This is a genomic window from Aeromicrobium sp. SP1 (genome assembly GCF_055663785.1).
Map to the genome: position 1 here is coordinate 224,571 of NZ_JBQVVK010000001.1, position 112,513 is coordinate 337,083.

The 112,513-nt window shown below is 70.5% G+C and carries 112 protein-coding genes and 1 other RNA gene (2 of these 113 only partly in view); 80 read left to right on the plus strand and 33 right to left on the minus strand.

Annotated features, from left to right (window positions below; genetic code table 11):
- Positions 1 to 77, minus strand: the beginning of a protein-coding gene (locus ACT26F_RS01070) for an aminotransferase-like domain-containing protein (RefSeq protein ID WP_471668621.1). Its footprint begins 1,288 nt before the window's first position; the window shows 77 of its 1,365 coding nt (coding positions 1-77); it begins with the start codon at positions 75 to 77; its stop codon lies off the left edge, out of view.
- A gap of 122 nt (positions 78 to 199) precedes the next feature.
- On the opposite strand from ACT26F_RS01070, the gene ACT26F_RS01075 reads away from it, so the two are divergent.
- The 15 genes from ACT26F_RS01075 to ACT26F_RS01145 all read left to right on the plus strand — a co-directional run bounded on the left by ACT26F_RS01075 (position 200) and on the right by ACT26F_RS01145 (position 16,125).
- Positions 200 to 1,048 (plus strand): nitrilase-related carbon-nitrogen hydrolase, encoded by an 849-nt coding sequence (locus ACT26F_RS01075; RefSeq protein ID WP_471668622.1) that lies wholly within the window; start codon positions 200 to 202, stop codon positions 1,046 to 1,048.
- 13 nt (positions 1,049 to 1,061) lie between these two features.
- On the plus strand, positions 1,062 to 2,501 hold the full coding sequence (gene hydA / locus ACT26F_RS01080; RefSeq protein ID WP_471668623.1) for a dihydropyrimidinase: 1,440 nt from the start codon (positions 1,062 to 1,064) through the stop codon (positions 2,499 to 2,501).
- A 13-nt stretch (positions 2,502 to 2,514) separates the two neighbouring features.
- Positions 2,515 to 3,546, plus strand: a complete 1,032-nt coding sequence (locus ACT26F_RS01085; protein ID WP_471668624.1) for a TIGR03842 family LLM class F420-dependent oxidoreductase — start codon at positions 2,515 to 2,517, stop codon at positions 3,544 to 3,546.
- 118 nt (positions 3,547 to 3,664) lie between these two features.
- Complete coding sequence (locus ACT26F_RS01090; RefSeq protein ID WP_471668625.1) at positions 3,665 to 4,534, plus strand: ABC transporter permease; 870 nt, start codon at positions 3,665 to 3,667, stop codon at positions 4,532 to 4,534.
- Positions 4,531 to 5,361: an ABC transporter ATP-binding protein gene (locus ACT26F_RS01095; RefSeq protein ID WP_471668626.1), complete on the plus strand. Its 831-nt coding sequence runs from the start codon at positions 4,531 to 4,533 to the stop codon at positions 5,359 to 5,361. The genes ACT26F_RS01090 and ACT26F_RS01095 overlap by 4 nt, the downstream gene beginning before the upstream one ends.
- Complete coding sequence (locus tag ACT26F_RS01100; protein ID WP_471668627.1) at positions 5,358 to 6,173, plus strand: ABC transporter permease; 816 nt, start codon at positions 5,358 to 5,360, stop codon at positions 6,171 to 6,173. Before ACT26F_RS01095 ends, ACT26F_RS01100 begins: the two co-directional genes overlap by 4 nt.
- Positions 6,174 to 6,224: 51 nt before the next feature.
- Entirely contained in the window at positions 6,225 to 7,358 is a 1,134-nt protein-coding gene (locus tag ACT26F_RS01105) for an ABC transporter substrate-binding protein (RefSeq protein ID WP_471668628.1), read from the plus strand.
- Positions 7,359 to 7,438: 80 nt separating this feature from the next.
- Complete coding sequence (locus tag ACT26F_RS01110) at positions 7,439 to 8,767, plus strand: aminotransferase class III-fold pyridoxal phosphate-dependent enzyme (RefSeq protein ID WP_471668629.1); 1,329 nt, start codon at positions 7,439 to 7,441, stop codon at positions 8,765 to 8,767.
- 125 nt (positions 8,768 to 8,892) lie between these two features.
- Entirely contained in the window at positions 8,893 to 10,392 is a 1,500-nt protein-coding gene (locus ACT26F_RS01115) for a CoA-acylating methylmalonate-semialdehyde dehydrogenase (protein ID WP_471668630.1), read from the plus strand.
- Positions 10,393 to 10,440: 48 nt separating this feature from the next.
- Positions 10,441 to 11,130 carry a cell division ATP-binding protein FtsE gene (gene ftsE, locus ACT26F_RS01120; protein ID WP_471668631.1) on the plus strand — a complete coding sequence of 230 codons (690 nt, stop codon included), beginning with the start codon at positions 10,441 to 10,443 and terminating at the stop codon, positions 11,128 to 11,130.
- A 4-nt stretch (positions 11,131 to 11,134) separates the two neighbouring features.
- Positions 11,135 to 12,049: a permease-like cell division protein FtsX gene (gene ftsX, locus ACT26F_RS01125; protein ID WP_471668632.1), complete on the plus strand. Its 915-nt coding sequence runs from the start codon at positions 11,135 to 11,137 to the stop codon at positions 12,047 to 12,049.
- Positions 12,050 to 12,179: 130 nt separating this feature from the next.
- On the plus strand, positions 12,180 to 13,466 hold the full coding sequence (locus ACT26F_RS01130) for a peptidoglycan DD-metalloendopeptidase family protein (RefSeq protein WP_471668633.1): 1,287 nt from the start codon (positions 12,180 to 12,182) through the stop codon (positions 13,464 to 13,466).
- A gap of 9 nt (positions 13,467 to 13,475) precedes the next feature.
- A complete protein-coding gene (gene smpB, locus ACT26F_RS01135; RefSeq protein ID WP_471668634.1) occupies positions 13,476 to 13,949 on the plus strand; it encodes an SsrA-binding protein SmpB in 474 nt (157 codons plus the stop codon).
- A gap of 9 nt (positions 13,950 to 13,958) precedes the next feature.
- Positions 13,959 to 14,819: an amidohydrolase family protein gene (locus ACT26F_RS01140; RefSeq protein ID WP_471668635.1), complete on the plus strand. Its 861-nt coding sequence runs from the start codon at positions 13,959 to 13,961 to the stop codon at positions 14,817 to 14,819.
- A gap of 58 nt (positions 14,820 to 14,877) precedes the next feature.
- Positions 14,878 to 16,125, plus strand: coding sequence for a hypothetical protein (locus ACT26F_RS01145; RefSeq protein WP_471668636.1), 1,248 nt, complete (start codon positions 14,878 to 14,880; stop codon positions 16,123 to 16,125).
- A gap of 6 nt (positions 16,126 to 16,131) precedes the next feature.
- Here the strand turns inward: ACT26F_RS01145 and ACT26F_RS01150 are convergent, their stop codons facing one another.
- Positions 16,132 to 17,397 carry an MFS transporter gene (locus ACT26F_RS01150; protein WP_471668637.1) on the minus strand — a complete coding sequence of 422 codons (1,266 nt, stop codon included), beginning with the start codon at positions 17,395 to 17,397 and terminating at the stop codon, positions 16,132 to 16,134.
- Positions 17,398 to 17,475: 78 nt separating this feature from the next.
- Between ACT26F_RS01150 and ssrA the strand changes: the two genes are divergently transcribed.
- Positions 17,476 to 17,846, plus strand: a transfer-messenger RNA (tmRNA) gene (ssrA, locus tag ACT26F_RS01155).
- A gap of 65 nt (positions 17,847 to 17,911) precedes the next feature.
- On the opposite strand, the gene ACT26F_RS01160 is transcribed toward ssrA, so the two are convergent.
- Positions 17,912 to 18,619, minus strand: a complete 708-nt coding sequence (locus ACT26F_RS01160) for a Clp protease N-terminal domain-containing protein (RefSeq protein WP_471668638.1) — start codon at positions 18,617 to 18,619, stop codon at positions 17,912 to 17,914.
- A gap of 75 nt (positions 18,620 to 18,694) precedes the next feature.
- Between ACT26F_RS01160 and ACT26F_RS01165 the strand changes: the two genes are divergently transcribed.
- The gene (locus tag ACT26F_RS01165; protein WP_471668639.1) at positions 18,695 to 19,114 is read left to right on the plus strand and encodes a pyridoxamine 5'-phosphate oxidase family protein; all 420 of its coding nucleotides are present in this window, start codon (positions 18,695 to 18,697) and stop codon (positions 19,112 to 19,114) included.
- 14 nt (positions 19,115 to 19,128) lie between these two features.
- Here the strand turns inward: ACT26F_RS01165 and ACT26F_RS01170 are convergent, their stop codons facing one another.
- Complete coding sequence (locus ACT26F_RS01170; RefSeq protein WP_471668640.1) at positions 19,129 to 19,911, minus strand: alpha/beta fold hydrolase; 783 nt, start codon at positions 19,909 to 19,911, stop codon at positions 19,129 to 19,131.
- A gap of 68 nt (positions 19,912 to 19,979) precedes the next feature.
- Here ACT26F_RS01170 and ACT26F_RS01175 point away from each other — a divergent pair, with 68 nt between their 5' ends.
- Positions 19,980 to 20,780: an MBL fold metallo-hydrolase gene (locus ACT26F_RS01175; RefSeq protein ID WP_471668641.1), complete on the plus strand. Its 801-nt coding sequence runs from the start codon at positions 19,980 to 19,982 to the stop codon at positions 20,778 to 20,780.
- Positions 20,781 to 20,845: 65 nt separating this feature from the next.
- On the opposite strand, the gene ACT26F_RS01180 is transcribed toward ACT26F_RS01175, so the two are convergent.
- The 3 genes from ACT26F_RS01180 to ACT26F_RS01190 all read right to left on the minus strand — a co-directional run bounded on the left by ACT26F_RS01180 (position 20,846) and on the right by ACT26F_RS01190 (position 23,470).
- Positions 20,846 to 21,049, minus strand: coding sequence for a cold-shock protein (locus ACT26F_RS01180; protein ID WP_471668642.1), 204 nt, complete (start codon positions 21,047 to 21,049; stop codon positions 20,846 to 20,848).
- A 171-nt stretch (positions 21,050 to 21,220) separates the two neighbouring features.
- Positions 21,221 to 22,180 carry an NYN domain-containing protein gene (locus tag ACT26F_RS01185; RefSeq protein WP_471668643.1) on the minus strand — a complete coding sequence of 320 codons (960 nt, stop codon included), beginning with the start codon at positions 22,178 to 22,180 and terminating at the stop codon, positions 21,221 to 21,223.
- Positions 22,181 to 22,198: 18 nt separating this feature from the next.
- Positions 22,199 to 23,470 (minus strand): glycosyltransferase family 87 protein, encoded by a 1,272-nt coding sequence (locus tag ACT26F_RS01190; protein ID WP_471668644.1) that lies wholly within the window; start codon positions 23,468 to 23,470, stop codon positions 22,199 to 22,201.
- 232 nt (positions 23,471 to 23,702) lie between these two features.
- Here ACT26F_RS01190 and ACT26F_RS01195 point away from each other — a divergent pair, with 232 nt between their 5' ends.
- The 10 genes from ACT26F_RS01195 to ACT26F_RS01240 all read left to right on the plus strand — a co-directional run bounded on the left by ACT26F_RS01195 (position 23,703) and on the right by ACT26F_RS01240 (position 34,014).
- Positions 23,703 to 23,894 carry a Flp family type IVb pilin gene (locus tag ACT26F_RS01195; protein ID WP_471668645.1) on the plus strand — a complete coding sequence of 64 codons (192 nt, stop codon included), beginning with the start codon at positions 23,703 to 23,705 and terminating at the stop codon, positions 23,892 to 23,894.
- Positions 23,895 to 24,227: 333 nt separating this feature from the next.
- Positions 24,228 to 24,410 carry a Flp family type IVb pilin gene (locus tag ACT26F_RS01200; protein WP_471668646.1) on the plus strand — a complete coding sequence of 61 codons (183 nt, stop codon included), beginning with the start codon at positions 24,228 to 24,230 and terminating at the stop codon, positions 24,408 to 24,410.
- Between the two features lie 111 nt (positions 24,411 to 24,521).
- On the plus strand, positions 24,522 to 24,911 hold the full coding sequence (locus ACT26F_RS01205; RefSeq protein ID WP_471668647.1) for a TadE/TadG family type IV pilus assembly protein: 390 nt from the start codon (positions 24,522 to 24,524) through the stop codon (positions 24,909 to 24,911).
- Positions 24,902 to 26,074, plus strand: coding sequence for a pilus assembly protein TadG-related protein (locus ACT26F_RS01210; protein ID WP_471668648.1), 1,173 nt, complete (start codon positions 24,902 to 24,904; stop codon positions 26,072 to 26,074). Before ACT26F_RS01205 ends, ACT26F_RS01210 begins: the two co-directional genes overlap by 10 nt.
- A gap of 34 nt (positions 26,075 to 26,108) precedes the next feature.
- Entirely contained in the window at positions 26,109 to 26,783 is a 675-nt protein-coding gene (gene cpaB / locus ACT26F_RS01215) for a Flp pilus assembly protein CpaB (RefSeq protein ID WP_471668649.1), read from the plus strand.
- The gene (locus ACT26F_RS01220) at positions 26,780 to 27,967 is read left to right on the plus strand and encodes an AAA family ATPase (protein WP_471668650.1); all 1,188 of its coding nucleotides are present in this window, start codon (positions 26,780 to 26,782) and stop codon (positions 27,965 to 27,967) included. Before cpaB ends, ACT26F_RS01220 begins: the two co-directional genes overlap by 4 nt.
- Positions 27,964 to 29,325 carry a CpaF family protein gene (locus tag ACT26F_RS01225; RefSeq protein WP_471668651.1) on the plus strand — a complete coding sequence of 454 codons (1,362 nt, stop codon included), beginning with the start codon at positions 27,964 to 27,966 and terminating at the stop codon, positions 29,323 to 29,325. The genes ACT26F_RS01220 and ACT26F_RS01225 overlap by 4 nt, the downstream gene beginning before the upstream one ends.
- Positions 29,322 to 30,260 carry a type II secretion system F family protein gene (locus tag ACT26F_RS01230; protein WP_471668652.1) on the plus strand — a complete coding sequence of 313 codons (939 nt, stop codon included), beginning with the start codon at positions 29,322 to 29,324 and terminating at the stop codon, positions 30,258 to 30,260. Before ACT26F_RS01225 ends, ACT26F_RS01230 begins: the two co-directional genes overlap by 4 nt.
- A complete protein-coding gene (locus tag ACT26F_RS01235; RefSeq protein ID WP_471668653.1) occupies positions 30,260 to 31,147 on the plus strand; it encodes a type II secretion system F family protein in 888 nt (295 codons plus the stop codon). The genes ACT26F_RS01230 and ACT26F_RS01235 overlap by 1 nt, the downstream gene beginning before the upstream one ends.
- 62 nt (positions 31,148 to 31,209) lie before the next feature.
- The gene (locus ACT26F_RS01240; RefSeq protein WP_471668654.1) at positions 31,210 to 34,014 is read left to right on the plus strand and encodes a hypothetical protein; all 2,805 of its coding nucleotides are present in this window, start codon (positions 31,210 to 31,212) and stop codon (positions 34,012 to 34,014) included.
- 61 nt (positions 34,015 to 34,075) lie between these two features.
- Here the strand turns inward: ACT26F_RS01240 and ACT26F_RS01245 are convergent, their stop codons facing one another.
- Positions 34,076 to 34,678, minus strand: coding sequence for a vitamin K epoxide reductase family protein (locus ACT26F_RS01245; RefSeq protein WP_471668655.1), 603 nt, complete (start codon positions 34,676 to 34,678; stop codon positions 34,076 to 34,078).
- A 132-nt stretch (positions 34,679 to 34,810) separates the two neighbouring features.
- On the opposite strand from ACT26F_RS01245, the gene ACT26F_RS01250 reads away from it, so the two are divergent.
- Both ACT26F_RS01250 and ACT26F_RS01255 read left to right on the plus strand, forming a co-directional pair.
- Positions 34,811 to 36,289 carry a flavin-containing monooxygenase gene (locus ACT26F_RS01250; protein WP_471668656.1) on the plus strand — a complete coding sequence of 493 codons (1,479 nt, stop codon included), beginning with the start codon at positions 34,811 to 34,813 and terminating at the stop codon, positions 36,287 to 36,289.
- A 129-nt stretch (positions 36,290 to 36,418) separates the two neighbouring features.
- Positions 36,419 to 37,444, plus strand: coding sequence for an NAD(P)/FAD-dependent oxidoreductase (locus ACT26F_RS01255; RefSeq protein WP_471668657.1), 1,026 nt, complete (start codon positions 36,419 to 36,421; stop codon positions 37,442 to 37,444).
- A gap of 1 nt (position 37,445) precedes the next feature.
- On the opposite strand, the gene ACT26F_RS01260 is transcribed toward ACT26F_RS01255, so the two are convergent.
- A complete protein-coding gene (locus ACT26F_RS01260) occupies positions 37,446 to 38,693 on the minus strand; it encodes a hypothetical protein (RefSeq protein ID WP_471668658.1) in 1,248 nt (415 codons plus the stop codon).
- Positions 38,694 to 38,754: 61 nt separating this feature from the next.
- On the opposite strand from ACT26F_RS01260, the gene ACT26F_RS01265 reads away from it, so the two are divergent.
- Positions 38,755 to 39,387, plus strand: a complete 633-nt coding sequence (locus ACT26F_RS01265; protein WP_471668659.1) for a pyridoxamine 5'-phosphate oxidase family protein — start codon at positions 38,755 to 38,757, stop codon at positions 39,385 to 39,387.
- Between the two features lie 187 nt (positions 39,388 to 39,574).
- Entirely contained in the window at positions 39,575 to 40,504 is a 930-nt protein-coding gene (locus ACT26F_RS01270) for a hypothetical protein (protein ID WP_471668660.1), read from the plus strand.
- A 75-nt stretch (positions 40,505 to 40,579) separates the two neighbouring features.
- Here the strand turns inward: ACT26F_RS01270 and ACT26F_RS01275 are convergent, their stop codons facing one another.
- Entirely contained in the window at positions 40,580 to 41,386 is an 807-nt protein-coding gene (locus ACT26F_RS01275; protein WP_471668661.1) for a DNA-formamidopyrimidine glycosylase family protein, read from the minus strand.
- Positions 41,379 to 45,905 (minus strand): ATP-dependent helicase, encoded by a 4,527-nt coding sequence (locus tag ACT26F_RS01280; protein WP_471668662.1) that lies wholly within the window; start codon positions 45,903 to 45,905, stop codon positions 41,379 to 41,381. The genes ACT26F_RS01275 and ACT26F_RS01280 overlap by 8 nt, the downstream gene beginning before the upstream one ends.
- 129 nt (positions 45,906 to 46,034) lie before the next feature.
- Between ACT26F_RS01280 and ACT26F_RS01285 the strand changes: the two genes are divergently transcribed.
- Positions 46,035 to 47,027, plus strand: a complete 993-nt coding sequence (locus ACT26F_RS01285; protein WP_471668663.1) for a DUF3048 domain-containing protein — start codon at positions 46,035 to 46,037, stop codon at positions 47,025 to 47,027.
- A gap of 3 nt (positions 47,028 to 47,030) precedes the next feature.
- On the opposite strand, the gene ACT26F_RS01290 is transcribed toward ACT26F_RS01285, so the two are convergent.
- Positions 47,031 to 47,789, minus strand: coding sequence for a MerR family transcriptional regulator (locus ACT26F_RS01290; RefSeq protein WP_471668664.1), 759 nt, complete (start codon positions 47,787 to 47,789; stop codon positions 47,031 to 47,033).
- A gap of 48 nt (positions 47,790 to 47,837) precedes the next feature.
- Here ACT26F_RS01290 and ACT26F_RS01295 point away from each other — a divergent pair, with 48 nt between their 5' ends.
- The 6 genes from ACT26F_RS01295 to ACT26F_RS01320 all read left to right on the plus strand — a co-directional run bounded on the left by ACT26F_RS01295 (position 47,838) and on the right by ACT26F_RS01320 (position 53,595).
- Positions 47,838 to 48,389 (plus strand): YqgE/AlgH family protein, encoded by a 552-nt coding sequence (locus ACT26F_RS01295; protein ID WP_471668665.1) that lies wholly within the window; start codon positions 47,838 to 47,840, stop codon positions 48,387 to 48,389.
- A gap of 44 nt (positions 48,390 to 48,433) precedes the next feature.
- On the plus strand, positions 48,434 to 48,727 hold the full coding sequence (locus ACT26F_RS01300) for a DUF3039 domain-containing protein (protein WP_471668666.1): 294 nt from the start codon (positions 48,434 to 48,436) through the stop codon (positions 48,725 to 48,727).
- Entirely contained in the window at positions 48,724 to 50,403 is a 1,680-nt protein-coding gene (locus tag ACT26F_RS01305) for a DEAD/DEAH box helicase (protein ID WP_471668667.1), read from the plus strand. The genes ACT26F_RS01300 and ACT26F_RS01305 overlap by 4 nt, the downstream gene beginning before the upstream one ends.
- Positions 50,404 to 50,573: 170 nt before the next feature.
- Entirely contained in the window at positions 50,574 to 51,536 is a 963-nt protein-coding gene (locus ACT26F_RS01310) for an alpha/beta hydrolase (RefSeq protein WP_471668668.1), read from the plus strand.
- Complete coding sequence (locus ACT26F_RS01315) at positions 51,536 to 52,363, plus strand: oxygenase MpaB family protein (protein WP_471668669.1); 828 nt, start codon at positions 51,536 to 51,538, stop codon at positions 52,361 to 52,363. Before ACT26F_RS01310 ends, ACT26F_RS01315 begins: the two co-directional genes overlap by 1 nt.
- Before the next feature lie 200 nt (positions 52,364 to 52,563).
- Positions 52,564 to 53,595 (plus strand): LLM class flavin-dependent oxidoreductase, encoded by a 1,032-nt coding sequence (locus ACT26F_RS01320; protein ID WP_471668670.1) that lies wholly within the window; start codon positions 52,564 to 52,566, stop codon positions 53,593 to 53,595.
- A gap of 46 nt (positions 53,596 to 53,641) precedes the next feature.
- Here the strand turns inward: ACT26F_RS01320 and ACT26F_RS01325 are convergent, their stop codons facing one another.
- Genes ACT26F_RS01325 through ACT26F_RS01335 form a run of 3 tightly spaced genes read right to left on the minus strand, consistent with a single transcriptional unit; the run spans position 53,642 to position 57,081 of the window.
- A complete protein-coding gene (locus ACT26F_RS01325) occupies positions 53,642 to 54,196 on the minus strand; it encodes an isochorismatase family protein (RefSeq protein WP_471668671.1) in 555 nt (184 codons plus the stop codon).
- Positions 54,196 to 55,500 carry a nicotinate phosphoribosyltransferase gene (locus ACT26F_RS01330; RefSeq protein WP_471668672.1) on the minus strand — a complete coding sequence of 435 codons (1,305 nt, stop codon included), beginning with the start codon at positions 55,498 to 55,500 and terminating at the stop codon, positions 54,196 to 54,198. Before ACT26F_RS01330 ends, ACT26F_RS01325 begins: the two co-directional genes overlap by 1 nt.
- Positions 55,501 to 55,533: 33 nt before the next feature.
- The gene (locus tag ACT26F_RS01335; RefSeq protein ID WP_471668673.1) at positions 55,534 to 57,081 is read right to left on the minus strand and encodes an Ig-like domain repeat protein; all 1,548 of its coding nucleotides are present in this window, start codon (positions 57,079 to 57,081) and stop codon (positions 55,534 to 55,536) included.
- Positions 57,082 to 57,215: 134 nt separating this feature from the next.
- Here ACT26F_RS01335 and clpS point away from each other — a divergent pair, with 134 nt between their 5' ends.
- The 6 genes from clpS (at position 57,216) to ACT26F_RS01365 (ending at position 60,897) form a co-directional block, all read left to right on the plus strand.
- On the plus strand, positions 57,216 to 57,512 hold the full coding sequence (gene clpS / locus ACT26F_RS01340) for an ATP-dependent Clp protease adapter ClpS (RefSeq protein ID WP_471668674.1): 297 nt from the start codon (positions 57,216 to 57,218) through the stop codon (positions 57,510 to 57,512).
- Positions 57,509 to 58,072, plus strand: a complete 564-nt coding sequence (locus ACT26F_RS01345; protein WP_471668675.1) for a DUF2017 domain-containing protein — start codon at positions 57,509 to 57,511, stop codon at positions 58,070 to 58,072. Before clpS ends, ACT26F_RS01345 begins: the two co-directional genes overlap by 4 nt.
- Before the next feature lie 61 nt (positions 58,073 to 58,133).
- The gene (locus ACT26F_RS01350) at positions 58,134 to 58,601 is read left to right on the plus strand and encodes a M67 family metallopeptidase (RefSeq protein WP_471668676.1); all 468 of its coding nucleotides are present in this window, start codon (positions 58,134 to 58,136) and stop codon (positions 58,599 to 58,601) included.
- The gene (locus ACT26F_RS01355; RefSeq protein WP_471668677.1) at positions 58,601 to 58,879 is read left to right on the plus strand and encodes a MoaD family protein; all 279 of its coding nucleotides are present in this window, start codon (positions 58,601 to 58,603) and stop codon (positions 58,877 to 58,879) included. Before ACT26F_RS01350 ends, ACT26F_RS01355 begins: the two co-directional genes overlap by 1 nt.
- A 4-nt stretch (positions 58,880 to 58,883) precedes the next feature.
- Entirely contained in the window at positions 58,884 to 59,834 is a 951-nt protein-coding gene (locus tag ACT26F_RS01360) for a PLP-dependent cysteine synthase family protein (RefSeq protein WP_471668678.1), read from the plus strand.
- Between the two features lie 85 nt (positions 59,835 to 59,919).
- Complete coding sequence (locus ACT26F_RS01365) at positions 59,920 to 60,897, plus strand: ribose-phosphate diphosphokinase (RefSeq protein ID WP_471668679.1); 978 nt, start codon at positions 59,920 to 59,922, stop codon at positions 60,895 to 60,897.
- Here ACT26F_RS01365 and ACT26F_RS01370 read toward each other — a convergent pair whose 3' ends face one another.
- Complete coding sequence (locus tag ACT26F_RS01370; protein WP_471668680.1) at positions 60,898 to 62,130, minus strand: MFS transporter; 1,233 nt, start codon at positions 62,128 to 62,130, stop codon at positions 60,898 to 60,900. It lies immediately after the preceding gene.
- Positions 62,127 to 63,470: a GH1 family beta-glucosidase gene (locus ACT26F_RS01375; protein WP_471668681.1), complete on the minus strand. Its 1,344-nt coding sequence runs from the start codon at positions 63,468 to 63,470 to the stop codon at positions 62,127 to 62,129. The genes ACT26F_RS01370 and ACT26F_RS01375 overlap by 4 nt, the downstream gene beginning before the upstream one ends.
- Before the next feature lie 87 nt (positions 63,471 to 63,557).
- Between ACT26F_RS01375 and murI the strand changes: the two genes are divergently transcribed.
- From murI to ACT26F_RS01405, 6 genes are all read left to right on the plus strand, one after another.
- Positions 63,558 to 64,364, plus strand: coding sequence for a glutamate racemase (gene murI, locus ACT26F_RS01380; protein ID WP_471668682.1), 807 nt, complete (start codon positions 63,558 to 63,560; stop codon positions 64,362 to 64,364).
- Positions 64,361 to 65,122: an MBL fold metallo-hydrolase gene (locus ACT26F_RS01385; RefSeq protein WP_471668683.1), complete on the plus strand. Its 762-nt coding sequence runs from the start codon at positions 64,361 to 64,363 to the stop codon at positions 65,120 to 65,122. The genes murI and ACT26F_RS01385 overlap by 4 nt, the downstream gene beginning before the upstream one ends.
- Before the next feature lie 119 nt (positions 65,123 to 65,241).
- On the plus strand, positions 65,242 to 67,446 hold the full coding sequence (locus tag ACT26F_RS01390) for a choice-of-anchor J domain-containing protein (RefSeq protein ID WP_471668684.1): 2,205 nt from the start codon (positions 65,242 to 65,244) through the stop codon (positions 67,444 to 67,446).
- A 119-nt stretch (positions 67,447 to 67,565) separates the two neighbouring features.
- On the plus strand, positions 67,566 to 68,285 hold the full coding sequence (rph, locus tag ACT26F_RS01395) for a ribonuclease PH (RefSeq protein WP_471668685.1): 720 nt from the start codon (positions 67,566 to 67,568) through the stop codon (positions 68,283 to 68,285).
- Positions 68,282 to 68,899, plus strand: coding sequence for an RdgB/HAM1 family non-canonical purine NTP pyrophosphatase (gene rdgB / locus ACT26F_RS01400; protein ID WP_471668686.1), 618 nt, complete (start codon positions 68,282 to 68,284; stop codon positions 68,897 to 68,899). The genes rph and rdgB overlap by 4 nt, the downstream gene beginning before the upstream one ends.
- 9 nt (positions 68,900 to 68,908) lie before the next feature.
- Positions 68,909 to 69,580 carry a VOC family protein gene (locus tag ACT26F_RS01405; RefSeq protein WP_471668687.1) on the plus strand — a complete coding sequence of 224 codons (672 nt, stop codon included), beginning with the start codon at positions 68,909 to 68,911 and terminating at the stop codon, positions 69,578 to 69,580.
- Positions 69,581 to 69,598: 18 nt separating this feature from the next.
- Here ACT26F_RS01405 and ACT26F_RS01410 read toward each other — a convergent pair whose 3' ends face one another.
- Genes ACT26F_RS01410 through ACT26F_RS01420 form a run of 3 tightly spaced genes read right to left on the minus strand, consistent with a single transcriptional unit; the run spans position 69,599 to position 72,524 of the window.
- Entirely contained in the window at positions 69,599 to 70,807 is a 1,209-nt protein-coding gene (locus ACT26F_RS01410) for an ABC transporter permease (RefSeq protein ID WP_471668688.1), read from the minus strand.
- Complete coding sequence (locus ACT26F_RS01415) at positions 70,807 to 71,511, minus strand: ABC transporter ATP-binding protein (RefSeq protein WP_471668689.1); 705 nt, start codon at positions 71,509 to 71,511, stop codon at positions 70,807 to 70,809. Before ACT26F_RS01415 ends, ACT26F_RS01410 begins: the two co-directional genes overlap by 1 nt.
- Positions 71,508 to 72,524: a permuted SH3 domain-containing protein gene (locus ACT26F_RS01420; RefSeq protein WP_471668690.1), complete on the minus strand. Its 1,017-nt coding sequence runs from the start codon at positions 72,522 to 72,524 to the stop codon at positions 71,508 to 71,510. Before ACT26F_RS01420 ends, ACT26F_RS01415 begins: the two co-directional genes overlap by 4 nt.
- A gap of 85 nt (positions 72,525 to 72,609) precedes the next feature.
- Between ACT26F_RS01420 and dapE the strand changes: the two genes are divergently transcribed.
- From dapE to ACT26F_RS01445, 5 genes are all read left to right on the plus strand, one after another.
- On the plus strand, positions 72,610 to 73,683 hold the full coding sequence (dapE, locus tag ACT26F_RS01425; RefSeq protein WP_471668691.1) for a succinyl-diaminopimelate desuccinylase: 1,074 nt from the start codon (positions 72,610 to 72,612) through the stop codon (positions 73,681 to 73,683).
- Positions 73,676 to 74,455, plus strand: coding sequence for an LOG family protein (locus ACT26F_RS01430; RefSeq protein ID WP_471668692.1), 780 nt, complete (start codon positions 73,676 to 73,678; stop codon positions 74,453 to 74,455). The genes dapE and ACT26F_RS01430 overlap by 8 nt, the downstream gene beginning before the upstream one ends.
- Positions 74,456 to 74,542: 87 nt before the next feature.
- Positions 74,543 to 75,046 (plus strand): hypothetical protein, encoded by a 504-nt coding sequence (locus ACT26F_RS01435; RefSeq protein ID WP_471668693.1) that lies wholly within the window; start codon positions 74,543 to 74,545, stop codon positions 75,044 to 75,046.
- 91 nt (positions 75,047 to 75,137) lie between these two features.
- Positions 75,138 to 75,299, plus strand: a complete 162-nt coding sequence (locus ACT26F_RS01440) for a DUF3117 domain-containing protein (protein ID WP_019145023.1) — start codon at positions 75,138 to 75,140, stop codon at positions 75,297 to 75,299.
- Between the two features lie 26 nt (positions 75,300 to 75,325).
- The gene (locus tag ACT26F_RS01445) at positions 75,326 to 75,655 is read left to right on the plus strand and encodes a hypothetical protein (protein ID WP_471668694.1); all 330 of its coding nucleotides are present in this window, start codon (positions 75,326 to 75,328) and stop codon (positions 75,653 to 75,655) included.
- 4 nt (positions 75,656 to 75,659) lie between these two features.
- On the opposite strand, the gene ACT26F_RS01450 is transcribed toward ACT26F_RS01445, so the two are convergent.
- Positions 75,660 to 76,289 (minus strand): O-methyltransferase, encoded by a 630-nt coding sequence (locus ACT26F_RS01450; protein WP_471668695.1) that lies wholly within the window; start codon positions 76,287 to 76,289, stop codon positions 75,660 to 75,662.
- A gap of 155 nt (positions 76,290 to 76,444) precedes the next feature.
- Here ACT26F_RS01450 and ACT26F_RS01455 point away from each other — a divergent pair, with 155 nt between their 5' ends.
- Positions 76,445 to 77,005 carry a sigma-70 family RNA polymerase sigma factor gene (locus ACT26F_RS01455; protein ID WP_471668696.1) on the plus strand — a complete coding sequence of 187 codons (561 nt, stop codon included), beginning with the start codon at positions 76,445 to 76,447 and terminating at the stop codon, positions 77,003 to 77,005.
- Positions 77,006 to 77,022: 17 nt separating this feature from the next.
- Here ACT26F_RS01455 and ACT26F_RS01460 read toward each other — a convergent pair whose 3' ends face one another.
- Genes ACT26F_RS01460 through ACT26F_RS01475 form a run of 4 tightly spaced genes read right to left on the minus strand, consistent with a single transcriptional unit; the run spans position 77,023 to position 80,297 of the window.
- Positions 77,023 to 77,337, minus strand: a complete 315-nt coding sequence (locus ACT26F_RS01460) for a sec-independent translocase (protein WP_471668697.1) — start codon at positions 77,335 to 77,337, stop codon at positions 77,023 to 77,025.
- Positions 77,338 to 77,346: 9 nt separating this feature from the next.
- Positions 77,347 to 78,495: an Mrp/NBP35 family ATP-binding protein gene (locus tag ACT26F_RS01465; RefSeq protein ID WP_471668698.1), complete on the minus strand. Its 1,149-nt coding sequence runs from the start codon at positions 78,493 to 78,495 to the stop codon at positions 77,347 to 77,349.
- Positions 78,496 to 78,538: 43 nt separating this feature from the next.
- Positions 78,539 to 79,072, minus strand: a complete 534-nt coding sequence (locus tag ACT26F_RS01470; protein WP_471668699.1) for a DUF1003 domain-containing protein — start codon at positions 79,070 to 79,072, stop codon at positions 78,539 to 78,541.
- Positions 79,065 to 80,297, minus strand: a complete 1,233-nt coding sequence (locus ACT26F_RS01475; protein ID WP_471668700.1) for a magnesium transporter MgtE N-terminal domain-containing protein — start codon at positions 80,295 to 80,297, stop codon at positions 79,065 to 79,067. The genes ACT26F_RS01470 and ACT26F_RS01475 overlap by 8 nt, the downstream gene beginning before the upstream one ends.
- A gap of 101 nt (positions 80,298 to 80,398) precedes the next feature.
- On the opposite strand from ACT26F_RS01475, the gene ACT26F_RS01480 reads away from it, so the two are divergent.
- Complete coding sequence (locus tag ACT26F_RS01480; RefSeq protein WP_471668701.1) at positions 80,399 to 81,277, plus strand: DMT family transporter; 879 nt, start codon at positions 80,399 to 80,401, stop codon at positions 81,275 to 81,277.
- A gap of 19 nt (positions 81,278 to 81,296) precedes the next feature.
- Here the strand turns inward: ACT26F_RS01480 and ACT26F_RS01485 are convergent, their stop codons facing one another.
- On the minus strand, positions 81,297 to 82,313 hold the full coding sequence (locus ACT26F_RS01485; protein WP_471668702.1) for an alpha/beta hydrolase: 1,017 nt from the start codon (positions 82,311 to 82,313) through the stop codon (positions 81,297 to 81,299).
- Positions 82,314 to 82,412: 99 nt separating this feature from the next.
- On the opposite strand from ACT26F_RS01485, the gene ACT26F_RS01490 reads away from it, so the two are divergent.
- From ACT26F_RS01490 to ACT26F_RS01550, 13 genes are all read left to right on the plus strand, one after another.
- Positions 82,413 to 83,792, plus strand: a complete 1,380-nt coding sequence (locus ACT26F_RS01490; RefSeq protein ID WP_471668703.1) for a WS/DGAT/MGAT family O-acyltransferase — start codon at positions 82,413 to 82,415, stop codon at positions 83,790 to 83,792.
- A gap of 40 nt (positions 83,793 to 83,832) precedes the next feature.
- Positions 83,833 to 85,026 carry an acyl-CoA dehydrogenase family protein gene (locus ACT26F_RS01495; RefSeq protein ID WP_471668704.1) on the plus strand — a complete coding sequence of 398 codons (1,194 nt, stop codon included), beginning with the start codon at positions 83,833 to 83,835 and terminating at the stop codon, positions 85,024 to 85,026.
- 31 nt (positions 85,027 to 85,057) lie between these two features.
- Positions 85,058 to 85,534: a YflT domain-containing protein gene (locus ACT26F_RS01500; protein ID WP_471668705.1), complete on the plus strand. Its 477-nt coding sequence runs from the start codon at positions 85,058 to 85,060 to the stop codon at positions 85,532 to 85,534.
- A 30-nt stretch (positions 85,535 to 85,564) separates the two neighbouring features.
- Entirely contained in the window at positions 85,565 to 86,350 is a 786-nt protein-coding gene (locus tag ACT26F_RS01505) for a sulfotransferase (protein WP_471668706.1), read from the plus strand.
- A gap of 90 nt (positions 86,351 to 86,440) precedes the next feature.
- Positions 86,441 to 87,736, plus strand: coding sequence for an endonuclease/exonuclease/phosphatase family protein (locus ACT26F_RS01510; protein WP_471668707.1), 1,296 nt, complete (start codon positions 86,441 to 86,443; stop codon positions 87,734 to 87,736).
- Positions 87,737 to 87,745: 9 nt separating this feature from the next.
- On the plus strand, positions 87,746 to 88,834 hold the full coding sequence (locus ACT26F_RS01515; protein ID WP_471668708.1) for a MaoC family dehydratase: 1,089 nt from the start codon (positions 87,746 to 87,748) through the stop codon (positions 88,832 to 88,834).
- A gap of 16 nt (positions 88,835 to 88,850) precedes the next feature.
- Positions 88,851 to 89,450, plus strand: coding sequence for a histidine phosphatase family protein (locus ACT26F_RS01520; protein WP_471668709.1), 600 nt, complete (start codon positions 88,851 to 88,853; stop codon positions 89,448 to 89,450).
- A 26-nt stretch (positions 89,451 to 89,476) separates the two neighbouring features.
- Positions 89,477 to 90,301 carry a PHP domain-containing protein gene (locus ACT26F_RS01525; protein WP_471668710.1) on the plus strand — a complete coding sequence of 275 codons (825 nt, stop codon included), beginning with the start codon at positions 89,477 to 89,479 and terminating at the stop codon, positions 90,299 to 90,301.
- A 75-nt stretch (positions 90,302 to 90,376) separates the two neighbouring features.
- Entirely contained in the window at positions 90,377 to 90,808 is a 432-nt protein-coding gene (locus ACT26F_RS01530; protein WP_471668711.1) for a hypothetical protein, read from the plus strand.
- Complete coding sequence (locus tag ACT26F_RS01535) at positions 90,805 to 91,095, plus strand: transcriptional regulator (RefSeq protein WP_471668712.1); 291 nt, start codon at positions 90,805 to 90,807, stop codon at positions 91,093 to 91,095. Before ACT26F_RS01530 ends, ACT26F_RS01535 begins: the two co-directional genes overlap by 4 nt.
- A gap of 71 nt (positions 91,096 to 91,166) precedes the next feature.
- Positions 91,167 to 91,613: a hypothetical protein gene (locus ACT26F_RS01540; RefSeq protein WP_471668713.1), complete on the plus strand. Its 447-nt coding sequence runs from the start codon at positions 91,167 to 91,169 to the stop codon at positions 91,611 to 91,613.
- Positions 91,610 to 92,146, plus strand: coding sequence for a hypothetical protein (locus tag ACT26F_RS01545; protein WP_471668714.1), 537 nt, complete (start codon positions 91,610 to 91,612; stop codon positions 92,144 to 92,146). Before ACT26F_RS01540 ends, ACT26F_RS01545 begins: the two co-directional genes overlap by 4 nt.
- Positions 92,147 to 92,150: 4 nt before the next feature.
- On the plus strand, positions 92,151 to 92,792 hold the full coding sequence (locus ACT26F_RS01550; protein ID WP_471668715.1) for a TetR/AcrR family transcriptional regulator: 642 nt from the start codon (positions 92,151 to 92,153) through the stop codon (positions 92,790 to 92,792).
- A gap of 5 nt (positions 92,793 to 92,797) precedes the next feature.
- Here ACT26F_RS01550 and ACT26F_RS01555 read toward each other — a convergent pair whose 3' ends face one another.
- Positions 92,798 to 93,631, minus strand: coding sequence for an alpha/beta fold hydrolase (locus ACT26F_RS01555; protein WP_471668716.1), 834 nt, complete (start codon positions 93,629 to 93,631; stop codon positions 92,798 to 92,800).
- A gap of 4 nt (positions 93,632 to 93,635) precedes the next feature.
- Positions 93,636 to 94,394, minus strand: a complete 759-nt coding sequence (locus tag ACT26F_RS01560) for an SDR family NAD(P)-dependent oxidoreductase (RefSeq protein WP_471668717.1) — start codon at positions 94,392 to 94,394, stop codon at positions 93,636 to 93,638.
- Positions 94,395 to 94,473: 79 nt separating this feature from the next.
- On the opposite strand from ACT26F_RS01560, the gene ACT26F_RS01565 reads away from it, so the two are divergent.
- Positions 94,474 to 95,232 carry a ParA family protein gene (locus ACT26F_RS01565; protein ID WP_471668718.1) on the plus strand — a complete coding sequence of 253 codons (759 nt, stop codon included), beginning with the start codon at positions 94,474 to 94,476 and terminating at the stop codon, positions 95,230 to 95,232.
- A gap of 95 nt (positions 95,233 to 95,327) precedes the next feature.
- Entirely contained in the window at positions 95,328 to 95,969 is a 642-nt protein-coding gene (locus ACT26F_RS01570) for a L,D-transpeptidase (protein ID WP_471668719.1), read from the plus strand.
- 12 nt (positions 95,970 to 95,981) lie between these two features.
- Here the strand turns inward: ACT26F_RS01570 and ACT26F_RS01575 are convergent, their stop codons facing one another.
- Positions 95,982 to 97,403, minus strand: coding sequence for a DEAD/DEAH box helicase (locus ACT26F_RS01575; RefSeq protein ID WP_471668720.1), 1,422 nt, complete (start codon positions 97,401 to 97,403; stop codon positions 95,982 to 95,984).
- 231 nt (positions 97,404 to 97,634) lie between these two features.
- On the opposite strand from ACT26F_RS01575, the gene ACT26F_RS01580 reads away from it, so the two are divergent.
- Entirely contained in the window at positions 97,635 to 98,333 is a 699-nt protein-coding gene (locus ACT26F_RS01580) for a ferritin-like fold-containing protein (protein WP_471668721.1), read from the plus strand.
- 16 nt (positions 98,334 to 98,349) lie between these two features.
- On the opposite strand, the gene ACT26F_RS01585 is transcribed toward ACT26F_RS01580, so the two are convergent.
- Positions 98,350 to 98,586: a DUF3107 domain-containing protein gene (locus ACT26F_RS01585; protein WP_471668722.1), complete on the minus strand. Its 237-nt coding sequence runs from the start codon at positions 98,584 to 98,586 to the stop codon at positions 98,350 to 98,352.
- Positions 98,583 to 99,218 (minus strand): TetR/AcrR family transcriptional regulator, encoded by a 636-nt coding sequence (locus ACT26F_RS01590; protein ID WP_471668723.1) that lies wholly within the window; start codon positions 99,216 to 99,218, stop codon positions 98,583 to 98,585. Before ACT26F_RS01590 ends, ACT26F_RS01585 begins: the two co-directional genes overlap by 4 nt.
- Before the next feature lie 157 nt (positions 99,219 to 99,375).
- Here ACT26F_RS01590 and moeZ point away from each other — a divergent pair, with 157 nt between their 5' ends.
- The 5 genes from moeZ to nudC all read left to right on the plus strand — a co-directional run bounded on the left by moeZ (position 99,376) and on the right by nudC (position 108,158).
- Positions 99,376 to 100,548 (plus strand): adenylyltransferase/sulfurtransferase MoeZ, encoded by a 1,173-nt coding sequence (gene moeZ, locus ACT26F_RS01595; RefSeq protein WP_471668724.1) that lies wholly within the window; start codon positions 99,376 to 99,378, stop codon positions 100,546 to 100,548.
- A gap of 3 nt (positions 100,549 to 100,551) precedes the next feature.
- Entirely contained in the window at positions 100,552 to 100,842 is a 291-nt protein-coding gene (locus ACT26F_RS01600; RefSeq protein ID WP_471668725.1) for an MGMT family protein, read from the plus strand.
- A gap of 120 nt (positions 100,843 to 100,962) precedes the next feature.
- On the plus strand, positions 100,963 to 104,163 hold the full coding sequence (locus ACT26F_RS01605; protein WP_471668726.1) for an ATP-dependent helicase: 3,201 nt from the start codon (positions 100,963 to 100,965) through the stop codon (positions 104,161 to 104,163).
- Complete coding sequence (locus ACT26F_RS01610) at positions 104,160 to 107,288, plus strand: UvrD-helicase domain-containing protein (RefSeq protein WP_471668727.1); 3,129 nt, start codon at positions 104,160 to 104,162, stop codon at positions 107,286 to 107,288. The genes ACT26F_RS01605 and ACT26F_RS01610 overlap by 4 nt, the downstream gene beginning before the upstream one ends.
- A 3-nt stretch (positions 107,289 to 107,291) precedes the next feature.
- A complete protein-coding gene (nudC, locus tag ACT26F_RS01615; RefSeq protein ID WP_471668728.1) occupies positions 107,292 to 108,158 on the plus strand; it encodes an NAD(+) diphosphatase in 867 nt (288 codons plus the stop codon).
- Here nudC and ACT26F_RS01620 read toward each other — a convergent pair.
- Complete coding sequence (locus ACT26F_RS01620) at positions 108,155 to 108,280, minus strand: hypothetical protein (protein WP_471668729.1); 126 nt, start codon at positions 108,278 to 108,280, stop codon at positions 108,155 to 108,157. The genes nudC and ACT26F_RS01620 overlap by 4 nt on opposite strands.
- A 68-nt stretch (positions 108,281 to 108,348) precedes the next feature.
- Here ACT26F_RS01620 and ACT26F_RS01625 point away from each other — a divergent pair, with 68 nt between their 5' ends.
- Complete coding sequence (locus tag ACT26F_RS01625) at positions 108,349 to 112,257, plus strand: hypothetical protein (RefSeq protein ID WP_471668730.1); 3,909 nt, start codon at positions 108,349 to 108,351, stop codon at positions 112,255 to 112,257.
- Between the two features lie 21 nt (positions 112,258 to 112,278).
- Here the strand turns inward: ACT26F_RS01625 and ACT26F_RS01630 are convergent, their stop codons facing one another.
- Positions 112,279 to 112,513, minus strand: the 3' portion of a protein-coding gene (locus ACT26F_RS01630) for a mycoredoxin (protein WP_471668731.1). The gene runs 11 nt beyond the window's last position; the window shows 235 of its 246 coding nt (coding positions 12-246); its start codon lies off the right edge, out of view — the gene reads right to left on this strand; its stop codon occupies positions 112,279 to 112,281.

Genomic DNA, 112,513 nt, shown 5'->3' on the forward strand with positions numbered 1-112,513 from the left:
GCACCGGCGATGTCGCGGGGGGAGCGATGCGCCGAGTCCAGCCCGAGCCGGAGGTCTGGCGCTTTGATGTGATCCATGTCACTCTCTCTGGATCGGCTCGACACCGCGGCAGATGTTTACGGCCGCGCCACGGCAGGAAACTGTCCGGAAATGTTCAAGCCGAACGATAACGGAAACCGAGAGCGGGAGGTAGGAACGCATGACGATCGTCCGAGCTGCGATCTCGCAGACCACGTGGACCGGCGACAAGGAGTCCATGCTCGACAAGCACGAGCAGTTCGCCCGCGACGCCGCCGCCCAGGGTGCGCAGGTCATGTGCTTCCAGGAGCTCTTCTACGGTCCGTACTTCGGCATCACGCAGGACCAGAAGTACTACCGCTACGCCGAGCCCGCCGACGGCCCGATCGTGCAGCGCTTCGCCGCCCTGGCCAAGGAGCTGGGCCAGGTCATGGTGCTGCCGATCTACGAGGAGGAGCAGACCGGCGTCTACTACAACACCGCCGTCCTGGTCGACGCCGACGGCACGATCCTGGGCCAGTACCGCAAGAACCACATCCCGCACGTCGAGAAGTTCTGGGAGAAGTTCTACTTCCGTCCCGGCAACCAGGGCTATCCCGTGTTCGACACGGCGATCGGCAAGGTCGGCATGTACATCTGCTACGACCGGCACTTCCCCGAGGGCTGGCGCGAGCTGGGCCTCAACGGTGCCCACATCGTGTTCAACCCGAACGCCACCAAGCCGGGCCTGTCGAACCGGCTGTGGGAGGTCGAGGGGCCGTGCGCCGCGGTCGCCAACGGCTACTTCGTGCTGCAGCCCAACCGGGTCGGACGCGAGGACAACGAGTACGGCGACGAGGCGGTCAGCTTCTACGGCACGAGCCAGGTGATCGATCCGCGCGGCAACTTCGTCGGAGCGCTCGGCAGCAGCGAGCACGAGGAGCTGCTCGTGCGCGACCTCGACCTCGACATGGTCCAGCAGATGCGCGACGACTGGCAGTTCTACCGCGACCGCCGGCCCGACTCGTACACCTCCATCCCGAAACCGTGAACGGAGCAGCCACATGTTGACCCTCATCACCGGCGGCACCGTCGTGAACTCGACGGGTGCCTCGACCGCCGACGTCCTGATCGACGGCGAGACGATCGTCGCCCTCCTCGCGCCCGGCTCGGACGTCCTGGGCGCCGACCTGCCGTCGCGCGTCGACACCGTGATCGACGCGACCGGCAAGTACGTCATCCCCGGCGGCATCGACGCCCACACGCACATGCAGCTGCCCTTCGGCGGCACGTTCGCCTCGGACACGTTCGAGACCGGCACGATCGCCGCGGCGTGGGGCGGCACGACCTCGATCATCGACTTCGCCGTGCAGAAGTACGGCGAGCGGGTCGAGGACGGCCTCGCCACGTGGCACGAGCTCGCGGCCGGCAACTGCGCCGTCGACTACGGCTTCCACCAGATCATCGGCGGCGTCGACGAGTTCAGCCTCAAGGCCATGGAGACCCTCGTGGAGGAGGGCATCACGAGCTACAAGCTCTTCATGGCCTACCCGGGCGTCTTCTACAGCGACGACGCGCAGATCCTCAAGGCGATGCAGAAGGCCGCCGACCTCGGTCTCATGACGATGATGCACGCCGAGAACGGCCCGGCGATCGACGTGCTGGCCGAGCAGCTCTACAACCAGGGCAAGACCGATCCGTACTGGCACGGCATCGCGCGGGCGTGGCAGATGGAGGAGGAGGCAACCCACCGGGCGATCATGCTGGCCGACCTCACCGGGGCCCCGCTCTACGTCGTCCACGTCTCGGCCAAGCAGGCCGTCGAGCAGCTCGCGTGGGCGCGCGACAAGGGCAAGAACGTATTCGGCGAGACGTGCCCGCAGTACCTCTACCTGTCGCTCGAGGAGCACCTCGGCGCGAAGAGCGAGGAGTGGGGCGCGTTCGAGGGCAGCAAGTGGGTCTGCTCGACGCCGCTGCGCTCGCGGGCCGAGGGCCACCAGGACTCGATGTGGCAGGCGCTGCGCACGAACGACCTGCAGATGGTCTCGACCGACCACTGTCCGTTCTGCATGAAGGACCAGAAGGAGCTCGGCAAGGGCGACTTCCGGGCGATCCCGAACGGCATCGGCTCGATCGAGCACCGGATGGACCTCATGTACCAGGGCGTCGTGACGGGCGAGATCACCCTCGAGCGCTGGGTCGAGCTGACCTCCACGACGCCGGCGCGGATGTTCGGCCTGTACGGCCGCAAGGGCGTCCTGCAGCCGGGCGCCGACGCCGACGTCGTCGTGTACGACCCGAACGGCCACACCTCGATCGGCTACGGCGAGGGCAAGAAGCACCACATGAACATGGACCACGCGGCGTGGGAGGGATTCGAGATCGACGGCAAGGTGGACACCGTGCTCAGCCGGGGACGGGTGCTGATCCAGGACGACACGTACCTGGGCAGCAAGGGCCACGGCCAGTTCCTCAAGCGCGGCCTCTCGCAGTACCTGGTCTGATCGGAGCGACTGCATGGACTTCGGCGCCGTACTCCAGACCAACCCGCCCGCGTGGCGGACCGTGCAACTGGCCCAGCTGGCCGAGGTGCACGGCTTCAGCACCGTGTGGACGTTCGACTCGCACCTGCTCTGGCAGGAGCCCTACGTCGTCCACAGCCAGATCCTCGCCCAGACGAAGAGGATCAAGGTCGGTCCGTTCGTGACCAACCCCGCGACGCGGGACTGGACCGTGAACGCCTCGGTGTTCGCGACGCTCAACGAGATGTACGGCAACCGGACGATCTGCGGCATCGGCCGCGGCGACTCCGCGGTGCGCGTCACCAACGGCAAGCCGTCGACGCTCAAGGAGCTGCGCGAGTCGATCCACGTCATCCGCGAGCTCGCGAACTGCCGCGAGGTCGAATACAAGGGCTCGACGCTGCGGTTCCCGTGGGCGAAGGACTCCGAGCTGGAGGTGTGGGTCGCGGCCTACGGGCCGTTGGCGCTCAAGCTCACCGGCGAGGTCGGCGACGGGTTCATCCTGCAGCTGGCCGACGTCGACATCGCGAAGTGGATGATCACGACGGTGCGGCAGGCCGCCGAGGACGCCGGCCGCGACCCCGACGAGATCACGTTCTGCGTCTCGGCGCCGTTCTACGTCGGCGAGGACTGGGAGCACATGCGCGACCAGTGCCGCTGGTTCGGCGGCATGGTCGGCAACCACGTCGCCGACATCGTGGCGAAGTACGGCGCCGGATCGTCGGAGGGTGGCGGCGCCGTGCCGCAGGCGCTCACCGACTACATCGCGGGCCGGCAGGGCTACGACTACAACACGCACGGCAAGGCCGGCAACGACCACGTGGACTTCGTCCCGGACGAGATCGTCGACCGGTTCTGCCTGCTCGGCACGGCGCAGGACCACATCGCCAAGCTCGAGGAGCTCAAGGCGATCGGGGTCGACCACTTCGCGGGCTACCTGCAGCACGACAACAAGGAGGAGACCCTGCGCGTCTACGGCGAGACCGTCATCCCCGCCCTGGCCGACCCCGTGACGGCGAAGGCATGATCGACGTGATCTCGATACGCGGCTCGTACCTCGCCTGCTACTCGATCACCGAGTCGCGGTGGTCGAGTAGCTCCGCGAGGAACGAGCGGGCGTATCGAGACCACGCCCGGAGCACGGCATGAGGCGCTTCAGGGCCGTGCTGGTCGGGGCGCTCGGCCTCGTCCTGCTGGCGGTCGTGTGGGAGGTCTACAAGGCGCTCGGTCCCGAGGACGGCGTCATGATCGGCCAGACCGTCGTGCTGCCGCGCACGAGCGACCTCGCGATGCCGCACGTGTGGGAGATGTTCCAGGCGTTCGGGCAGCCGGCGAGCGGGGCCAGCGACGCCGACACCGTCTTCCAGGTCGTCCTGTCGGCGGCGTGGTTCACACTGCGGATCGCGGCCGCGGGGTGGGTCATCGCGGTCGTCGTGGGGATGGGCCTGGCGGTGCTCATGGCGCGGTTCGGCCTGGCCGAGTCGGCCGTGCTGCCGTGGGTCATCCTGAGCCAGACGGTCCCGCTCATCGCGATCGCACCACTCGTGCGGCGCTGGGGGTCGCAACTGCAGTTCGGCGACTTCCAGTGGCAGAACGAGTACTCGGTCGCCGTCATCGCGGCCTACCTGGCGTTCTTCCCGATCGCGGTCGGCGCCCTGCGCGGCCTCAAGTCGCCCGAACGGCACCAGCTCGACCTCATGCAGGCCTACGGCGTCGGCTGGTGGCGCAGCCTGCTGAGCCTGCGGCTGCCCTCGTCCGTCCCCTTCCTGCTGTCCGCGCTGCGGCTCGCGGCCGCGAGTGCCGTGATCGGCACGGTCGTGGCCGAGGTGTCGATCGGCCTGCGCGGCGGGATCGGCCGACTCGTCATCGAGTACGCGCAGTCCGCCGGTGGCGATCCCGCCAAGCCGTGGGCCCCGATCTTCGGCGCGATCGGCGTCGGCCTCGTCGCCGCGGGCGCCGTCGCCGTGATCGGTCTGTTCCTCAAGCCGTACCGACGACAGGAGGTGGCCCAGTGAGTGCGGTCGACGACGGTTCCGTGCAGGGCCCGGCCGTCCGGGTGGACGGGGTGAGCCGTGTCTTCGAGACGAAGAACGGCCGCGTGGTGGCGCTCGAGGACGTCGACCTGTCGGTCGCCGAGGGCGAGTTCGTGTCGCTCATCGGGCCGTCCGGGTGCGGCAAGAGCACGCTGCTGCGGCTCGTCGCCGATCTCGACCAGCCGACCTCGGGCTCCATCACGGTGCGCGGCAAGGCGCCCCGGCAGGCCCGACTCGACCAGGAGTACGGCATCGCGTTCCAGCAGGCCGGCCTGCTGCCGTGGCGCAGCGTCCGGGCCAACATCGAGCTGCCGTTGCAGATCCACCGTGCCGGAAAGTCCGATCGCCGGGCGCGGTCGGACCACCTGCTCGAGCTGATCGGCCTGACCGACTTCGCCGACCACTACCCGGACCAGCTCTCCGGTGGCATGCAGCAACGTGTCGCGATCGCCCGGTCGCTCGCCGAGAGCCCGAAGCTCCTGCTCATGGACGAGCCGTTCGGCGCCCTCGACGAGATCACCCGGGAGCGGATGCAGAACGAGCTCGTGCGCATCGCGGCCGAGACCGGTGCCGCGGTCGTGTTCGTGACGCACTCGATCCCCGAGGCGGTGTTCCTGTCCGATCGTGTCGTCGTGATGTCGCCGCGACCCGGCCGGATCACGGGCATCGTCGACAGCCAGCTCGGCTCGTCGAGCGACCGCACCGACGACATGCGCGACGAGGAGGGCTTCTTCCGCACGGTCGCGGCCGTCCGCGAGCTCCTCCACGGTGGTGCCCCCGAGACCGTCCGGGGGGTGGAGACCCGATGACGACGGCGCAGACCACGGCCGTGCAGGCCGCCGAGACCCGCTTCCGGCTGTCCGGCGGGGGAGCGCAGGCCGTGCTCGCGCCGATCGTCCTGGGCGTCGTGCTGCTCGGGGCATGGGAGCTCGGGGTGAAGGCGTTCGACATCGACCCGTTCGTCGTGCCCGCGCCGTCGGCGATCGCCGGCGAGGTCGTGGACAACGCCGCGACGATCTGGTCCGGCGCGCTCGAGACCGGCCGCAACGCGCTGATCGGCCTGCTGATCGGCGCGATCCTGGGCGTCGTCGGGGCGCTCGTGGCCAGCTCCAGCTGGCTCTTCGACGAGATGGCCGCGCCGATCGTGGCGGCCCTGTCGGTCGTGCCGATCGTGGCGCTCGCGCCCGTCCTCTACTCGATGTTCGGCGCCGCGGCCGACACCGCGCGCGTCATCGTGGCCGCGCTGTCGGTCGTCGTGCCGGTCTACCTCAACACGCTGCGCGGCCTGCGCCAGGTGCGGCCCGTCCATCGCGACCTGATGAGCGCCTACGCGGCCTCGCCCGTCCAGGTCGCCCGGTCCGTCACCCTGCCGACCGCCGTGCCGTACGTCTTCACGGGCCTGCGGATCGCGTCCAGCCTCGCGGTCATCAGCGCTCTCATCGCCGAGTACTTCGGCGGTCCGATCGGGGGATTGGGCAAGTCGATCACGTCGGCCGCCGCCAGCAGCAACTACCCGCTGGCGTGGGCCTACGTGTTCGGCTCCATCGTGCTGGGGCTCGCGTTCTACGTCGCGACCCTCGCCGCCGAGCTGTGGTTCACCCGCCACCGCTCGACCACCTGAGACCCCGGTCCGCGCTTGCGGTCGGCCACCACAACACGGAGGAGAACACAGATGAAGAAGGGACTCTGGGGCAAGACGGCGGCACTGGCCGCCGTCGCCGCCCTCGCCCTGGCCGGCTGCGGCAGCGGCGGTGATGACGATGACAGCGCCGACGGCGACCTGACCAAGGTCAAGCTGCAGCTGCAGTGGGTCGCCCAGGCCCAGTTCGCGGGCTACTACGCCGCCGTCGACCAGGGGTACTACGAGGACGAGGGCCTCGACGTCGAGATCGTCGAGGGCGGACCCGACATCGTCCCGCAGGACGTGCTCAGCGCCGGTGACGTCGACTACGCGATCTCGTGGGTGCCGAAGGTGCTCGGCTCGATCGAGCAGGGCGCCAACATCACCGACGTCGCGCAGATCTTCGAGCGCAGCGCCACGACGCAGATCTCCTTCAAGGACAAGGACATCAGCTCGCCCGCGAACTTCAAGGGCAAGAAGGTCGGCTCGTGGGGCTACGGCAACGAGTGGGAGCTGTTCGCCGGGATGCAGAAGGACGGCGTGGGCGTCGACGACATCACCCTCGTGCAGCAGGCGTTCGACATGAACGGCTTCCTCGCCGGCGACATCGACGCCGCGCAGGCCATGACGTACAACGAGTACGCGCAGGTGCTGGAGACGAAGAACCCCGACACCGGCAAGCTCTACCAGCCCGAGGACCTCAACGTCATCGACTGGAACGACGTCGGCACCGCGATGCTGCAGGACGCGATCTGGGCGCAGACCGACCAGCTCGAGGACGACGACTACGCCGACCAGACCGTGAAGTTCATCAAGGCGTCCATCAAGGGCTGGGTCTACGCGAAGGACCATCCGGAGGAGGCCGCGAAGATCGTGACCGAGGCGGGCTCGCAGCTCGGCGAGAGCCACCAGCTGTGGATGACCAACGAGATCAACAAGCTGATCTGGCCCTCCACGGCGGGCGTCGGCACGATCCAGGACGACGCGTGGAAGCAGACCGTCGACATCGCCCTCGGCACGAAGAACGAGACGGGCGCGACGATCATCACGAAGGAGCCGCCGGAGACCGCCTACTCCAACGAGTACGTCGAGGAGGCGCTCGACGAGCTGGCGGAGGAGGGCGTCGACACCAAGGGCTCGGACTTCGCCCCGATCGACGTGGAACTGAAGGAAGGCGGCAACTAGGCCGCCGACCGGGAGCTGCCCGGGGCCGATGCCCCGGGCAGCCGCCCCGGTGTCACAGTGGAAGAACACGGAAGGAACCGATGACGATGGGCAACGACGCCGATCTCGACCGACTCGCGCACGACCTCGACCGCGAGCACGTCTTCCACTCCTGGTCCGCCCAGGGTGCGTTGGACCCGATGGTGATCGCCGGGGGTGAGGGCACCCGCGTGTGGGACCACTCCGGCACCACCTACCTCGACTTCTCCAGCCAGTTGGTCAACGTCAACATCGGCTACCAGCACCCCAAGGTGGTGCAGGCGATCGTCGACCAGGCGCAGCAGCTGACCACGATCGGCCCGCCCGTCGCGCACCTCGCCCGCAGCCGGGCCGCGCAGAAGATCGCCGAGCGTGCCCCCGCGGGGATGGACAAGGTCTTCTTCACCAACGGCGGCGCCGACGCGATCGAGAACGCGATCCGGATGGCCCGCCTGCACACGGGTCGCGACAAGATCCTGTCGCGGTACCGCTCGTACCACGGCAACACGGGCGCGGCGATCGTCGCGACGGGCGACTGGCGCCGCATCCCGAACGAGTTCGCGCGCGGCCACGTGCACTTCTTCGGTCCCTACCTGTACCGCAGCGAGTTCTGGTCGCAGAGCCCCGAGCAGGAGTGCGAGCGCGCCCTGCACCACCTGCGCCGGATGATCGAGGCGGAGGGCCCCACGTCGATCGCGGCCGTGCTGCTGGAGTCGATCCCCGGCACCGCCGGGATCATGGTGCCGCCGCCGGGCTACCTCGCCGGGGTCCGCGAGCTGTGCGACCGGCACGGCATCCTGCTGATCCTCGACGAGGTGATGGCCGGGTTCGGCCGCACGGGCGACTGGTTCGCGCACACCGTGCACGGCGTCGTGCCCGACCTCATCACGTTCGCGAAGGGCGTCAACTCCGGCTACGTGCCGGCCGGTGGCGTCATCATCAGCGACGCGGTCGCCGCGACCTTCGACGAGCGGGTCTTCCCCGGTGGCCTCACCTACAGCGGCCACCCGATCGCGATGGCCTCGATCGTCGCCACGATCGACGCGATGGCCGAGGAGGGCATCGTCGACCACGCCGCCGCGATCGGCCGCGACGTGATCGGCCCCGCGCTGGAGAAGCTGGCCGTCGACCACCGCTGCATCGGCGAGGTGCGCGGGCTGGGCGTCTTCTGGGCGCTCGAGCTGGTCGCCGACCGCGACACCCGCGAGCCCGTGTCCGCCGCCACGATGGGCACGATCAAGTCCGAACTGGTGAAACGGCGCGTCCTGCCGTTCACGACGGACAACCGCATCCACGTCGTCCCGCCCTGCGTCGTGACCGCCGACGACGTGGCCGAGGCCGTCGCCGCCTACGACGAGGTGCTCACCCTCGTCGACCAATCCCTGCGGTGATCTCGATACGCGTCTCGCTTCGCTCGCCGGCTACTCGATCACCGGAGCCGGTGGTCGAGTAGCAGGGCGAGGAACGAGCCCGCGTATCGAGACCACCTTCCCCACACCACTTCCAGGAGCACGACATGACTGACACACCGATCCTCGACCACTACGTCTCCGGCGCGGCGTTCGCCGGCGACTCCGACCGCACCGCGCCGGTCTACGACCCCGCCCTCGGGATCGTCCAGAAGCAGGTCCGGCTCGCCTCGACGACCGACGTCGACACGGCGGTCGCCGCGGCGAGGGCCGCCTTCACCACGTGGGGCGCCTCGTCGATCACGGCTCGCCAGAACGTGATGTTCCGGTTCCGCGAGCTGGTCAGCGCCCGCAAGGACGAGCTCGCGCAGATCCTCACGGCCGAGCACGGCAAGGTGCTGTCCGACGCCGGTGGTGAGATCGCCCGCGGCCTCGAGGTCATCGAGTTCGCGTGCGCGATGCCGCACCTGAGCAAGGGCGCCTTCTCCGACCAGGTCTCGACCGACGTCGACGTCTACTCGCTGCGCCAGCCGCTCGGCGTCGTGGGGATCATCAGCCCGTTCAACTTCCCGGCGATGGTCCCGATGTGGTTCTTCCCGCTCGCGATCGCGACCGGCAACACCGTCGTGCTCAAGCCGAGCGAGAAGGACCCGAGCGCCGCCAACTGGATGGCTGAGCTGATGACCGAGGCCGGACTGCCCGACGGCGTCTTCAACGTCGTCCACGGCGACAAGGAGGCCGTCGACGCGCTGCTCGACCACCCGGACATCGCGTCGATCTCGTTCGTCGGCTCGACGCCGATCGCCCGGTACGTCTACGAGCGCGGCACCGCCGCCGGCAAGCGCGTCCAGGCGCTCGGTGGCGCGAAGAACCACATGCTCGTGCTGCCCGACGCCGACCTCGACCTCGTGGCCGACTCGGCCGTCAACGCCGGCTTCGGCTCGGCGGGGGAGCGGTGCATGGCGATCAGCGTCGTGCTCGCGACCGACTCGATTGCCGACGAGCTGATCTCGAAGATCACCGACCGCATGGCCAAGGTCGTCACGGGCGACGGGCGCAAGGGCTGCGACATGGGTCCGCTCATCACGCGGGAGCACCGTGACAAGGTCGCCGGCTACCTCGACGTGGCGGCCGACGACGGCGCCGAGGTGGTCGTCGACGGCCGGGGCATCGCGGTCGAGGGCGACCCGAACGGCTTCTGGCTCGGGCCGACGCTGATCGACCGGGTGCCGCTGTCCTCGACGGCCTACACCGACGAGATCTTCGGCCCGGTGCTGTCCGTCGTGCGTGTCGACGGCTACGAGGAGGGTGTCGAGATCATCAACACGGGTCGGTACGGCAACGGCACCGCGATCTTCACGAACGACGGCGGCGCCGCCCGCCGCTTCGTGCGGGAGATCGAGGTCGGCATGGTCGGCGTCAACGTGCCGATCCCGGTCCCCGTGGCGTACCACTCGTTCGGCGGCTGGAAGGCCTCGCTGTTCGGCGACGCGAAGGCCTACGGTCCCCAGGGCATCGAGTTCTTCACGCGCGAGAAGGCGGTCACCCAGCGCTGGCTCGACCCGAGCCACGGCGGCCTCAACCTCGGCTTCCCCCAGCACGACTGACGCCCCGCCTGACCGGATTCCTCAGGTGTCACACCTACACTCGGTCGGGTGATTCGCTTCGACAAGGTCACCAAGACCTATCCCGGGCAGAAGCGGGCGGCCCTCGACCGGCTCGACCTCGAGATCGTCAAGGGCGAGTTCGTGTTCCTCGTCGGTCAGTCCGGCTCGGGCAAGTCGACGTTCCTGCGCCTGATCCTGCGCGAGACCCGGCCCACGTCCGGCCACGTGTACGTCGCCGGCAAGGAGATCAACAAGCTCTCCAGCTGGAAGGTGCCCAAGCTGCGTCGCCAGGTGGGAACGGTGTTCCAGGACTTCCGGCTGCTGCCGAACAAGACGGTCTTCGAGAATGTCGCGTTCGCGCTCGAGGTGATCGGCAAGTCGCGCGACGAGATCAAGCGACTCGTCCCGGAGACGCTCGACATGGTCGGCCTCGACGGCAAGGGCCACCGGCGTCCCGACGAGCTGTCCGGCGGTGAGCAGCAGCGGGTCGCGATCGCCCGCGCCTACGTCAACCGGCCGATGATCCTCATCGCCGACGAGCCCACCGGCAACCTCGACCCCAGCACGAGCGTCGGCATCATGAAGCTCCTCGACCGGATCAACCGTGAGGACACGACGGTGCTCATGGCGACCCACGACTCCACGATCGTCGACCAGATGCGCAAGCGCGTCATCGAGCTCGACGAGGGCCGCGTCGTGCGCGACGAGGCACGCGGCATCTACGGCTACCAGAACTGAGACCATGCGAGCGATCTTCAACGAACTGCGGGCCAGCCTGACGCGCAACACCTCCATGACGATCTCGCTGATCGTCACGATGAGCGTGTCGCTGCTGCTGGCCTCGCTGGGCCTGCTCATCCAGGCCCAGGCCGAGCGCACCGAGCGCTACTACGGCGACCGCCTGCAGCTGCAGGTCAACCTGTGCACCAAGAACTCCGCGGCGGCCACGTGCGTGGGCGGCACGGCCACCGACGAGCAGAAGCAGGCCGTGCAGGAGGCGCTGAGCGACAACCCCGAGGTCAAGACATTCACGATCCGCACCCCGGAGGAGAACTTCGCGCAGGCGCGCGAGCTGCTCGGCCAGACCGACACGGGGCGCAAGCAGCTCGAGACCCTCGGGACCGACTCGTTCCCGGAGTCCTATCTCGTGACGCTGAAGGACCCCCAGCAGTTCGACGGGGTCGTGAGCGAGGTCTCGGGCATGGACGGCGTCGGCAACGTCAACTCGCTGCGTGAGCTGCTCGGGCCGCTGTTCGAGATGCTAGACAAGATGCAGTGGGCCGCGCTGGGCACCGCGGGCCTGCTGATCGTGGCAGCCATTCTGCAGGTGTCGAACACGATCCGGATGACGGCGTTCGCGCGACGTCGCGAGATCGGCATCATGCGGCTCGTCGGCGCGTCCAGCTGGCACATCCAGGCCCCGTTCATCCTCGAGTCGCTCGTCGCCGCGCTCATCTCGGCGGCGCTCGCGGCGGCAGGGCTGGCGGCGTTCATGCACTTCGTCGTCTACGGCTATCTGCGCGACACGCTCGGGCGGATCACGACGTGGGTCCGCTGGGAGGACGCGTTCCTCGTGATGGGCATGACCACGGTGCTGGCGCTGCTGCTGGCGCTCGTGCCCACGTTCGTCATGACGCGCAAGTACCTGGACGTCTGACCGCGACTCCGGTGACACGCGGGCCCGCTGGGCCCGAAAAGCCTCAAGTCGTGGCGTAGAGTCACATCCGTCACACCGCACGATTCCGTCTCGGCTCATCAGGAGCCAGGACCTTCCCCGGATCGAGTACATGACGAGATTGCGCAAACCGCTGCTCGCGGTCGTCCTGACTGCCACCCTCGTGGCGGGCTTCTCCGCGCCCACGTACGGCGACGAGAAGGATGACGTCAAGCGTCAGCAGCGTGAGAACTCCAAGCAGTTGGAGGACGCCAAGGACGATGTCCAGGCGTCCACCAAGGCAGCCCAGGCGGCCAGGAACGCGCTCGCGCGGGCCGAGCGCAAGCTCTCGTCCGCCCAGACGACGCTCGGTCGGACCCGCGGCAAGCTCGCGGTCGCCCAGGCCGAGGACGCGCGGTTGCGCGCCGAGCTCGAGAAGGCGCAGGCCGATCTGCGCACGGCGGAGCAGAACCTCGCGACCGCCGAGCGGAAGCTCAAGCAGCGCCGGGCCGCCGTCGAGTCGTTCGCGGTCGAGTCCGTCATGGGTGGCGACAACGGCCTCAAGGCGTTCGGCGAGCTGATGCGCGGCGCGGACCCCATGGAGTTCTCCGAGCAGATGAGCCTCAACGAGTCGATCGGTGACGCCCAGCTGGCGAGCATGCAGCAGATGGCCGCCTCCGAGGTCATGCTCGGCATCGAGCGCGACAAGGTCGAGAAGCTGCGCGACCAGGTCGCGAAGCAGAAGGAGCAGGCCGCCGCCGTCGTCGTCACGATGCAGGCCCTCACGGCGCAGGCCGAGGCGCAGGCCGCGTCGGTCGCCCAGCTGGTCACCGCCCGTGCCTCCGCGAAGCGGACCGCCGACGCCACGCTCGCCGACGACGTGCGCCAGGTGCGCGAGTTCGAGTCCGAGCGAGCCAGCCTCGAGCGCAAGATGGCCGCCATCGTGGCGCGCGAGCTGGCCGCGGCGCGCAAGAAGAAGGGCGGCGGTGGCGGTGGCGGAGGTGGCGGCACGACCGGCGACTCCGGTGGAGCGCTGAGCCGACCCGTCTACGGCCCGATCACCTCGCCCTACGGCATGCGCCGGCACCCGATCACGGGTGTCTACAAGCTGCACGACGGCACCGACTTCGGCGTCGCCTGCGGCACTCCGGTCCATGCGGCCGCGGGCGGGACGATCATCTCGCAGTACTTCAACGGCGCCTACGGCAACCGGATCATCCTCAACAACGGGGTGAAGCGTGGCGTCAGCGTCATCACGACCTACAACCACCTGTCGCGGTTCAAGTACTCCAGCGGCACGAAGGTGTCGCGGGGACAGGTCATCGGCTACTCCGGCACCACGGGGTACTCGACCGGCTGCCACCTGCACTTCATGGTGCTGGTGAACGGCTCGACGACCAACCCCATGAACTGGCTCTAGAATGGCCTGATGCCCAAGGAGACCGGTCGCAAGCTGATCGCCCAGAACAAGAAGGCGCGGCACGACTTTCACATCGAGGACACCTTCGAGGCCGGTCTGGTCCTGACCGGCACGGAGGTCAAGTCCTTGCGCATGGGCCGGGCATCGCTCGTCGACGGGTTCGGCGAGATCGAGCGGGGCGAGGCCTGGCTGCTGCAGGTCCACATCCCGCAGTACGACAACGGCACGTGGACCAACCACGAGACGCGCCGCCGCCGCAAGCTCCTGCTGCACCGCAGCGAGATCGAGCGGATCGAGCACCGTACGCAGGCCAAGGGCCTGACGATCGTCCCGCTGTCGCTGTACTTCAAGGACGGTCGCGCGAAGGTCGAGATCGCGCTCGCGCGCGGCAAGAAGGAGTTCGACAAGCGGCACGCGATCGCCGAGCGCCAGGCCACCCGCGACGCGCAGCGCGAGGTGGGCCGCCGCCTCAAGGGCCTGTGAGCCTCACCGATGTGGGCTGACGCGGACCTGCCCGCGTACCTCGACCGGCTCGGCGTGCCCGGCATCGTGGACGTGCACGTGCACTTCATGGCGCCGCAGATCCTGGCGAAGGTGTGGGCCTACTTCGACGCCGCGGGCCCGAAGCTGGGCCGGCCGTGGCCCATCCACTACCGCACGAGTGACGAGGAGCGGGTCGCGACGCTGCGGTCCCTCGACGTGGTGCGGTTCAGCGCGCTGTCCTACGCGCACAAGCCGGGCATCGCGCCGTTCATGAACGAGTGGAACCGCGGCTTCGCGGCGCGCGTGCCCGAGTCGCTGCACTCGGCCACGTTCTATCCCGAGCCCGGTGCCGCCGACTACGTCCGCTCCGAGATCGACGCGGGGGCGCGCGTCTTCAAGGCGCACCTGCAGGTGGGCGAGTTCGCGGCCGACGACCCGCTGCTCGTTCCGGTCTGGGACGTCCTCGCCGACGCCGGTGTGCCGACGGTCCTGCACGCCGGGTCCGGGCCCGCGCCGGGTGAGTTCACCGGACCGGCGAGTGTCCGCCGCGTCCTCGAGCGTCGTCCCGACCTGCCGCTCGTGATCGCGCACCTGGGCATGCCGGAGTACGCCGACTTCATGGATCTGGCGGATCGGTACGAGCGCGTGTGGCTCGACACGACGATGACGTTCGTCGACTTCTTCGACGACCGGCCCGAGATCGACCCCGATCGGCTGCTCGCGCTGCAGGACAAGATCGTCTTCGGCAGCGACTTCCCGAACATCCCCTACCCCTACGCCCACCAGGTCGAGGCCCTCGACCGGCTCGGCCTGGGCGACGAGTGGATGCGCGCCGTGCTGTGGGACAACGGGGTGGCCCTGTTCGGCTGAACCGCTTGTGTGGTCCCTGAGGTCCGTGGGAACTTTGACCTGGTTCGGGGGACCCGTCATGGAAAGGCCTGCCATGTTCCGTGCCCTGCGCATCGTCACGCTGTCCGCCGTCACGCTTCTCGCCGCCACCGTCCCGGCGAACGCCGACGACGTGACCGTCACCCCCGTCTCCACCCTTACGGGTCCCGCGACGTCCATCGGCTTCCCCTGGGGTGTCGCGACTGACGCCGCCGGCGGCCGGTGGGTGGTCGCGGGAGCCACGGGCAGGATCGGCTACTTCCCGGCGTCGGCGACCGGAAATGTCGCCCCGACCCGATGGATCGGCGGGACGAACGCCGGATTCGTCAACCCGTACGGGCTGGCACTGGACCCGGACGGCGACCTGTGGGTCACCGACCTCAACGACTCGGTGAAGCGCTTCGACGTCAGTGCCCTGACGCCGACCGGTGAGCAGAACGTCGCACCCGTCCAGACGATAAGCGGCGCCGCCACCGGGCTCGTCGATCCGCTGTCGATCGACGTCGACTCGCGTGGCTACATCTTCGTCTCCAACGACCCCGGATCGGTGACGAGCTACCTTCCGTCGGCTTCGGGGAACCGGGCTCCGGTGCGGACCATCTCCGGCGCGAAGACGCTGCTGTCCGGCGCGACCGGCCTGGACATCGTCGGCGACCGGATCTGGGTGTCGGCCTTCTACGGCGAGCGCGTCCTGGGCTTCGACGTCCGCGACGACGGCAACGTGCCTCCCGACGTCGCCATCGACGGGCCGAACACCGGCTTGAACGGCCCCCGCGGGATCGCACTCGACGATGCCGGACGCGTCTACATCTCGGGCCAGGACGGCAAGATACGGGTCTACCCCGCGCGCCCGGACGGCAACGTCAGGCCGCTGCGCACGGTGTCGATCGCCGGGACGACCGCCATCCTGCCGGACCTGGCCCTGGACTCCCGGCGTCGCGTGAGCGTCACGGCGATCGCTGACAACAGTGTCTTCACCCTGCCGGCGTTGTTCACGTCCGCTCCGACGGCGCCGCGATCACCGAAGGTCTCCGGATCGGCGAAGTCGGCGAAGCGGACGATCTCGTGGACGGCACCGGCCAACGACGGCTACGCGGCGGTCTCCGGCTACCAGGTCCAGGTCCAGCGAGGCGCGACCGTGAAGTACAACGCGACGCTGCCTGCCGCGAAGCGGACCCTCACGGTGACCCGCAAGAAGCTCGGCAAGGGTCCGCGGGTGGCCTATGTGAGGGCCAGGAACTCCGCCGGCTGGTCCGCCTGGACGAAGGTGTCGTTCACGGTGCGGTGACCGGGTTCAGGCCGCGGTGAGCGCCGGTTCGCGACGGACCACGATCGACAGCACGGCGGCCAACGCACACAGGGCGGCACCGGCGAGCCACGCGTACGTGTACGAGCCGAAGGAGTCGCGGATGACGCCTGCGCCGAGGGCCGCGGCCGCCGCTCCGAACTGGTGCGCGGCGAACACCCAGCCGAAGACGATCGTGCCGCGTTCGCCGAAGATCTCGCGGCACAGCGTGGCCGTCGGCGGCACGGTGGCGACCCAGTCGAGACCGTAGATGACGATGAACAGGACCATGCTCGGGTGCACGGTGGCGGCCAGCAGCTGTGGCAGCAGGAGCAGACCCACGCCGCGGAAGCCGTAGTACGCCACGAGCAGGATGCGCGGATCGAACTTGTCGGTCAGCCAGCCCGACGCGACCGTGCCGACGATGTCGAAGATGCCGACCGCGGCGAGCAGTCCGGCGGCGGTCGTCCCGGCCATGCCGTGGTCGTGGGCCGACGGGATGAAGTGGATGCCGATCAGGCCGTTGGTCGTGGCTCCGCAGATCGCGAAGGCGAGCGCCAGCGCCCAGAAGGCGCGGTGGTGGGCGGCGTACGTGAGCCCGTCGATCGCGCGTGCCGCGGCGCCTCCGTGGGCGCGCGGCGGGGGAGTCCAGTCGGGTGCGGCGCCGTACGGGCTCACGCCGCGCTCCTCGGGATAGTCGCGCAGCACGGTCCAGGCGATCGGCACGACGGCCAGCGCGGCGACCGTGACCACGATCGATGCCTGCCGCCAGCCGGCGTGCTCGGCGAGACTGGCCACGACCGGCAGGAAGACCAGTTGGCCGGTGGCCATGCCGGCGGTGAGGATGCCCATGACGAGGCCCCGCCGCTGCTCGAACCAGCGGTTCGCGATCGTCGCGGCCAGCACGAGCGCCATCGCCCCGGTGCCCAGCCCGATCAGGACGCCCCAGCACAGCAGCAGCTGCCACGGGGCGGTCATGAACACGCTGCCGCCGGCACCGAGTGCCACGAGGGTCAGCGCGGTGCAGACCACCTGGCGCATGCCGAACCGGTCCATCAGGGCCGCGGCGAACGGGGCCGTGAGTCCGTAGAGCAGCAGGTTGATGCTCACGGCCAGGGACATCGTGCTCGTCGACCAGCCGAACTCGTCGTGGAGCGGGTCCATCAGCGCACCCGGTGCGGCGCGGAAGCTCGCGGCGCCGATCAGGGCGAGGAAGGCGACCGCGGCGACGACCCAGGCCGGGTGGATCCGGGGGAGTCGGGTCGTTCGTGCCATGTGCACATCCTGCCTCCGGGCAACGGGGAACGTTTCGTCGGCCGGGCGCGTTAGGATGGGTGTATTGACAATTCCAGAGGGGCTGATCGGTTTCGACTGTGGTCGTTCGACTCAGGAGAAGCGGGTAGAGAAGGCAACGTCATCTCTCAAACGATCGTTGCAAACCCATAAGTGCCGATTCCAAGCGCACTGACTTCGCCCTCGCTGCCTGACAGCGACCTGCGAAGGGTGGACCCGGGAACGTCCTCGTCCCGGATCGTCCATCTCATCTAGAGGACTTGCTGATCAGACCGGGTAGCGCGGTCTGATCGGGACTTTTTCGCTGCTGAGCCTGTCGGTGACGCGTTCGTCCGAGCACCGGGGCTGAGAAAAGCGTCAGACGAACTGCACCCGGAGAAGTACTGACTCAGCGCCAGAGGACCCGGGTTCGATTCCCGGCAGCTCCACCAGCCCTCGACAGAGGCGTCAATTCAGAAGGGCCACCCCATGGGGTGGCCCTTCGTCATGTCCGCGATCAGTCAAGGGCGCCCAGCACGCCGCGGACGCCGGCTTCGATCTGATCGCGACCGATGCCGAGCCCGGTCAGGACGCCCTCGTCGTCCTCGGTCTCGGCCAGCGCGAGCAGCACGTGCTCGGTGCCGATGTGGTCGTGGCCCAGACGAAGCGCCTCGCGTGCGGTCAACTCGAGCACCTTCACGGACTGGGTGTCGTAGGGGATGAGGCTGGGCAGTGGGTCGGGCGACGGCGCGGGGGTCGCCGCGAGGGCGGCGGCCCGCAGTTCCTCGACGGTGTGACCCTGGGCCACCAGGACGGTGGCAGCCACGCCCTCGGGCTCGGCGAGTAGCCCCAGCAGCAGGTGCGCCGGGGAGATTTCGGCGTGGTGCGCCTCGTGGGCTTCGTTCATCGCGGCGACCACGGCATTGCGGGCCCGTGGCGTGAAGCGCGCGAAAGGGTTGGAGTCCGAGTTCGGCTTCGCGACGAACCGCTTCTGCACCGCCTGCTTCGTCACGCCCATGCTCTGGCCGATGTCCGACCACGACGCGCCGGCCCGGCGGGCCTGGTCGACGAAGTGGCCGACGAGATGGTCTCCGACGTCGTCGAGGTGCTGGGCCACGACGACGGCGCTGGAGAGCCGGTCGAGCTCGTTGTCGGTGGAGCGGCGGATGCCCTCGATGAGGTCGCCGAGGCTGATCGTCTTCTCGACGGGTGCGTCTTCGGTCATGCGTCAACCCTAGGTTGACTTTCCTGCTGCCGTCAACCCACAGTTGACGATGGGTCACCCGCCATGATGGAGCCCATGACTGCACTGGACCGCCTGAACGATGCCGGCCGCGAGTTCCTCGTCGACCGTCACCTCGCGACCTTGTCGACGATCGGTCCGGCGGGGGCGATCCACACCGTGGCCGTCGGCTTCACGGTCGGCGACGACGGCGTCGTGCGGATCATCACCAGCGACGGCAGCCAGAAGGTGCGCAACGTCGAGCGCGATCCGCGTGCCACGGTCGCCCAACTGGCCGGTCCCCAGTGGATGAGCATCGCCGGGACGGCCGTGGTCCAGCGCGACCCCGAGGACGTGGCCCTCGCGGTGGAGCTCTACGCCCGCCGGTACCGCCAGCCGCGCGAGAACCCGCAGCGCGTCGCCATCGCGATCACGCCTGAGCAGGTGATGAGTTCTCCGGGGCTGCGTGTCGACGGCGAGGCACGCGCCCACCACTGAGCGCACGCTGGCCGTCAGGCGCCGAGGAAGCGGCGCACCCGCGGCGTGATCTCGGTCCTGAACTCGTCGAAGAAGCCGTGCCGGCCACCGGGCGTGACGACCAGCTCGGCGTCGGCGAGGTGGTCGACGAGGAGTTCGGCGTTCGCCACCGGCGCCATCGGGTCGTCGTCGCCGTGCAGGACGAGCACGGGCGGCGTGATCTCGTGCAGTCGGTCGGTGGCGTCGTGGCCGTTGCTGGCGCGCAGGTGCGCGTGTTGGGCGCGCGCCGTCATCGACGGGTCGCCGAGCAGGTGGCTGCGACGACCCAGCGCCCGCCAGGACGGCGTGTAGAAGAAGTCGACGAGCGTCCGCGTGCGGAGTTCGGGGTCGGGTGCGGCGAGGGCGCGCCGCACCTCGGGACCGCGGTCGAGGGCGTGCAGACCGCCGGGCGTCGTGCACGCCAGCACGAGTCCGCCGACGAGGTCGGGCCGGTCGATCGCCAGCCACTGGGCGACGCGGCCGCCCATCGACGTGGCGTAGACGTCGGCCCGTTCCACCGCGAGGACGTCCAGGACCCGTGCGGCGTCGGCGGCGAACGATCGCGTCGTCCAGTCGCCGTCGGGCGACCGGGTGGCGCCCGTGCCGCGGTAGTCGAACGTGACGGTGCGCCAGCGGTCCTCGAAGTCGTCGCGCAGGCCGGTCCACCAGTCGTGCGAGTTGGCCTGACCGGGCAGGAGGAGCAGGACGGGACCGTCCTCGGGCCCGGCCTCCTGCACGGCGATCCGGGCGTCGCCGGAGTCGATCGTCACGTGCCGCACGCTGTCATTCCTACTGCACGGCCCGGTCGGTCGCGCGAGCGCCCGGGCGCGCGACTAGCGTTCGGGGTGTGGAGGTCGTGCTGCTCGGCAGCGGCTCGGCCGACGGCTGGCCGTCGGCGTTCTGCCGGTGCGCGTCGTGCATGGCGATGCGACGCGAGGGAGTCCTGCGCACACCGACGAGTGTGCTCGTCGACGGCAGGATCTGGATCGATCCGGGACCCGAGGCGCCACGGCAGGCGCTGCGGACCGGACTCGATCTCGTCGACGTCGAGACGGTGCTGGTCTCCCACGCGCACACCGACCACCTCGACCCGTCGTTCCTGCTGCATCGCGGCTGGGTCAGCGAGAAGCCGCTGACCGTGTACGGGCCCGCGGCGGTGATCGCTCGCTGTCGCGAGTGGCTCGCGCCGGACCAGCGAGCCGTGCGGCTCGTGGAGGTGTCGGCGGGCGACGACCTCATGCTCCCCGACCACGTCGTACGGGTGCTGCCGGCAGCGCACGAGGCGTTAGGCGAGGCGGTGCTCTACCGCGTCGGAATCGGCCAGCGGCAGCTGCTGTACGCGTGCGACACGGGGCCGTGGGCCGACGGACTGCTGGACCTGCTGGCGGGACACCGGCTCGATCTCGTCCTGCTGGAGGAGACGTTCGGCGACCGGTCCGACCTGGCGGTCGGTCAGCATCACGACCTCGCCTCGTTCGAGAAGGCGGTCGTGGACCTGCACGCGGCGGGAGTCGCGGACCGGGACACGCGCGTCGTCGCGGTGCACCTGAGCCACCACAACCCGCCCGACGTCGCGAACCGGATCGCGGCGATGGGTGCCGAGACGGGCCACGACGGCGCGCGGTTCCGGCTCGGTCCGGCCGTCTGAGCCGGACATGACGAAGCCCCCACCAGTGGCGGGGGCTTCGTGGGGAGTTCTCGCGTTGCGAAAGCTCAGATCGCGCGGATCTTGGCGGCCTGCAGGCCCTTCTGACCCTGCGCGACCTCGAACTCGACCTTCTGGTTCTCGTCGAGGCTCTTGTAGCCCGAACCCTGGATCTCGCTGAAGTGCGCGAACAGGTCGGCGCCGCCGTCATCGGGAGCGATGAAGCCGAAGCCCTTTTCCGAGTTGAACCACTTCACAGTTCCGGTAGCCATAATTTCTCCTTGGGAGTAGGTGCGCATTCGCGGGTCGAGTGCGCGGTAGTTCGTCACGCGCCACTTCAAACCAAAGAGAAAACCAGCCCCGAGGGGCCCGACCATCAATCTGCCGTGTCATGCCATGCAACGCGTCCAGTCTACCGGGTCGGACCCCGTTCAGCGCAATCCTCAGTGTCCGGGGCGCAGCCTGACCTTGCGCGTCTGGTGGGTCTCGTCCAGCTCGACGACCGAGTTCCGGCCCTTCACGAAGTCGGAGAACGACTTGAAGCCCAGGTCCTTTTCGCTGAAGCGCGAGTCCATGCGCTTCATCTGGTTCTTGACGGAGGACGCGTGCACCCAGTCGGAGTCGTCCTCCTTCTCCGCGAGCAGGCGCAGGGCGCGCATGAGCAGTCGAGTGGCCTGGCGGGAGGTCAGCTTCGCCTCGTCCTCGGTGACCTTCTCCGTCGTGGACTTGTCCTCGGCGGCCTTGTCGTCGACCTTCGCCTCGTTGGCCTTGTCCTCGGCAGCCGGCTTGCGCGCGGACTTCTTCGCCGTGCTCTTCTTCGCGGGCGGGGCGGTGACCTCCGGCTCGGCGTCCTCGTCGTCGCGGACGAGCCCGGGCAGGTTGTCGTAGCTGACGAGCTCGTCGACGGCCGCGGCGAGCGACCGGCTCACGGAGCCGACCACCCCGACCGCGATGACCGTGCGGTTCATCCGGCGCAACCGCTGGGCCAGCGGGATGTAGTCCGAGTCGCCGGCGGCGAGCACGATCGTCGCGACACCGGGGGAGCGGGCCACGTCCTCGAGGGCATCGAGCGCGAGCCGGATGTCGGCGCCGTTCTTCGAGCCCGACGCGGGGAAGAGCTGGACGAGGTCGACGGCACGGTCGACGAGCTGCCGGCGGTAGCGGCTGTTGACCGGCATCGACCAGTCGGCGTAGGCGCGGGTCAGCGCGAGCCTGCCGAACGAGGACGCGAAGTCGAGGATCGCGTGCACGTCGACCTCCGCGGCGGTCAGTCTCGCCTCGTCGAAGCCGGAGTCCCGGTCGCGCCAGAACGACCCCTTGCCGTGAACCTGGTCGTAGCGGCTGATGACGATGTTGTCGAAGTCGAGGTAGACGGCGACGGCTGCGTCGCTCGGGGAGGTCATAGTGCCAGTGTGTCGCACTCAGGAGACGCTCACGGGACGTGTGGCGGGGAGACGCCGGACCGTTCGCGCCAGCAGGTACCACGTCGCGAGAATGCACGGCGCACTCCACGCGGTGTCGAGGAAGGACAATGCGGAGTTGGTTGCCGCAGCGATGTGCAGGATGGGAATGGCCCAGAGCGCCACGAAGCAGGCGATGGCATTCACTCGCATCACGGGGGAGTCGTGACGGTCGATGAGGACAAGCATGGGGATGACGAGCAGAATCGCGTCGTAGGCGAGGACGTGCTGCGAGACCGCCAGGGTGGCCAAGATCGCGAGCGACCACAGATACACCTCGGGCACTCCAGCGCGAACCCACTGCCGGATTTGGGTGCAGGCGACAACAGCGCCGGTCACGCAGGCCGCCGCACCGAGGATCCCGGCGACCTCGCTCCACCCGGATGGGGCAAGACTCACGAGAAAGGCCGAGATTCCGACCATCTTCCATGCTTGGCCGATCTGGATATCCGACGCGAAGGCGTCGCTCGCCAGCGTTCCGAGCCAGGACTCGAGCGTGCCGGCGCCGAGTGTCGTCACGGTCAGGAGGAATGTCGCCAGCGCGACGGCCGCCCCCGCGAAAAGCGCCTTCCATCGCCGCTGGAAAAGCAGGGGAACGGGTGCGAAGAGGAATAGTTGGGGCTTGATCATGCCCAGCGCGAAGATCGCGCCGGCCGGCGCGTCACGGTGGGCCAGCGCGAATCGGATCCCTGCGGCCCAGATCAGCAGCGTGACTGCGCTCTGCTGGCCCGCGCCGAGCAACTCGAACACCGGGTAGCAGGCGACCACGACGACGGTGGTGTGCCGCGGGTGACTACCGAGGAGTCGCGGCGCGACCGGCTCGAGGAGGCGGACTGCCAGGAGCAGGCAGCCGATCGAGATCCCGGTCCAAAGCAGCACTGCCACGCCGTAGGGCAGCAGTGCGAACGGGACGTAGAGAAGGGCCACCGGCGGAAGGCTGAAGAACCACGACAAGTTGTTCGTGCCTGTCGCCGTGTGTTGGAAGGCTGCCTGCGAATGCGGGTCGTACAACTCGCCTATACGCCCGTCGAGAAGGAAATTGGCAGCCGTCCACGGTGCGAGAAAATCGGGCGCCATCTTGCTGAGTTCCGCGCCGAGGGCCGCAGGAAGAATGACCGCCGCGACTATTCCGAGCGCGGCACCAATGGCGAAAGCCCCGGGGTAGATCACCAACCGCTCGCGCGTGACGAACGCGTCGACTCTCATCACGAGTCGGTGGGCGACGTTCGGCACGGAGGACAGCGTAGGCGAGATCGGACGTGGAGCAAGCGTGATTGCTGTGAAGCGTGGGACCAGTGGGATTGCCTTTGAGGTCTAGGAGTGATCGAGACTTGCTGTACGCCGCCACCCCGCGCTGGCTGAAGTGAGCCTGACGTCGACGCGTCCCGGAAATGAGCGGAACTGTCGCGGGACGTTCATCCCTTGCGTTACTTTCGTCCCATCCGTCACAGCGACGGTGCCACGCGTGAGGGAGTCCCAGATGCTGTTGCTGCGAACGGTGGAGTGGTTGCGGCGCCACGAACGTGGCGCCACTGCGGCGGAGTACGCCCTGCTGGTGAGCGGGATCGCCGTGGTCCTGGTGACGGCGACCTTCGCCCTCGGCGAGCGCCTCGAAGTACGGCTCCAAGAGCTCACGGACTTCGTGGCTGGCCTCTGATCAAATCCGCGTTGACGCCCCGGCCGTGGTCGGAGCGTCGGCGCTCCTGCGCGTCCGCGGCCCGGAACCCGCGCAGGGGTCGGCCGCGGCCGCCCACGCACCAGGCGAAACCTGTGTGACTCAGGTGACCCGTGGTGCTAATGCACGCACATGTGGTGCGAAATGGACTGAACGAATGAGTTTTACTGAGCCCCACTAGTCACATAGGACTATTTTCGCCCCGCTGTTGTTGTTTTCGTCACAAAGCCGGTTTCGGGTCCGAAAGCTGCCACTAGCGTTTCGCTCGGACTTCGCAGTATGCGAGTTCGCCCACATCCAAACGAGGAGAAAACCATGCTGCAGATCTTCACCTTCCTGTCCGCCTTCGCCGCCCAGCGCGAGGAGAAGGGCGCCACCGCGACCGAGTACGCGCTCATCATCGCCGGCATCGCCGTCGCCATCGTCACCGCCATCGGCATCTTCGGCACCGCGCTGTCCGACTTCTGGACGAACCTGTCCACCGACCTCGGCATCTGATCCGAGGGTTCGCAAAGAACCAGGCGGTGTGCCGCGCCGCCGAGCGCGGCGCGGCACACCGCATCCGGGGTTTTCGCCCCGACCGCACGTCAGCTTGAGGGAGGGGATGACATGAAGCTGCAGACGACGTCGACACGACGTTCGCGATCCATGCGCGAGCGTGGTGTCGCTGCCGTCGAGTTCGCTCTCGTCGTCCCCGTGCTGATGGCGATCGTCATCGGGATCGTGGAGTTCGGCATGGCTTGGAACTTCCGGACCCAGCTCAACAACGCGACGTCGATCGCCGCGCGAAGCTACGCCATCGACCGCAACCAGGCGACCGCCAAGGCCACGATCCAGGGCCTGGCGAGCGGCGCGGTCGTGACCTTCTCGATCGTGTGCTCGGACGCCACCTCGGGGCAGGCGGTCACCGTGACCGCTACGACGACTCGATCGACCCTCACCGGGTTCATCAAGCCGAACTTCAGCTACAAGGCGAAGGGGATCGCGCGATGCAACTGAGGAAACGACTCGGCCTGCGGGCCAAGGAGCGGGGCGCCACGATCGTCCTGGTCACCCTGTCGATGGTGGCGCTGCTCGGCATGACCGCCGTCTCCGTCGACTACGCGGTGGCCTCGGAGCAGAAGGGCAGCGCCCAGAACGCGGCCGATGCGGCCGCCCTGGCGGTCGCCGCCGATTGCGCAGTCAACAAGTCCACGTGCACGACCGCTACGGCGACCTGGTACGCCCAGCAGAACGCCGGCGCGTCGGCGACCGTCCAGACGTACAAGAACGGCGTCTCGAAGGCGCCTGCCTACGCCGACGGGAAGACCACCGTCCGGGTCAGCAAGAACGTCCAACACACGTTCGCACGCGTGCTCGGCGACAGCGCCAGCACCGTCAAGGGCGAGGCGACTGCGACCTGGGACACGGTGCCACTTCGCGCCACGAACCTGATCCCGATCGGTCTGTCGTACTGCGATTGGGCGGCGAACCAGCCGGTCTCGGAAGCCACCCCTGGTGCGGAGAAGACGTACCTCTGGTCGAGGTTCGACACGGCCGAAAACAGTTGTGCCGGCACAAGTGTCACGGCGCCGACGGTCTACGGCCAGAAGGGGACGGCAAGCGGGTACACGTCCTTCGGGCGCGCGATGTACTTCACCGGGTCGGTGTTTCCCGGGTTCAACACCAACTGCAACTTCAGTCCTGACCTGTGGGACGTCTATCGCGACATCCTCGACGACTGGGCCCTGCTTTCGTTCGACTCCTGCATGACCAGCAAGTTCTCCGGCGTGACCTCGGGCTCGACCATAATGATGCCGATCTACGCACGCGAGAAGAAGACCATCCTGTGGGGGTCGGTCTCGTACTCCAGCCGGCTCATCATCATTGGGTTCGCGCCCTTCAAGATCACCAATTTCATCACGTATCCGGTGCTCTACTTCGGCTCCCAGCCCAGTTCGGGTTCCCTCGGAACCTCAAGCACATGCGCGTTCGGCATCGCCATCGGGACCCTGACCCTCGGTGGCAGGTGCGCGGGCTTGAAGGGTCGATTCGTGCGGTCGACCGATGCCGCGCTGTTCGCCAACTTCACCGACTTCGGTACGACGTACAGCAACTCCGACTCCGGGATCTCCGGGTCGGCACCCCAACTCGGCGGCTCACGAGTCAAGCTCGTCAAATGATCGCCATCCATCCCAGACCTGAAGGAACCAGTTCATGAACTCTCGCGTCATCGCCGCCATCACCGCCGCCGTTCTCGCGGTGATCGGGATCGGTGCCACGGTGGTGTACGGGGCCACGGCCAAGAACCGGGCGTACGAGGGTGCCGAGCTGGTCAAGGTCTACCGCCTCTCGGCCGACGTGAGCTCGAACGCCGACGCCAAGACGGTGGGCGACAACGCCGAGCTGGTCAGCCTGCCGAACGAGGCCGTGTCCAAGGGCGCGATCACGGACCTGTCGCAGATCGAGGGACTCAAGACCACGGTGCCCCTCGTGGCGGGAGAGCAGCTCATCGAGTCGCGCTTCTCGAAGGAGGGCTCCGCTGCCACGTCGAAGTCGAATGTCCCGGCCGGTCTCCAGGAGGTCTCCGTCACGCTCGATGCCGCTGCGGCCGTCGACGCCAAGATCGACGAGGGCGTCAAGGTGGGCGTGATCGCCACGGTCGAGGACGGCGATGACCGCCGCGGCCGGATGATCGCCCAGGACATCCTGGTGACGAGCGTCCAGCGCAACGAGGACAAGTCGCTCGTCGTCACGCTCGCGGTCAACACCGCACAGGCCACGCAGATCGCCACCTCCGCCCAGTTCGGCCAGGTGCGACTGTCCGTCCAGAACGACAAGACGAACCGTGATGGCGCGTCGGGTGTCGATGCGGGGACACTTGTCAAGTGAGCATCATCGTCGTGATCGCCGAAGTCAGCCCCTTTGCGGGCCGGCTTCGGCGCGTCGCGGATCGGAAGGTGGTCGGGCTCAAGCCGACGTTCACTGAGCACGTGCTGAACTCCATGCTCGGCACGATGAAGCAGATCGACCTCGTCGTGATCGGCGAGGACGTGGACGACGACCATGCGCTCGAACTCGCTGACATCATCCACGACCACCAGCAACACGTCCCGGTCGTTCTGGTCCGCAACGCCCCCGAGCCCCTGTCCTCAGGACAACGTCAGTACGGAATCGTCGAGTCGGTTCCGGCCACGTCGTCCGACCTCGAGATCGAGCGCCTGCTGGCCCGCCACGTCGGCGGGTCGATCGTCGCGCCCGCCGAGGAGACCAGCGCGCCGGCGGTGAGCCACGTTCCGCTGGACCCGACCCAGCACCGGGTCGTCGTCGTGCTGTCCCCGAAGGGTGGCGTCGGCAAGACCACGATCAGCACGAACCTCGCGATCGCGCTGTCGCGCCGCGCGGCGCTCGACACCGTGATCGTCGACTACGACGCGCAGTTCGGCGATGTGGCCAGCGTGCTGAACGTCCACGCGGTCCACACGCTCGAGGACGCGTTCACCCAGGACGGGGTGCAGACGTCGCTCGTCATCAAGGGTCTGCTGAACGCCTTCGACGACAAGCTGCTCGTGCTCTCGGCCTCGGAGTCCCCGGCGGCACTCGAGAAGGTCACGCCGGCCCAGGAGAGCGCCCTGCTGCGCCAGCTCTCCGACGAGTACTCCTACGTCATCGTCGACACCGGCTCCGGCCTGACCGACGAGACGCTCGCGGCACTCGAGGTCGCCACCGACGTGATCATGGTGACGACGATGGACGTCTCCAGCGTGAAGGCGCTGCGTCGTGCCGTCGATCTGCTCGACCGGATCGACCTGCTCCCGCTCAACCGACACCTCGTGGTGAACATGACGGAGTCCGGCACGGGCCTGGAGATCGAGGACATCGCCAAGGCGATGCGGATGCAGGTCGACGTCTCGATCGCCCGGTCGGTCGACATCGCCCTGTCGGTCAACACCGGCAAGCCGCTCGCCCAGGCGAAGCGCTCCGCCGAGTTGTCCGAGGCCGTCGAGAACATGGTCGACAAGTTCAGGGGGGACGAGTCGCGTCGACGCGGCGGTCTCTTCCGGAGGGATGAATGAGCATCACCGATCGCCTTCTCGCGGCCGAGCGCCAGGGCGAGAACGGCGTGCGACCCATGGCGGTGGTGCAGCGGTCCGCCGTCTTGGACGACCTCAAGAAGCGTTCGGTCGAGTCTCTCTTCCGTCGCATCGGGTCGCGCATCAACGATGCCTCACTGACCGACGTCCAGCTGCGGGACTTCGTCCGCTCCGAGCTCGAGGTGGTGCTCCAGGAGGAGCACGTCCAGCTGGGCAGTGCGGAGCGCGCGGCGCTCATGCGCGAGATCGAGGACGACGCGCTCGGGCTCGGTCCGATCCAGCGGCTGCTCGACGACGACGACGTCAGCGAAATCATGGTCAACCACCCGGAGCAGATCTACGTCGAGCGCAAGGGCAAGCTGACCCTCGCGGACGAGAGCTTCAGCTCCGAGGACCAGTTGCGACGCGTGATCGAGCGCATCGTCGGCAAGGTCGGCCGTCGCATCGACGAGTCCTCGCCGCTCGTCGACGCGCGCCTCGCCGACGGCTCCCGTGTCAACGCGGTCATCCCGCCGCTCGCGGTGCGCGGCTCGTCACTGACGATCCGCAAGTTCGCCAAGAAGGCGCTCAGCATCCAGGACCTCATCAACTACGGCTCGCTCAGCCCGGACCTGGCGGAACTGCTGGAACTGTGTGTCCGCGGCCGCCTGAACGTCCTCGTCTCCGGCGGCACGGGCACCGGCAAGACGACCCTGCTGAACGTCCTGTCCTCGTTCATCCCCGAGGACGAGCGCATCGTCACGATCGAGGACGCGATCGAGCTCAAGCTCCAGCAGTCCCATGTCGTCCAGCTCGAGGCGCGACCGGCCAACATCGAGGGCCGCGGCGAGGTGACGATCCGCGACCTCGTCAAGAACTCGCTGCGCATGCGGCCCGACCGCGTGGTCATCGGCGAGTGCCGCTCGGGCGAGGCGCTCGACATGCTGCAGGCGATGAACACCGGTCACGACGGCTCGATCTCGACCCTGCACGCCAACTCGCCGCGGGACTGCGTTTCCCGTCTGGAGACGCTCGTCCTCATGGCCGGCATGGACCTGCCCCTGCGGGCCATCCGTGAGCAGATCGCCTCCGCCGTGGACATGGTCGTCCAGATCACGCGCCTGCGCGACGGCTCGCGTCGGATCACCCACGTGACCGAGCTGCTCGGGCTCGAGAACGACGAGCCCGTCCTCAACGACCTCTACCGCTTCGACTTCGGTGCCGGGTACGACGCCGACGGTCACCCGCTCGGATCGGTCCAGGCGGTCGGCGACGGCGCCCACCTGATTGAACTTCTCGAGGAACGCGGCATCCACGTGCCGCGCCACCTCCTGCCCCACGGAACGGAGTCGAACCAGTGACCGGATATCTCGCCTTTGGCGTGATCGCGATGGCTGCCGCGGTGATCGCCCTGGCCTTTGCGCTCCTGCAGCCCGACATCGCGACCCTGCGCTCGGAGCAGATGAAGGCCGAGATGTCGGTCGAGGGCAAGCGGATCAGGAAGTCCACGCCGATCTACGACCTGATCGACAAGGTGCTGAAGACCTTCGGTCTCAAGCCCTTCTCGGAGGACGAGCTGGCGCTGGCGGGCATCAAGTCCAGCGTGACCTCCGTCGTGGCGACGACGCTGCTCGTGGCCTTCGCCGCCTTCGGTGCGGGCATGCTGCTGACCAGCTCGATCTTCTTCTCGGTCATCCTCATGATCGGCGCGCCGTTCCTGGTGAAGATGTACGTCGGCGTGAAGACCAGCCGCCGACGCGAGAAGTTCAGCCACCAGATGGCCGAGACGATGACGCTGTTCAGCTCGGCGCTCAAGTCCGGCATGAACGTGCCCAACGCGCTCGGCAGTGTGGCGACCGAGCTGGACGCCCCGATGGGCGAGGAGCTGGCGCGCATCGTCAACGAGACGCGCCTCGGCCGCGACCTGGTCCAGGGCATGAAGGACACCGCCGACCGGATGGAGAGCGACGACTTCATGTGGGTCACGGAGGCCGTGGCCATCCAGCGCGAGTCGGGCGGTCGACTCAGCGAGATCCTCGACCGGGTCACCGAGACCATCTCGCAGCGGAACGAACTGCGTCAGAAGGTCGACTCGCTGGCGGCGGAGGGCAAGGCCTCCGCGGTCATCCTGATGGCCCTTCCGGTGTGCGTCGGGCTGCTCTTCGTGCTGGTGAACCGCGACTACATGATGCCGCTGTTCACCACCGGCCCCGGCAAGATCCTGTTGGTCGTGAGCCTGGTCTTCTACATCCTCGGCGGCCTGTGGCTGCGCTCGATCACGAAGGTGAAACTGTAATGCTGCTCATCGGAATCGTCGCGATCTTCGCCGCGCTGTTCTTCCTGTTCAGGGCGCTTGGCGTCTTCGGCAAGCAGGAGTCCGCCGCTGCCGCCCGCCTGCGGGCACTGACCGAGACCGAGGTCGTGGTCGGTGGCTCGGCGAAGGACCTGCACGCCGACACCGGGCGGGGTGGCATCGGGTTCAGGCTGACCCCGAAGTCCTTCGTCGAGCGCGCGGAGCGCAACTTCATGCTCGCCGGACGGCCGGAGGGCATGAGCGTCGCGAAGATCCTGTCCATGAAGGTCTTCCTCGGGGCCGGCGGCGTGGCCCTGGGGCTCATGGTCTTCAGCAGCAAGGGCGGCATGCTCGGCGTCATGATGCTCGTCCTCGCCCCGGCGCTCGGCTACTTCGGCCCCGACATCGTCCTGCGCGGTCGCGCGGTGCGCCGTCAGGAGGAGATCCAGTACGAGCTGCCCGACATGCTCGACCAGATCACGATCTCGATCGAGTCCGGCACGAGCTTCGAGAACGCACTGGCCCGTTCCGGCCAGACCGGTACGGGTCCTCTGGCCGACGAGATCGTCCGTACGGTCCAGGACATCGCGCTCGGGCTGCCGCGGCGTGACGCCTACGAGGGTCTCGTCGCGCGCACCGACGTCGACGACCTGCGTAAGTTCGTCCGGTCGATCCTGCAGGGCGAGGAGTTCGGCGTCCCGGTTTCCGACATCGTGCGCGACCAGGCCAACGAGATGCGAGTGTCGCGTCGTCTGCGCGCCGAGGGCGTCGCGAACCAGATTCCGGTCAAGATGCTGCTCCCGCTGATGGGCACGATCCTGCCGGTCCTCTTCATCATCGTCATCGGCCCCGCGATCATCACGGCGATCGGCGAGTTCAAGTCAATGTGAGTCGGCGCGACCAGCTGCGGTCGCCTCGGGAAACGCACGGAATCAGAGGGAGATTCTAGGAGATGCATCACTACCTCAAGCCGGTGCTGGCCACCGTCGTCGTGACCGGGCTGTTGGCTGCGTCCGGAGCGGCGGCCTCGGCCGACACCTCCGAAGTCGACGTCTCGGGCAACCTCGTCACGGCGCTCGACCTGCCCGCCGGGGTCTCCGTCGCCAAGTCGGGCACCTCTGCCCAGATGGTCGGCGTGACGTCGCGACGGTTCAACGACTTCCCGCGTCGGGGCGGCGCCTCGTACGTCGTCATGTCGACGGGCCGGGCAGACGACCTGTACAACCGCGATCTCGCGGGCCTGCAGCCCAGTACCAACTTCGGCGGCACCACCGACAAGGCCACGCTGACGTTCACGGTGGCGCCGGGAACCTCCCAGAAGTGCCTGCTGGTCGACATCGCGATGGCGACGGAGGAGCGCGTCCACACCTACACGACGGACACCGCCTCCGATTCGGCCTCCCTGACGCTCAATGGTGTCGAGGGCGACTTCGCGCTGCAGGGTGGCGACCAACTGATCTCGCAGGCCACCAGCCCCCAGGTCCGCGTTCGCTACGCCGTGAACGCCCTCCAGTACTGGCACGGCATCGACCAGGAGTTCGAGCGCCAGCCGGACGACGTCGCGGCGCCGCTGCTGGCCGCGGTGACACCCTTCGACAGCTTCACGTCGGCCGAGACCATCGAGGTCCCGCTCGATGCCAATGACGACGGCCTCACGGACGTGGCGACGCTGTCGATCCAGGACGCGAACAACAACTCGCTCGATTCGGCGCTCCTGGTCGACCGGGTCAGGCTCGCGCCGTCGTGCTCGTACGCGGCCTCGGCCGACACGGGTCTGCACTCGACCCGGAACTTCGAGATCGTGGGCCATCGCGGCGTAAACAACGTGCTCTCGATCGACCTGATCCCCGAGACGGACGAGATCGAGCGCTACGACGCGGCGGACAACAGCTGGTTCCCCAACGGCGAAGTGGACCTGCGCTTCCGTTGGTACCGCTCGAAGTCCGCCAACACGTGCACGTCGGGGGACATGTCGGACTGGGTCGCCCTGCCCGACGCCGACCGTCAGACCTACGCGCCGACGATTCTCGATCGGGGCAAGTGCATCCTGGCCCTGGTCACGGGATCGAAGGACGGCTACCGGACCGAGACGTTCCCCAGCCCCGGTTCGGCGGCTTGGAAGTCGACACTGCCGATCCAGTACGGCGTGTTCACCAGTGAGGACGCCCCGACCATCTCGAAGGCGGGCGACCTGAGCGTCGTCAAGGTCAACGACGTGCTGACGGCCACGAACGGCACGTTCACGCCGCGGCCGGACAGCTATGAGTACCAGTGGTACGCCGACGGCCTGCCGATCTCCGGTGAGACGGGCCAGACGTTCAAGGTGACGCCGGTCCAGGCAGGCAAGAAGATCAAAGTCCGGGTCACCGCCGCCCGGCTCAACTTCGATCCCCTTCCCGTCGCGAGCGCCGAGACCAATCCCGTCGACCTGCTCGAGATGACGGGCACGCCGACGCCGACGGTGACCGGGACCGGTCGCGCGAACGACGACCTCACGGCGACCCCCGGGACGTGGCAGCCCGATCCCATCACCCTCACGTACCAGTGGTACGCCGACGGCGCCGCGATCACGGGTGCGACCAAGGCGATCTACAAGCCGACGTCCGCCCAGGTCGGCAAACAGGTCATGGTCGCCGTGACCGGCAAGCGGGCCTCGTACCTCTCGGTCACGAAGCAGAGCCAGCCGATCACGATCACGCTTCAGGGCTTCGAGGCGACGACGCCGATCATCGCCGGGACCGGCTATGCCGGCGACTCGCTCTCGGTCGACAGCGGAACGTGGAGCCCGACGCCGACGACCCGCTCCTACCAGTGGTTCGACGACAACGGCCTGATCTCGGGGGCGACGCGGTCGACCTACATCCCGACCGATGCCCAGGCCGGTCAGAAGGTCTACGTCGAGGTGACCGCCAAGAAGGACGGCTACCAGGACACCACGAGGCAGAGCACGATGATCACGGTCCAGTTGCACCAGTTCGCGGCGACCAAGCCGACGATCACTGGCGACGGGTACGTGGGTGCGACGCTGGCCATCGACCGGGGCACGTGGACTCCGACGCCCACGTTCACGTACCAGTGGTACGCGAACGGACTGGCGATCCTCGGTGCCACGCGATCGAGCTTCGTGCCGTCGGAGTCAGAGCGCGGCAAGAACATCACCGTCCAAGTCACCGGCTTGAAGACGAACTATGAGTCCGTGACGATGGAGAGCGATTCGATCGGCATCTCGATCCGGACCTTCATCGCCGGCACGCCGAAGATCACCGGCACCCAGAAGGTCGGCTCCCGCCTGAGCGCGTCCAACGGGTCGTGGTTGCCCAACCCGACCTTCTCCTACGAGTGGAAGCTCGGGTCGAAGATCCTCAGTCGCAGCAACTACCTCGTGGTGCCGGGCGAGGCTGCCGGCAAGCAGATCGTGCTCGAGGTGACGGCGACGAAGACGTACTACCTGAAGCAGACCGTCTCGACGACGAGCGACAGGATCGCCTACGGCACGATCTCGCTGTCGACGCCCAGGATCAGCGGGACGCCGAAGGCCGGCAAGACCCTGCGGGTCACGAGCACGTGGAACCCGACGCCGACGACCGTCCGCTATCAGTGGTACCTCGGGACCAAGGCGATCCGGGGTGCGACGAAGTCGAGTTACAAGGTGCCCAAGAAGTACCGGAACAAGTCGATCCGGGTCCGGGTGACGGGTTCGAAGGCCGGTTACACGACGGTGTCGAAGTACTCTTCCTCCCGGCGGATCGCCAAGTAGGACTAGGCACGGACACGACTAATGCCCGGCTGGATCACCAGCCGGGCCTTAGTCGTGGGGGCTAGGCCCAGAGTCGGGTACCGAACTCGAACCAGATGACGGCGCACACGGCGATGATCCACAGCGCGCTGATCAGGAGGGTCCAGTCCTTGAGGAACTTGATGTTGGTCACGCGTGCGGTGACGACGACGAACAGCGGGATCACCATCGCCCAGACCACCATGCACCACGGGCACAGGTAGCCGATGTCGAAGATGGCCTGGTACTGCAGCCAGGTCACGAAGGAGATGCCGAAGATCGTGCCGGCCCACAGGCACAGCCACATCCAGCGCGGCAGGCGGATCCCGGTGGCCAGGACGACGCCGAGGGTCACGATGACGCTGAAGGCGACGATGCCGATGAAGGTGTTGGGGAAGCCGAACGCCTCGGACTGGTTCGAGGTCACGACGTTGCTGCAGCTGACCCACGCCGACAGGTCGCAGTTGAGCTCCTTGCTCTCGCCGGCGACCTGGGCCTTGAGCAGCGTGATCTTGTCCGCCGTGAGCACGAGCGACGAGATGAGCGAGATGACCCCGGTGACGATCAGGAAGATGCCGAGGCCGCGATCGGAGTCGGGTTCCTCGGGGCTGGGCACGGGGGGCGTGTCGGATTCAACGGCGGTCATGCCCGAATCCTAGAGGGGAGGGGTTCACGGCTCGACGCGTGTGAGGGCCACGAACGTCTGTGGCGAAATGGGTGACGCGGACCACATCGCACTGTTAATGTGACACCACCAATGTCACATAGGAGTTGTGGAATGAGCGATCACGTCGACGTCCTCATCGTCGGTGCCGGCCTCTCGGGCATCGGCGCGGCGTTCCGCCTGCAGGAGCGCGCGCCCCAGAAGACCTACGCCATCCTCGAGGGCCGAGAGCGGATCGGCGGCACGTGGGACCTCTTCCGGTACCCCGGCGTCCGGTCGGACTCCGACATGTACACGCTCTCGTTCCCGTTCGAGCCGTGGACTCACCACAAGGCCATCGCCGACGGCGCCGACATCCGCGACTACGTCGAGAACACGGCCAGGAAGCACGGGATCGCCGACCGGATCCGCTTCGGCCGCCGCGTCACGACCGCCGAGTGGTCCAGCGACGACGCCACGTGGACCGTCAGCAGCACGCTCGCCGACGGCTCGACCGAGACCGTCACCGCGAACTTCCTCTACCTGTGCAGCGGCTACTACAGCTACGACGAGGGCTACACGCCCGACTTCCCGGGGCTCGACAGCTACGAGGGCCAGCTCGTGCACCCGCAGTTCTGGCCCGAGGACCTCGACCACACCGGCAAGAAGGTCGTCGTGATCGGGTCGGGCGCCACGGCGATCACCCTGCTGCCGTCGATGGCCAAGGACGCCGAGAAGGTCACGATGCTGCAGCGCACGCCGACCTACATCCTCAGCCAGCCGGGCACCGACCCGCTCGCGAACGCCGCCCGCAAGGTGCTGCCGAACCGGCTCGTCCACAAGACCGCCCGCATGCGGTACGCCGTCATGACGGTCGGCTTCTACCAGTTCTGCCGCGCGTTCCCGACGCTCTCGCGCAGCATCCTGCTGACCCTCACGGGCAAGTCGATGCCGAAGGTCGACCGCAAGAGCCTCAAGCCGCCGTACAAGCCGTGGGACCAGCGCCTGTGCGTCGTCCCCGGCGGCGACCTCTACAAGTCCGTGCGCGCGGGCAGGTCGGCGATCGTCACCGACCGCATCGCCGAGTTCACGCCCAAGGGCATCGCCCTGCAGTCCGGCGAGCACCTCGACGCCGACATCGTCGTCACCGCCACGGGCCTCAAGCTCGTCGCCCTCGGCGACATCGACGTCAGCATCGACGGCGTCAAGGTCGACCCGCACGAGCTCTACACGTACAAGGGTCAGATGTTCAGCGGCGTGCCGAACCTCGCCTGGTGCGTCGGCTACACGAACGCCTCGTGGACGCTGCGTGCCGACCTGACGTGGAAGTACGTCGCCGACTACCTCAACCACCTCGACGCGTCCGGCTACGCCTACGGCATGCCCAACCCGAACGCGGACTTCGGGCACGACGCCCGTCTGCTGGACCTCAGCTCGGGCTACATCGCCCGCGCCGACGAGATCCTGCCCCGCTCGGGTGCCCGCACGCCGTGGAAGGTGCGCCAGAACTGGTTCCTCGACTCGTGGGACGCCAAGCACACGGATGTCGACGAGGACATGGTCTGGACCGCCAAGGCCGACCTGCCCGTCGCCGGGAAGACCACCGTCGCCTGACGGCACCCCTTCGGTGGTGACCCCCATCCCGGTGGCCCGCGTCGACGACTGAAACCTGAGGCAGTCGACGGCCGGGCCGCCGAGGTGGGGGTTCGGCGTTCCGGACGGGCGGTCCGCCATCATGGGTCGATGGACGTCATCGTCATCGGCGGAGGGATCTCCGGGATCTCGCTCGCGTACGAGCTGGCGGCCGACCGCGACGTCCTGCTGCTCGAGGCCGAGTCGTCGCTCGCGACGCACACGACCGGGCGCTCGGCGGCGACCTGGATCGGCAGCTACGGCCCGCCCGTCGTGCGACGGTTCACCCACGACAGCCTGCCGTTCCTGCTCGACCCGCCGTTCGAGACCGACGGGCCGGTCGCCTCGGCGATGACGTGCCTGTGGCTCGGCGTCAACGGTCGCGACGAGGACGTGCGACGGCTCGCCGCCGAGACGGGCGCCCACCTCATCAACGGTGAGGAGGCCGAGCGGCTCTGCCCCGTCCTGCGTCCCGGTGAGGTGTCCGTCGGCGCGCTCGACTCCACGGCCCGCGACCTCGACGTGATGGGCCTGCACCACGCGTACGCCCGGGCCTTCCGGTCGCGCGGCGGCACCGTGACGACCTCGGCGCGGGTGGCCGGGGCGCGACGCGAGGCGGGGGAGTGGGTCGTCACGACGACCTCCGGTGACGACTTCCGTGCGCCGGTCGTGGCGAATGCCTCGGGTGCCTGGGGCGACGTCGTTGGCGCGGCATTCGGGGCCGAGCGGCTCCGCCTCGAGCCGCGGCGCCGCACGATGTTCCAGTCGCCGACCGCCGTCGAGCTCGACGGCGTGCCCTTCACCGCGGGGATCGACGACGGCTTCTACTTCAAGGTCGAGGGCCGCTCGGTACTGTGCTCGCCGCAGGACGCGACCCTGCACGAGCCCGGCGACCCCAAGCCCGACCAGCTCGAGATCGCCCGGGCCATCGAGGCCGTCAACGCCGTCACGACCCTCGGCCTGCGCAGCGTCAGCACCGCGTGGGCCGGCCTGCGCACCTTCGCCCCCGACGGCAACCCCGTCACCCGCTGGGACGAACGGACCGACGGCTTCTTCTGGTACGTCGGCCAGGCCGGCTACGGGATCCAGATGGCGCCCGCCCTGTCGGCTCATGCCGCCGCGCTGATCCGGGGTTGAGTCAGACGAGTCCGCCACGCTCGGCGAGGTGACGGCTGCGCCACACGGCCGGATCGTGCGTCGCCTCGTGGTCGAGCGTCCACCCCAGCAGGACCTCGGTGACGTTCGCCGCGTCGGGGAGCCGCTGCGTGACTCGCTGCTGGACCGCCGCCGCCGCGAGGACCGGGTCGAAGGTCAGGCGGATGTCGACGACCCGGCCCATCCGCGCGATCGCCTGCCGCACCGCGTCGTTCACCGGCGCGCTCAGCAGCACCCACTCGTCGATCGGGAGGCCGGCGAGCGAGGCCTTCGCCACGACGTCCGCGCCGTAGCTGTGCGAGAAGACCGTGGCGAGCCCGCCGGGCGCGAGTTCGCCGGCCCAGTCGACGAGGTCGCCGGCGGCGAGGGTGCGGTGCGCGTCCCGGAGGTACCCGTCCCAGCCGAAGCGGGCACCGTGCCGTGAGAGGTTCGGGCGGACCTCCTCGAGCACGTAGTCGTGGAACGTTCCCGCGCCCGGGCGCCACCACCGCGCCTGCCACGAGTTCGTGCCGTGGACCAGCAAGGAGGTGTCGGCCTTCTTGGCGGGAGCCGCCGGCTCGATGGCGGCCGGTGCGGTCGTGGCCTCCGGCAGGACGAGCGCGTCGACGAACGAGCGGGTGACCCGGTCGGGCGAGCTCGAGGCCAGCGCCAGCCGTCGCTCGACCAGCCGCACCGTCGCCTCGGGAACGTCCGGCCCGGCGAGGGCGGCCGTGGCCCGCGCACGCCACTGCTCGCCGTCCCACGCGATCGGCCTCTCGGGTTCGGACCATCGGGTGGGGACGCCGCCGGGCCACGCGCCCGCGGCGGCCAGGTCCCGGGCGATGACGACCGCGGCCATCGCCGACTCGCGCTCCAGGGTGCTCTGGAGGGCGGCCAGCAGGAATGCGTACACGGGCGCCGCGCCGTGGGTCCGGTTCAGCTCTGCCCACGGTTCGGCCCGGTCGCCCGGGGCGGTCCGGACGGTCCGCTGCGCGGCGAGGCCGAGCTCGACGGTGGGAGGGTTCTCGCGGACGAGTGGGGTGGCGACGTGCGCACGGGCGAAGCCGAGCTCCGTGAGCGGACCCGCCAGCGCGTCGATTCCCTCGAGGTCCTGCGCGAGCAGGTAGGACAGCGCTGCCAGCCGGCACACGTTGGTCGACTCGAACTCAGGATGCTCGATCGCCGTCGTGGGGTCGGCGGTGGGCGCGAACCACGTCTGGTCGGGGCCGTCGCCGCCGGGTCCCTCGGTCATGGCATCGATCGTCGCGGAGCCGGTCGCCGACGGCAACCGCCTCGGTGGGCAGACTGTACGGATGAGCCGCGTCTCCACCCGCCTGCCCGAGAAGATGTCGTCCGATCGCGCCGCGCTCGATGCGCTGCTGGACTCCACGGTCCTGGCCCACGTCGCGTTCGTCGACTCCGACGGTGCCCCCGGCGTGCTGCCGACCGCGGCGGTGCGGTGGGGCGACCGGCTGCTGGTGCACGGCTCGACCGGCTCGCGGTGGATGCGGCTGGTCGGCGGGGCGCCCGTGACCGTGTCGATCGCGGCGGTCGACGGTGTCGTCGTCGCCCGGTCGGCCTTCGAGTCGTCCGTGCTCTACCGCTCGGCCGTCCTGCGCGGGCAGTTCTCGCGGCTCTCGTCGCAGGAGCTGTCGGCCGCGCTCGACGTCGTCACCGAGCGCCTCATCCCCGGACGCGTCGGCGAGCTGCGCGCCTCCACCTCACGCGAGCTCGCCGCCACGATGGTCCTCGCCCTGCCGATCGACGACTGGTCGCTGCGGATCTCCGATGGCTGGCCCGACGATCCTGCCTCCGACGTCGAGGGCCCGGCCTGGGCCGGCCGGATCCGCTTCGGTGCGCGACCACTGACGCCCGAACACGCTCCGGACCTCGCGGAGGGCATCGCGGTCCCGGCCTCGGTGACCCAATTCACCTGGGCCCACTGAGGAGTAGTCCGACTGAAGCGGCCGACTGAAGTCGGGATGTGTAGCGGTATCCACCGCGTGGAGGCGCCAGCCGCCCGATCTCGGTGGACACCGCTACACATCGCGCGGCGGGGGACCGGCCGAGGGTTGTCCACAGGGGTTCCAGCGACCCTTTCGGTCGTCGGCCGGTGCCATCACGGTGCTCGGTATGCGTCCGATTCCCGAGGAGTTCCGCGACCGTCCGTTCTCCGTCGCCGAGGCGCGGGCCGCCGGTCTTTCCTCGCGAGCGCTCGAGAACCAGCGCTTCCAGCGGATCCATCGCGGTGTCTACGCGCTCGCCGCGCTGGTGCTGACGACCCGAATGAGGTTCGCTGCCGCGCTGCTCGCCGGGCCCGCCGATGCCGTGATCAGCCATCGGAGCGCGCAGCAGCTCTACGGCCCCGAACTGCGCGGCGACGACGGTCGGATCCACCTGTCGACCCGGCGCAACGCGGTCTGCCGGGACGCGGCGATCGTGGTGCACCGGCGCCGCCACCCGATCGCGACGCGGAACCTCGGCGGGCTCGCGGTGACGGCGCCGGCGCGCACGTTCGTCGACTGCGCGCTCGAGCTGACGTTCGTCCAGTTGGTCGTGTTCGGGGACTGGCTGATCCAGCACGCGTGGGTCACCTTCGACGAGCTGCTCGAGTACTGCCACGGCCGGCACCTCGACGGCGTGGTCGCGGCGCGACGGGCGATGCAGTTCCTCGTCGCGGATGCGCGGTCGCCGATGGAGACCCTCGTCCGGCTGATGATCGTCCGCGCGGGGCTTCCGCATCCGGCCTGCAACGCGAGGGTGCTCGACGACACGGGTCGCAAGATCGCCACCGTGGACCTGCTGTTCACCCGGTTCAAGGTGGCCGTCGAGTACGACGGGAGGTGGCACGAGGCGTCCGCCGACGAGCGGCGCTGGCTGCGCGATCGGCGCGAGCGGCTCGAGAAGCACGGCTGGACGGTGATCGTCATCCACGACACCGACCTGCCGACGCCGGCACTGATCGTGACTCGCGTCCACGAGGCCCTCGTCCGCGGCGGCTACGCCGGCCCGAGGCCGTTCTTCAGCGTGGACTGGCACGAGATGTTCCGGCAGCGGATCTGAGGCCCTCCCGGGCCCGAGATGTGTAGCGGTATCCACCCGAATCGGGCCAGATCGGGCTCCAGAAGGTGGATACCGCTACACATCGCGCCCGCCGGAGGCGGGCTGGGAGGTGGGTTGGCAGCGGGGGCACCAGAAGACGCGGCGGAGTTCGGTCGGTCGGCGGCCCAGATCGTCCCGCTTGACCTGGGTGCCGCAGCGGCGGCACGTCTTCTGGCCGAAGACCCAGTGCCGGTCGGCGGGACCGAGGTGGCCGGTGAACGAGCGTTCGACCCGGTCGCGGTTGGCGTGGATGAGCTTGACGCCCCGGTCGACGACCCGGCCGAGGTCGACGTCCGACACGGGAGTGTGGGGGTCGACCGCCGTCAGGAACAGCACCTCGTTGACGTACTCGTTGCCGAAGCCGGCCAGGTTGCGCTGGTCGTGCAGGGCCACGAACACGGGCAGGTCCGGGTGGCGGGCGAGGCGGGCCAGAGCGGCGTCCCGGTCGAAGGCCGGATCCAGCACGTCGGGACCGAGGTGGCCCACCGCCGAGTCCTCGTCGGACCGGGACAGCACCTCGACGATGCCCAGGCTGAAGCCGACGGCGACCCACTCATCGGTGCGCAGGATCGCCCGGATCGTGTGCTCGGGTCGCCGCAGCCGGCGCGTCGTCGGTCGGTAGAGGTGCCACGACCCCTCCATCTTGAGGTGCGAGTGCACCGTGTGGTCGTCCGTGCGCAGCAGCAGGTGCTTGCCGCGGCTGACCACCTCGCGCACGACCTCGCCGGACAGGTCGACCGTGGCGTATCGGGGGACCCGGAACTCGGTCGAGGTCAGCACCCGACCGGCCAGCGCCTCGTCGAGGTGATGGGCGGTGCGCCACGCGGTGTCGCCCTCAGGCATCGAGACGCAGGCCCTTCAGGTGCGCCTCGAATCCCGCGGACGAGAGCGCGACGCCCAGCGGCGTGCTCGCGACGGGGACGCCGTCGGCGGTCTGGACCGTGAGCCGCCCCAGTCGGCTGCGGCGGACCGTCGCCACGAGCGACTCGGCAGCGGCGGCGAGGGCCGGGGGATCGTCGGTGAACGTCAGCGCCGACTTGCCGCCGCGCTCGAGGTAGAGGGCGGGCCGGCCGTCGTGGATCACCACGAGGGAGCCGGCCTTGCGGGCGGGGCGGTGTCCGGCGTCCTCACCACGGTCGGGCCACGGCAGCGCGGCGCCGAAGGGATTGGCCGGGTCGGTGGCCGCCAGCGTGATCGCGGGGTCGGACGCCGGCTCGTCCGCGTCGCGCACGTGCGATCGCAGCCGGTCGACGACCCCGGGTGCGGCGAACTGGGCGGCTCCCAGCGAGTCGACGAAGTAGCCGCGCAGGGCCGTGCCGTGCTGCTCCATCTCGCGCAGGACCCGGTACGCCGCGGCGAAGCCGCCCGGGGTCTGCTCGGCCTGGACCGAGCCGCGCGTGACGACGCCGTACCGCCCGAGGAGCGTCTCGGCGCGCGCGACGTGCTCGGCGGTGGTCTCGCCGCCGGGTGGCACGGCGAACCAGCGACCCGAGGCGACCGGTGGCACGACGGCGCGCGGTGCGCGCATGCGGCCGCCGACCATCCGCGCCCGCGGCGGCTGACGACGCGTGCGGTGCGCGCCGCCGCCGGCCACGAGGCTGCGCACGGGAGCGAATGTGTCGTTGCTGACCTGGCCGTTCCAGACCAGTTCCCACAGGGTCTCCACGAGTCCCTCGCGGTCGGGCTCGTCGAGGCGCGCGGCGATCTCGGAGAACAGCCAGGCGCCGGAGTCGCCGAGCGTGTCGAGGATCCTCCCGGCGGTCGAGTCGGGGTCGACCACCGCGGCCGGCTGGGGTGCCGGTGCGACATCGCCCGGCATCAGCCGGATCCATCCGTCGCGTCCGGGCAGGCTTCCGCTGCCCACCCACGTGATTTCGCCCGCGGCGGTCAGCTCGTCGAGCATCGCGGGGGAGTAGTCGCCGACCCGCGCCGGCAGGACGAGGCTCTCCCACGCACTCGCCGGCAGCGCCGCGCCGGCCAACTGCTCGACGACCGTGAGCACGCCGTCGGCGCCGCGCAGCCCCGCTCCCACGTGCTGCCACCCGGGCAGGAAGCGCGCGAACGCGGCCGGGTCGACCGGCTCGACCTGCTTGCGTGCCGCCGCGAGCGACCGGCTGCGCAGTCGCCGTAGCACCTCCGTGTCGACCCATTCGCTGCCGTGCGAGGCGACGGGCAGGAACTCGCCGCGCGTGACCCGGCCGGCCTCGGCCAGGCGCTCCAGCGCATCGCGCACGACGGCCGGGCCGAGCGCCAGCCGCTCGGCGACGGACTCGCTGGTGAACGGACCGTGGGTGCGCGCGAACCGGGCCACGAGATCGCCGAGCGGATCGGCGCCGACGCTCAGGTGCGCCTCGGCGATGCCGAGCGGCAGCGCCGTGCCGAGTGCCTCGCGCAGCCGGCCCGCGTCCTCGACCGCCGCCCAGCGCGGCCGGCCGCCGACCTGGACCTCGATCACGCGCCGGGCGTCGCGCAGCTCGCGCAGCCAGCCGCCGGTCTCCAGCCGCGACTCCGCGCGCACCCGGTCGGCCACCTCGTCCGACGACAGTGGCCCGAGCAGCCGCACGAGGTCGGCGACGCCCTCGATGTCCTTGGCCTGGCGTTCGGGGACGAGCCGCTGCAGCTCGGCCTCGGTCTGGGCGACCACCTCCGGGTCGAGCAGCTCGCGCAGGTCGGCGCGGCCCAGCAGCTGGCCGAGCAGCTCGGGGTCGAGGGTCAGCGCCGCGGCCCGGCGCTCGGCGAGCGGGAGGTCGCCGTCGTAGAGGAACGCCCCGACGTACCCGAACAGCAGTCGCTGCGAGAACGGCGACGCCGACTCGGTCCCCACCTCGACGAGCGAGACCTCACGTGACCGCAGCCGCCGGGCCAGCAGGGACAGCGCGGGCAGGTCGTAGACGTCCTGCAGCACCTCGCGCGCGGTCTCCAGCAGGATCGGGAACTCCGGATACTTGCGCGCGACGTCGAGCAGCATCGCGGCGCGCCGGCGCTGCTGCCACAACGGGGCGCGGGCACCCGGATTGCGGCGCGGCAGCAGCAGCGCGCGCGCCGCGCACTCGCGGAACCGGGCGGCGAACAGGGCCGACGAGCCGACCAGGTCGGTGACCTGCGGCTCGAGATCGTCCGGGTCGAGGTCGAACAGGTCGGCCCCCGGCGGCTCGCCCGTGACGTCCGGCACCCGGGCGACGATGCCGTCGTCGGAGGCGACCACCGCGCCGTCGACGCCGAAACGCTGCTCGATCCGACGCCCCACGACGAGCGCCCACGGAGCGTGGACGGCACGGCCGTAGGGCGAGAGCAGCACGAGCCGCCAGTCGCCGACCTCGTCGCGGAACCGCTCGACGACGAGCGTGGCATCGGTGGGCAGGTGCCGGGTGGCCTCGCGCTGCTCGGCGACGAGGGCCGTCAGGTTTCCTGCCGCGTTGGCGTCGAGGCCGACCTGCTCGACCCGCGCCCGCTGCTTCGCCGGCGAGAGCGCACCGAGCTCGCGCAGGAAGGCGCCCATCGCCTCTCCCAGTTCATAGGGCCGCCCCACCGCGTCGCCGCGCCAGAACGGCAGCCGCGCCGGGAGGCCGAACGCGGGTGTGACGATCACCCGGTCGGCCGTGATCTCCTGGATGCGCCAGCTGGTCGCCCCGAGCGCGATGACGTCGTTGATCCGCGACTCGTAGACCATCTCCTCGTCGAGCTCGCCCACGCGCCGTCCCGCGGTGCCCTCCTCGCCCGCGATGACGACGGTGAACATGCCGCGGTCGGGGATCGTGCCGCCGCTCGTGACGGCGAGCCGCTGGGCGCCGGGTCGGCCGGTGAGCGTGCCGGCCTGCCGGTCCCACACCGCCCGGGGTCGCAACTCGGCGAACTCGTCGGACGGATAGCGCCCGGCCACAAGGTCGAGCGTGGCCTCGAACGCCGCGTGCGGCAACGTGGCGAACGGGGCCGAACGGCGGACCGTCTCGAACCACTGCTCGACGTCGATCGAGTCGAGGGCGCACGCCGCGATCGTCTGCTGGGCCAGGATGTCGAGCGGGTTCGCGGGCACGGCGAGCCGTTCGATCCGGCCGTGCAGCATCCGCTCGACGGTGACCGTCGTGGAGAGCAGGTCGTGGCGACCCGTGGGAAACACGAGCCCGCGCGAGACCTCGCCGACCTGGTGCCCCGCGCGCCCGACGCGCTGCAGGCCCGACGCGACCGAGGGCGGCGCCGACACCTGGATCACGAGGTCGACCGCACCCATGTCGATGCCCAGCTCGAGGCTCGACGTGGCCACGACGCACCGCAACCGGCCCGACTTGAGGTCGTCCTCGATCAGCGCCCGCTGCTCCTTGCTGACCGAGCCGTGGTGGGCCCGCGCCAGGACGGGCTCGGCGCCGGTCGAGACCCCCGACAGCCCGCCCAGGTGCGCCGGCTGCCGGTTCGCGGGCTCGGGCCGGTAGCCGGTCTCGCGCTCGACCCAGACCTCGTTGAGCCGCTGGGTCAGCCGCTCTGCCACGCCACGGCTGTTCGCGAACACGATCGTCGTCCGGGCCAGACCGATGGCGTCGACGATGGCCTCCTCGACATGTGGCCAGATCGTCCCGCCGGCCTCGCCCGCGTCGACCGAGCGCGCGGCCGATCCCTCGCGCGGTCCGTCGTCCTGGCCGTGTCGCGGCGGCATGTCGGTGAGGTCCTCGACGGGCACCCGCACGTGCAGCTCGAGCCGCGACGGCGACTCCGGCGCCACCACCTCGACGGGGGCGCGTCCGCCCAGGAACCGGGCGACCTCGTCATGCGGGCTGACCGTGGCCGACAGGCCGATGCGCTGGGCGGGGGAGTCGAGCAGGTCGTCGAGCCGCTCCAGCGAGACCGCGAGATGCGCGCCGCGCTTCGTGCCGGCCACGGCATGCACCTCGTCGACGATCACGGTGTGCACGCCGCGCAGGGTCTCGCGAGCCGCCGACGTGAGCATGAGGAACAGCGACTCCGGCGTCGTGATGAGCACGTCCGGCGGATGTGACAGCAGCCGACGTCGCTCGGCCGGCGGGGTGTCACCCGTGCGGACGCCCACCGAGACCGCCGCCACCTGCCGACCCAGCCGCGCCGCGACGCCGGAGATCCCGACGAGCGGCGACCGCAGGTTGCGCTCGACGTCGACCGCGAGCGCCTTCAGCGGCGAGACGTAGAGCACCGAGGTGCGCTCGGAGTCCTCCGACCGGTGCAGCAGACCGTCGATCGCGGCCAGGAACGCCGCCAGCGTCTTGCCCGAGCCCGTCGGTGCCACGACGAGCGTGTGCCGGCCTCGCCCGATCGCGTCCCACGCGCCGACCTGGGCCGGAGTGGGTGCGTCGAAGGACTCGTCGAACCACGTCTGCGTGGCCTCGCCGAATCCCATGCGCCCATCGTCGCACCGACCACCGACAGTGACCTGTTCGCCGCCCACGGCCCGGCCACGGCACGGGCACCGCCGTCCGAACGGTGGGCCTGCGCGGGACGCGACCACCCCTCGGGCATGCTGGGGGGCATGAAATTGAGGTTCCTGACGGTGACGTGTGCCCTTTTCCTGTCTGTTGCTGCCTGCTCGGGCAGCAAGGACAAGGCCGAGGAGAGCGTCAAGGACCCCAGCAAGACCAGCGCCGTCGAGGTCACCGCGATCAATCCGCTGACCGGCGGCACGCTGCCGAAGACCCCCGACAACCCGGTCTTCGTGGTCAAGATCGACAACACCGAGGCCTCCGCCCCGCAGCAGAACGTCGACCAGGCCGATCTCGTCGTCGAGGAGACGGTCGAGGGCGGCATCACCCGCCTGGCGGCGCTCTACTACTCCAAGCTGCCCACGACCGTCGGCCACGTCCGCTCGATGCGCGCGACCGACATCGGCATCGCCAAGCCCGTCAACGGCCAGCTCGTCGCGTCCGGCGGCGCCGGCAGGACGATCTCGCGGATCAAGGACGCCGGCATCACGATCCACTCCGAGGACAACGGTTCCGACGGCCTGTCGCGCGACTCGGGCTACGCGCCCTACAACGTCGTGGCGGACCTGAAGAAGGTCAACGACGACGCCAAGAACGTCCAGCCCGAGCGGCCCTACTTCCAGTGGGCCGACAAGGGCGCGGCCGCCCCGACCGGTGGCAACATCACCTCGCTGGCCGTGAACTTCTCCCGCACCCACACCACGAACTGGACGTTCAACGGCAAGGCGTGGAAGCGCACGAACGGCACGAGCGACACCGAGTTCGGCGCCAAGAACCTCGTGGTCCTGTGGGCCGACGAGAAGGACGCCGGCTACACCGACCCGGCGGGCAACCCCGTGCCCGAGACCGTGTTCCGCGGCACCGGCAAGACCGTCGTCTTCGTGGGCAGCACGAAGGTCTCCGGCACGTGGAAGAAGGCCAACGACTCCGCCACGATCAGGCTCACCACGGCCGACGGGCAGGCCTTCGCCCTGCCGCAGGGCCGCACGTGGATCGAGCTGCTCAGCAAGTCCGAGACGAGCGGGATCACCGTCGGGAAGTGACCGTCAGGAGTCGGTCTCGGTCTCCGCGGCCAACTCCTCGAGCTTGAGTCCGATCTCGATCTCGATCGCCTCGCGCAGTTCGGTACGGAACACCGACAGCACGACCTGCGTCGCGATCGGGATGAGCGCGTTGATCTTCTCGAAGACCTGGGGCCACTCGTCGGCCGGCAGGCCCGCGTCGAGGAACGGCTGCGTGATGTCGTTGCTCACGTGCTTGACGAACCGGTCCGAGATCGCCTCGAGGTGCTCGCGGATCGCCGGCACGATGTCGACGACGCTGTCGGTCGTCAGGCCCATCGAGACGGCCATCGCGCCGGGACGGACGACACCGGCGTCGGTCATCCGGATCGTGTCGTCGTCGATGATCTCCAGCAGACCGAGGTCCACGAGCTTGTCCAGCAGCGGGTGGTCGCGCTCGACGCCCGCCAGCGCCGCGAGCTCGTCGCGGGCGATGACCTCGGAGGGGTCCTCGTCCTCGGCCTCGAAGATGTTGATGAGGTCCAGCGCGACGCCCGGCGCGGTCGTGGGCGACTTCAGGATCGCGTCCTCGACGGCTGCGAGCGTGAAGCCGCGACCCAGCAGCGTGCGGATCAGCAGCAGCCGTTGCAGGTGGACCTGGGAGTAGTAGCCCGTCCGTCCCTCGAGCCGCGGCGGGTCGATGAGCCCGCGCGTCGAGTAGGCGCGCACGTTCCGCACGGTCATCCCCGCCCGCTTGGCGAGCTCGTCGACCGTGAACTCCTCGTCGATCCCCGCGTCAGCCATGCCCGTGAGTCTAGTGAACGCGCGCATCGTGCAGGGCATGATGGGGGTATGTCATCGGTGCGAGGGCAGTTGCTCGTCGCCAGCTCGGCGATCGACGTGGGCCCGTTCCGGCGCAGTGTGGTGTACCTGCTCGACCACGACGAGGACGGCGCGCTGGGCGTGATCGTCAACCGACCGATGGAGTCCGACGTCGACGACGTGCTGCCCGGCTGGGCCGACTGGGTCAACGCGCCGGGCTGCCTGTTCGACGGGGGACCGGTCGCGATGGACTCCGCGCTCGCCGTCGGCGTGGTGCTCGACGCGACCGCGCGCCCGATCGGCTGGCGCCAGATGGCGGGCCGGGTCGGGCTCGTCGACCTCGACGGCCCCATGCCGCGCGGTGGCGAGTTCGTGGGACTGCGCGTGTTCGCCGGCTACGCGGGCTGGTCCCCGGGCCAGTTGGAGGCCGAGATCGGCGAGGGGTCTTGGATCGTCGTCCCCGCGATCGAGGACGACCTCATCTCGCCGGCGCCCGAACGGCTGTGGAACGAGGTGCTGCGCCGGCAGGGCGGCGAGACCCGGTACTGGTCGACGCTCCCCGAGGATCCGGGCCAGAACTGACGCACGGCCCGATCGCCGCCCGTGTTCGCTCGTCCGGTGTCGGGATGGTCGCCTATTATGACCGGGTGGGATTCTTCGGCCGCGGCACCCAGACCGTTCATGACGAGCGCACCGAGCAGCGCCTCGACCACGGCGATCACGAGCGCTTCAGCCACTACGTGCCGAAGGACAAGCTGACCGAGGCCATGGTCATGGGCACCCCCGTCGTCGCGCTGTGCGGCAAGGTGTGGGTCCCCAGCCGCGACCCGCAGCGCTTCCCCGTGTGCCCGGACTGCAAGGACATCTGGGAGAGCCTCAACCCCGGCGACGACGACTCCGGGAGTGACTCCGACCAGTGAGTCACGGCCTCCGGGCCTGGCAGCGTGAGGCGTTCGACCAGTACGCCCGCACGCAGCCGGCCGACTTCCTCACCGTCGCCACGCCCGGTGCCGGCAAGACGACGTTCGCGCTGACGATCGCCGCCGACCTGCTGCACCGGCGGATCATCGAGCGCGTCGTGGTGGTGACGCCCACCGAGCACCTGAAGACCCAGTGGGCGCACGCCGCGGCCCGCTCGGGGATCTCGCTCGAGCCCACGCTCAACGGCGCCCTCGGGGCGCGCTTCGACGGCTACTGCGTCACGTACGCCGGTCTGGCCACGAACCCGGTCGGTCACCGCGTGCGGATCGAGCGCAGCCGGACGTTCGTGATCCTCGACGAGGTGCACCACGCCGGCGATGCGCTCAGCTGGGGCGATGCCGTGCTCGAGGCGTGCGAGCCCGCGACACGGCGGCTGTTGCTCACGGGAACGCCCTTCCGGTCCGACGACAACCCGATCCCGTTCGTCACGTACGCGCCGGTGGGCGACGGCTCGATCTCCAGCGTCGCCGACTACGCGTACGGCTACGGCTCGGCGCTCAAGGACGGGGTCGTGCGCCCCGTCCTGTTCATGGCGTACTCGGGCGAGATGCAGTGGCGCACGCGTGCCGGCGACGAGGTGGCCGCACGCCTGGGTGAGCCGCTGACGAAGGACCAGACGGCGCAGGCACTGCGCACCGCCCTCGATCCGGCCGGGTCCTGGGTGCCGGCGGTGCTCGAGGCCGCGCACAAGCGGCTCACCGAGGTCCGCCGCGACATCGCCGACGCCGGTGGCCTCGTGATCGCGAGCGACCAGACCTCGGCGCGCGCCTACGCGGCGCTGCTCAAGGACCTGACGGGGCGGTCGCCCGTCCTCGTGCTGTCCGACGAGACCGGCTCCAGCGCCAAGATCGCCGAGTTCGCGGCCGGTGACGAGCCGTGGATGGTCGCCGTCCGGATGGTCAGCGAGGGCGTCGACGTGCCGCGCCTCGCCGTCGGCGTCTACGCCACGACGGTCGCCACGCCCCTGTACTTCGCGCAGGCCGTCGGCCGCTTCGTCCGTGCCCGCAAGCGCGGCGAGACCGCCTCGGTGTTCCTGCCCAGCGTCCCGGGGCTGCTCAAGTTGGCGTCCGACCTCGAGGCCGAGCGCGACCACGTGATCGGCCGTCCCGTCCACGACGAGGGCGACCTGTTCGCCGCCGAGGAGGGGCTCCTCGCCCGCGCGAACGCGGCCGAGGGTGCCAGCGACGAGCTCGGCAACCAGTTCGCGGCGCTCGGCAGCGAGGCGTCGTTCGACCGGGTCGTGTACGACGGCGACGAGTTCGCGCCGATCGACTACGAGATGGTCGCCGGCGACAGCGACGAGCTCGACTTCCTCGGCATCCCGGGCCTGCTCGAGCGCGACCAGGTCGCCGAGCTGCTGCGCAGTGCCCGCTCGCGTCGCCGCGAGCCCGCCCGCGCGGACGCCGACGTCGAGTTCGAGCGCCGGGCCGAGCTGCGCCGCGAGCTGAACTCCCTCGTGGCGGCGTGGCACCACCGCACCGGCAGCCCGCACGGCGTCACGCACAACCGGCTGCGCCAGGAGTGCGGCGGCCCGGCCGCCACGGCCGCCACGGTCGATCAGCTGCAGCAGCGCATCGACACGCTGCGCGACTGGGCCCTGCGCGCCTCCGGCTGAGCGTGGTCTCGATACGCCCGCTCGTTCCTCACGGAACTACTCGACCACCGCGGCTTCCCGCGGCTTCCCGGTGATCGAGTAGCGGCGGCGAGCGCAGCGAGCTCGTCGCGTGTCGAGATCTCCTCGGCAGAGCGCTCCCGTCGGGCCCGTGACGCCTCTACGCTGACACCGTGACTGTCACGCTCGCCCCCCGGACCCGCGCCTTCGCCGCCCTGCTGAAGCGGCTCGCCACGCCGGTCGAGGAGGCCACCGACCACGCGGCCCTGCGCGCCGAACGGCTCAAGCTGATGAACTCACCGGCCGGGAAGGTCGTGTTCGGCCGGCCCGACCGGCGAGCCCGCGTCGAGGAGATCGAGATCGGCCTGAAGGGCCGCACGCTGCGGGCCGTCGTGCACCGGCCGACGGGCGTCGGCGGCGCGCGACCGGCCGTCGTGAACTTCCACGGCGGCGGCTGGGTGCAGGGCTCGCCCGAGCAGTCCGCGTGGCTCGCCTCGCGACTTGCCGCGGGCTCGGGTGCCGTCGTGATCTCGCCCTCCTACCGGCTCGCGCCGGAGCACCCCTTCCCGGCGGCCGTCGACGACACGTGGGAGGCGCTCCAGTGGATCGTCGCCCATGCCGACAGGCTCGGCATCGACACCGACCGGCTCGCGGTCATGGGCGACAGCGCCGGGGGCAACCTCGCGGCCGTCGCCGCCCAGCGCAGCGTGCGCGAGGGCGGCCCGCGCCTGCGCGCCCAGGTCCTGATCTACCCGGCCGTCGAGATGTACGACAAGTTCGCCTCCGAGCTGCGGATGCCCGACGAGGCCGTGCTCAGCTCGGCCAACATGAGCGCGTTCGCGCACCTCTACATGGGCGAGGCGTACGGCACGTCCGACCCGCTGGCCTCGCCGCTGCGAGCCGCGTCGTTCGACGGCCTGCCGCCGGCGTTCATCCTCACGGCCGACCACGACCCGCTGCTCGACAACGGCGTGCGCTACCGCGAGGTGCTGCAGCACGCCGGGGTGCCGGTCCGGTACCGCGAGTACCCGGCCGCGGTGCACGGCTTCATGAGCCTGCCCGGAGTCGTCCCGGTCGCCCGCGAGGCGGCCGACGACATCGTCGACTACGTCGCCGGCCACGTGGTGGTGCCGTGATGAGCCGCCGGATCCGCTCGGCCGGGCTCGACCCGCAGACCGAGTACGAGGAGATCTCGCGGGGTTTCGGCCTGTACGACTTCCCGTGGGACCTCGAGCAGTCGCTCAGCTTCGCCCTGTTCCGCACGTACGCCGTGCCGTCGATCGGGCGGCTGCTGTACGACACCGGCGAGTTCACCGAACGCGTGCAGAAGCGTCACGACGACACCGCGCTGCTGCTCGGCGAGATGGTCGACGAGGGCCTCGAGAGCACGTCCGGGCGCACCGCGATCCGTCGCGTCAACCAGATGCACGGCCGCTACGACATCAGCAACGAGGACATGCGCTACGTCCTGTCGACGTTCGTCGTGATGCCGAACCGTTGGGTGAACCACTACGGCTGGCGCCGCACGACTCCGGACGAGGACATCGCGGGCGTCAACTACTACCTGCGGCTGGGTCGGCTCATGGGCATCCGCGACCTGCCCGACGACTTCGCCGGCTTCGAGCGGCTCCTCGAGGAGTACGAGGCCGAGCACTTCGCGTTCGACCCGAAGTCGCGGGCGGTGGCGGACTCGACGCTCGAGCTGCTCACGACGTTCTATCCGCGGCCGCTCGCGCCGGTGGTCCGCCGGTTCAGCGTGGCGATCATGGACCCGCACCTGCGCGCGGCGTTCGGCTACGAGGATCCGCCCGCCTGGTTCGAGCGCGCGAGCCACGCGGCCCTGCGCCTGCGTGGCAGGGTCGTGCGTTTCCTGCCCGAGCGCCGAACGCCCAAGCGCGTGCGCGACTCGCGCCGGATCAAGTCGTACCCCGGCGGATTCCTGATCGAGCACCTCGGTACCTGACGCCTCCCCGCCGACGAACCTGAGCGAATGTCCAGAACACGGTTCATGATGGAAGACGTGCCCGGCCCCGGAGTCTCCCTCTCGGGGCCGGGTACGTCACCTCCCGCTGAGTGGCACGTTTCAGCCCCGGAACACGCCGTTCTCGGGTCGAAACGTGCACCTCACGGAATCCCCGGCCGCCCGCGGCGGTTGTCCAAGGTGTGAAGCTCTCGGTCCTCGATCTCGTTCCCGTCCGCACCGACCAGACCACCGGCGACGCGCTCGCCGCGACGACGGAGTTGGCGCAGGCCGCCGACCGGCTAGGGTTCGAGCGGTACTGGGTCGCCGAGCACCACAACATGCCCGCCGTCGCCGCCACCAGCCCGCCCGTCCTGATCGCCCACCTCGCGGCGCAGACGCAGCGGATCCGGCTCGGCTCCGGGGGAGTGATGCTGCCCAACCACGCGCCGCTGGCCGTCGCCGAGCAGTTCGCGCTGCTCGAGGCCGCGCACCCCGGCCGGATCGACCTCGGGATCGGCCGCGCGCCGGGCTCCGACCCGGTCACGTCGTGGGCGCTGCGTGGCGCCGCCGGCCGCGACGACACCGACATCGAGAACTTCCCGCGCTACCTCGACGACGTCGTGGCCCTCATGGACGGCCGGGGCGTGCGGGTCCCGATCCCGAACCAGAACTACGTGCTCCGGGCGACGCCGGCGGCCGTCGACGCGCCGCAGCTGTGGCTGCTCGGCTCGTCGATGTACTCGGCCCACCTCGCGGCCGCGAAGGGGCTGCCGTACGTGTTCGCGCACCACTTCAGCGGCCAGGGCACGGCCGAGGCGCTCGCGGTCTACCGCAGCGAGTTCCGGCCGAGCGACGTGTGTCAGCAGCCGACGACGTTCCTCACGGCGAACGTCGTGGTGGCCGACACCACCGAGGAGGCCGTCGCGCTGGCCCTGCCGAACCTGCAGAACATGGCCCGCCTGCGCACCGGCAAGCCGCTCACGGCGGTCGACCTCGTCGAGGACGCCGAGGCGCTCGAGCTGGACCAGGTGGCGGACTCGCTCGTCGAGTCGGGCCTGGCCCGCATGGTCGTCGGCGACCCCGAGACCGCGCGCAAGGAGCTGACGGTCCTGGCCGAGCAGTTCGACGTCGACGAGGTCATGCTGCATCCGGTCGCGTCGGCACGCCGCGGCACCGACCCGCGTACCTCGCCCGCCCGGGTCCGGACGCTGGAGCTGCTCAGCGAGGTGTGATCTCGATACGCCGCTCGCTGCGCTCGCGTGCTACTCGATCACCGGATCAGCGGACGGCGATGCCGGCGTCGGCCCACTCGTCCTCGACGCGGTCGAGGTTCTCCGGACTGACGGCGGCGGTGAGCTCCAGCAGCACCGTGACGGCGAAGCCCTCGATCGCGGCGTCGAGGGCCGTCGCGCGGACGCAGTGGTCCGTGGCGATGCCGCACACGTCGATCGCCTCCACCCCGCGGTCGCGCAGGAAGGCTGCGAGGCTCCGGCCGTCCGCGGTCGCGCCCTCGAAGCCGGAGTAGGCCGCGGCGTACTCGCCCTTGTCGAAGATCGCCGCGAACAGGTCGTCGGTCAGCGGCGCGTGCAGCTCGGCACCGGGCGTGCCGACGACGCAGTGCCGCGGCCACGAGACGACGAAGTCGGGCGCGTCGCTGAAGTGTGCGCCGGGGTCGATGTGGTGGTCGCGCGTCGCCACGACGAGGTCGTACCCGCCCGCGGCGATCAGGTCCGCGACGGCGGCCGCGACCGCAGCACCGCCCTCGACGGCGAGCGATCCGCCCTCGCAGAAGTCGTTCTGGACGTCGACGACGACCAGGGTCCTTGGCGCCATCAGTCCTCCTCGTAGACCGTCGGAATGGCGGGATCGCCCTTCGACAGCCGGCGTGCGGCGGCGGGCAGCTCGCGGAGCGACGCCCGCAGCCGCTCGCGGGCCTCGTCGAGCGTGCCGTGGTGGACCCGTTCGCCCGACTCGACGAGCGGCACCATGAGGAGCCGGTCATCGCCGTCGTCGCGCGGCTGCAGGTCGATCCCGACGATCTCGGCCTCGGCGACGCCCTTGGCGCTGAGTCGGCGCAGTGCCGTCTTGCGACCGCCGACCGAGGCCTTGTCCTTGCTCTTCTTCGCGACGCCGACCATCGTCCCGGCGCCGTCCTCGCGGGCGACCAGCTTGTAGACGAAGCCGCTCGTCGGGACGCCCGATCCCGTCACGAGCGACGTGCCCACGCCGTAGCCGTCGACCGGTGCGGCGGCGAGTGCGGCGATCGCGTACTCGTCGAGGTCGCTCGTCACCGTGATCCTCGTGTCCGTGTTGCCCGCGGCGTCCAGCTGCGCCCGCGTCGCGCGCGCGACGTCGCCGAGGTCGCCCGAGTCGAGCCGCACCGCGCCCAGATCCGCTCCGCCGACCTCGATCGCCGCCGCGACGCCCTGGCCGATGTCGTACGTGTCGACGAGCAGCGTCGTGTCCCGGCCGAGCGCCGCGACCTGCGACGCGAACGCCTCGCGCTCGGTGTCGTGGACGAGGGTGAACGCGTGCGCCGCGGTGCCCCGCGTCGGAATGCCGTAGCGGCGTCCGGCCTCGAGGTTCGACGTCGCCGCGAACCCCGCGATGTACGCGGCCCGGGCGGAGGCCACGGCGGCGGCCTCGTGCGTGCGGCGGGTGCCCATCTCGATGCACGGCCGGTCGCCCGCGGCCACGATCATGCGGGCGGCCGCGGAGGCGATCGCGGAGTCGTGGTTGAGGATCGACAGGATCACCGTCTCGAGGACCACGCCCTCGGCGAACGTCGCGTCGACCCGCAGGATCGGCGAGCCGGGGAACCACAGCTCACCCTCGGGGTAGCCCCACACGTCGCCGCCGAACCGGTACTCCGCGAGCCAGTCGCAGGTCGCCTCGTCGACGACGTGCGTGCGACGCAGGAAGTCGATCTCGTCGGCGCCGAAGCGGAAGTCGGCCAGCGCGTCGAGCACGCGTCCCGTGCCGGCGACGACCCCGAACCGGCGACCGCCGGCCAGCCGCCGGCCGAACACCTCGAAGACGCTGCGCCGGTGGGCCGTCCCGTCGGCCAGCGTGGCCTGCAGCATGGTCAGCTCGTAGTGGTCGGTGAGGAGGCCGGTCGAGGAGGCCGTGGGTGCCATGGGCTCAGACTAGGACGCCGGACGGCACGGAGGTCACTTGATCGTGACGGTCCTCCGGGCGCTCGAGCCGGCCACGCCGCCGTCGCCGGCGTACACGACCGTGACGGTGCGCCGGCCCTTCGCGAGCTTCGTGGCCCTCACGACGACCCGGCCGCCCTTGAGCGTCCCCGTGCCGACCGTCCGGCCGCCGAGCCTGACCGTGACCTTGCCGGTCGGGGTGATGCCGGTGGCCGTCACCCGGATCGAGAGGACCGCCGCGCGGCGGGTGCCCTTGGCCGTCACGGTCGTGGTCGACGGCGCCGCGAGCACCTTCGTCGCGGCGGAGGTCCTCGAGGCCGCGGTGTGGCCGGGCGCGGTTCCGGTCACGCGCACCGAGACGGAGTGGTTCAGGTCGGCACGGGTCAGCGTGTACGTGCGGCCGCGGGCGCCCGCGATCGGCGAGCCGTCGCGCAGCCACTGGTGGGCCAGCGCCGCGGAGGCGGGGGTCCACGCGCCGGAGGTCGCGGTCAGGACCCGGCCCACGCGGGCGGTGCCGGCGACGGTCGGCGTCGGGCCCGTCACGGCGGGGACGGGCGTCACGGCGGCCGCGGCGACGGCCGTCGTGCGCGGGGACGTCACGCTCGCGCTCACGTCCGGGTACGGGCCCATGAACTCGGTGTCGGTCACGCGCACCGAGATGCGCCGGCCGAGGTCCGCGTCGGTCAGCAGGTACGACGCGCCGGTCGCCCCCGCGATCTCGGTGCCGTCGCGCAGCCAGACGTACCCGGTCGTCCCCGCGGGGGTCCAGTTCTGCGTCGATGCGGCCAGGCTCTGGCCGACGCGGGGCCCGTCGTCGGGCACCGTGACCGCGGCGCTGGCGCACGGGCCCTTGCAGGCCAGCTGCGTGTCGGCGGTCGTCGTGGCCCCGCTCGTGAGGATGATCTGCCGGGCGCCGGCGAAGATGGTCGCGTCGTCCCAGTACTCCGCTGCCAGGTAGCGGCTGTCGTCGAACTGCACGACGTACGTCCCCGGTCGCATCCGGAACTCGAACGTCCCGTCGGCGCCGATGCGCTGCAGGTACAGCGAGCTCCAGTCGTCGTTCTCGTTGGGGTGCCAGAGCCGCACGTACGTGTCGGTCGCGGGCGTGCCGTTGGGCCACGTGGCGGTGCCGCGGATCGTGCCGAGGTCGGTGGCCGCCTCGAGCGACGCGTCGATCTCCTGCGACGAGCCGGCGCCGATCGTCACCCACGCGGCCTCGGCCTCCGTGGTGGCACCGGCATGCCACTCGTCGCGCAGCAGGTCGCCACGACGGTCCATGAAGTCGAACTCGAGCTTGTACCGGCCCGCCGGTGCCGTGAGCGTGTACCCGCCGTCCTCGCCGGGGTAGCCCTCGACGTCGTCGTACGAGCCCTTGCCCTCCGGGTGTGCCCGCACCCGGACGTCCACCGGGCTGAAACCCGTCGGCACGCTCACGACTCCCGAGATCGTGCCGGTCTCCGCGGCGGTCGCCGTGGGCGCGAGCCCCACGACGAGCGCCAGGGCTGACGCGACGGCGACGAGCAGGCGTGCGGGCGTGGCGGTGAGATGCCCCCGAGATGGCATGGGTTCCTCCGATGTGGTGGTGCAGGGTCCGAGTCGGGCACACCGTAAGCAGGTGTGGTGGCCCGGCACATCCCCCGATAGCGGGGTGTGCCGGTGCCCGAGGGCCTTGAACCCGGTCCGGGCACAATGGGGGAGTGACCACCCCCGCCCCCGTCGAGACCGAGAAGCCGGAAGCCGATCTGGTCATCCAGCTGGAGGATCCGTGGGTGACGATCGTGTGGAACGACCCGGTCAACCTGATGTCCTACGTGGCGTTCGTGTTCCGCACGTACTTCGGGTACACGGAGGAGAAGGCGACCGAACTCATGATGGCGGTGCACGAGGACGGCAAGGCAGTGGTCTCCAGCGGTCGCCGCGAGGAGCAGGAGCGCCACGTCCAGGCGATGCACGAGTACGGCCTGTGGGCCACGTTGGAACGGAGCGAGGTGTGAAGCCGTTCCGGCGGCGACGGCGTGGGACGGTGACGGCCACCTTCCAGGCCAACGAGGCCCAGTTGCTCGTGAACCTCGCCCGGCAGGTGGTCGAGCTGTTGCAGGACCGCAACGGCCCGTCCGAGTCCGAGCCCGACCCGCTCGCGCAGCTGATCGGGATGACCGGCCCGGTCACGCCGCCGGACGATCCCGTCCTGGCGCGACTGCTGCCGGACGCGTACGCCGACGACCCGCAGGACTCCGCGGAGTTCCGCCGGTTCACCGAGCAGTCGCTTTCCTCGGGCAAGGTCGCCAACGCGCGCCTCGTGATCGAGAGCCTCGAGACCGGTGGACTCGAGGACGGCTCGAAGACCGTCGAGGTCGAGCTCGACGACGGGCAGGTCCTCGCGTGGCTGCGCTCCCTGACCGACATCCGCCTCGCGCTGGCCGTGCGGCTCGGCATCGAGGAGGAGGACGACGCCGAACGACTCGCCGCCTCCGACGACGAGGCGGTCGCCGCGATGGCCGACGTGTACGACTGGCTCGGCTTCATCCAGGAGACGCTCGTCCACGTCGCGTGACGGAGTCCGCCAGGCGGATGCGCTCCCGCGATCGCGGGACGCGTCGATAGGATCAAGAGTTGTGTTGACCATCCTGCGCGACCACGTGGACGCGATCGTCGCCCACGCCCGTCGCGACCACCCCGACGAGGCCTGCGGCGTCATCGCCGGCCCGATCGGGTCCGACCGCCCCGAGCGGCTCGTACCGATGCTCAACGCCGCGATGTCGCCCACGTTCTACGAGTTCGACTCGGGCGACCTGCTGAGGCTGTACCGCGAGATGGACGACCACGACGAGGAACCCATCGTGATCTACCACTCGCACACCGCGACCGAGGCGTACCCGTCGCGCACCGACACCAACCTGGCGTCCGAGCCGGGGGCGCACTACGTGCTGGTCTCGACGCGCGACGGAGCCGACGCCGAGGGCGCGGACGTCGACTTCCGGTCCTACCGGATCGTCGACGGTGAGATCACCGAGGAAGAAGTAAGGGTCGTCGACGGTTACACCGACGAGAGCACGTCCCCCGACACAGAGGTTGAGCACTGATGGCCATCGAGGTCCGCATCCCCACGATCCTGCGCCCGTACACGGGGGGTGAGCGCGCCGTCGACGCCGACGGGGGCACCCTGTCGGCCCTGATCGACGATCTCGAGACGAACCACGAGGGCATCCGGGAGCGCCTCCTCGACGGTGCCGAGCTGCGCCGGTTCGTCAACATCTACGTCAACGACGAGGACGTGCGCTTCCTCGGCGGCCTCGGCACCGAGCTCTCCGACGGCGACACCGTCGTCATCCTGCCCGCCGTGGCGGGCGGCTCGCGCTGAGCGCATGACCCGCTACGACTCGCTCGTCGACTCGGTCGGCCACACCCCGCTCGTCGGGCTGCCGAACCTGTCGCCGAGCGATGACGTGCGACTGTGGGCCAAGCTCGAGGACCGCAACCCGACCGGCTCGATCAAGGACCGCGCGGCGCTCTCGATGATCGAGGCCGCCGAGGCCGACGGCTCATTGACGCCCGGCGCCACGATCCTCGAGCCGACGAGCGGCAACACCGGCATCTCCCTGGCGATGGTCGCGCGCCAGCGCGGCTACCAGCTGATCTGCGTCATGCCCGAGAACACGTCGATCGAGCGTCGCCAGCTGCTGACGATGTGGGGCGCCGAGATCATCGGCTCGCCCGCCGCCGGCGGGTCGAACGAGGCCGTGCGGGTCGCGAAGGGCCTCGCCGCCGAGCATCCCGAGTGGGTCATGCTCTACCAGTACGGCAACCCGGCGAACGCCGACGCCCACTACCGCGGCACGGCGCCGGAGATCCACGCCGACCTGCCCGAGGTCACGCACTTCGTCGGCGGACTGGGCACCACCGGCACCCTCATGGGCGTCGGCCGGTACTTCCGCGAGCACCGGCCCGAGGTCAGGATCGTCGCGGCCGAGCCGCGCTACGGCGAGCTCGTCTACGGGCTGCGCAACCTCGACGAGGGGTTCGTGCCCGAGCTGTACGACGCGAGCCTCATCGACTCGCGCTTCTCGGTCGGCCCGCGCGACGCCGTGCGGCGGGTGCGTGAGCTGATCGATCACGAGGGCATCTTCGCGGGCATCTCGACCGGCGCGATCCTGCATGCGGCCCTGGCCCAGGCCGCGAGGTCGGTCAAGGCCGGCGAACGCGCCGACATCGCGTTCGTGATCGCCGACGGCGGCTGGAAGTACCTCTCGACCGGCGCGTACGAGGGCACGATCGACGAGGCCGAGGACCGCCTCGAGGGCCAGCTCTGGGCCTGACGCCGGACTCGTGCGCGCGTCGCCCGCGATCCCACCCGACCGGGTCGGTTCCCACGCACCCGCCCGAGCGGTTAGCCTTCCTCGCGTGGGCGACATCGTCGTGTTCTCGGGTAGTGCGCATCGGACCTTGGCCGAGGCGATCTGCAGCAACCTCGGTGTGACGCTGTCCCCGTCGGACACGACGCGGTTCAGCAACGACTGCCTCCAGGTCCAGCTGCTCGCCAACTGCCGCCAGCGGGACGTGTTCATCGTCCAGCCGCTCGTGCCGCCGACGCAGGACCACCTCATGGAGCTGCTGCTCATGGTCGACGCGGCCCGGGGCGCCTCGGCGGCCTCGATCACGGTGGTCGTGCCGCACTACGCCTACGCCCGGTCCGACAAGAAGGACGCCTCGCGCATCTCGATCGGTGGCAAGCTCGTCGCCGACCTGATGGCCACCGCGGGGGTCAACCGCGTCGTCACGATGACGTTGCACGCGCCGCAGGTGCACGGCTTCTTCGCGATGCCGGTCGACCATCTGACGGCGATCGGCGAGCTGGCCGAGCACTACCGCCAGCAGGACCTCACCGACGCGATCGTCGTCTCGCCCGACTTCGGCAACGCCAAGACCGCGTCGCAGTTCGCGCGGCTGCTGGGCCTGCCCGTCGCGGCGGGCAGCAAGCAGCGCAAGGCCGACGACAAGGTCGTGATCGACACGATCGTCGGCGACGTCGCGGGCAAGCGGGCGATCGTCCTGGACGACGAGATCGCGACGGGCGGATCGATCATCGAGCTGATGGACAAGCTCGAGGAGTACGGCGTCACCGAGGCGTCGGTCGCGTGCACGCACGGGTTGTTCGCGGGCAAGGCGGTCGAGCGCCTGCGCAGCCATCCGGGGATCACCGAGGTCGTCACGACGGACACCGTCCCGGCGCCGACCGCGTGGCCCGAGCTGAAGGTCCGCTCCGTCGCCCCGCTGTTCGCCGAGGCGATCGCCCGCATCCATGCCGGCGAGTCGGTCTCGAGCCTCTTCGACGGCGTCGACCCCGCCCACGCCCCGCCGCAGCCCAAGCTCCCGCTGTAGTCAGCGGATGCCGCGGATCCGGACGACCGCGAGTGCGCCGACCAGGCCGACGACCGCGGCGGTGAGGTAGAGCGACGTGTAGCCGCCCAGCTGCGTCACGATCGGCGCGGCGATGACGGGCGCGACGACCTGAGGCAGGGCGTTCGCGATGTTGATGACGCCGAGGTCCTTCGCGAAGTCGGCCTCGTCGGGCAGCACCTCGGTCACGATCGCGAGGTCCACCGCGAGGAACGCGCCGAACCCGATGCCCAGCACCACCGCGGCGGCGAGGACGCCCGGCCACGTCTGCCAGAACGCCAGCATCGCCGCGGCCACGGCCATGACGACGCCGGCCCAGACGACGAACACCTTGCGGCGGCCGATCCGGTCGGACCACCGGCCCGCGATCACGGCCGACACCGCGACGACGACGCTGTTCAGAGCGATCACGACGAACACGCCGTTCTCCGGGTCGTCGAGCCCCACGGCGTCGTCGAGGAAGAACAGCAGGTACAGCGTCGCGATCGCGTTCCCGAGGTTCACGACGAAGCGCGTCAGCCACGCCCACCCGAAGTCGGGGTACCGCCGCGGCGAGACCCAGAAGGACCGCACGAACGCGCCGAGCTCGAAGGCCGGAGCCGTCGTGACCGGCTCGTCGAGGCTGCGCCGCAGGTAGGGGATCGCGCTGAGCAGCAGGAAGACGGCGCAGGCGACGTAGCCCGCCCGGTAGCCGCCGAACGCGATCGCCAGGCCCGCTCCGACGAGGATGCCGAGGGTCTGGCCCAGGCTCACCATGCCGCCGACCGAGGCGCGCTGCGCGACCGGGACGCGATCGGGCAGGCTCGCGGTGATCGCCGCCAGCGACGCGTTGACGGCCGCCTGGACGAGGCACCAGCCGACGACGACGTGCCAGAACTGCGTCGCCCCGGCCAGCACCGTCAGGCCGAGCGCACCGCCGAGGGACCCGATCGTGATCCACGGGACCCGGCGTCCGCGCCGTGACGTGGTCCGGTCGGACAGCGCCCCGAAGAGCGGATTCGCGACCATCGAGATCGCCGCGCCGATCCCCGTGACGATCGCGAGCGCGGCCTCCTTGCCGCCCCACGCCCCGGTGTCGGCGACGAGCGCCTCGGTCTGCTGGGGGAGCAGCACCGCGAGCGGGCCGAAGAACGCGACGTACGTGCCGAGGTTGACGAGCGTGATCGCCAGGACCCACGGCAGCCGGACCGCCGTGGTGGAGGTGCGCCCCGTCATGCCTGCTGGGCCCGGATCACCGCGCGGTACCAGTCGAACGAGTCCTTCGGGGTGCGCTGCTGCGTCGCGTAGTCGACGTACGTGAGGCCGAAGCGCTGGGAGTAGCCCTCGGCCCACTCGAAGTTGTCCATGAACGACCAGTGGAAGTAGCCGCGGACGTCCACGCCGGCCTCCATCGCGTCGAGCAGGGCGGCCAGGTGCGCACCCGTGTAGTCGATGCGCCGCTGGTCGCGGATGCGGCCGTCCGCGTCCGGCGTCTCGTTGAACGCGCCGCCGTTCTCGGTGATGTAGATCGGGGGCAGCGCGTCTCCGTACGTGTCCTTGAGCCCGACGAGCATCTTCGTGAAGCCGTCGGGGATGATCGGCCAGCCGAAGTCGTTCTGGGGGAAGCCCGGGGGCACCACCTGCTCGAACGGGATCTCGGCACCCGGCGCGGCGGCCGCGATGTACTGCGGGTTGTACGAGTTCACGCCGAGGAAGTCGATCGGCTGGGCGATCGTCTCGAGGTCGCCGTCCTGCATCACCGGGTCGACGAACCCGGCGAGCGGCCAGCCGCGGCCGAGCACGGGATCGAGGAACACCCGGTTGTACACGAGGTCGAAGAGCTGGGCGGCGTCGTGCGCGGCCTCGTCGACGGGACGGACCTCGATGTGGTTGTTCGCCGGCCCGATCTGGGTCGCGCCCGCCGCGCGCAGCGCCTGGACGGCCTTGCCGTGCGCGAGCAACTGGTGCCACGCGACCTGCATCGCGCCGAAGCCGAGCTGCTTGCCGGGGGCGTGGATCCCGTTGCCGTGGCCGAGCAGCGTGAAGATGACGGTCTCGTTGAGCGTGAACCAGCGGGTGACCCGGTCGGCGAGCCGCTCGCCGACGAGTCGCGTGTACTCGGCGAACCGGTCGGTGATCTCGCGGTTCTCCCAGCCGCCGTTCGCCTCCAGCGCCTGCGGCGAGTCCCAGTGGAAGACCGTGGCGCTCGGTTCGATGCCGTGCTCGAGCAGGGTGTCGACGAGTCGGTCGTAGAAGTCCAGCCCCCGGGGCTCGACCGTGACGCCGTCGGGCTGGATGCGCGACCACGCGATCGAGAACCGGTACGCGTCCACGCCCAGGTCGGCCATCAGGGCGACGTCACTGCGGTACCGGTGGTAGTGGTCGCACGCCACGTCGGCGGTGTCGCCGCCGAGCGTGCGCCCGGGGGTGTGGCTGAACTCGTCCCAGATCGACCGGCCGCGGCCGTCCTCGTCGACGGCCCCCTCGATCTGGTGGGAGGCGGTCGAGACGCCCCACACGAAGTCGGGCCCGAAGGCACCGCGGAGTCGGTCGGGCACGGGTGTGACGTCGCTCATACCCGCATCCTGCCGCACGGCGGGGATGACCGACCTCACGTCGCGTTCATTTCCCGTTAACACGCGAGGGTGTCTACCCTCTGACGTGTGAGCGACGCACCCATCGGCATCTTCGACTCGGGCTTCGGTGGTCTCACCGTCGCCCGGGCGGTGCTCGACCAGCTGCCGCACGAACCGATCGTCTACCTCGGCGACACGGCCCGTCAGCCGTACGGGCCCAAGCCGATCTCGGAAGTGCGTGAGTACGCGCTCGACTGCCTCGACCACCTCGTCGCGCAGGGCGTCAAGGCGCTCGTCATCGCGTGCAACTCCGCGAGCGCGGCGGTCCTGCGCGACGCCCGTGAGCGCTATGACGTGCCCGTCGTCGAGGTGATCCTGCCGGCCACCCGGCGGGCAGTGAACGCGACCCGCAACGGCCGGGTCGGCGTCATCAGCACCGTCGCGACTGCGACCTCCCAGGCGTACGACGACGCCTTCGCCGCGAACCCGGGCATCGCGCTGCACACGCAGACGTGCCCCCGCTTCGTCGAGTTCGTGGAGGCGGGCATCACCGGCGGGCCCGAACTGCTCGCCGTCGCGGAGTCCTACCTCGCGCCGCTCAAGGACGCGGACGTCGACACGCTCGTGCTCGGCTGCACGCACTACCCGCTGCTGACCGGGGTCCTGTCCTACGTCATGGGCGACGGCGTGACCCTCGTGTCCAGCGCCGAGGAGACCGCGAAGGACGTGTACCGGCTGCTCGCGTCGTCCGGTCTCGAGCGCGATGCCGCGCTGCCGGCCCCCGTGCACCGCTTCCTCACGACCGGCCACCCGGCCGAGTTCGCCGACCTCGGCCGGCGCTTCCTGGGACCCGAGGTCGAGTCCGTCGACCAGTTCGCGTGGGTGACGGTGTGAGGCTCACGATCGTCGGCTGCTCCGGCTCGTTCCCCGGACCGGACTCCGCCGCCAGCTGCTACCTCGTCGAGGCGCCGTTCGAGGGCCGCACCTTCCGGCTGCTGCTCGACCTCGGATCGGGGGCCCTGGGCCCTCTGCAGGACCACATCGACCTGCGTGACATCGACGCGATCAGCCTGTCGCACCTGCACCCCGACCACTGCTTCGACATGAGCGGTCTGTACGTCGTCCGCAAGTACCACCCGGCCGGCCGGCCGCCGCGCATCCCGGTCTATGCGCCACCGGGCAGCGACCAGCACCTCTCCGACGCCTACGGCACGACGGCGCCCAACGGGATGACCCTGCCGTTCGAGTTCCACGCCATCGGCGACGGGTTCGAGACCACGATCGGCCCGTTCACGCTGCGCACGCACCTCACCCCGCATCCCGTCGAGGCGTATGCCGTCCGGATCGAGCACGAGGACAGCGTCCTCGTGTACTCCGGCGACACCGGTCCGTCCGACGCGCTGGCCGAGTTCACCGCCGGCGCCGACGTGTTCCTGTGCGAGGCGTCCTTCGTCGAGTCCGCGCAGAACCCGCCCGACCTGCACCTCACGGGCGCGGACGCGGGCCGGCTGGCGGTCGCGGCCGGGGTCGGCAACCTGCTGCTCACCCACATCCCGCCGTGGACCGATCGCGCCGAGGTCGAGTCCGACCTGTTGACGACCTGGCCGGGGCGGTATCGCCTCGTCGTGCCCGGCGACGTAGTCGAGTTGTAACCCTCCTGCGATTGCCGGGTTCGCCGGCCGGGTGTTACATGTCACACGGTGCCCACCCGTCCGCGCAGCAGGCGCGTGCGGTTTCGTCCGGGGGGACGGGGCGCCGATAGGGGGAGATCGTGACGATCTCATGGAAACCACTCGCCCTGTCCGCAGCCCTGGCCGTCTCCGCACTGACCGTGCCGGTGACGTTGGGCTCGGCCACCGCGGGAGCAGCACCAGCCACCACCAAGTCATCGGAGCCGCGACCGTTCGATCCGAGCACCGCCGACCGCACGGTCGACGGCGTCAAGGTCGAGGCACCCGGCAAGTACCAGGGCAAGGTCGCCAAGCGCTCGCGCAGCGCGGCACCGGCCGCGGCGACGCCGGCGGTCGGCACGGTCCGTCAGTGGCTCGCCAACGACGACCTCAACGGCGCGTACCGCAAGGACTACACGCTGCGCGGCGTCGGTGAGCACATCGAGGTCTGGGTCGCGAACGACATCGCCTTCCCGGCCGGTGACTGCCGCGGCACCGACGCGACGACCGTCACCGACGCCCAGGTCGAGGACCTGGTCCACGAGTTCGACACGAACATGTATCCGAAGGAGTCCGAGGCGTTCAGCGTCGCACCGGACCGCGACGGATCGAACGCCCAGCTCGGCCCGGACGCCAACGGCAACGGTGGCGACTACACCGGTGACGGCGACAAGATCGTCACGCTCGTCGACAACGTCCGTGACGACAACTTCTACGACTTCCCGGCGAACCCGACCTACATCGCCGGCTTCTTCTGGTCGTACTTCAACGAGCTGCTCGACCGCAACATCATGACGATCGACGCGTTCGACTGGACGCACCGCACCGGCGCGAACCCGCCGGACGCCCCCACCTCGGACCTGTGCACGAGCCGCCCCGCGCGACCGCGCCTGTACGAGGGCACGTTCGCCCATGAGTACCAGCACCTGCTGCAGTACTACACGGACCCGAACGAGTCGGTCGCGGTCAACGAGGGCCTGTCGGACTTCGCGCAGACGCTCGTCGGCTACGTCGACGGCACGAAGACCGTGTACGACAAGGGCGGCGACAGCCACCTGTACTGCTTCCAGGGCTTCGGCACCGTCAAGACGGACTTCAACACCAACCCGCGCGACTGCGGCGGCCCGGAGAACTCGTTCAACCTGTGGGACGAGGGCTCGACTGGATCCGCGGTGCTGGCCGACTACGGTCACGCGTACCAACTGATGCTCTACCTGTACGACAAGTTCGGCGAGTCCTTCCTGACGGCGCTGCACCGCGACGGTGAGCACCAGGGCATCGCGGCGCTGGAGTCCCAGCTCGAGGCCAAGGGCACGACGTTCCCGAAGGTCCTGCACGACTTCCAGTCGATGACGCTGCTGGACAAGACCGTCGGCGACGCGAAGAACTCGCTGATCATCGGGACGTCGAAGGCGAAGGTGACGAGCAAGAGCCTGCGCTCGTCGGTCAACCTCGACAACCCGGCCGCCTACGCCACGCCCGGCGCGGCGCCGAACGGTGCCGACTACGTGCCGCTGAAGGTCAACGGCAAGGCCGTGAAGGGCACGAGCCTGCGCTCGCTCACCTTCAAGGGCGCCACGACGCTGCCGACCCTGCCGCTGGCATGGACGACGGTCTCGGACGATCCCGACCGGGCCGGCAACCCGGTGCTGTTCTCGGGCAACGAGAACAGCACGGATGCCTCCGCGGTCACGAAGGTGACCGTGCCGGCGGCCGATCCGTCGCTGACGTTCCTGGCCAAGTACGGCGCCGAGGTCGGGTACGACTACGGCTACGTCCAGGTGTCCACCGACGGCGGGAAGTCCTACACGGCGATCGAGGGTGACAAGACGGTCGAGGGTCCGCTCGGTCCGTCGCTGAACGGCACGACCGACGGGTTCGAGCAGCACACGTTCGACCTGTCGGCCTACGCCGGCCAGGAGATCCTGCTGTCGTTCCGCTACGTCTCCGACGGCGGCGTGAACGAGGGCGGCCTCAAGATCGACGACATCAAGGTCGGCGGCACGCTGGTCAGCGACGGCTCGAGCCTGGCCGGCTTCTCCTCGCCGACCGAGATCAGCCCGACGCCGGTCGCGAACTGGCACGTCAAGCTCGTCGGCACGCGTCCGGGCAAGGTTCCGTACGTCGCGCAGGTCGAGTGGGACGGCAAGTCGTCGCTCTCGCTGAAGCCGGTGCAGTGGCTCAAGCTGCTGCCCGCCTCGTCGATCACCGCCGTCGTCTCCTACGACGAGCCGACCGGCATGGTCCAGCAGTACGCGCCGTACACCCTCACGGTGAACGGCCAGGTCCAGCCCGGCGGGTCCTGATCGGTTGAGCGATTCCCCGGTTCAGTGGGTATTTCCGCACTTTTCGAGGGCTGCGGCCCTCCGGGAGTGACCGGTGACCCACTGAGCCGGGGAATCTGCGTCTCGCTACCGTGGGGCGCATGACCCGAGAAGACGGACGTACCCCCGACCAGCTGCGACCCATCACGATCACGCGGGGCTGGCTCGACCACGCCGCGGGGTCCTGTCTGATCGAGTTCGGCAAGACGCGCGTCCTGTGCGCCGCGGCGGCCACCGAGGGCGTCCCGCGCTGGCGCAAGGGCTCGGGGCTGGGCTGGCTGACGGCCGAGTACGCGATGCTCCCGCAGGCGACGCACGACCGCTCCATGCGCGAGTCGGTCAAGGGCAAGGTCGGCGGTCGCACGCACGAGATCAGCCGGTTGATCGGCCGGTCCCTGCGCGCGTGCGTGGACCTCTCGCAGCTGGGTGAGAACACGATCGCGATCGACTGCGACGTCCTGCAGGCCGACGGCGGCACGCGCACCGCCGCGATCACGGGCGCCTACGTCGCGCTCGCGGACGCCGTCGCGGACCTGAGGAGCAAGGGCGCGGTCCGTGGCGAGCCGCTCGTCGACTCGATCGCCGCGATCAGCGTCGGCATCATCGACGGCGAGCCGATGCTCGACCTTCCGTACGTCGAGGACGTGCGCGCCGAGACCGACATGAACGTCGTGATGACCGGCTCGGGCAAGTTCGTCGAGGTCCAGGGCACCGCCGAGGGCGCGCCGTTCGACAAGGCCGAGCTCGACTCCCTGCTCGACCTCGCCACCGCGGGCTGTGCCGACCTGACCCGCCTGCAGCTCGAGGCCCTCGCCCGGTGAGCAGGATCGTGTTGGCTTCCGGCAACGCCAAGAAGCTCGTCGAGCTGCGTCGCATCCTCGAGCCGCTCGTCCCGGGTGTCGAGGTGCTCGGCCTGGCCGACGTCGAGCCGTACGAGGAGCCGGCCGAGACCGAGCCGACGTTCGAGGGCAACGCCCTCATCAAGGCGCGGGCCGCAGCCGCCGTGACCGGGCTGCCGGCCCTCGCGGACGACTCGGGGATCTGCGTCGATGCGCTCAACTCGATGCCGGGCGTGCTGTCGGCGCGTTGGTCCGGGGTGCCGAAGCAGGACGGCGGCGACGCGGCGAACAACCGGCTGCTGCTGGCCCAGCTGGCCGACGTGCCCGACGAGCGGCGCGGCGCGACGTTCCGGTGCGCGATGGCCCTCGTCCTGCCCGACGGCACCGAGATCGTCGAGGTCGGCGAGATGCCCGGCCGGGTCCTGCGTGAGGAGCACGGGGACGGCGGCTTCGGCTACGACCCGCTGTTCGCCGCGGAGGGCCACGACGTGTCGACCGCCGAGCTCTCGCGTGAGGACAAGGACGCCATCAGCCACCGCGGCCGGGCGTTGCGGGCGATCGCCCCGCGGGTGGCACAGGCGCTCTCCGGATCGTAGTTTCGAGCCATGGCACTCGTCCGCTTCGCGCACCTGGTCATCGACGTCAACGACCTGCCGTCCCGGGCCGACGCCTGGGCGCGGTGGCTGCACCTGCGACGTGACCCCGAGGACGCGGAGGCGCTACGCGGCGACAGCCCCGAGCAGACCGTGTGGCTCGAGCCGGTTCCCGAGCCGAAGACCACGAAGAACCGCGTCCACCTCGATCTCTTCGCCGCCGACCTGAGCCCGTTCGAGGCCGCGACGCCGGTCACCGAGCCCGGCGAGTTCGCGTGGACGACCTTCACCGACCCCGAGGGCACGGAGTTCTGCGTGTTCGAGTCCGACACCCGGCCCGCGGGACTCAAGGACGTCGTGGTCGATGCCGTCGACCATCGGGCGATCGGCGCGTGGTGGGCGGACGTGTGGGGCGGCACGCTCGGCACGGACGACGGCTACACGTGGCTCGACGACATCCCCGGGGCACCGGTGGAGTCGTTCGACTTCGTGCCGGTGCCCGAGCCGAAGACCGTGAAGAACCGCGTGCACTGGGACGTGCGGCTCGTCGAGGGGGCCACGATCGCCGACCTCGTCGAGCGCGGCGCGCGCGTCGTGCGCGAGCCCGGCGACGACCGCTCGTGGACCGTCATGGCCGATCCGGAGGGCAACGAGTTCTGCGTCCTGACCTCCCCGCCGGACTGAGGGCGCTGCCCCGAACGCTCAGAAGCGGATCGCGTCGATGATCCGCACGCGCACCGCGATGAGCGCCGGCAGGACTCCCGCGAGCGCTCCCACGACGAGCGAGGCGCCGAGGCCGAGGGCAGCGGCCGACAGCGGGAAGGGCGGCGGATCGTCGATCCCCTCGAGCAGGTACTCCGCCGTCCACGGGCCGTTCACGAGGGCGATCGCGATCAGGACGCCGATCAGCCCGGCGAACGTCGTCGCGACGATGCTCTCCATGACGACGGAGAAGAACACGCGGCCCGACGTGGCGCCGAAGCTGCGCCGGATGCCGATCTCGCGGACGCGCTGCTGGATCGTGATGACCGCGACGTTGAGCAGGCTCAGCGCGCCCAGCAGCAGGATGATCCCGCTGACGGCCGACACGACGAGCGCGACGGTCTTGAACTCGTCCCCCGAGCCCCAGGCCAGGTAGTCGTTGCGGCTCGTGTCCGCCGAGTACGAGGGGAGCCCGGCGCGCATGGCGGCACCGATCCGTGGAGCGAGGTCGTCCGCGGCGTCGACGGGGACCCACATCTCCCACGTCGCGTCCATCGGCTGCGACGCACCGAACCGGTTCAGGTAGGCGCCGGGCAGCATGAAGGCCGTGACCTCCCCGCCGCCGCCCGCGGTCACGCCGATGATCGAGGCCTGCGCCGTCCGTCCGGTCGCGTCCCGCAACTCGACCGTCGTCGGCAGGGCAGCGTCGGACAGCCCGAGCTTGTGCAGGAAGCGCGCGTTGACCACGAGCGCCGGCGAGAGGTTCTGCGCGTCCTCGGCGGACAGCCATCGGCCCCGGCTGACCACGACCCGGTGCATCGGGGCGAACTGCGGGTCGACGATCTGCAGGTAGACGTCGGCCGAGCGCTCGCCGCGGCGGGCCCCGAGCGTCGCCGTCCCTCGCACCGAGGCGTACGTGATGCCGAACTCCTCGGTGACGTCCTCGAAGACCGGGCGCACGGTCGCCATGGACGGGTTCGTCCCGCTCTCCTCGGAGTAGATCCACGTCGCGAGCAGCGCGGGGCGCCCCTCGCGCTCGTAGCTCTCGACGAGCGCCTGCTTCCCGATGTCGGCGAGGGCGACGGTGCCGGTGAGGGCCGCGACCGCGATCGCGACGCCGACGAGCGACAGCAGCACGCGCAGCTTGTGGATGCGCAGCTCCTGCCAGGCCTCGATCACGGCCGCGGCGAAGCCGGTGAGCGCGCGCATCACAGCAACGCCTCCGTCAGCGGTTGCAGGGTTCCGTCCTCGAGCCGGAACCGGCGACGCGCGAGTCGGGCGACCGCCGGGTCGTGCGTGATCGTGATGAGGGCGGTTCCCGCGTCGAGGGTCACGTCGTCGAGCATCCGCATGACGGCGCCGCCGGTCTCGACGTCCAGCGCGCCGGTGGGCTCGTCGGCCAGCACGAGACGCGGGGACCGGACCAGGGCGCGGGCGATCGCGACGCGCTGCTGCTCACCGCCGGAGAGGTGCTGGGGCTTGGAGTCGAGCCGATCGGACAGTCCCACCCGCTCGAGCATCTCCGCGGCGATCCTGCGCCGCGACCAGAACTCGCGGCCACCGGCGTACATGAGTGGTGCGATCACGTTCTCCAGCGCCGACCGGCCGGGCAGCAGGTTGAACTGCTGGAAGACGAATCCGATGTCGCTGCCGCGGATCCGCGCGGCCCGTGAGGCGGAGAGGGAGGCCGTGTCCCGGCCGTCCCACGTGACGGTGCCGTGGGTGGCCCGGTCGAGCAGGCCGAGCAGGTTGAGCAGGGTCGACTTGCCGGTGCCGGACCTGCCGACGATGCCGACGTGGTCGCCCGCGAACACCTCGAGGTCGATCGACCTCAGGATCGTCAGGTCCTCCCCGTCGGGCAGGACGACCGTGCGACCGACCTCGCTCAGGTGCAGCAGCGGCGGGCCGCTCACCCGGCGTACGCCTTTCCGGCCATGTCCTCGGAGTCCTCCGCCGAGCTGCCGGGGACGTACCGGAGCACCTCGTCGCCCTCGTCCAGACCCTTGCGGACCTGGACGACCTTGCCGTCGGTCGTCCCGATCCGGATCTGGCGCGGCTCCGGCTCGCCGGCGCCGACGATCCAGACGGTGCCCTCCTTCACGAGGCCGCGCACGGCCGTGACGGGCAGCAGGAGCGCGTCGTCGACCGAGCCGGAGTCGATCGTCATCGTCATCGCGAGCCCGTCGAAGACCGTGACGTCATCGGGGATGCGACACGTGACGGCGGTGCCAGCGCCGCTCTCGCCCGACTCGCCCGACTCGGGGTCGGCGGTCTCGGCCTGGGCCGTGTCGGCGATCCGCAGCTCGTCGCAGGCGAAGGGCTCGGGCCCGCCGTCGATCGTCACGGTCGCCTCGTCGGGCAGGTTCAGCAGGCGGTACCGGTCGATGGGGCTGATCGCGCCACGGGCCGTGAAGGTCGTGCGCCGGATGTGAGCGAGGGTCGCGTCCTCGGTGACCTCGTCGCCGACGACGACGGTCAGGCCCGCGACCTTGCCGGAGGCCGGCGCACTGACGGTGAGGTAGCGGGTCACCGGCTCGACCGGATCCTCGCCCTCCTCGTCGCCGTCCTGGGCGCCGCTCCCGGGCTCGGGCACCTCGGTCACCTTGACCTGGAGCAGGGGCGCGCCCTTCTCGACCTTGGTCCCGTTGCGGACCCACGCGTAGACCACGGTTCCCGTACCGGGGGAGGCGACGGGGACCGGCGGATCGACGGCGATCGTGCCGGAGGCGTCGAGGGAGTTCTCGATGGCGCCGCGCTCGACCGCCACGGTCTCGGACTGCGCGGTGGCCGTCGGGGTGAGCGTGTCGTCGTTCGCGCCCGTGCCGCCGCCGAAGGCCAGGACCGCGAGGCTCGTCGCGATGACGGCGCCGATGACGACCCAGACGGTGGGCAGGACGACGCGGCGGACGAAGCGCGGTGGAATCACGGAGCGCACGCTACCACGTAATGCGTATTAGTCGGGGAGATTGCCGCGACGGGGTGTGCGCCGTGCTCCGCACTAGGGTGAACGCGTGACCGAACTGCACCCGTCCGGCGACATCGTCACGCTCACGCGGGCGATCGTCGACACCGCCTCCGAGAGCTTGGACGAGCAGGAGCTGGCCGATGCCGTCGAAGCCGCACTGCGCGACTGCGACCACCTCACGGTCGTGCGCGACGGCCACACGATCGTGGCGCGCACCGACCTCGGCCGAGCCGAGCGGGTCGTGATCGCCGGACACATCGACACGGTTCCCGCGAACGGCAACCTGCCCTCACGGCTCGAGGGTGACGTGCTGTGGGGGCTGGGAACGTGCGACATGAAGGGCGGGGTGGCGATCGCGCTCAAGCTCGCCGTCGAGCTCGTCGCGCCCGCCCGGGACGTCACGTGGGTCTTCTACGACGCCGAGGAGATCGCGGCGGAGCACAACGGCCTCGGCCGCGTCGCGCGTGAGCACCCCGACTGGCTGGCCGGCGACTTCGCGATCCTCATGGAGCCGTCGAACGCCGGGGTCGAGGCGGGCTGCCAGGGCACGATGCGCGTCGAGATCCGCACGACGGGGGAGCGGTCGCACTCGGCGCGCTCGTGGATGGGCCACAACGCGATCCACGACCTGGCTCCCGTGCTCGACACGCTCGCGACGTACGCGGCGCGGGAGGTCGAGATCGACGGCCTCGTGTACCGGGAGGGGCTCAACGCGGTCGGCATCACGGGCGGCGTGAGCGGCAACGTGATCCCCGACGAGGCGGTCGTCACGGTCAACTACCGGTTCGCGCCCGACCGCGACGAGCAGGCGGCCTTCACGCACCTGCAGGAGGTCTTCGAGGGCCATGGCCTCAAGGTCACCGACTCGGCGCCCGGCGCCCTGCCCGGCCTCGACCGCCCCGCGGCCGCGGCGTTCGTCGAGGCGGTCGGCGGACAGGTCGGCCCCAAGTTCGGCTGGACCGACGTCGCGAAGTTCACGCTGCTGGGCGTGCCCGCGGTGAACTACGGACCGGGAGACCCCAAGTACGCACACAAGGCCGACGAGCAGGTACCCGTCGAGCACCTGGAGCGGGTGCTCGCTCGACTGCGCACGTGGCTGACGGAGGACATCGATGACTGACGAGCGCACCCCCAGCGATCCCACGCCGCCCGGAGTCGAGACGAGGGACCGGCCCGACGAGTGGCGCCGCGGGCCGGTCCGGCTGCGCGGCGAGCACGTCCCGCAGTCGACGACCGACCAGCGACTGCTCGACAGTCGCGGCCCGAACGACTGGCTGCACACCGATCCGTGGCGGGTGCTGAGGATCCAGTCCGAGTTCGTGGAGGGCTTCGGCGGGCTCGCCGAGCTCGGCCCGTGCGTCGCCGTGTTCGGTTCGGCGCGCACCCGGACCGACGACCCCATGTACGACGCCGCCCGCCGGCTCGCGACCGCGATGTGCGCCGCCGGCTACGGCGTCATCACCGGGGGTGGCCCGGGCATCATGGAGGCCGCCAACCGCGGTGCCAGCGAGTGCGGCGGCACGTCGGTGGGTCTGGGCATCGAGCTGCCGATGGAGCAGGGCCTCAACGACTGGGTCGACCTGGGCATCAACTTCCGGTACTTCTTCGTCCGCAAGACGATGTTCGTCAAGTACGCCCAGGGCTACGTCGTCTTCCCCGGCGGCTTCGGCTCGATGGATGAGCTGTTCGAGTCGCTGACGCTCGCGCAGACGGGCAAGATCACGACCTTCCCCGTCGTCCTGTTCGGCACGCAGTACTGGGGCGGCCTCGTCGACTGGATCCGCGACACGATGCTGCCCGCGGGCATGATCCTCCCGGCCGACCTCGACCGGATCAAGCTCACCGACGACATCGACGAGGCGGTCGCGTGGTTCACCGCCGAGGAGGGCTGACACAAGCCTCAGGTAACACCTGAAAGTTTGCGTTGCGCTCGGCGTGCCGTCCCGGGCGGCCGGGCACCCGGGACCTACGCTGGCGGCATGTCCAGCCGCACACTTCCCCGTTCGCTGCGCGTGACGTCCGCAGTGATCGTGCTTGCTCTGGCCGCCGTCGTCGTCATCGTCGCCGTGACGATGCAGACGGTGCCGGCACTCATCATGGCCGCTTGCGTGGCCCTCTCGGCCGGCATCTCGTCGACCGTTCTCATGTCCGAGGAGATCCGCGAGGTCCGCCACCGGTTCGCCCGCGACCGCGTCCGCGACGCCAAGCTCGTCGCCGACCGCGAGCGCGAGCACCTCGAGGTCGACGCGTCGTTCCGACGTGCCGTCACCGAGCGTCTGCGCGCCAGCGAGGCCGAGATCGCGCGCCTGCGGGCCGACCTGGCTGCGGGCAGCTCGCAGATCGACGAGCTCGAGGAGCGCCTCGCGACGGAGCAGGAGCTAGTCGCGATGCTCGGCCTGCGGCCCGAGATCGACCCCGCGATCGTGTCGCCCGAGCGCCCCGATCGGGTCGACGAGCGGTCCCACGAGCGTCGCAGCGCCTGATCTTCCTCGACCCTTCGCGTGAATCCGTCCCTGCCATGGGCGATAATGGAGGACGTGCCCGATCCACGGGCGTGCGACGAGAGGGGTACAGATGGCCGCCATGAAGCCTCGGACCGGTGACGGACCGATGGAGGTCACCAAGGAGGGACGCTGCATCGTCATGCGCGTTCCACTCGAGGGCGGCGGACGTCTCGTGGTCGAACTGAACAACGAAGAGGCCGCCACACTCGGCGACGCACTCAAGGCCGTCTGAGTCGGCGACCGATGTACGGTCTCTCCGTGCGCTGGTCGTTGACCGGCGCACCCGCAGACTCACTGGAGCGACTGCGCGAGTACGTCGAGACGGAGTCGCACTCGAAGTTCGCCGGGCAGCCCGGCCTGCGCTTCAAGACGTGGCGCGCCCGCGAGGGCGAGTGGTTCGAGGGAACCTACGTCTTCGTGAGCGATGAGTCGCGCGCGCAGTTCCAGGCCGATTTCACCGAACGGGCGACCGAGGTCCCCGGCACGCAGATCGTCGGATCGCCGCCGGAGCTCATCGAGGCGTTCGAGGTCGTGGCCGTGGTGCGCGGCCCGGCCGGCTTCCGGTCCGCGGCCCGCTTCGAGAGCTGAGCCCTCAGAAGGGCTTCTGCACGACCAGCAGTCCGTCGCCGAGCGGCAGCAGCAGCGCCGAGAGGTCCTCGTCGACGCCGACGCGCTCGACCAGCTCGCGGATCGCGAGGGTCTCGGCGTCGCGCTGGGACGGGTCCGCCACGCGGTCGTGCCACAGGGCGTTGTCGAACACCACGAAGCCGCCCGCACGGGTCAGCCGCAGCGCCTCGTCGAGGTACTCGCCGTACTCGACCTTGTCGCCGTCGCAGAACACGAGGTCGTAGCCGCCGTCGTTGAGCCGGGGCAGCACCTCGAGGGCCGAACCGGTGATGAGCCGAAAGCGCGTCGGCGCGATGCCCGCGCGGAGGAACACCTGGCGCGCGAGGCGCTGGTTCTCGGCCTCGAGGTCGACGGAGGTCAGCACGCCGTCGGGCAGCATGCCGCGCAGCAGCGCCAGTCCGGAGACGCCCGTACCGGTGCCGATCTCGGCGATGCTCCGGGCGCCGGCAGCGCCGGCGAGAAAGGCCAGCGCGGCGCGGGCGCCGGGCAGGACGGGGACGACGCCGACGGTCTCGGCATGGGCCCGCGCCGCGCGCAGGTGCTCGTCCTCGGGCTGGTACTGCTCGGCGAAGGCCAAGCTGGCTGGGGTGGTCATGGGGTGCCTCGCATTCGTCCGGCAGGTCGGCTCCAGCCTATCGACGCGGAGCCCTCTCTCCGGTGCGAAGTGAGGGTGTCGCCGCACGGATCGCACTTCGACAACCGTCAGGTCGCTCTTCGGCTTCTCTCAGGTTGTGGCGCGACGATGGGTTCATGCCGGTCCCCACGCCGATCCCTCAGGCGCAGGCCGAGATCTATGCCCAGCACGCGGCACAGGTCCACCGCCTCGCGCTTCGGCTGACGGGCAACCGCCATGATGCCGAGGACCTGACCCAGGACGTGTTCGAACGCGTCTTCGTCTCCCTCGACCGGTACGAGCCCGGGAACTTCGGTGGCTGGATCCACCGGATCACGACGAACCTGTTCCTCGATCGTGCGCGGCGGGCCGGGCGACAGCCCACCCACTCCCTCTCCGCCGCGCACGAGGAACGGCTCGTCGACGGACGGTCCCTTCCCTCGGACCTCGTCCACGACGCGGGCTTCGATCCCGACATCGAGGCCGCCCTGGCCACCCTGCCGAGCGAGTACCGCGTCGCCGTCGTGCTCTCGGACGTCGAGCAGCTGAGCGCGGACGAGATCGGCGCGATCCTCGGCGTCAAGGTCTCGACGATCCGCACGCGCATCCACCGTGGTCGCAAGCAGATGCGCCGCGAACTGGCGCACCGTGAGCCGCAGGCGGACCACTCGCGCGTGCTCGGCGCCCTCGGCGCCTGACCGCACCCCCAGCGGCCTCAGGTGGCCTCACGGTCGAACGGCGGCACCTCGTTGGGGCGCAGGATGCGTGCCGACGGGACCGGGGGAGGCGTCGGGTCGGCCCACATGACGTCGCGCACCGCGGACCGCGGATCGAGGTCGCGCAGGTCGAGATCCTTGAAGTCGTCGCCCAGCTCGCGGGTCAGCTCGGTCTTCGCGTTGTCGGCCAGCTGGCGGACGGTGCGGACGAGTCGAGCGGCCTCGCGTGCCATCGACGGCAGCTTCTCGGGGCCGAACACCAGCAGTCCGAGGACGAGGATGATCCCCAACTCGGGTAAGCCGATGCCGAACACGGGGGAAGTCTAGAGGCGACCGGCGGGCGACAGGCCCAACTGCATACCCGCCAGCCCACGGGAACGGCCGCTCAACTGGTCGGCGACCTGCTGCAGGACCTTGGCGGACTCCGCGTCCGGCGCGACGAGCGTGATCGGCGAACCGGAGTCGCCGCCTTCGCGCACCTGCTCCTCGAGCGGCACCTGTCCGAGCACGTTCACCTCGTAGCCGAGCCGCGCGCTGAGCCCTCGGGCGACCGCGTCGGCGCCACCGGAGCCGAACACCTCCATCCGGTCACCGTTCGGCAGTTGCAGCCAGGACATGTTCTCGATGACGCCCACGACGCGCTGGTGCATCATCGACGCCATCGTGCCGGCGCGCTCGGCCACCTGGGCGGCGGCCTGCTGCGGCGTGGTGACCACGACGAACTCGGCGTTGGGCAGGTGCTGGCCCAGGCTGATCGCCATGTCGCCGGTGCCCGGCGGCAGGTCGAGGAAGAGTGCGTCCAGGTCGCCCCAGTAGACGTCGGCGAGCATCTGCACGAGCGCACGGTCGAGCATCGGGCCGCGCCAGGCGACGACCTGGTCCCTGCGTGGCTTGAGCATGCCGATGCTCATGACCTTGATGTTGAGGTCGCCGGGAATCGGGACCGGCATGATCATGTCCTCGACCTGCGTGGGGCGCTGGTCGCCCACACCGAACATGTCGGGGATCGAGTGGCCGTAGATGTCGGCGTCGACGACGCCCACCTTGAGACCACGCTTGGCCATCGCGACGGCGAGGTTCACGGTGACCGACGACTTGCCGACGCCACCCTTGCCGGACGCGATCGCGTAGACCTTCGTCAGCGAGCCGGCCTGCGCGAAGGGGATCTCGCGCTCGGCGCGGCCACCGCGCAACTGCTCCTGCATGGCCTTGCGCTGCTCGTCGGTCATGACGCCCATGTCGACGCGCACCGTGTACGCCGGGGCCACCGTGGCGACCGCGGCGGTGACGTCGCGGTTCAGGGTGTCCTTGAGCGGGCAGCCCGCGACGGTGAGCAGCAGGCGCACGACGATCTCGGTCTCGCCGATCGTGACCGCGTCGACCATGCCGAGTTCGGTGATCGGGCGCTTGATCTCGGGGTCGTTGACCTTCGAGAGGGCCTCGGTGATCTGGTCCTGGGTCGGTGCAGCCATGTTTTCCAGTCTACGTGGCGGGTACGAGGCCACTCCGGGCGCATCAAGGCGTGGTCGGGTCGCCCTCGGCGTCGGGCTCGTCGTGCTTCTCGAGCTCGGTGAGGAAGTTGCGCAGCTCGCCGCGCAGGAAGTCACGCGTCGTGACCTCGCCCAGGCCGATGCGCAGGCTCGCCACCTCGCGGGCGAGGAACTCCATGTCGGCGTGCGAGCGCGTGGCCGCGTCGCGGTCCTGCTCGGCCGCGATCCGGTCGCGCGCCTCCTGGCGGTTCTGCGCGAGCAGGATCAGCGGCGCCGCGTAGGACGCCTGCAGCGACAGGATGAGCGTCAGGAAGATGAACGGGTACTCGTCCCAGCGGTACCGATCAGGGCCCCACGGCACGTTCCAGATGATCCACACGAGGATGAAGACCGTCATCCACGCGATGAACCGGGCGGTGCCCAGGAACCGCGCCGCCGACTCGGCGAAGCGGCCGAACCGCTCGGGGTCGGCGGCCTCGCGGCGGGCCGCCAGCCGGGTGCCGAGGCCCCGGCGCAGGTCGCGCGGCTGGTCGAGCCGCTCGCGCTCGCGCTCAGCCATTCTCGCGCCACCCCTCCGGAAGCAGGTGGTCGAGCACGTCGTCGATCGTCACGACGCCGAGCAGGTGCTGGTTCTCGTCCACGACGGGCAGGGCCACGAGGTTGTACGCCGCGAGCATCCCGGCGACCTCCGCGAGGCTCGTCGTCGGCCGCGGCCAGTCGATGTCGTTGTCGACGATCTGGCTGACGAGCGTCGAGGGTGGCTCGCGCAGCAGGGCCTGGAAGTGGGCCGCGCCGACGAAGCGCCCCGTGGGGGTCTCGATCGGCGGTCGGCACACGTAGACCATCGACGCGAGCGCGGGGATCAGCTCGGGCTCGCGGATCATCGCCAGGGCGTCGGCGATCGTCGCGTCGGGCGCCACGACGACGGGCTCGGTCGTCATCATGCCGCCGGCCGTGCGCTCCTCGTAGGACAGCAGCCGGCGGACGTCGTCGGCCTCCTCGGGCTCCATCAGGCCGAGCAGCTGCTCGGCGGTCTGGGCGGGGAGCTCGCCGATCAGGTCGGCGGCGTCGTCGGGGTTCATCTCCTCGAGCACGTCGGCGCCGCGCTCGGGGTCGAGGACGCCCAGGATCTCGACCTGCACGCGCTCGGGCAGCTCCTCGAGGACGTCGGCGAGGCGTTCGTCGCCGAGCTCCGCGACGATCTCCATGCGGCGCTTGGGGGTCAGGTCGCGCAGCGCGTTCGCGAGGTCGGCCGGGCGCATCTCGTCCATCGTGGCCAGCAGGTGGGTGGCGCCCTGGGCGGCCGCCTCGCTGGCGAGCCCGCGGACCTCGTCCCACGCGAGCACGTGGCTCGTGCCGCGACGGCCGAACCGCTTCGCGTGCTCGGCGACCGCGACGGCCGAGACGTACCAGTCGCGGCGGGGGTCCTGCTCGATCGCGATGTCGTAGAGGCTCGCGGGGGTGCCGTCGTCGAGCGTGACGTGGCGGTCGAACAGCTCGTGGACGGCGAGCGTCTCGGTGGAGCGCTGCTGGAAGCGACGCAGGTTCAGCACGCCCGTCGTGATGATTTGACCGGAGTCCATCGACGTGACGCGGGTGACCGGGAGGAACACGCGGCGGCGGCCGAGGACCTCGACGACGAGTCCGAGCACGCGCGGCCGCTGCGAGGCGCCGCGGATGGCGACGACGACGTCGCGCAGCTTGCCGACCTGGTCGCCGACGGGATCGAAGACCGCCTGCCCGACGATGCGGGACACGAAGATCCGGGTCGGCTGGCTGGTCACGGTTCTGAGGCTACCGGCCGGGCGCGTCGGCGCCCGGGACCGGTCGGCGAGTCACGAGCGGCCCGGGGGACCCGTCCGGCACGGCCTGAGACACTGGCGCGGTGAATCTCGTCCTCGCGGTGATCGCCGTCGTCGGGGTCGCGTTCTCCGGGCCGCTCATGGCGGCGACCGCCGCGCCCGCCCTGGCGATCGCCTTCTGGCGCAACGCCATGGCGACGGGCCTGCTCACCCCGCTCGCGCTGATCCGCCATCGCGAGCAGATCGTCACGCAGGGCCGGCGGAGCTGGCTGCTGACCGTGGTGGCGGCCGCGGCGCTGGCGGCACACTTCGCCTCGTGGGTCGGCGCCCTCAAGCTGACGTCCGTGGCGGCGGCCACCGCGCTCGTCTCGATGCAGGTCCTGTTCGTCATCGCGATCGACGCGCTGCGCGGGCACCGGGCCTCGCCCGCCGTGGTGCTGGGGTCCGCGATGGCGGTCACCGGCGTGATGGCGATCTCCGGCGTCGACCTCGGCGTCTCGCGGGAGGCGATCGCGGGCGACGCACTCGCGCTCGCGGGCGGGCTGTTCGCGGCGATCTACGTCGTCGCGGGTGCCCGCGTGCGCGAGACGATGTCGACGACCGCCTACACCTTCTCCTGCTACGGGATCTGCTCGCTGCTGCTGCTCGTCGCGTGCCTCGCCGCCGGGGTCCCGCTGTCCGGGTGGTCCGCGGACGCGTGGCTCAAGATCGTCGCGGTGATGATCTGCGCGCAGTTCCTCGGCCACTCGATCATCAACCACCTCCTCGCGGTGATGCCGCCGGTCGTCGTCTCGCTCATGCTGCTGCTGGAGGTGCCCGGAGCGGCTCTCATCGCCGCGGCATGGCTGGGCGAGTCGCTGCCCTGGCTGACGTATGCGGGCATCGTGGTGATCCTCGCGGGCCTCGCCGTCGTGATCCTCGGCGGGCGCCGCGTGCCGGAGGAGACGCTCGGCGCCGACTGACGCCGCGCGGGGACGCCGGTCAGACCAGGCCGCGGACGAAGTCGCCGATCTGCGCGAACGCCTGCCGCCCCTCGGGCAGCCAGCCCGCCGCGGCGTGGAAGACGTGCACCTGGTCAGTCCAGATCTGCAGCTCGCACGCGACACCCGCCGCGAGCAGCAGGTTCGCCATCCGCTCGGAGTCCGACAGCAGGATCTCGCGCGATCCGACGTGCAGCAGCACGGGCGGGAAGTCCGTCACGTCCATGTCGACGGGGCACGTGCGCGTGCCCGCGACGCCGGTGCGCCGGTCCACGCGTTCGATGGCCGCGGCCAGCCGGCGCAGGGACGCGGGGGAGAATGCCTGGCACGTCCACGCGTTCGGATGGCTCGACTTGGCCCGCGGGTCGATCTCGAGCAGCGGCGAGATGCCCACGAGTCCGGCCGGACGACCGAGACCCGCGTCCAGCACGGCGCGGACGACGCTGAACGCGAGGTAGCCGCCCGCGGAGTCGCCGGCGATCGTGATCTCCTCGGGGCGGTGGCCGCGCTCGACGAGCCAGCGGAAGGCGGCGACGCCGTCGGCGATCGAGGTCGAGACGGAGGCGCGCGGCATCTGGCGGTACTCGACGTGCAGCACCGGTTGCGCCGCCGCGTGGGACAGGCGGGTGACGATGCGCCGGTGGCTGTTGAGTCCGCACGAGAAGAACGCGCCGCCGTGGAAGTACAGGACGATCGGGCCCTGGGACCGCACGCCCGGGGCGGTGACGATCTCGCCGGCGCACTCGGGCAGGTTCACGCGGTGGCGGGTCGTGCCGGGAGCGTCGGGCAGCGGAGCGCTCGCGAGCTCGACGAGGTTCGGGGGGAACGCGCGCAGCGGCAGCAGCGACCATGCGCTGACGGCGGGCCGGACCCCGTGGCGCAGGGTCGCCCCGAGCAGGGCGGAGCGCGTGCTGACGCGGGGGAAGACGGTCGGCTCGACGGCGGGACCCACGCTCGCCGGGCGGGACGCGGCCCGGCGCCGGGCGGAGAAGGGCGTGCTCTGGAACGGCAGGGACATGACCGCTCCTTCCGGGAGTACGCTGAGGGCCCTTGTGACCTACGTCACATGAGACTACTACTGGCGTACTGATACCGCCCGGAACCCCCAGGAGCGCCCATGTCGCTGATGTCACCGACGGACTCGATGTGGCTCCTCGGCGAGACGCGGGACCATCCGATGCACGTCGCGAGCCTCATGCTGCTCGACCCGCCGCCGGACGCCGGTGTGGACTTCGCGCGCGACCTCGTCGAGCTGACCCGGTCCGGGTTCCCGCTGAGCGCGACCTTCCGCAAGCATCCGGCGGCGCCGTTCGCCCTGCGCGGCGCGATCCAGTGGGTGCACGACGACGAGGTCGACCTCGAGTTCCACGTGCGGCACTCCGCCCTGCCGCGGCCGGGCCGCGTGCGCGAGCTGCTCGCGCTGACGTCGCGCCTGCACGGCACCCTGCTCGACCGGAACCGCCCGCTGTGGGAGAGCCACGTGATCGAGGGTCTCTCCGACGGCCGGGTCGCGTGGTACTGCAAGACCCACCATTCGCTCATGGACGGCGTCTCGGCCATGAAGGCACTCGGCCGGGCCTTCACGCCGGACCCGGACGCACGGGACTCGCGGGCGGCATGGCACCGGCCGCCTCGCGAGTCGGGCGGGTCCGGCGGTGGGCTGCTCGGCGCGGCCGGCCGAGCGGTCGGCGCCAGTGGACAACTCGCCCGCGAGGTGGCGGGAATGGGGCCGGCCCTGTTCTCGACGGGTGTCGACCTGCTCCGCGACCGCGACATCAGCCCGCTCGTCGCGCCGCGGACGATCCTCAACGGCCCGATCAGCGGGGCGCGCCGGGTGGCGGCCCAGTCGTGGTCGATCGACCGGATCCGGGCCGTGGCGCGGACGTACGAGGTCACGATCAACGACGTCGTCTGCGCGATGGTCTCCGGCGCCTTCCGTGCCTACCTGCTCGAGCTCGGCGCACTGCCGAACGACCCGCTCACGGCGATGTGCCCCGTCTCGCTGAGCCTGCGTGAGGAGAAGGCCGGCCGCGCGGGCGCCGACACCGGCGGGAACAAGGTCGGCGCGATCATCGTCAACCTCGGCACCCACCTCGAGCACGGGCCCGATCGGCTCGCGGTGATCGCCGAGTCGTCGCGGCACGCGAAGTCCGCGTTGGGACAGCTGTCCCCGCTGCAGGTCATCGCCGTCTCGGCGGTCAGGCTCTCGCCCATGGCGCTCGCGATGGTGCCCGGCTACGTGCATGCGGCGAACCCGCCGTTCAACATCGTGATCTCGAACGTCCCCGGGCCCACGGAGGACGTGTACTTCAACGGCGCCCGGCTCGACGGCATCTATCCGCTGTCGATCGTCATGAACGGCCTCGCGGTGAACGTCACCGTGATCGGCCGGAGCGGGAGCCTCGACGTCGGCATCGTCGGCTGCCGCGAGACGCTGCCGGGCCTGCAGCGGCTGCTCGACCACCTCGAACGATCGCTGGCAGAACTCGAGGGGTAGGCTGCCTGCGATTCCGACCAAGATTTCGAGGAGCACCGCCATGGGACGTCTGGCCACGACCGAGGGACTGACCGACATCCAGTCCGAGATCCTCAAGACGATCCGCGAGTTCGTCGACAAGAAGATCATCCCGGTGGCGCAGGAGCTCGAGCACGCCGACGAGTACCCGACGGAGATCATCGAGGGGCTCAAGGAGCTGGGCGTCTTCGGTCTGACGATCCCCGAGGAGTTCGGCGGACTGGGCGAGTCGCTGCTGACCTACGCGCTCGTGGTCGAGGAGATCGCGCGCGGCTGGATGAGCGTCTCGGGCGTCATCAACACGCACTTCATCGTCGCGTACCTGCTCATGCACCACGGCACCGACGAGCAGAAGCAGAAGTACCTCCCGCGCATGGCGACCGGCGAGGTCCGCGGCGCCTTCAGCATGAGCGAGCCCGGACTGGGCTCGGACGTCTCGGCGGTCAGCACGAAGGCGACGAAGAAGGACGACGGCTCCTACTCGATCACCGGCCAGAAGATGTGGCTGACGAACGGCGGCACGTCCACGCTCGTCGCCCTGCTGTGCAAGACCGACGAGGGCGCCGAGAGCGTCTACAAGAACATGACGACGTTCCTGGTCGAGAAGGAGCCGGGCTTCGGCCAGACCGCGCAGGGCATCACGGTGCCGGGCAAGATCGAGAAGATGGGCTACAAGGGCGTCGAGACGACCGAGCTCATCCTCGAGGGCCACGAGATCTCGGCCGACCAGATCCTCGGCGGCACGCCGGGCAAGGGATTCTTCCAGATGATGGACGGCGTCGAGGTCGGTCGCGTCAACGTCGCCGCCCGCGCATGTGGCCTGCAGATCCGCGCGTTCGAGCTCGGCATCGCGTACGCCCAGCAGCGCAAGACGTTCGGCAAGCAGATCGCCGACCACCAGGCCGTGCTGTTCCGGCTCGCGGAGATGGGCACCAAGGTCGAGGTCTCCCACAACATGATGGTCCGCGCCGCCCGCCTGAAGGACTCCGGCGAGCGCATGGACGTCGAGGCCGGCATGGCCAAGATGGTCGCCTCCGAGTACGCCAACGAGGTCGTCGAGGCGTCGTTCCGCATCCACGGCGGCTACGGCTACTCCAAGGAGTACGAGATCGAGCGGATCTACCGCGAGACCGCGTTCATGCTGATCGGCGAGGGCACCTCCGACATCCAGAAGATGATCATCGGCCGGGCCCTGCTCAAGGACTACAAGCTCTGACCGCTCGCCGGGCGCGACTACGCTCGGAGGCATGGCTCAGATCTTCTCGCTCGAGTACCCGCAGTCGCTGGGGGTCCACGACGACTACGCGGCGGCCCAGAAGGCCGTCGACTACCTCGCTGACGAGGGCTTTCCCGTCCAGAACGTCCTGATCGTGGGCACCGAGCTCAAGCAGCTCGAGCGCGTCACGGGCCGACTGACGTGGGGCCGGGTGCTGCTGAGCGGCGTGCTCGGCGGGGCGTGGTTCGGCCTGCTGATCGGCCTGCTGCTGGGCATCTTCGCCCAGGAGGGCGAGTGGCTGGGCGCCGTGGGTCTCGGCGTCCTGCTGGGCATCGTGTGGGGTCTGATCTTCTCGGGTCTGGGCTACCTCGCCCAGCGCGGTCGCCGCGACTTCTCCAGCGTCAAGGCGGTACTGCCGAGCAAGTTCGAGGTGCTCGTCGAGCACAAGTTCCTGGCGCAGGGCCAGGAGTTGCTCGCGCGGATGCCGGGCGCGACCACCATCTCCTGAGCCCTCAGCGGCCCCCGGTACCGTGGAATCATGTCGCTCGCCAAGGACGTCGCACTCAAGATCCCGCCGCTGCGCCGACTGGTCGACGATCGCGACGCCCTGCGCCGCGCGAACGCCGCCCTCGAGCTCGACAACGGCCGGCTCGAGCGCGATCTGGTGCTCGCGCGTGAGCAGCCGGAGTACGGCTACGTCTTCATCGTCACGTACGGACGGTCGGGATCGACCCTGCTGCAGGGACTGCTGAACTCGATCCCCGGGTACCTCGTCCGCGGCGAGAACGCCGGCACGCTCGAGACGTTCCACGAGAACGCCCGCAAGATCGGCGAGCGGCTCGCCAAGGTGCGCGGGGGAGACCCGACGCTGCCGTGGTTCGGCATGGACCAGTACTCGCCGGAGCAGGCGGCCGAGTCGTATCGCCGGCACATGCTGGAGGTCCTGCTCAAGCCGGAGCCCGACACGCGGGTCACCGGCTTCAAGGAGATCCGCTGGTGGCGACGCGACATCGTCGAGACGCTGGAGTTCGCGCGCACGGTGTTCCCCGGCGCGCGGTTCGTGCTCAACAGTCGCAATGCGCAGGACGTCGTGAAGAGCAAGTGGTGGGCGGAGAAGGACCGCAACAAGGCGCTCGCCCAGGTCGCGGACTACGACGCGCGGCTCGCACGGGCCGAGGCGGAGCTCGGCGATGCCACGTACCGCGTGCACTACGACGACTACCTCGCCGATCCCGAGATCCTCTCCGGGCTGTTCACGTGGCTCGGGGAGCCGTTCGACCGTGAGCGCGTCGACCAAGTGCTGCACACACCGCACTCCTTCTGAGACCGGTGTGACTTCTGGTGCGGACGAGACAGATGTGAAAGTAGACTCCTGGCCGGAGGCGGCACGGTGCCGCCGGGACCAGGGGATCTCATGCGGCTGCGCAGCACACTGCTCGCCGTTGTGGCCGCCGCCGGGCTGCTGACCGCCACGCCGCCCGCCGAGGCGGCGACGCCCTCGCGCTGCGCCGCCCACGGTGACGTCGCGCGCGAGACCTCGGCCGGAGGGGCCCTCGCAGGACGGACGCCTTTGCTGGTCGCCTCGTACAACATCACGGGCTACAACACCGGTTCGAAGCAGCCCGTGTGGGAGAAGCGGGCCGGCCGGGTCGTCGACATGATCATGCGGTGCTCGCCCGACGTCCTGGGCCTGCAGGAGGCCTCCGGAGCCTGGATGACGCGGCGGCCCAGCGGCCAGCGGAACCACGCCCAGTACGAGCAGGTCGTCGACCTGATGAACGCGCGGACGCCCGGCTCGCCGTACCGGGTGACGAACACCTACCGCTCGAACTGCCGGACGACGGGCACGAACCTGCCCCTCTGGAACGGCACGTGGCAGGGCCGCGCCGCCGACTGGCGCACGTGCACGAACGACGCCGATCGCAGCTCGTCGGACAACCGCACCGTGTACGACTCGCGGGTCCTGGACCTCGTCACCCAGGGCGTCGGGCACCTGCCCAGCGGCGGCTCGAACCCGCGGACGGTCGACTGGACCGTGTTCCGGGTCCGGGCGACCGAGCGGCTGTTCCTGTTCGCGAACACCCACCTCGAGGCGAGGTACGGCGGCAAGGGCGTCGGCAGTGCCACGGCGAACGCGTTCCGTCGGCGCGAGGCCGCCGTCGTCGCGTCGACGCTCGCGGCGGCGCGCCAGTACGAGGGGCAGTCCCTGCCGGTCGTCCTGGTCGGCGACATGAACTCGACGGGCCGCTACCGCGGCACCACGGCGGTCGACGACCTGACCCGGGCCGGCTACACGGACCTGCTCGGCACCGACCGACGTGTCACCCGCACGAAACGCGCGTCGTACCGAGGCTCGTGCCGGTCGGTGGGCGTGACGACCTCGCTGACGTCGAGCAACCGCCGCGTGCCGCTGCACGTCGGGCGGCGCCTGTACGCGTACTACAACTCCACGAACACGGGCGCCGGCGACAAGGTGGGCGCGGGTGTGAACGTCTGCATGTACAAGAACGCGAAGCACACCAGGACGCGGGGCCGAACGCCCGCGGCGTACTACCGGTACCAGGGCGTGCGGATCGACTACGTGCTGGCGACCGCGCCGTTCATGGGCCGCGGCTGGCAGACCGTCGTCGACGCGAGGCTGCGCACGGCGAAGTACGCGAAGACCCCGCCGTCGGACCACAACATGGTCGCCGCGACACTGGCGTTCTGACGATCGGCCATGATGGTGCCCGCACCATCGGCGACCAGCGAGGACGACATGAGCAAGACGAACCCCGGCAACTTCTTCGAGGACTTCACGCTCGGGCAGGTGATCGAGCACGCCACGCCCCGCACCGTCACCGACGGCGACCGCGCCCTGTACGGCGCGCTCTACCCGACGCGGTTCGCGATCCCGTCCGCCGCGACGTTCGCCGCCTCCGTCGGCCTCGCCGCGCCGGACGGAGCCGGTGCGCCGGTCGAGGAGCTCATCGCCTTCCACATCGCCTTCGGCAAGACCGTGCCGGACGTCTCGCTCAACGCCGTGGCCAACCTCGGGTACGCCGAGTGCCGCTTCCACCGCCCGATCGTCCCCGGCGACACCCTCGCGACCCGCTCGGAGGTGATCGGCCTCAAGGAGAACTCGAACGGCAAGTCGGGCGTCGTCTACGTGCGCTCGACCGCGACCGACCAGCACGGCGAGGTCGCGCTGGAGTGGGCGCGCTGGGTCATGGTGCACAAGCGTGATGCGTCGTCCCCGGCGCCCGAGACCGTCCTGCCCGAGCTGGCCTCGGTCGTCGCTCCCGAGGACCTCGTGCTCCCGGCCGGCCTGGACTTCACGGACTACGACTTCGCGGCGGCTGGGGAGCCCCACCGGTTCGACGACTACGCCGTCGGCGAGCGGATCGACCACGTCGACGGGGTCACGCTCTCGGAGTCCGAGCACATGCTGGCCACCCGGCTGTGGCAGAACACCGCCAAGGTGCACTTCAACGTCGAGGCGCGCCCCGACGGCAACCGGCTGATCTACGGCGGTCACGTGATCTCGATGGCGCGGGCGCTGTCGTTCAACGGCCTCGCGAACGCCCAGCTGATCGCGGCGATCAACGGCGGCTCCCACACCGCTCCCGCCTTCGCCGGCGACACGGTCTACGCCTGGAGCGAGGTGCTCGACAAGGCGGAGACCTCGGCCGCCGGAGTCGGTGCCCTGCGGCTCCGCCTCGTCGCCACGAAGGGTCGCGACGAGTCGATGACGCTGCGCGGCGAGGAGGGCAAGTACGCCCCGGGCGTCCTGCTCGACCTCGACTACTGGGCGCTCGTCCCGCGCTGACCGTTACCGTGAGCGGGTGAACGTGCTCGCGGCGGAGACCGAACTGTGGATCGTCCGACACGGTGAGACCCAGTGGAGCAAGGCGTGGCGACACACCTCCACGACCGACCTGCCGCTGACCGAGGGTGGGCGAGCCGACGCGCAGACCCTGCGCGACATGCTCGCCCCGTTCGACTTCGACCGGGTCTGGAGCAGTCCACGGCTGCGGGCGACGCAGACGGCGGACCTCGCGGGGTTCACGCCGCAGGTCGACCCCGACCTGGCCGAGTGGGACTACGGCGAGTACGAGGGCGTCACGACCGAGGAGATCCGCGAGACGGTGCCGGACTGGACGGTCTGGACGCATCCGTGCCCCGGCGGCGAGACCGCCGAGCAGGTGGGGGAGCGGCTCGACCGCGTCGTCTCCCGGGCGCGCGAGCTGACCGGTCGGACCCTCGTGTTCGCCCATGGGCACTCGTTGCGGGTGCTGGCCGCCCGGTGGCTCGGACTTCCCGTCGCCGACGGCCGGATCTTCGACCTCGACACGGCCACGTACTCCGTCCTCAGCGACGACCGGGGCCAGCCCGTCGTCAAGCGGTGGAACGTCATGGGCGGCGAGCGCGCGGCGAGGGCCTGAGGGTTCCGCGCCGATAGTCTCGTCCCGTGCGCATCGACCTCCACACCCACTCGAACCGCTCCGACGGCACGGACACGCCCGCCGAGCTCGTCCGTCAGGCGAAGGCCGCGGGACTCGACGTCGTGGCCCTCACCGACCACGACGCGACCGAGGGGTGGGAGGAGGCGCAGCAGGCCGCGGACGAGGCGGGGATCAGGCTCGTCCGGGGCATCGAGATCTCGACCCAGTACGAGGGCGCCAGCGTCCACCTGCTGGGCTACGAGTTCGATCCCGCGCATCCGCCACTCGTCGAGGAGCTCGAGCGGGTGCTCGGCGGTCGCACCCAGCGGTTGCCCCGGCTGCTGGCCAGGCTGGCCGAGCACGGGATGCCGCTGACCGAGGACGAGGTCATCGCCGTGGCGGGCGATGCCGCCGCGTGGGGCCGCCCGCACGTCGCGGACGCGATGATCGCCAAGGGCTACATCAAGGATCGTGACGAGGCGTTCCGCGACTGGCTCGTCCCGGGCAAGCCCGCCTACGTCGGTCGCTACTCCGCCGACCTGTTCCGCGCCATCGAACTGCTGCGCGCCGCCGGCGGCACCCCCGTGATCGCACACGCGTGGGCGCGCGAGAGCCGCGACAAGCTGACCCCGGAGGTGCTCGCGCGGCTGGCCGAGGCGGGACTGGCGGGTCTGGAGGTCGACCACCCCGACCATGCCCCCGCCGCCCGGACGGCGCTCGCCGCGATCGCCGACGACCTCGGGCTGGCCAGGACCGGCTCGAGCGACTACCACGGCACCGGCAAGGGCCCGCAGTTCCACCTCGGCGCCAACACGACCGACCCTGCGGAGCTGGAGCGACTGCTGGGCTGACTTTCCTGCATGGCTTGCCGTTGTGGAAAGTCACGGCTAGACTTTCCACACCGGAAAGTCGACCGAGGAGACGTCATGAGCGAGCAGGACGAGGCGCGCGAAGCGCTGGAAGCGATCAGCGCCACGCGCCGGGAGACGGCCGAGCGAGCGGCCAGCCCCACCGGCTACTACGCCCTTGCGGGATTCGGGATGGCCCTGGTGACCGTGGCGATCGGACTCGAGGACGCGTGGCGATGGGGGCTGTACGCCCTCGGGTTCGCGATCGTGGTCGGTGCGATGGTCTGGTACAGCCGGCACACGGGCGTCGTGACGTTCGCGACGCTGCGCGAGCCCGGCGCCTGGCGGGCCTGGCTGATCATCGTCGTCTCCGTGGTCGGGCTGCTGGTCGCGGCGGTCTTCGGTGTCGTGCCGGCGGTCGTCGCCGCGGTGGTGACGTTCGCCAGCTGGGCGATCCTCGGCCCGCGCTGGGACACCGACTGGCAGCGCAGTCTGGAGCAGCAGCCGTGAGCGCCGTCGACGCGGCCTTCGATCCATTGATCCACGCCCCGCACCGCCTGCAGATCTGTGCCGTGCTCGACACGGTCGGCAAGGTCGAGTTCGCCCTGCTGCGCGACCAGCTGGGCGTCAGCGAGTCGGTGCTGAGCAAGCAGGTGAGGGCCCTCGAGGACGCCGGCTACGTCACGGTCTCCAAGGGGACCCGGGACAGCCGGGTCCGGACGTGGGCGTCCTTCACGGCGGTCGGCCGGCGGGCCTACCGGGCCCACGTGGCCGCCCTGCGCGCCATCGTCGGCTGAACCCCTCGTCCCAGGCCACCGGTCAGGTGTACTCTCGTTCTTGAGCGAGTGCTCAAGAACCAGGAGGGGACATGCCACTCAGTCGGGCACGGGTGATGGGGACGGGAGTGATCGCGTCCATCTCCCTCGGCGTCGTGGTGATCGTCGGGTGGGCTCTCCTGATCGCGGTGACGGGGCACGACGACCTCGGTGACGGCACCCTGCGCGTGCTGCTCGCGGCCATGCTGCTCGCCGCGATCGTCGGCCTGTGCGTGGGCTTCGTGCCGGCGGTGCTGGCGTCCCTGGCCTGGCCGGCCATCGCGCGACGTGCGCCCGGAGCGGCCGTCCCCGTGGTCTCGGCCCTCGTCGGGGTGCTCGTCACGGCCGAGTTCTTGGTCCTGTACTGCGTGATCGGCGACGAATCGGTGCTGGCCATGCTGCCGTGGGGGTCCGCGCTCGGCCTGCTGGCCTTCGCGACGGCCGTGGTCTCGCTGTGGATCAGCTCCTGGTGTGCGGGCCGCCGAGGAGCGCACCGGTGACCCGCGTGGACGTGTTCGGTACGGGGCTCCTGGCGGCTCCGGTCTGCGGGATCCTGTGCGGATTCGGCTACGGGTGGACGAGAGCGATCCCGGGCTTCGACTGGACGTCGCAGTCGGCGGTGGGGGACTTCCTTGCAGGCACCCTCCTGCTCGCCTACTTCGTCGTGCTCGTGGGGCCGCAGGTGGGAGGCCTTTTCGGAGTCGTTCCGGTCCTCGTGGTCACGCTCGTCTGGCCGTGGCTCGAGTCGTGGTGCGGCCACCGTGGGGCTCGACTCGCAGCCGGACTCACCGTCGCCTGCCTCGTGCTGGCGGAGGGACTCCTCGCGTTGCTCACCGTGGCGCCGATGCTCTTCCCGCCGTCCGAGGCCTTCCACGAGCCCGGGTTCCGGATCCCGGCACTCGAGGCGTGGGGTTGGTCGATCGGCGCGGCCGTGGTCGCCGGGGCGACCACGATCACGATGTTGTGGAAGTTCAGCCCCAAGGACCGTCCGGCGCGGTCGGTCTCCGCGCGTCCCGTGGCCCTGCGAGACTGACGCCGTGCCCCCCAAGTCAGCCGAGGAGTCGAAGCGGCGGCTCGTCGACGCTGCGATCGACATGATGGGCACCGACGGGATCGCCGCGATCTCGGCGCGCACCGTGGCCCAGCGGGCCGGGGTCGCGCAGGGCCTCGTGTTCTACCACTTCGGCTCGGTCCACGAGCTCGTCGCGCAGGCCTGCATCGTCGGCACGCAGGCGCGCGTCGACCTGCACCGCGCGAGGTTCGAGGCGGCGGCGAGCTACGCGGACCTCGTCGCTCTCGCCCGCGACGTGCAGGCGGCCGAGCGGGCTGCCGGGAGCGTGTCGGTGCTGGGCCAGGCACTCGCGGCCGCGCAGACCGATCCGGAGCTCGCCCGGGCATCGCGCGCGGCGCTCGACCTCTGGCGCGGTCCGATCCTGGACATCTCCCGGCGACTCGCCGTGGGTGGCTCGCCGTTCGAGGGCGTCCTCGATCCGGAGGCCTTCACGGACCTGCTGATGGCGGCGTTCGTCGGCTTCGAGCTGACCGAGCCCGTGCGCGAGCCGGGCACGACCGAGCGGTCCTTCGCCGCCCTCGCGACCGTCGCGTCGGTGCTGGACGGGCTCGGCCCGCTCGCCCGGCGCACGCTCGCCGCGACGCTGCGCCGGCACCGACCGCGCTGACGGCGTCAGTGGTCGCGCAGGAAGCCCAGCCAGTCGTCGACGAGCTCCTCGGGCGCCTCGACGGCGGGGGAGTGGGCGGCCGACGGCAGCACGACGACCTCGGTGCCGAGTCGCCGGGCCATGTCGGCCTGCGCGTCGAACGGCCACGCATCGTCGTCCTCGCCGCGAGCGACCCAGCAGGCCACACCGGTCCCGGCGACCTCGTCGATCCGGTCCGGCGCGTCGATCAGGTGCTGCGTCATGGCCTTGAGTGACGCGGGGGCGTTGGCCGTGAAGCGCTTCGCGAGGAACGCGGTGACCTGGGCGGGACGCTTGATGCCCTGCTCGCGCAACTGGTGGATCTGCAGCAGCGGCACCTTCCCGATCGCGGCGGCGATCCGCTGCAGGGGACGGGCGGGCGAGTCGCCCAGCGCGCCCGGGCCGGAGCACAGCAGGCTCAGGGTGCGGATCCGGTCGGGGTGGTCGATCGTCAGCGTCTGGGCGACGAGGCCGCCGAACGAGTGACCGAGCAGGTGGAAGACCGGCTCCTCGATCGTGACGTCCGCGAGCGCGAGCGCGTCCTCGGCCAGTGCGCCGAGCGAGTAGTCGTCGTGGACGCCGCCCGGCGACTCGTACTGGCCGCGCTGGTCGTACGTGACGACGTCGTAGCCCGCCGCCGCCAGCAGCGGCAGCACGGGCGTGAAGTCCTCCTTGCTGCCGGTCCAGCCGGGCACCAGCAGGATCGAGCCGACGCGCTCGCCGACCGCGCGCACGAGGTGCACCGCGAGGGTCGTGCGGGCCGTGTCGATCCGCAGCACCTCCACGCCCTCGGGGATCTCCAGGGACTTGGGAACGCTCATCGACTCATCGACCGCGCTTCGCGATGCGGGCCACGAGGGCGGCCGGGGCGTGGCGCGACAGCGCGGCCAGGACCTTGTAGCGCAGCGAGGGGACCGAGATCGGCTTGCCCTTCTCGAGGTCCTTGAGGGACGCCTTCACGAGCGGATCGGCCTTGAGCCACATCCAGCGCGGCACGTCGTCGATGTTGGCGCCCATCCGCTGGTGGAACTCCGTGCGGGTGAAGCCCGGGCACAGCGCCTGCACCGTGATGCCGACGTCGGAGTAGTGGATGTTCGCCCACTGCGAGAGGTTGACGAGCCACGCCTTGTGCGCGGAGTAGGCGCCGCGCGGGGTGAACGCCGCGACGCTGGCGACGTTGATGATCCCGCCCTGGCCGCGACCCGACATGGACTTGATGGCCGCGTCCATGAGGTGCATCGGGGCGCGCACCAGCAGGTCGAGCTGGCGATCCTCGTCGGCGATGTCGGTCGTGCCGAACCAGCCGGCGAGCGAGGCGCCCGCGTTGTTGACGAGAAGGTCGATCGGGCGGCCGCTCTCGGAGAGCCGGTCGGCCACGCGGTCCATGCCCTCGCTCGTGGCCAGGTCCGCCGTGAGCACCTCGACGTCGATGCCGTGCCGGTGGGCGAGATCGGTCGCGACCTGCTCCAGGCGAGCGGTGTCGCGGGCGACGATCACGAGGTTCGTGCCGCGCTGCGCCAGCACCCGGGCGAAGGCGTTGCCGATACCGGCCGTCGCGCCGGTGATGAGGGCCGTGCGAGTCATGGGGGCCAGCATGCCAGCATCGGTGTCGGCCTCGTCTCACGAGGGTCGCCGACGCCGGTGCGGATGGCACAATTGCCCCGTGACCACCACGATCGCTCTTGCCAACCAGAAGGGCGGCGTCGCCAAGACCACGAGCGTCGCGTCGATCGGGGCCGCGCTGGCCGAGGCGGGACACCGCGTGCTGCTGGTCGACCTCGATCCCCAGGGCAGCCTCACGTTCTCCCTCGGCCATGACCCGGAGGAGCTCGAGTCCACCGTCGCCGAGGTGCTGCTGGGCAAGGCCCAGGCGCGCGACGTGATCGTGTCGACCGAGGAGGGCGTCGACCTGCTGCCCTCGAACGTGTCGCTGGCCGAGGCCGAGGAGAACCTCGTGACCCGCACGGGCCGCGAGCAGCGCCTGCGGGTCGCGCTGGCCAAGGTCACCGACGACTACGACTGGATCCTGCTGGACTGCCCGCCGGCGCTCGGGGTGCTCACGATCGGCGCGCTCTCGGCGGCGGACGAGGTCGTGATCCCGCTGCAGGCCGAGACGCTCTCGCACCGCGGGGTGGGCCAGCTGCTCGACACGATCCACGACGTGCGGCAGTTCATCAACACCGACCTGGTGATCCGTGGCGTGCTGCCCACGATGTACGACGGCCGCACGGCCCACGCCCGCAACGTCCTCGCCGCGATCGGCGACACGTACGACCTGCCCGTCCTCGAGCCGGCGATCCCCAAGACGATCCGCTTCGCCGAGGCGCCCGCGATCGGCCGCTCGATCCTCAGCACCGCCCGCACCCACAAGGGAGCCGACGCCTACCGCGAGATCGCGCGGGTGCTGGCCGACGGCCGATGAGCGATTCGCCCAGCCGGGACGCCGAGTCCGGCGCCGCCACGCGGACGCCACGCGAAGTCGGCCATCGGCGCCGGACGGCGCCTACCGTGGGTGGCATGGCTTCCCCGCCCCGTCTGCGTCTGGCGCGCGTCGTCACGCTCGGTGGCGCCGTGGCCGTGACCCTGGCAGTCGCCGTCGCGTCGGTCGTCCTGCCGGACCGTGACGCCTCCGCGGCGACGTCGCCCGCGACCGCCGTGGCTGAGGCGTCGCTGCCCACCGTGAGCGCGCCGACGGCCGCACCCTCGACCGCGCCGAGTGCGACTCCCACGACCACCCCGACCGCCGCAGCCCCGGCGCCCCCGGAGGGCTCGGGCAGCGGTCGCCGGATCGTCTTCGACCAGTCCGACCAGCGCGTATGGCTCATCGAGCAGGACGGCGCGGTCGACCGGACCTACCTCGTCTCGGGCAGCCGCTTCGACAACCTCGATCCGGGCACCTACGACGTCACGTCGAAGCAGCGCACGGCGACCAGCTTCGACTACAGCGGGACGATGGAGTACTTCGTGCGGTTCGCCACCGGCTGGAGTGCGCCGATCGGCTTCCACTCGATCCCGGTCTTCAACGACGGCAAGCTCGAGCAGTCCGTGGCCGATCTCGGCAAGCCGCTCTCGGCGGGCTGCGTCCGGCAGGAGAAGTCGGACGCGAAGTACCTGTGGGACTGGGCCCCCATCGGCACGACCGTGGTCGTCACCGCCTGAGGGCCCTCGTCCTCACTCGGCCGAGGCGGGAGCGGCGCCCTGGCCACCCGAGGGGCGGCGACGGCGACGACGACGACGCGGCTGACCCTCGCCGGCCGGGGCGTCCTCGCCGGTCGGTGCCGCTGCCGCAGCGGTCTCGGCCGGCTTCTCGGCGCCTGCCTCGACGGGCTGGCCGCCACGCGTGCGGTTGCGGTTCCGGTTGCGGCTCTGACCGCCACCCTGACCGCCCTCGCGCCGCTGGCCGCCCTCGCGACGCTGGCCGTCGCGACCACCGTCGCGACCGCCGTCCGTCCGGGGCTCCTTGGGAGCAGGCGGCTTGAGCCGGCCCTTGACGTTGCGGTCGATGCCGAGGTCGTGGAAGAGGTGATCGGACGTCGAGTAGGTCTCCAGCGGCTCGTCGAACGGCAGCTCGAGGGCCTTGTTGATGAGCTTCCAGCGCTGCAGGTCGGCCCAGTCGACGAACGTGACCGCGGTGCCGGTCGCGCCCGCGCGCCCGGTACGGCCGATGCGGTGGACGTACGTCTTGTCGTCCTCGGGGCACGTGTAGTTGATGACGTGGCTGACGTCGGCGACGTCGATGCCGCGCGCCGCGACGTCGGTGGCCACGAGGATGCTGACCTTGCCCTCGCGGAACCCGTCGAGCGCCTTCTCGCGCGCCTTCTGGGCCATGTCGCCGTGCAGGGGCGAGGCCGGGAAGCCGCGGTCGGCCAGGTCGTCGGCGACGCGCTGGGCCGAACGCTTCGTGCGGGTGAAGATGATGACGCGGGCGACGTCGTCGGCCTGCAGGATGCGGGCGACGACCTCGGGCTTGTCCATGTCGTGCGCCTGCCACACGAACTGGCTCGTGGCGGGGACGGTCTGGTTGGCCTCGGCCGACTCGGCCCGGATGTTCATCGGGTGCCGCATGTGCTTGCGTGCCAGCGTGACGATCGCGGACGGCATCGTGGCGCTGAACAGCATCGTCTGACGCGTCTCGGGCGTCCGAGCCAGGATCGACTCGACGTCGGGCAGGAAGCCCAGGTCGAGCATCTCGTCGGCCTCGTCGAGCACGAGCGACTTCACGTGGCTGACGTCGAGCGCGCGCCGGTTGATGAGGTCGAGGATGCGGCCCGGCGTGCCGACGACGATGTCGACGCCGGTCTCGAGCGCCTCGAGCTGCGGCTCGTAGGGGACGCCGCCGTAGATCTGCAGGTTGCGGGTGCCGCGGTTCTTCGACGCGGTGTCCACGTCCTTGGCGACCTGGATCGCCAGCTCACGGGTCGGCGCGACGATGAGCGCCTGCGGCTTGCCCGGCTCGACCAGTTGGTCGTAGTCGGGGTCGTGCGGGGCGACGGTGCGCTGGATGACCGGGATCGCGAAGGCGAGGGTCTTGCCCGTGCCGGTGCGCGCCTGGCCGATGAGGTCGGTGCCCATGAGGGCGACCGAGAGGGTCATCTCCTGGATCGGGAAGGCTTCGAGGATGCCCTTTTCGGCGAGTGCGTCGGCGATCTCGGGCAGGACGCCCAGTTCGGTGAAGGTAGTCAGGGGTCTGCTCTGGTTTCTGTGTGCGGATCTACTGTCGCGGATCTCTGGGTCATGGATCCTGCGGTCAGGATCCGGCGAATACCCCACCAGTCTATCGGTCGTCCGTTCGCCGTGGCGCCGCGCCGCGCTACAGTCCCGGGCATGACCTCCGATCCGACCGCCAGCGGCCCCCTCGCCGATCCCGAGTACCGCGCCGGTGTCGTCGAGTTGCTGGGCCTGCTCAGCTTCGGCGAGCTGAGCGCCGTCGAGGAGCTGAGCCGGGACGCCACGCGCGCACCCGACCTCGCCACGAAGGTCGCGATCCACACGATGGCGGCGTCGGAGTGGAACCACTTCGTGCAGCTGCGCGACCGCCTCGTCGAGCTCGGCGAGGACCCCTACGCGGTGATGGAGTCGTTCCGCTCGACGTTCGGCCGGTTCCACGGCAAGACCGAGTCGTCGGACTGGCTCGAGGGCCTCGTGAAGGCGTACGTCGGCGATGGCCTGGCCGCCGACTTCTACCGCGAGATCGCGGCCTTCCTCGATGCCGACACCCGCCAGCTCGTGCTCGAGACGATGAGCCAGACCGGCAACAGCGAGTTCGTCGTCGACCAGGTCCGGGCCGCGATCGCCCACGACCCGCGGGTCGGCGGCCGGCTCGCCCTGTGGGGTCGCCGGCTCATGGGCGAGGCGCTCAGCCAGGCGCAGATGGTCGTGGCCGAGCGCGACGCCCTCACGGCGGTCGTGGTCGGCGCGGTCGACCGGCCGGGCGGCTTCGACCTCGCCACGATCGGGCGCATGTTCACCCGCATCACCGAGGCCCACGCCGAGCGGATGTCCCGCCTCGGCCTTGAGGCGTAGCCCGCGGGGCCGCGGCTCAGGCGGTGGTGAGCCCGAAGCCGACCTTGCGGCCGGTGTCGGCGGTGAAGTACAGGTAGGCGACCTTGTCCGCGGGCACGGCGACCGTGTGGCCCTTGCTGTCGGTCAGCGTGAACAGCGAGTCGTCCTTGAGTGACGTGTCGAGCTCGGCGAGCACGATGTCGGGCTCGGCGTCGGTCTCGACGGTCAGCTCACGCGCGGCGTTCTGGACGCCGATCTTGACCTCCACGGTCACTCATCTCCTTCGGTGGTGGGCTTGGGGAAGCCGCCGATCCCGCGCCAGGCGAGGGTCGCGGCGAGTTGGACCGCGTCGTCGCGGGTCAGGTCGGAGTCGCCCGACAGCCAGGCGCGGGCCCCGACGTGGCCCATGCCGACGAGGCCGGCGGCCAGCAGCCGGGCGGCCGACGGCGACAGGCCGGTGTCCTCGACGATGACGTCGGCGATCGCGGCGGCGGACTCGGTGGTGACCCGGTCGACGAGATCGCGCACGGCCGGATCGCTCGTGAGGTCGGACTCGAAGACGAGGCGGAAGGCCTTCTCCTGGTCGGCGACGCAGTCGTACCACAGGCGCATCGTGGCGTGGACGCGCTGGTTGTTGTCCTGCGTGGAGGCCAGCGCGACGCGGACGCCCTCGATCACGGTGTCCACCGCGGTCGACACGAGCGCGGTGTAGAGGTCGAGCTTGCCGGGGAAGTGCTGGTAGAGGACGGGCTTGGACACGCCTGCGCGATCGGCGATCTCGTCCATCGACGCGGAGTGGTAGCCCTGCTCGACGAAGACGTCGAGCGCCACGTCCAACAATTGGGCCCGGCGCGCGGTGCGGGGCAACCGTCCTGCGCGGGGGCGGGCCTCCGAGGTCTGGGTCACAGGGCAACCCTACCGGCCGGTCGTATGCGTTCCGGCGGTGTCGTCGAAGATGGCCCGTCCACGGATCGGACCTGCCGTCCATCGCGTGGACCAGCGCGGAACAATGGAGGGCGTTGCCGAGTTCCATCCGGTGACAAGCAAACCGAAGGAGAAGCCCGTGGTCGCCCCCTTGGTCGAGCCCGCCGACGAACTGACCATCGACGAGGTTCGTCGCTACAGCCGACACCTGATCATCCCCGACGTGGGCATGACGGGACAGAAGCGCCTCAAGAACGCCAAGGTCCTGGTCATCGGGGCCGGCGGCCTCGGCAGCCCCGCGCTGCTGTACCTCGCCGCGGCCGGCGTCGGCACGCTCGGCATCATCGACGACGACGTCGTCGACGAGTCGAACCTGCAGCGCCAGATCATCCACGGCCAGTCCGACATCGACAAGCCCAAGGCCCAGTCGGCCGCGGAGTCGGTCGCCGAGACGAACCCGTACGTCACGACGATCGTCCACAACGAGCGCCTCGACAACGACAACGTGCTCGAGATCTTCAGCGGCTACGACCTGATCGTCGACGGCACCGACAACTTCGCGACGCGCTACCTCGTCAACGACGCGGCCGTCATCTTGAACAAGCCGTACGTGTGGGGCTCGATCTACCGCTTCGAGGGCCAGGTGTCGGTCTTCTGGGCGCAGGAGGGTCCGCAGTACCGCGACCTCTACCCCGAGCCGCCGCCGCCGGGCATGGTCCCCTCGTGCGCCGAGGGCGGCGTGCTGGGCGTCCTGTGCGCCTCGATCGGCTCGATCATGGTGACCGAGGCGATCAAGCTGATCACCGGCATCGGCGATCCGCTGATCGGCCGTCTGATGGTCTACGACGCGCTCGAGATGCGCTACACGACGCTCAAGGTCCGCCGCGATCCGAACGGCGAGCTGCCGACGGCGCTGCTCGGTGACTACGAGGCGTTCTGCGGCGCGATCAGCGACGAGGCGGCCGAGGCGGCTGCCGACTCGACGATCTCGGTCGCCACGCTCGACCACTGGCTCAAGGAGCGCAACGACGGTGGCCGCGACTTCGTCCTCGTGGACGTGCGCGAGCCGAACGAGTACGAGATCAACCAGATCCCCGGCTCGGTCCTGATCCCCAAGGGCGAGATCCTCGCGGGCAAGGCGTTCGACCGGCTGCCGCAGGACAAGCAGGTCGTCCTGCACTGCAAGTCGGGCGTGCGCTCGGCGGAGGCACTCGCGGTCCTCAAGGGCGCGGGCTACTCCGATGCGGTGCACGTGGGCGGCGGCGTCGTCGCGTGGGTCAACCAGATCGATCCGTCGCAGCCGTCCTACTGACCCGTGGACGAGGCGTTCGCGGAGGCCGTGCTCCAGGTCGTCGAGGCGGTGCCTCGAGGATGCGTCGTGACGTACGGGCTGGTCGCCGAGCACCTCGGCCGCGGGGGAGCACGTCAGGTGGGGGCTGTCATGTCGCGCGAGGGCCACGCGGTGCCGTGGTGGCGCGTGGTCCGCGCGAACGGCAGCCTGCCTCCGCACCTCATGCTCGACGCGCAGCAGCACTGGCATGAGGAGAGCACGCCCGTCCGCAACGGCCGCGTCGACGTGCGCGAGGCGCTCGCGCCGGGTTTCTGAGGCGCTGGGAGTGACGTTCGAGGGGTCGAAATGCCGTTCTGACCCCTCGAACGTCACTCCCAGCGGCCCTCGGCGACCGCCCGGGCGGGACTGTCGGAGGGGTCTGGTTCCATGAGGCCCATGCCTGCCGAGTTCGTCGTGTCGCGCCCGGTCGCCGAGCGCGCGCCGGCGCCGGCGCTCGACGACGCCCAGCGCGCGGTCGTCGACCACCGGGGCGGACCGCTGCTCGTGCTGGCCGGACCGGGGACGGGCAAGACCACGACCCTCGTCGAGGTCGTCGTCGAGCGACTCGAGACCGGCGAGCTCACGCCCGACCAGGTCCTCGTGCTGACCTTCAGCCGCAAGGCCGCCGGTGAGCTGCGCGACCGGATCGGGCGTCGCCTGCCGGGTACCTCGGCGACCGTCGCGGCCATGACCTTCCACGCGTTCTGCTACGCGCTGGTGCGCGAGTTCAGCGACCCCGAGGCGTTCACGGCACCGCCCGAGCTGATGACCGCGCCGGTCCGGGACGCGGTCGTCGCCGACCTGCTGCGCGGGCACGAGGTGTCGGCGTGGCCCGAGTCGCTGCGTGAGGCACTCGGCACGCGAGGTCTCGCGGCCGAGCTGCAGTCGTTCATGGCCGCCGCGGCGACCCGAGGTCTCGATCCCGGCGACGTCCGCGCCCTGGCCGCGGCCCACGACCGGCCCGAGTGGCACCGCGTCGCCGACGCGATCGAGGAGTACCTGCAGGTGATCGACCTGCAGAACCTCACCGACTACACCGACCTCGTCACGCGCGCGGCGGGCATCGCCGCCGACCCCGCGCACCAGCGACTCCTGCGTGAGCGGTTCCGGCTCGTGGTGGTCGACGAGTACCAGGACACCGACCCCCTGCAGGTTCAGCTGCTGCACGACCTCGCCGGCGATGGACGCGATCTCGTCGTCGTGGGCGACCACGACCAGGCGATCTACGGATTCCGTGGCGCCGATCCCACCGCGATCACGCGGTTCCCGGCGCAGTTCGCCGTCGCCGGCACTCCGGCCCCCACGATCGCGCTCACCGCGACGCGCCGGTTCGGTCCGCGCATCCTCGCCGCGGCGAACGTGGCGCTCGGCGACCCTCCGGTGCCGCCCGGACTCGACCTCGAGGCCGCGCGTCGGCACCGGGGCCTGCGATCGGTGGCCGACCACGAGGGTGACGTCGAGGTCGCGACCTACGCCTCGGCCACCGCCGAGGCCGAGCACATCGCCGCGATGCTGCGGCGGGCCCATCTCGACGACGGGCTGCCGTGGTCCGACATGGCGGTCCTCGTGCGCACCGGCGCCGACCTCACCCGACTGCAGCGGATCCTCGTCCCGGCCGGAGTCCCGGTGGAGGTCGCCGGCGACGAGGTGCCGCTCGTCGCCGAACCCGCCGTCCGGGCCCTGCTGCTGGCGCTCGAGTCGGCCGAGCAGATCGCGCGCGACGAGCCGCTCGACCCGGAGCCCGCCGAGGCCCTGCTCACCGGACCGCTCGCGGTCCTCGACGGGCCGGCACTGCGTCGGTTGGGTCGCGCCCTGCGCCGTCGCGATCCGGAGTCCCCGTCCACCGAGCTCGTCGCCGCCGCGCTGCGCGACCCTGCCGCGCTCGGGCTCGACACCGCCGATCCCGCGACGGCCGACGCGGTCGAGTCCGCCCGCGCGCTGGCCGATCTGCTCGCCCGGGCGGCGGCCGTGCTGCGCCGCGGCGAGCCGCCGGAGCAGGCGCTGTGGCTGTTGTGGAGCGGCACCCGGTGGCCCGAGCGACTGCGCGAGCAGTGGCGGTCCGGGGCCGAGGGCCGGCTCGCCGCCGACCGCGACCTCGACGCGGTGTGCGCGCTGTTCCGGCACGCGGCCCGCGCCGAGGAGCACGGCCGCCGTCGCGATGCCACGAACTTCGTCGCCGAGCTGCGGGCCCAGCAGATCCCGGCCGACCAGCTCGAGTCCACGGTCGCGCGGCCCGACGCCGTCCGGCTCATGACCGCCCACCGGTCGAAGGGCCTGGAGTGGCCGCTCGTGGTGGTCGCCGGTGTGCAGGCCGAGCGTTGGCCGGACCTGCGCCTGCGTGGCAGCCTGCTGCGCACCGAACAGCTCGACGGTCCGGCGATCGTGCCCGGCGCGCGTGGCGAGCGACTGCGCGAGGAGCGGCGCCTGTTCTACGTCGCGTGCACGCGGGCGACGCGCCGGCTCGTGGTCACGGCCGTCCAGACCCCGACGGACGACGGCGACCAGCCGTCCCGGTTCGTCACCGACCTGCTCGCCGCAGGTTTCGGCCCGACGGACGCGCAACTGTTGCCCCTCGGTCGGCCGGCGCGACCGGTCTCGCTGCGCGGCGTCGTCGCCGAGTTGCGCCGCACGGGCGAGCAGACCGACGATCCCGCCCTGCGCGACGAGGCGGCCCGGATGCTGGCCGAGGTGGCGCGCTCGGGGCTGCCGGTCGCCCGGGCGGCGCATCCGGACCGCTGGTGGGGCCTGGCGCCGTCGACACGGGCCGAGACGCCGTGGCGTCCCGCGGACGAGCCGCTGGCGCTGTCGGGCTCGGCGGTCGAGGGCATCACCGCCTGCTCGCTGCGCTGGTTCCTCGGCCGTGAGGCGCACGGCGAGTCCGCGTCGACGTCCGCGCAGGGCTTCGGTTCGATCGTCCACGCGATCGCCGCCGACGTCGTGCGCCGCGACGTCGAGCCGGTCGTCGCCGAGCTCGTGGAGCGTCTGGACGAGGTCTGGCACCGACTCGACCACCAGGCCGCGTGGCTCGGCGAGCGCGAGCGCGAGGCCGCCCACGAGACGCTCGCCCGCTTCGCGCGGTGGCACGTCCACAACCCTCGCACGGTGCTCGCGGCCGAGCACGAGTTCCGCACGACCCTCGTCGTCGGCGGCGAGGAGGTCCTCCTGCGTGGCTCGATGGACCGCGTCGAGATCGACGCCGAGGGCCGGGTCCACGTCATCGACTTCAAGACCAGCCGCAACGCACCGTCCCCGCGCAAGATCGCCGAGCACGCCCAACTCGGCGTCTACCAGGTCGCGGTCGAGCACGGCGCCGCCGCCGACCTCGGCGTCGAGGCCGCGCGGTCCGGAGGGGCCGAGCTGGTCCAGCTGCGCACGGGTGCCGGGGCGAAGGATCCCGGCGCGCCGAAGGTCCAGCCGCAGGCCGCCCCCTCGGAGTCGGTCGAGGCGCCGTTCTTCGCGGTCGAGCTGCTCGCCGCGTCCGCCCGCACGGTGCGCGACGAGCACCTCGTCGCACGACCCAACGAGCACTGTGGCTTCTGCGACTTCCAGTGGCTGTGCCCGACGGTCAGCGGTCCGGCCGTGGGAGGTGTGTCGTGACGCGTCTCGTCCGCGACACCGAGCACCTCAAGCAGGTGCTCGAGATCCCCTTCAGCGAGCAGCAGCTCGAGGCGATCACGGCCGATCCGGCCTTCCCGCAGGCGATCATCGCGGGCGCCGGCGCCGGCAAGACGGCCGTCATGGCTGCCCGCGTCGTGTGGCTCGTCGGCCACCTGGGCCTCGAGCCCGACCGCATCCTGGGCCTGACCTTCACGTCCAAGGCGGCGGCCGAGCTGGCGGGTCGGGTTCGCGATTCGCTCGAGCGGGTGGGGGACTTCTCCGAGTACGGCGAGCCGACCGTGTCGACCTATCACGCCTTCGCCGGCACCCTGATCGCCGAGCACGGCCTGCGGCTGGGGATCGAGTCCGACCTGCGCGTCCTGGCCGACGCCACCCGGTTCCAGATCGCCGCCCGGGTCGTCCGCCGGCACGACGGGCCGTTGCGGCACGTCTCGGCGTGGCTGCCGACCGTGATCGGGGACGTCCTCGAGCTCGACGGCCAGCTGTCCGAGCACCTCGTCGACCCCGAGACGCTGCGCGCCTTCGACGCCGACACGATCGCCCGCGTGGAGTCGGTCGAGAAGCCGCTCGTGTGGCACCGCGAGGTGGCCCAGGCCTGCCGCAAGCGCGACGAGCTGAGCGTGCTCGTCGAGGAGTACCGCGCCGCGAAGGCCGACGCCGGAGTCATGGACTTCTCCGACCAGATGGGCTTCGGTGCACGCCTCGCGAAGCTTCCCGAGGTCGGCACATCGCTGCAGGAGAGGTTCGATGCGGTGCTGCTCGACGAGTACCAGGACACGTCGGTGGCCCAGCGCGACCTGCTGCAGGCGTTGTTCGCCGGCCGTCCGATCAGCGCCGTCGGCGACCCGGCGCAGGGCATCTACGGGTGGCGGGGTGCGGCGTCGGGCAATCTCACGGCGTTCCTCGACGACTTCCCGCGCGCCGACGGCGGACGCGGCCGCCTGTTCAGCCTCGACGTCACGCGACGCTGCGCGCCGGAGATCATCGACCTCGCCGGACACGTCGCGCGCGGCTACTACGCCTCGCCCGGCGTGGCCGAGGTCGTCACGCCACTGCGTGCGGCACCGCAGAACCCGTCCGGCGAGGTCTCGGTCGCCTTGCACCGCGGCGTGTCCGACGAGATCGAGGCACTCGTCGACCTCGTGGCCGACGCCGTCGAGCGGGGCGTGCCACGGCGCGAGCTCGCCGTGCTGGTGCGCACGACCAACGAGAACCCCGAGATCGTCCGGGCGCTGCGCGACCGCGGGCTGCCCGTCGAGATCGTCGGCCTCACCGGTCTGCTGCTGCAGCCCGAGGTGGTCGACGTCCTCTCGGTGCTCGCGGTCCTCGACGACGTCACCGCCAACCCCGCCGTGCTGCGTCTGCTCACCGGGCCGAGGTGGCGCATCGGCGATCGCGATCTCGCGCTGCTGGGGCAGCGCGCCGCCGCGCTCGGCCGACTCTGGCGCGACCGCCCCGAGGTGGATCCGGGCGACGCCGAGGCGGCGTTGCGCGCGGCACTGGACGATGCGACCGCCGGCGTGGACCCGACCGAGATCGTCTCGCTCGCCGAGGCCGTCGAGGACCCGGGCGACGGCCCCTTCTCGGCCGAGGCGCGGACACGGTTCGCCGATCTGGCGGCGATGCTGCGGCGGCTGCGCCGGCACGCCCACGAGCCGCTGCTCGACCTGGCCCGACGGGTCGTGTCCGAGCTCGACCTCGACGTCGAACTGGCCGTCGCCGGCACGCCCACCGACAACCTGGCCCTGCTCATGGACGCGATCGGCGACTACGCCCAGCACGATCGGTACGCCTCCCTGCCGGGTCTGCTGGCGCACCTCGACGCCGAACGCGAGTTCAACGAGGGGATGGAGTTGAGTGCGCCGTCGGACGCCGACTCGGTGAAGCTGCTGACGATCCACAAGGCGAAGGGGCTCGAGTTCGACGAGGTCTTCGTGCCCTTCGTCTCCGGCACGGTATTCCCGTCCTCCCGGGGTCGTTCGCGCTGGCCCACCGTCGCCAAGGCGCTGCCGGCGCCGTTGCGTGGTGACGCCGACTTCGTGCCCCGGCTCACCGAGTTCACGAGTGGCGCGAAGAAGCAGTTCGAGGACGACACCCGTCAGGACGCCCTGATGGAGGAGATCCGCCTGGCCTACGTCGCGTTCACGCGCGCCCGCCGTCGCCTGCACGTGAGCGGGCACCGCTGGGGCCGCACGCAGATCAAGCCGCGTGCGGCATCGGCGTTCCTCGTCGACGTCCGCGACTGGCTCGCCGCGCGTGGCATCGAGCCGATCGTGTGGTCCGAGGAGCCGGCCGAGGACGAGGGCAATCCCCACCTCGTCGACCAGAGCCTGCCGTGGCCCGTCGAGCTGGGCTCGTTCGACCGCCGGCGCGTGCTGGCCGACGACGTCCAGCGGCACCTCGCCGCCGAGGAGGCGCTGCCGCTCGCGGTCGACGAGCGGCTCGCGGCCCTGCGCACGGACCTCGACCTGCTGCTCGAGGAGGCCCGGGCCCGCGCCGACCACGAGATCCGGGTCGAGCTGCCCGCATCGGTGTCGGCCACCGATCTGCTCGCCCTCGCCGAGGACGAGCAGGCCTTCGCGCGTCGACTCGCCCGGCCGATGCCGCGACAGCCCTCGCCCGCCGCCCGGTTCGGCACCCGCTTCCACGCGTGGGTGGAGGCCAGGTACGGCCAGCAGACGCTGCTCGACCCGGACGACCTGCCGGGACGTGCGGACGCCGACGTCGTCGACGAGTCCGATCTGCAGGCGCTCAAGGAGGCGTTCGAGTCCGGGCCGTTCGCCGGTCGAGAGCCGGTCGCGGTCGAGGTGCCCTTCAGCCTGCGCCTCGGCGGCCAGCAGGTGGTCGGCCGGATCGACGCGGTGTTCGCCACGACGGACGCCGACGGCAGCCCGGGCTTCGAGGTCGTCGACTGGAAGACCAACCGGGCCGCCGATGCCGACCCGCTCCAGCTGGCCATCTACCGGCTCGCGTGGGCCGAACTGCACGGAGTCGACCCCGAGCGCGTCCTCGGCACGTTCCATTACGTGAGGCTCGGCGCGTCCCGGACCATCGACGACCTGCCCGACCGTCCCACGCTCGAGCGTCTGCTCGGGTTAACGTGAGGCGTGAACTTCGCCTTCGAGCGCGCTCGGCACGACCGGGCCGGCAACCTGCGCAAGCAGGAGGGCCTGTGGAAGACCCCCGATCTCAAGGTCCTGGTCCTCGGCGGTGAGCACGTCGCCACGATCGACGGTCCGGCCCTTCGCTGGGTCGCGGTGGACGAGGCGCCCGACGGCGAGTGGATCCTGCTCGGCGACCAGGACGGTCACCGGTATGCCGCCGTGGCCGTGCAGCGGGTGCCGCAGGAGCTCGGTCCGGTCAGCATCCGCACGCTCGCGCCGCTGCTCGACGAGAACGAGTTGTCGCTGGCGATCCACGCGGTCGGTCTCGCGCGGTGGGTCCAGTCGCACACGTACTGCTCGCAGTGCGGCGAGTACCTCTACACGAGCCAGGCCGGGCACCTGCTGAACTGCCCGGGCTGCGGGGCCCAGCACTTCCCGCGCACCGACCCGGCCGTCATCATGCTCGTCACCGACGCCGACGACCGCGCCCTGCTGGCGCGCAACCCGGCGTGGCCACCGGGCCGGTTCTCGACGCTGGCCGGCTTCGTCGAGCCGGGCGAGACGCTCGAGGACGCGGTGCGCCGCGAGGTCGCCGAGGAGGTGGGGGTCGTCGTCGGCGAGACCAGCTACCGGTCGAGCCAGCCGTGGCCGTTCCCGCAGAGCCTCATGCTCGGCTTCCGGGCCGTGGCCGAGACGACCGACTTCACCCTCGACGGCGACGAGATCGCCGAGGCCCGCTGGTTCACGCGCGACGAGCTGCGCGCGGCGTGCGAGTCCGACGAGATCGGCCTGCCGCCGCCGAAGGTCTCGATCTCTCGCTGGCTCATCGAGGACTGGTACGGCGGCGAGCTGCCCGGCGGCTGGGCCTAGCGCCGAGCAGCGGGAAGGTCGGTCTGCGCGAGGTCGTCGCCGACGAACATCAGCGGCTCACCGGACTCGCTGGCCAGCGCGTAGGCGAAGCAGTCACCGAAGTTGAGTCGTGCCCGTATCAACTGCGCGACGGCGGCGCTCCCGAACGGTGTCGGGCGCGGTGTGCCCGGCCCGAGCCGGAGGTCGACCCATGTCCACCAACGAAGCCCTCATCGGCGTCCGTGGCGCCCACCGCCTGACGCCCGCCCGCGAGTTGCTCCACGCCGAGCCGTCCGTCCTGATGGGCGTCGACGCCGCCGCGCAGGCGGCGCTGCTGAAGCTCGACGTCCGCACCGTCTTCGACCTCGCGACCTCGGCCGCGTTCGCGGCGGCCGCGAGGCTGTCGACGGTCGCCGGCAACCCGACCAGTCCGCTGTACCAGCAGGGCGCCGCGACGAGTGATCTGATCCAGGACTCCGCCACCGCGATCCCCGTCGCCGAGCTCGCGGGCCAGCCGATCTCCGTGCTCCAGGCGATCCCGGCCGCCGACGCCGATGGGATCGCCACGGCACTGGACGTCGCCTCGATCCAGGAGCTGGCCGACTACCCGCCGTACCTCGCCGCGATCAGGCTGCTCGATGCGGTGTTCTTCCCCGAGAACGCGCCGGACCACGACCCCGAGCGCCCCGCCGACCTCGTTCCCGTCAGCGGCCAGTACCCGACCGAGCGGGTCCAGTACAGCTCACTGCTGATGGACGAGATCAGCACCGCCGACGACGAACAGATCAACATTCTCGATCCCGCGTTCGTCCCGCTGGACCTCGCGGCGCTGACCGCCGCCGACAAGGGGTTCAGCCGGGTGGCGTTCGGGGCGTTGCTGACGTTCACGCAGTCGTGGTTCGCGCAGGGCGTCACGCTCGGACAGCTGCTGCACAGCACGGCCCTCGCACCGGGAGAGAGCACCCGGATCGCGGTCGTCGACTGGACCCGCCGCAGTCGCGCCGGGGAGACCGAGACGATCAGCGAGGTCGACGACGTCTCGCAGGAGGCCGAGCACAACCGGGCGATCAACGAGGTCACGAACGCCGTCGCGACGGAGGCGCAGGAGGGCTTCTCGGAGTCCAACACGAGCGCGAGGTCCAGCGAGTCCGCCGTGTCGGTCGCGGCGGAGATGTCGGCGCCCCTCGGCGGACTCTTCGGCGGACCGAGCGGATCGATGGGTGCGACGAAGAGCTCGGCCTCGTCCTCCTCGCACGCCGACTCGTACTCCTCGAGCTTCGGCCGCCGCGAGGTCGGCTCGAGCATGATGCAGCAGGTCAACGACCGCACGCACCAGCACGCGCACTCGAGTCGCAACCGCCGGGCCTCCGTGGTCAAGGAGGTCGCCCAGTCCGAGCACGAGGCGGTCAGCACGCGTGTGATCGCCAACTACAACCACATGCACGCGCTGACGGTGCAGTACTACGAGGTCGTGCAGGTCTACCGGATCGAGACCGCCGTGACGCGCGCCGACAAGGTCGTGTTCGTGCCCGTCGCGCTGCCGGACTTCTCGTCGGTGGACGTCGTCCGGCGGTTCCGGTCGGTGCTGACGCGGGCGGCGCTGACGATCGAGATGCGCGAGGCGCTGCGCAATCTCGACGTGGTCGAGCTGGCGCCCGCGAAGGAGACCCAGTTCTCGGTGTTCGACGGGCCGCTGAAGGACATCGTGAGCGATGCGCTCGTCAACCGGGCCGCCCGCACCGTGCTGGTCCGAGCGGCCGTGGCGGCCGAGCCCGCCGACGAGGCCACACCGGCGGAGGCGTCCAAGGCCGAAGCGCTCGACGTGCGGTCCACCGCGCTCAGTGCCTCGGGGTTGCTGGGCGAGGCCACCTCGGACGCGACCCGCGTGCGGCTCTCGGAGGCCACGCCGCTGATGGCCCGCGTGACGTCGAAGCTGTGGCTCGACGACCAGGTGACCCGGCTGGCGGGGCTGCTGAGCATTCCGCTGCTGCGCCCCGCGAGCCCGGCGATGTACCTGCCGACGGACGTGCTCGTCGAGGGCGCCACCGCGACCGCCTCGGTAGGACAGGCGACCGTCGTCTACACGCTCGCGTCAGGGGCCGAGGACCGCGAGATCAGCCCCACCGACCCGATCCGGATGAGCGAGCTGCGCAAGATCTCGGTCACCGCCGCGTCGGCCGAGCAGGACGTCCAGGTCTCGGTGACGCTGACCGTCAACCGCAACGGCGTCCGGTTCCCGCTGCGGCTGCCGGACGTCACCGTGAAGCGCGGCGCCCGACGGACCGCACCGGTCGTCGACGTCACCCCCGGCGGCGTGAGCGCCAACATCGTGGAGCACCTGAACCAGAACAAGCTGCACTACGCGCAGGCGATCTACCGGTCGCTCGACGCGTCGCAGGTGGCGATGCTGCTGGCCGGTCACACGATCGACGTGGGCAACCGGGAGGTGCCGCTCGCGCAGGTCGTCGACCCGAAGCCGATCCGCTACGTGGGCAACTACCTCGCCTTCGCGATGAACGTCGAGCCCACGGATCCGGACTGGGCCGCCTGGCTCAAGGAGCACGGCGTGGTCCTCGGACGGCCGCGCGAGGACCTCGTCCCCCTCGGCACGGGCGGCACGTTCGCCGAGGCCGTGCTGGGCCGGTCGAACTGCGCCGAGAAGCTCGACATCACGCGCTTCTGGAACTGGCAGGACTCGCCCATCCCGCTCGTGCCGACCGAGATCGCCGACGTCCAGACGGGCAGCCGGGCGACCGCCGAGGACACCTCGCCGGGTCAGCTCAGCGCCCCCATCGTCAACCTCACGACGCCGACGACGCTGCCCGACCCCGTCGGCACGGCCGCGGTCCTCGGTGCCATCCAGAACGGTCAGATGTTCCGCGACATGAGTGGTCTGCAGGCCACGGTGGGCCTGGCTCAGGCGGCCCTGCAGGCGACGGCCGCCGGCGCGACGGCAGCGGGCCAGCAGGCCGGCACCAACATGAACTCGCTGCTGACGGCCAACACCGAGCGGCAGCGCATCGCGGCGTCGATGATCACGGATCTGGCGAAGACGTACGCGTCGATGGAGACCGCGGGCCTGGCCGGCGGTGGCAAGGGCACGGCCTCGACCGACGGCGCGAAGATCAACTACTTCGACAAGACTGCGAAGTCCGGATCCACCGGCGCCGCCGACGGTGCGGCGGGAGCCGGAGGCTCGGGAGGCGGCACGGGTGGCACGGGTGGCACGGGGACGGGCGGCAGCGGCGTGACCGCGTCCGGCGGAGGCACGAGCGGGGGCGGTGAGGGCATCGAGTTCTCGCAGAACCCCGCCGCCCGGGCCGCGGTCGGGGAGGGTGGCGGCGGCCTGCTCGGCCGGATCATCGAGAAGCTTGGCGACGGGCTGGCCGAGTCGCCCGACTCGACGCCCCCGGCGGCGCGCACCGCGTGGCGGCACCTGACCGCAGCGCAGGTCATGGCCGACAAGGAGCGGGTCGCGAACAACCCGAACGACTTCAACCAGGGCGCGATCGGCCTGTGCACGGGTGCGGCCTTCTTCCACCACCTCGTCCAGCGCGACCCGATGGTGTGGCGCAACTTCGTCAACGCGATGTACGGCTTCGGCACGGGATTCCTGGGCCAGCTCAAGGTGACGGCGAGCGACGGTCTGCGCAGCACCAACTACGCAGCGCTGCTCTCGGCCCACAACGGCTTCCCGCCGCAGGGCGAGTGGATGGCGATGTGCGCGCTGCGCGACTCGGAGAACTTCGTCTTCACGTTCGACGGGACGCCGGAGGACACGTCCGACATGGCGACCTCGATGAAGGAGCTCGCCGGCTGGTACGAGGACACCGAGCTGTGGTCCTCCGTCACGACCGTCTCGGACACCACCCCGGCCGCGATCAAGGGCGTCAAGAAGACCGCGACGAACCAGGTCGCGATGTGGATCCGGCTGCCGCTGATCGGCGACAACCGCACGAGCACCCACATGATCACGATCGAGTCGCCCATCGTCATCGACGAGGCCGCCGACACCGTGACGTTCGACTACTGGACGTGGGCCCAGCCCGTGAAGACGCTCTCGACGACGTGGACGAGCCTCAAGGCGAACTTCCTCGGGGCGATCGTCGCCAAGAAGTAGCCGGCGGCGCGCGGTCGCGGGTCAGCGACCCAGGTGGGCCTTGACCTGCGCGACCGACGGGTTGGTGAGCGCGGTGCCGTCGGCGAACACGAGCGTCGGGACGGTCTGGTTGCCACCGTTGGCCTGCTCGACGATCAGCGCGGACTCCGGGTCCTGCTCGATGTCGACCTCGAGGAACTCGATCCCCTCACGCCCGAGCTGGCCCTTGAGTCGGTGGCAGTAGCCGCACCACGGGGTGCTGTACATCGTGAACTGC

Coding starts and splice junctions, on each gene's coding strand:
- ACT26F_RS01150 (WP_471668637.1), bottom strand. CDS start 17,397: ATGGCACGAACGACCCGACTCCCCCGGATCCACCCGGCCTGGGTCGTC.
- ACT26F_RS01145 (WP_471668636.1), top strand. CDS start 14,878: ATGGAAAGGCCTGCCATGTTCCGTGCCCTGCGCATCGTCACGCTGTCC.
- cpaB (WP_471668649.1), top strand. CDS start 26,109: ATGAACTCTCGCGTCATCGCCGCCATCACCGCCGCCGTTCTCGCGGTG.
- ACT26F_RS01540 (WP_471668713.1), top strand. CDS start 91,167: ATGCCACTCAGTCGGGCACGGGTGATGGGGACGGGAGTGATCGCGTCC.
- ACT26F_RS01275 (WP_471668661.1), bottom strand. CDS start 41,386: ATGCCTGAGGGCGACACCGCGTGGCGCACCGCCCATCACCTCGACGAG.
- ACT26F_RS01580 (WP_471668721.1), top strand. CDS start 97,635: ATGACCTCCGATCCGACCGCCAGCGGCCCCCTCGCCGATCCCGAGTAC.
- ACT26F_RS01285 (WP_471668663.1), top strand. CDS start 46,035: ATGAAATTGAGGTTCCTGACGGTGACGTGTGCCCTTTTCCTGTCTGTT.
- ACT26F_RS01180 (WP_471668642.1), bottom strand. CDS start 21,049: ATGGCTACCGGAACTGTGAAGTGGTTCAACTCGGAAAAGGGCTTCGGC.
- ACT26F_RS01105 (WP_471668628.1), top strand. CDS start 6,225: ATGAAGAAGGGACTCTGGGGCAAGACGGCGGCACTGGCCGCCGTCGCC.
- ACT26F_RS01430 (WP_471668692.1), top strand. CDS start 73,676: ATGACTGACGAGCGCACCCCCAGCGATCCCACGCCGCCCGGAGTCGAG.
- ACT26F_RS01330 (WP_471668672.1), bottom strand. CDS start 55,500: ATGGCACCCACGGCCTCCTCGACCGGCCTCCTCACCGACCACTACGAG.
- ACT26F_RS01370 (WP_471668680.1), bottom strand. CDS start 62,130: ATGACGGGGCGCACCTCCACCACGGCGGTCCGGCTGCCGTGGGTCCTG.
- ACT26F_RS01270 (WP_471668660.1), top strand. CDS start 39,575: ATGCGTCCGATTCCCGAGGAGTTCCGCGACCGTCCGTTCTCCGTCGCC.
- ACT26F_RS01110 (WP_471668629.1), top strand. CDS start 7,439: ATGACGATGGGCAACGACGCCGATCTCGACCGACTCGCGCACGACCTC.
- ACT26F_RS01505 (WP_471668706.1), top strand. CDS start 85,565: ATGTCGCTCGCCAAGGACGTCGCACTCAAGATCCCGCCGCTGCGCCGA.
- ACT26F_RS01355 (WP_471668677.1), top strand. CDS start 58,601: ATGGCCATCGAGGTCCGCATCCCCACGATCCTGCGCCCGTACACGGGG.
- ACT26F_RS01300 (WP_471668666.1), top strand. CDS start 48,434: ATGGTCGCCTATTATGACCGGGTGGGATTCTTCGGCCGCGGCACCCAG.
- ACT26F_RS01570 (WP_471668719.1), top strand. CDS start 95,328: ATGGCTTCCCCGCCCCGTCTGCGTCTGGCGCGCGTCGTCACGCTCGGT.
- ACT26F_RS01440 (WP_019145023.1), top strand. CDS start 75,138: ATGGCCGCCATGAAGCCTCGGACCGGTGACGGACCGATGGAGGTCACC.
- ACT26F_RS01225 (WP_471668651.1), top strand. CDS start 27,964: ATGAGCATCACCGATCGCCTTCTCGCGGCCGAGCGCCAGGGCGAGAAC.
- ACT26F_RS01200 (WP_471668646.1), top strand. CDS start 24,228: ATGCTGCAGATCTTCACCTTCCTGTCCGCCTTCGCCGCCCAGCGCGAG.
- ACT26F_RS01085 (WP_471668624.1), top strand. CDS start 2,515: ATGGACTTCGGCGCCGTACTCCAGACCAACCCGCCCGCGTGGCGGACC.
- ACT26F_RS01210 (WP_471668648.1), top strand. CDS start 24,902: ATGCAACTGAGGAAACGACTCGGCCTGCGGGCCAAGGAGCGGGGCGCC.
- ACT26F_RS01075 (WP_471668622.1), top strand. CDS start 200: ATGACGATCGTCCGAGCTGCGATCTCGCAGACCACGTGGACCGGCGAC.
- ACT26F_RS01140 (WP_471668635.1), top strand. CDS start 13,959: ATGTGGGCTGACGCGGACCTGCCCGCGTACCTCGACCGGCTCGGCGTG.
- ACT26F_RS01455 (WP_471668696.1), top strand. CDS start 76,445: ATGCCGGTCCCCACGCCGATCCCTCAGGCGCAGGCCGAGATCTATGCC.
- ACT26F_RS01360 (WP_471668678.1), top strand. CDS start 58,884: ATGACCCGCTACGACTCGCTCGTCGACTCGGTCGGCCACACCCCGCTC.
- ACT26F_RS01485 (WP_471668702.1), bottom strand. CDS start 82,313: ATGTCCCTGCCGTTCCAGAGCACGCCCTTCTCCGCCCGGCGCCGGGCC.
- ACT26F_RS01405 (WP_471668687.1), top strand. CDS start 68,909: ATGGCACTCGTCCGCTTCGCGCACCTGGTCATCGACGTCAACGACCTG.
- ACT26F_RS01205 (WP_471668647.1), top strand. CDS start 24,522: ATGAAGCTGCAGACGACGTCGACACGACGTTCGCGATCCATGCGCGAG.
- ACT26F_RS01325 (WP_471668671.1), bottom strand. CDS start 54,196: ATGGCGCCAAGGACCCTGGTCGTCGTCGACGTCCAGAACGACTTCTGC.
- ACT26F_RS01255 (WP_471668657.1), top strand. CDS start 36,419: ATGGACGTCATCGTCATCGGCGGAGGGATCTCCGGGATCTCGCTCGCG.
- ACT26F_RS01160 (WP_471668638.1), bottom strand. CDS start 18,619: ATGACCGAAGACGCACCCGTCGAGAAGACGATCAGCCTCGGCGACCTC.
- ACT26F_RS01490 (WP_471668703.1), top strand. CDS start 82,413: ATGTCGCTGATGTCACCGACGGACTCGATGTGGCTCCTCGGCGAGACG.
- ACT26F_RS01470 (WP_471668699.1), bottom strand. CDS start 79,072: ATGGCTGAGCGCGAGCGCGAGCGGCTCGACCAGCCGCGCGACCTGCGC.
- ACT26F_RS01235 (WP_471668653.1), top strand. CDS start 30,260: ATGCTGCTCATCGGAATCGTCGCGATCTTCGCCGCGCTGTTCTTCCTG.
- ACT26F_RS01265 (WP_471668659.1), top strand. CDS start 38,755: ATGAGCCGCGTCTCCACCCGCCTGCCCGAGAAGATGTCGTCCGATCGC.
- ACT26F_RS01090 (WP_471668625.1), top strand. CDS start 3,665: ATGAGGCGCTTCAGGGCCGTGCTGGTCGGGGCGCTCGGCCTCGTCCTG.
- ACT26F_RS01510 (WP_471668707.1), top strand. CDS start 86,441: ATGCGGCTGCGCAGCACACTGCTCGCCGTTGTGGCCGCCGCCGGGCTG.
- ACT26F_RS01530 (WP_471668711.1), top strand. CDS start 90,377: ATGAGCGAGCAGGACGAGGCGCGCGAAGCGCTGGAAGCGATCAGCGCC.
- ACT26F_RS01515 (WP_471668708.1), top strand. CDS start 87,746: ATGATGGTGCCCGCACCATCGGCGACCAGCGAGGACGACATGAGCAAG.
- ACT26F_RS01115 (WP_471668630.1), top strand. CDS start 8,893: ATGACTGACACACCGATCCTCGACCACTACGTCTCCGGCGCGGCGTTC.
- ACT26F_RS01555 (WP_471668716.1), bottom strand. CDS start 93,631: ATGAGCGTTCCCAAGTCCCTGGAGATCCCCGAGGGCGTGGAGGTGCTG.
- ACT26F_RS01245 (WP_471668655.1), bottom strand. CDS start 34,678: ATGACCGCCGTTGAATCCGACACGCCCCCCGTGCCCAGCCCCGAGGAA.
- ACT26F_RS01290 (WP_471668664.1), bottom strand. CDS start 47,789: ATGGCTGACGCGGGGATCGACGAGGAGTTCACGGTCGACGAGCTCGCC.
- ACT26F_RS01165 (WP_471668639.1), top strand. CDS start 18,695: ATGACTGCACTGGACCGCCTGAACGATGCCGGCCGCGAGTTCCTCGTC.
- ACT26F_RS01605 (WP_471668726.1), top strand. CDS start 100,963: ATGCCTGCCGAGTTCGTCGTGTCGCGCCCGGTCGCCGAGCGCGCGCCG.
- ACT26F_RS01280 (WP_471668662.1), bottom strand. CDS start 45,905: ATGGGATTCGGCGAGGCCACGCAGACGTGGTTCGACGAGTCCTTCGAC.
- ACT26F_RS01240 (WP_471668654.1), top strand. CDS start 31,210: ATGCATCACTACCTCAAGCCGGTGCTGGCCACCGTCGTCGTGACCGGG.
- ACT26F_RS01560 (WP_471668717.1), bottom strand. CDS start 94,394: ATGACTCGCACGGCCCTCATCACCGGCGCGACGGCCGGTATCGGCAAC.
- ACT26F_RS01260 (WP_471668658.1), bottom strand. CDS start 38,693: ATGACCGAGGGACCCGGCGGCGACGGCCCCGACCAGACGTGGTTCGCG.
- smpB (WP_471668634.1), top strand. CDS start 13,476: ATGCCCAAGGAGACCGGTCGCAAGCTGATCGCCCAGAACAAGAAGGCG.
- ACT26F_RS01185 (WP_471668643.1), bottom strand. CDS start 22,180: ATGACCTCCCCGAGCGACGCAGCCGTCGCCGTCTACCTCGACTTCGAC.
- ACT26F_RS01450 (WP_471668695.1), bottom strand. CDS start 76,289: ATGACCACCCCAGCCAGCTTGGCCTTCGCCGAGCAGTACCAGCCCGAG.
- ACT26F_RS01465 (WP_471668698.1), bottom strand. CDS start 78,495: ATGGCTGCACCGACCCAGGACCAGATCACCGAGGCCCTCTCGAAGGTC.
- ACT26F_RS01495 (WP_471668704.1), top strand. CDS start 83,833: ATGGGACGTCTGGCCACGACCGAGGGACTGACCGACATCCAGTCCGAG.
- rph (WP_471668685.1), top strand. CDS start 67,566: ATGACCCGAGAAGACGGACGTACCCCCGACCAGCTGCGACCCATCACG.
- ACT26F_RS01410 (WP_471668688.1), bottom strand. CDS start 70,807: ATGCGCGCGCTCACCGGCTTCGCCGCGGCCGTGATCGAGGCCTGGCAG.
- ACT26F_RS01575 (WP_471668720.1), bottom strand. CDS start 97,403: ATGACCCTCTCGGTCGCCCTCATGGGCACCGACCTCATCGGCCAGGCG.
- ACT26F_RS01435 (WP_471668693.1), top strand. CDS start 74,543: ATGTCCAGCCGCACACTTCCCCGTTCGCTGCGCGTGACGTCCGCAGTG.
- ACT26F_RS01315 (WP_471668669.1), top strand. CDS start 51,536: ATGAGCCGCCGGATCCGCTCGGCCGGGCTCGACCCGCAGACCGAGTAC.
- ACT26F_RS01100 (WP_471668627.1), top strand. CDS start 5,358: ATGACGACGGCGCAGACCACGGCCGTGCAGGCCGCCGAGACCCGCTTC.
- ACT26F_RS01250 (WP_471668656.1), top strand. CDS start 34,811: ATGAGCGATCACGTCGACGTCCTCATCGTCGGTGCCGGCCTCTCGGGC.
- hydA (WP_471668623.1), top strand. CDS start 1,062: ATGTTGACCCTCATCACCGGCGGCACCGTCGTGAACTCGACGGGTGCC.
- ACT26F_RS01625 (WP_471668730.1), top strand. CDS start 108,349: ATGTCCACCAACGAAGCCCTCATCGGCGTCCGTGGCGCCCACCGCCTG.
- ftsX (WP_471668632.1), top strand. CDS start 11,135: ATGCGAGCGATCTTCAACGAACTGCGGGCCAGCCTGACGCGCAACACC.
- ACT26F_RS01375 (WP_471668681.1), bottom strand. CDS start 63,470: ATGAGCGACGTCACACCCGTGCCCGACCGACTCCGCGGTGCCTTCGGG.
- ACT26F_RS01500 (WP_471668705.1), top strand. CDS start 85,058: ATGGCTCAGATCTTCTCGCTCGAGTACCCGCAGTCGCTGGGGGTCCAC.
- ACT26F_RS01295 (WP_471668665.1), top strand. CDS start 47,838: ATGTCATCGGTGCGAGGGCAGTTGCTCGTCGCCAGCTCGGCGATCGAC.
- ACT26F_RS01335 (WP_471668673.1), bottom strand. CDS start 57,081: ATGCCATCTCGGGGGCATCTCACCGCCACGCCCGCACGCCTGCTCGTC.
- ACT26F_RS01130 (WP_471668633.1), top strand. CDS start 12,180: ATGACGAGATTGCGCAAACCGCTGCTCGCGGTCGTCCTGACTGCCACC.